Origin of the sequence: Burkholderia glumae LMG 2196 = ATCC 33617 (genome assembly GCF_000960995.1) — a bacterium.
Taxonomy (GTDB): Bacteria; Pseudomonadota; Gammaproteobacteria; order Burkholderiales; family Burkholderiaceae; genus Burkholderia; species Burkholderia glumae.
Window position 1 is genome coordinate 230687 of record NZ_CP009434.1, and the last position, 114134, is coordinate 344820.

At 68.4% G+C, this 114134-nt stretch carries 100 protein-coding genes (2 of these 100 running past the window's edge); 44 read left to right on the plus strand and 56 right to left on the minus strand.

From position 1 onward, the window contains the following. The 12 genes from KS03_RS02350 to KS03_RS02405 form a co-directional block, all read right to left on the minus strand. Positions 1 to 363: the 5' portion of a class I SAM-dependent methyltransferase gene (locus KS03_RS02350; RefSeq protein WP_012733017.1), read on the minus strand. Its footprint begins 387 nt before the window's first position; only the first 363 of its 750 coding nucleotides appear in the window; it begins with the start codon at positions 361 to 363; its stop codon lies beyond the left edge, outside the window. 142 nt (positions 364 to 505) lie between these two features. After that, a complete protein-coding gene (locus KS03_RS02355) occupies positions 506 to 1027 on the minus strand; it encodes a GNAT family N-acetyltransferase (RefSeq protein WP_012733016.1) in 522 nt (173 codons plus the stop codon). A gap of 239 nt (positions 1028 to 1266) precedes the next feature. Continuing rightward, complete coding sequence (locus KS03_RS02360) at positions 1267 to 2853, minus strand: efflux transporter outer membrane subunit (RefSeq protein WP_012733015.1); 1587 nt, start codon at positions 2851 to 2853, stop codon at positions 1267 to 1269. Continuing rightward, on the minus strand, positions 2850 to 5936 hold the full coding sequence (locus KS03_RS02365; RefSeq protein ID WP_012733014.1) for an efflux RND transporter permease subunit: 3087 nt from the start codon (positions 5934 to 5936) through the stop codon (positions 2850 to 2852). Before KS03_RS02365 ends, KS03_RS02360 begins: the two co-directional genes overlap by 4 nt. Next, positions 5933 to 7036: an efflux RND transporter periplasmic adaptor subunit gene (locus tag KS03_RS02370; protein ID WP_012733013.1), complete on the minus strand. Its 1104-nt coding sequence runs from the start codon at positions 7034 to 7036 to the stop codon at positions 5933 to 5935. Before KS03_RS02370 ends, KS03_RS02365 begins: the two co-directional genes overlap by 4 nt. A gap of 159 nt (positions 7037 to 7195) precedes the next feature. Next, a complete protein-coding gene (locus tag KS03_RS02375; RefSeq protein WP_012733012.1) occupies positions 7196 to 7630 on the minus strand; it encodes a hypothetical protein in 435 nt (144 codons plus the stop codon). Then, positions 7627 to 8784 carry a multidrug effflux MFS transporter gene (locus KS03_RS02380; protein ID WP_232252199.1) on the minus strand — a complete coding sequence of 386 codons (1158 nt, stop codon included), beginning with the start codon at positions 8782 to 8784 and terminating at the stop codon, positions 7627 to 7629. Before KS03_RS02380 ends, KS03_RS02375 begins: the two co-directional genes overlap by 4 nt. Before the next feature lie 90 nt (positions 8785 to 8874). Then, a complete protein-coding gene (locus KS03_RS02385; protein ID WP_012733010.1) occupies positions 8875 to 9501 on the minus strand; it encodes a thermostable hemolysin in 627 nt (208 codons plus the stop codon). Positions 9502 to 9514: 13 nt separating this feature from the next. Beyond that, complete coding sequence (locus KS03_RS02390) at positions 9515 to 10990, minus strand: AMP-binding protein (RefSeq protein ID WP_012733009.1); 1476 nt, start codon at positions 10988 to 10990, stop codon at positions 9515 to 9517. After that, complete coding sequence (locus KS03_RS02395) at positions 10987 to 11916, minus strand: TauD/TfdA family dioxygenase (RefSeq protein ID WP_012733008.1); 930 nt, start codon at positions 11914 to 11916, stop codon at positions 10987 to 10989. The genes KS03_RS02390 and KS03_RS02395 overlap by 4 nt, the downstream gene beginning before the upstream one ends. Before the next feature lie 207 nt (positions 11917 to 12123). Then, entirely contained in the window at positions 12124 to 13080 is a 957-nt protein-coding gene (locus KS03_RS02400; RefSeq protein WP_017432188.1) for a LysR family transcriptional regulator, read from the minus strand. 92 nt (positions 13081 to 13172) lie between these two features. Further along, positions 13173 to 13712 carry a MarR family winged helix-turn-helix transcriptional regulator gene (locus KS03_RS02405; protein ID WP_012733006.1) on the minus strand — a complete coding sequence of 180 codons (540 nt, stop codon included), beginning with the start codon at positions 13710 to 13712 and terminating at the stop codon, positions 13173 to 13175. Between the two features lie 107 nt (positions 13713 to 13819). Here KS03_RS02405 and KS03_RS02410 point away from each other — a divergent pair, with 107 nt between their 5' ends. Beyond that, positions 13820 to 14629, plus strand: coding sequence for an alpha/beta fold hydrolase (locus KS03_RS02410; protein WP_012733005.1), 810 nt, complete (start codon positions 13820 to 13822; stop codon positions 14627 to 14629). A 481-nt stretch (positions 14630 to 15110) separates the two neighbouring features. Here KS03_RS02410 and KS03_RS02415 read toward each other — a convergent pair whose 3' ends face one another. Next, a complete protein-coding gene (locus KS03_RS02415; RefSeq protein WP_012733004.1) occupies positions 15111 to 17789 on the minus strand; it encodes a YbcC family protein in 2679 nt (892 codons plus the stop codon). Between the two features lie 21 nt (positions 17790 to 17810). After that, positions 17811 to 19403 (minus strand): NADH-quinone oxidoreductase subunit L, encoded by a 1593-nt coding sequence (locus tag KS03_RS02420; RefSeq protein WP_012733003.1) that lies wholly within the window; start codon positions 19401 to 19403, stop codon positions 17811 to 17813. A gap of 97 nt (positions 19404 to 19500) precedes the next feature. Here KS03_RS02420 and KS03_RS02425 point away from each other — a divergent pair, with 97 nt between their 5' ends. Beyond that, a complete protein-coding gene (locus tag KS03_RS02425; RefSeq protein ID WP_012733002.1) occupies positions 19501 to 20451 on the plus strand; it encodes a LysR family transcriptional regulator in 951 nt (316 codons plus the stop codon). A gap of 316 nt (positions 20452 to 20767) precedes the next feature. Here KS03_RS02425 and KS03_RS02430 read toward each other — a convergent pair whose 3' ends face one another. Continuing rightward, positions 20768 to 22411 (minus strand): methyl-accepting chemotaxis protein, encoded by a 1644-nt coding sequence (locus KS03_RS02430; RefSeq protein WP_012733001.1) that lies wholly within the window; start codon positions 22409 to 22411, stop codon positions 20768 to 20770. Between the two features lie 647 nt (positions 22412 to 23058). On the opposite strand from KS03_RS02430, the gene KS03_RS02435 reads away from it, so the two are divergent. Together KS03_RS02435 and KS03_RS28910 are read left to right on the plus strand one after the other, a co-directional pair. After that, positions 23059 to 24195: a helix-turn-helix domain-containing protein gene (locus KS03_RS02435; protein WP_171466924.1), complete on the plus strand. Its 1137-nt coding sequence runs from the start codon at positions 23059 to 23061 to the stop codon at positions 24193 to 24195. Positions 24196 to 25299: 1104 nt separating this feature from the next. Next, positions 25300 to 27375 carry an alkaline phosphatase family protein gene (locus KS03_RS28910; RefSeq protein ID WP_017432857.1) on the plus strand — a complete coding sequence of 692 codons (2076 nt, stop codon included), beginning with the start codon at positions 25300 to 25302 and terminating at the stop codon, positions 27373 to 27375. A gap of 345 nt (positions 27376 to 27720) precedes the next feature. Here the strand turns inward: KS03_RS28910 and KS03_RS32575 are convergent, their stop codons facing one another. Next, on the minus strand, positions 27721 to 28041 hold the full coding sequence (locus KS03_RS32575; RefSeq protein WP_230674608.1) for a hypothetical protein: 321 nt from the start codon (positions 28039 to 28041) through the stop codon (positions 27721 to 27723). Between the two features lie 347 nt (positions 28042 to 28388). Between KS03_RS32575 and KS03_RS31965 the strand changes: the two genes are divergently transcribed. After that, positions 28389 to 29960, plus strand: coding sequence for a methyl-accepting chemotaxis protein (locus tag KS03_RS31965; protein WP_043308100.1), 1572 nt, complete (start codon positions 28389 to 28391; stop codon positions 29958 to 29960). Between the two features lie 482 nt (positions 29961 to 30442). Continuing rightward, positions 30443 to 32068 (plus strand): methyl-accepting chemotaxis protein, encoded by a 1626-nt coding sequence (locus tag KS03_RS02460; RefSeq protein ID WP_012732997.1) that lies wholly within the window; start codon positions 30443 to 30445, stop codon positions 32066 to 32068. A gap of 221 nt (positions 32069 to 32289) precedes the next feature. On the opposite strand, the gene KS03_RS02465 is transcribed toward KS03_RS02460, so the two are convergent. The 4 genes from KS03_RS02465 to KS03_RS02480 all read right to left on the minus strand — a co-directional run bounded on the left by KS03_RS02465 (position 32290) and on the right by KS03_RS02480 (position 36487). Continuing rightward, positions 32290 to 33315, minus strand: a complete 1026-nt coding sequence (locus KS03_RS02465; protein ID WP_012732996.1) for an AraC family transcriptional regulator — start codon at positions 33313 to 33315, stop codon at positions 32290 to 32292. A gap of 173 nt (positions 33316 to 33488) precedes the next feature. Then, positions 33489 to 34784 (minus strand): NAD(P)/FAD-dependent oxidoreductase, encoded by a 1296-nt coding sequence (locus tag KS03_RS02470; protein WP_017432549.1) that lies wholly within the window; start codon positions 34782 to 34784, stop codon positions 33489 to 33491. Positions 34785 to 34851: 67 nt separating this feature from the next. Next, the gene (locus tag KS03_RS02475; protein ID WP_012732994.1) at positions 34852 to 35274 is read right to left on the minus strand and encodes a Rid family hydrolase; all 423 of its coding nucleotides are present in this window, start codon (positions 35272 to 35274) and stop codon (positions 34852 to 34854) included. Between the two features lie 73 nt (positions 35275 to 35347). Further along, positions 35348 to 36487: an ornithine cyclodeaminase family protein gene (locus tag KS03_RS02480; RefSeq protein ID WP_012732993.1), complete on the minus strand. Its 1140-nt coding sequence runs from the start codon at positions 36485 to 36487 to the stop codon at positions 35348 to 35350. 460 nt (positions 36488 to 36947) lie between these two features. Here KS03_RS02480 and KS03_RS02490 point away from each other — a divergent pair, with 460 nt between their 5' ends. Continuing rightward, positions 36948 to 37916, plus strand: a complete 969-nt coding sequence (locus KS03_RS02490) for a PDR/VanB family oxidoreductase (RefSeq protein WP_012732992.1) — start codon at positions 36948 to 36950, stop codon at positions 37914 to 37916. Here the strand turns inward: KS03_RS02490 and KS03_RS02495 are convergent. Continuing rightward, positions 37861 to 38856: a LysR family transcriptional regulator gene (locus KS03_RS02495; RefSeq protein WP_012732991.1), complete on the minus strand. Its 996-nt coding sequence runs from the start codon at positions 38854 to 38856 to the stop codon at positions 37861 to 37863. The genes KS03_RS02490 and KS03_RS02495 overlap by 56 nt on opposite strands. Positions 38857 to 39002: 146 nt before the next feature. Between KS03_RS02495 and KS03_RS02500 the strand changes: the two genes are divergently transcribed. The 7 genes from KS03_RS02500 (at position 39003) to KS03_RS02530 (ending at position 46005) form a co-directional block, all read left to right on the plus strand. After that, positions 39003 to 40280 (plus strand): aromatic ring-hydroxylating oxygenase subunit alpha, encoded by a 1278-nt coding sequence (locus tag KS03_RS02500; protein ID WP_012732990.1) that lies wholly within the window; start codon positions 39003 to 39005, stop codon positions 40278 to 40280. Next, entirely contained in the window at positions 40277 to 40777 is a 501-nt protein-coding gene (locus KS03_RS02505; protein WP_012732989.1) for an aromatic-ring-hydroxylating dioxygenase subunit beta, read from the plus strand. The genes KS03_RS02500 and KS03_RS02505 overlap by 4 nt, the downstream gene beginning before the upstream one ends. A 62-nt stretch (positions 40778 to 40839) precedes the next feature. Next, positions 40840 to 41217: a tautomerase family protein gene (locus tag KS03_RS02510; RefSeq protein WP_012732988.1), complete on the plus strand. Its 378-nt coding sequence runs from the start codon at positions 40840 to 40842 to the stop codon at positions 41215 to 41217. 61 nt (positions 41218 to 41278) lie between these two features. Beyond that, a complete protein-coding gene (locus tag KS03_RS02515) occupies positions 41279 to 41827 on the plus strand; it encodes a nuclear transport factor 2 family protein (protein ID WP_012732987.1) in 549 nt (182 codons plus the stop codon). Then, positions 41824 to 42957, plus strand: a complete 1134-nt coding sequence (locus KS03_RS02520) for an amidase (protein WP_012732986.1) — start codon at positions 41824 to 41826, stop codon at positions 42955 to 42957. The genes KS03_RS02515 and KS03_RS02520 overlap by 4 nt, the downstream gene beginning before the upstream one ends. Before the next feature lie 266 nt (positions 42958 to 43223). After that, positions 43224 to 44669 (plus strand): APC family permease, encoded by a 1446-nt coding sequence (locus KS03_RS02525; RefSeq protein WP_012732985.1) that lies wholly within the window; start codon positions 43224 to 43226, stop codon positions 44667 to 44669. A 124-nt stretch (positions 44670 to 44793) separates the two neighbouring features. After that, positions 44794 to 46005, plus strand: coding sequence for a porin (locus tag KS03_RS02530; protein WP_012732984.1), 1212 nt, complete (start codon positions 44794 to 44796; stop codon positions 46003 to 46005). A 49-nt stretch (positions 46006 to 46054) separates the two neighbouring features. On the opposite strand, the gene KS03_RS02535 is transcribed toward KS03_RS02530, so the two are convergent. Then, positions 46055 to 47533, minus strand: a complete 1479-nt coding sequence (locus KS03_RS02535; protein ID WP_012732983.1) for an ATP-binding protein — start codon at positions 47531 to 47533, stop codon at positions 46055 to 46057. A 254-nt stretch (positions 47534 to 47787) separates the two neighbouring features. On the opposite strand from KS03_RS02535, the gene KS03_RS02540 reads away from it, so the two are divergent. From KS03_RS02540 to KS03_RS02550, 3 genes are all read left to right on the plus strand, one after another. After that, complete coding sequence (locus KS03_RS02540) at positions 47788 to 48984, plus strand: acyl-CoA dehydrogenase family protein (RefSeq protein WP_012732982.1); 1197 nt, start codon at positions 47788 to 47790, stop codon at positions 48982 to 48984. 85 nt (positions 48985 to 49069) lie between these two features. Then, on the plus strand, positions 49070 to 49444 hold the full coding sequence (locus tag KS03_RS02545) for a hypothetical protein (RefSeq protein ID WP_012732981.1): 375 nt from the start codon (positions 49070 to 49072) through the stop codon (positions 49442 to 49444). 56 nt (positions 49445 to 49500) lie between these two features. Further along, positions 49501 to 50244: an SDR family NAD(P)-dependent oxidoreductase gene (locus KS03_RS02550; RefSeq protein WP_012732980.1), complete on the plus strand. Its 744-nt coding sequence runs from the start codon at positions 49501 to 49503 to the stop codon at positions 50242 to 50244. A gap of 111 nt (positions 50245 to 50355) precedes the next feature. Here KS03_RS02550 and KS03_RS02555 read toward each other — a convergent pair whose 3' ends face one another. Continuing rightward, a complete protein-coding gene (locus KS03_RS02555; protein WP_012732979.1) occupies positions 50356 to 51003 on the minus strand; it encodes a response regulator transcription factor in 648 nt (215 codons plus the stop codon). Positions 51004 to 51326: 323 nt separating this feature from the next. Between KS03_RS02555 and hpaC the strand changes: the two genes are divergently transcribed. After that, positions 51327 to 51845: a 4-hydroxyphenylacetate 3-monooxygenase, reductase component gene (hpaC, locus tag KS03_RS02560; RefSeq protein ID WP_012732978.1), complete on the plus strand. Its 519-nt coding sequence runs from the start codon at positions 51327 to 51329 to the stop codon at positions 51843 to 51845. A gap of 31 nt (positions 51846 to 51876) precedes the next feature. Here hpaC and feaR read toward each other — a convergent pair whose 3' ends face one another. Continuing rightward, positions 51877 to 52794, minus strand: coding sequence for a transcriptional regulator FeaR (gene feaR / locus KS03_RS02565; protein WP_012732977.1), 918 nt, complete (start codon positions 52792 to 52794; stop codon positions 51877 to 51879). Positions 52795 to 53055: 261 nt separating this feature from the next. On the opposite strand from feaR, the gene KS03_RS02570 reads away from it, so the two are divergent. From KS03_RS02570 to KS03_RS02600, 7 genes are all read left to right on the plus strand, one after another. Beyond that, positions 53056 to 54495, plus strand: a complete 1440-nt coding sequence (locus tag KS03_RS02570; RefSeq protein WP_012732976.1) for an aldehyde dehydrogenase family protein — start codon at positions 53056 to 53058, stop codon at positions 54493 to 54495. 655 nt (positions 54496 to 55150) lie between these two features. After that, entirely contained in the window at positions 55151 to 56095 is a 945-nt protein-coding gene (locus KS03_RS02575; protein WP_012732975.1) for a helix-turn-helix domain-containing protein, read from the plus strand. Positions 56096 to 56383: 288 nt separating this feature from the next. Next, a complete protein-coding gene (locus KS03_RS02580; protein WP_012732974.1) occupies positions 56384 to 57826 on the plus strand; it encodes an APC family permease in 1443 nt (480 codons plus the stop codon). A 256-nt stretch (positions 57827 to 58082) separates the two neighbouring features. Further along, positions 58083 to 59528: an aldehyde dehydrogenase family protein gene (locus tag KS03_RS02585; protein WP_012732973.1), complete on the plus strand. Its 1446-nt coding sequence runs from the start codon at positions 58083 to 58085 to the stop codon at positions 59526 to 59528. Positions 59529 to 59585: 57 nt separating this feature from the next. After that, entirely contained in the window at positions 59586 to 60950 is a 1365-nt protein-coding gene (locus KS03_RS02590; RefSeq protein WP_012732972.1) for an aspartate aminotransferase family protein, read from the plus strand. Between the two features lie 151 nt (positions 60951 to 61101). Next, positions 61102 to 61665: a cytochrome b gene (locus KS03_RS02595; RefSeq protein ID WP_012732971.1), complete on the plus strand. Its 564-nt coding sequence runs from the start codon at positions 61102 to 61104 to the stop codon at positions 61663 to 61665. A 750-nt stretch (positions 61666 to 62415) separates the two neighbouring features. Continuing rightward, entirely contained in the window at positions 62416 to 63144 is a 729-nt protein-coding gene (locus KS03_RS02600; RefSeq protein WP_012732970.1) for an IclR family transcriptional regulator, read from the plus strand. A 54-nt stretch (positions 63145 to 63198) separates the two neighbouring features. On the opposite strand, the gene KS03_RS02605 is transcribed toward KS03_RS02600, so the two are convergent. Genes KS03_RS02605 through KS03_RS02645 form a run of 9 tightly spaced genes read right to left on the minus strand, consistent with a single transcriptional unit; the run spans position 63199 to position 72268 of the window. Continuing rightward, complete coding sequence (locus tag KS03_RS02605) at positions 63199 to 64680, minus strand: NAD-dependent succinate-semialdehyde dehydrogenase (RefSeq protein WP_012732969.1); 1482 nt, start codon at positions 64678 to 64680, stop codon at positions 63199 to 63201. Positions 64681 to 64728: 48 nt separating this feature from the next. Then, a complete protein-coding gene (locus tag KS03_RS02610) occupies positions 64729 to 65061 on the minus strand; it encodes an NIPSNAP family protein (RefSeq protein ID WP_012732968.1) in 333 nt (110 codons plus the stop codon). Continuing rightward, the gene (locus tag KS03_RS02615; protein WP_012732967.1) at positions 65051 to 66679 is read right to left on the minus strand and encodes a bifunctional 3-(3-hydroxy-phenyl)propionate/3-hydroxycinnamic acid hydroxylase; all 1629 of its coding nucleotides are present in this window, start codon (positions 66677 to 66679) and stop codon (positions 65051 to 65053) included. Before KS03_RS02615 ends, KS03_RS02610 begins: the two co-directional genes overlap by 11 nt. Next, positions 66676 to 67563 carry an alpha/beta fold hydrolase gene (locus KS03_RS02620; protein ID WP_232252202.1) on the minus strand — a complete coding sequence of 296 codons (888 nt, stop codon included), beginning with the start codon at positions 67561 to 67563 and terminating at the stop codon, positions 66676 to 66678. The genes KS03_RS02615 and KS03_RS02620 overlap by 4 nt, the downstream gene beginning before the upstream one ends. A gap of 27 nt (positions 67564 to 67590) precedes the next feature. Continuing rightward, positions 67591 to 68196, minus strand: coding sequence for an amino acid synthesis family protein (locus tag KS03_RS02625; protein WP_012732965.1), 606 nt, complete (start codon positions 68194 to 68196; stop codon positions 67591 to 67593). Between the two features lie 48 nt (positions 68197 to 68244). Continuing rightward, positions 68245 to 68760 (minus strand): VOC family protein, encoded by a 516-nt coding sequence (locus KS03_RS02630; RefSeq protein WP_012732964.1) that lies wholly within the window; start codon positions 68758 to 68760, stop codon positions 68245 to 68247. 12 nt (positions 68761 to 68772) lie between these two features. Further along, the gene (locus KS03_RS02635) at positions 68773 to 69810 is read right to left on the minus strand and encodes a WD40/YVTN/BNR-like repeat-containing protein (RefSeq protein ID WP_012732963.1); all 1038 of its coding nucleotides are present in this window, start codon (positions 69808 to 69810) and stop codon (positions 68773 to 68775) included. Positions 69811 to 69825: 15 nt separating this feature from the next. Continuing rightward, positions 69826 to 70638: an SDR family NAD(P)-dependent oxidoreductase gene (locus KS03_RS02640; protein WP_012732962.1), complete on the minus strand. Its 813-nt coding sequence runs from the start codon at positions 70636 to 70638 to the stop codon at positions 69826 to 69828. A gap of 49 nt (positions 70639 to 70687) precedes the next feature. Continuing rightward, positions 70688 to 72268, minus strand: a complete 1581-nt coding sequence (locus KS03_RS02645) for an acetolactate synthase large subunit (protein WP_012732961.1) — start codon at positions 72266 to 72268, stop codon at positions 70688 to 70690. Between the two features lie 539 nt (positions 72269 to 72807). Here KS03_RS02645 and KS03_RS02650 point away from each other — a divergent pair. Continuing rightward, positions 72808 to 73422, plus strand: coding sequence for a LysE family translocator (locus tag KS03_RS02650; protein WP_012732960.1), 615 nt, complete (start codon positions 72808 to 72810; stop codon positions 73420 to 73422). A 169-nt stretch (positions 73423 to 73591) separates the two neighbouring features. Next, on the plus strand, positions 73592 to 73840 hold the full coding sequence (locus KS03_RS02655; protein ID WP_012732959.1) for a hypothetical protein: 249 nt from the start codon (positions 73592 to 73594) through the stop codon (positions 73838 to 73840). Positions 73841 to 73957: 117 nt separating this feature from the next. On the opposite strand, the gene pcaC is transcribed toward KS03_RS02655, so the two are convergent. From pcaC to KS03_RS02685, 6 genes are all read right to left on the minus strand, one after another. Further along, positions 73958 to 74350: a 4-carboxymuconolactone decarboxylase gene (gene pcaC, locus KS03_RS02660; RefSeq protein ID WP_012732958.1), complete on the minus strand. Its 393-nt coding sequence runs from the start codon at positions 74348 to 74350 to the stop codon at positions 73958 to 73960. Between the two features lie 14 nt (positions 74351 to 74364). Next, complete coding sequence (gene pcaD / locus KS03_RS02665; protein WP_012732957.1) at positions 74365 to 75150, minus strand: 3-oxoadipate enol-lactonase; 786 nt, start codon at positions 75148 to 75150, stop codon at positions 74365 to 74367. A gap of 17 nt (positions 75151 to 75167) precedes the next feature. Beyond that, positions 75168 to 76526, minus strand: coding sequence for a 3-carboxy-cis,cis-muconate cycloisomerase (locus KS03_RS02670; protein ID WP_012732956.1), 1359 nt, complete (start codon positions 76524 to 76526; stop codon positions 75168 to 75170). Positions 76527 to 76715: 189 nt separating this feature from the next. Next, a complete protein-coding gene (locus KS03_RS02675; RefSeq protein WP_012732955.1) occupies positions 76716 to 77372 on the minus strand; it encodes a 3-oxoacid CoA-transferase subunit B in 657 nt (218 codons plus the stop codon). A 16-nt stretch (positions 77373 to 77388) separates the two neighbouring features. Then, positions 77389 to 78090: a 3-oxoacid CoA-transferase subunit A gene (locus KS03_RS02680; protein WP_012732954.1), complete on the minus strand. Its 702-nt coding sequence runs from the start codon at positions 78088 to 78090 to the stop codon at positions 77389 to 77391. A 143-nt stretch (positions 78091 to 78233) separates the two neighbouring features. Then, a complete protein-coding gene (locus tag KS03_RS02685; RefSeq protein ID WP_012732953.1) occupies positions 78234 to 79481 on the minus strand; it encodes a 4-hydroxybenzoate 3-monooxygenase in 1248 nt (415 codons plus the stop codon). A gap of 127 nt (positions 79482 to 79608) precedes the next feature. Here KS03_RS02685 and KS03_RS02690 point away from each other — a divergent pair, with 127 nt between their 5' ends. From KS03_RS02690 to KS03_RS02700, 3 genes are all read left to right on the plus strand, one after another. Further along, complete coding sequence (locus KS03_RS02690; protein WP_012732952.1) at positions 79609 to 80544, plus strand: LysR family transcriptional regulator; 936 nt, start codon at positions 79609 to 79611, stop codon at positions 80542 to 80544. 136 nt (positions 80545 to 80680) lie between these two features. After that, positions 80681 to 81340, plus strand: a complete 660-nt coding sequence (gene folE, locus KS03_RS02695; RefSeq protein ID WP_012732951.1) for a GTP cyclohydrolase I FolE — start codon at positions 80681 to 80683, stop codon at positions 81338 to 81340. Continuing rightward, on the plus strand, positions 81340 to 82155 hold the full coding sequence (locus KS03_RS02700; protein ID WP_012732950.1) for an SDR family oxidoreductase: 816 nt from the start codon (positions 81340 to 81342) through the stop codon (positions 82153 to 82155). Before folE ends, KS03_RS02700 begins: the two co-directional genes overlap by 1 nt. A 283-nt stretch (positions 82156 to 82438) precedes the next feature. On the opposite strand, the gene epsC is transcribed toward KS03_RS02700, so the two are convergent. Both epsC and KS03_RS02710 read right to left on the minus strand, forming a co-directional pair. Further along, complete coding sequence (gene epsC, locus KS03_RS02705) at positions 82439 to 83371, minus strand: serine O-acetyltransferase EpsC (RefSeq protein WP_012732949.1); 933 nt, start codon at positions 83369 to 83371, stop codon at positions 82439 to 82441. A gap of 119 nt (positions 83372 to 83490) precedes the next feature. After that, positions 83491 to 83727 carry a hypothetical protein gene (locus KS03_RS02710; protein ID WP_012732948.1) on the minus strand — a complete coding sequence of 79 codons (237 nt, stop codon included), beginning with the start codon at positions 83725 to 83727 and terminating at the stop codon, positions 83491 to 83493. A gap of 450 nt (positions 83728 to 84177) precedes the next feature. Here KS03_RS02710 and KS03_RS02715 point away from each other — a divergent pair, with 450 nt between their 5' ends. After that, on the plus strand, positions 84178 to 84642 hold the full coding sequence (locus KS03_RS02715) for a universal stress protein (RefSeq protein ID WP_012732947.1): 465 nt from the start codon (positions 84178 to 84180) through the stop codon (positions 84640 to 84642). A gap of 141 nt (positions 84643 to 84783) precedes the next feature. Then, positions 84784 to 85533 (plus strand): fumarate/nitrate reduction transcriptional regulator Fnr, encoded by a 750-nt coding sequence (gene fnr, locus KS03_RS02720; RefSeq protein ID WP_012732946.1) that lies wholly within the window; start codon positions 84784 to 84786, stop codon positions 85531 to 85533. Between the two features lie 162 nt (positions 85534 to 85695). Here the strand turns inward: fnr and KS03_RS02725 are convergent, their stop codons facing one another. Next, positions 85696 to 86586, minus strand: coding sequence for a LysR family transcriptional regulator ArgP (locus KS03_RS02725; protein WP_012732945.1), 891 nt, complete (start codon positions 86584 to 86586; stop codon positions 85696 to 85698). Positions 86587 to 86692: 106 nt separating this feature from the next. On the opposite strand from KS03_RS02725, the gene KS03_RS02730 reads away from it, so the two are divergent. Then, positions 86693 to 87313, plus strand: coding sequence for a LysE/ArgO family amino acid transporter (locus KS03_RS02730; protein WP_012732944.1), 621 nt, complete (start codon positions 86693 to 86695; stop codon positions 87311 to 87313). Between the two features lie 520 nt (positions 87314 to 87833). On the opposite strand, the gene KS03_RS02735 is transcribed toward KS03_RS02730, so the two are convergent. The 5 genes from KS03_RS02735 to KS03_RS02755 all read right to left on the minus strand — a co-directional run bounded on the left by KS03_RS02735 (position 87834) and on the right by KS03_RS02755 (position 91458). After that, positions 87834 to 88874 carry an alpha/beta hydrolase gene (locus tag KS03_RS02735; RefSeq protein WP_012732943.1) on the minus strand — a complete coding sequence of 347 codons (1041 nt, stop codon included), beginning with the start codon at positions 88872 to 88874 and terminating at the stop codon, positions 87834 to 87836. A gap of 60 nt (positions 88875 to 88934) precedes the next feature. Further along, positions 88935 to 89360, minus strand: a complete 426-nt coding sequence (locus tag KS03_RS02740; RefSeq protein WP_012732942.1) for an organic hydroperoxide resistance protein — start codon at positions 89358 to 89360, stop codon at positions 88935 to 88937. Between the two features lie 178 nt (positions 89361 to 89538). Then, a complete protein-coding gene (locus KS03_RS02745) occupies positions 89539 to 90105 on the minus strand; it encodes a TetR/AcrR family transcriptional regulator (RefSeq protein WP_012732941.1) in 567 nt (188 codons plus the stop codon). A gap of 139 nt (positions 90106 to 90244) precedes the next feature. Then, complete coding sequence (locus KS03_RS02750; RefSeq protein ID WP_012732940.1) at positions 90245 to 90955, minus strand: GNAT family N-acetyltransferase; 711 nt, start codon at positions 90953 to 90955, stop codon at positions 90245 to 90247. Between the two features lie 182 nt (positions 90956 to 91137). After that, complete coding sequence (locus tag KS03_RS02755; RefSeq protein WP_012732939.1) at positions 91138 to 91458, minus strand: DUF2795 domain-containing protein; 321 nt, start codon at positions 91456 to 91458, stop codon at positions 91138 to 91140. A 351-nt stretch (positions 91459 to 91809) separates the two neighbouring features. Here KS03_RS02755 and KS03_RS02760 point away from each other — a divergent pair, with 351 nt between their 5' ends. Beyond that, positions 91810 to 93129 carry a cation:proton antiporter gene (locus KS03_RS02760; protein WP_035982045.1) on the plus strand — a complete coding sequence of 440 codons (1320 nt, stop codon included), beginning with the start codon at positions 91810 to 91812 and terminating at the stop codon, positions 93127 to 93129. 106 nt (positions 93130 to 93235) lie between these two features. Here the strand turns inward: KS03_RS02760 and KS03_RS29405 are convergent, their stop codons facing one another. The 4 genes from KS03_RS29405 to KS03_RS02780 form a co-directional block, all read right to left on the minus strand. Next, entirely contained in the window at positions 93236 to 93397 is a 162-nt protein-coding gene (locus KS03_RS29405; RefSeq protein WP_012732937.1) for a DUF1328 domain-containing protein, read from the minus strand. Positions 93398 to 93443: 46 nt separating this feature from the next. After that, positions 93444 to 93632 carry a DUF3008 family protein gene (locus tag KS03_RS02770; protein ID WP_012732936.1) on the minus strand — a complete coding sequence of 63 codons (189 nt, stop codon included), beginning with the start codon at positions 93630 to 93632 and terminating at the stop codon, positions 93444 to 93446. 549 nt (positions 93633 to 94181) lie between these two features. Further along, positions 94182 to 94487 (minus strand): hypothetical protein, encoded by a 306-nt coding sequence (locus KS03_RS02775; RefSeq protein WP_012732935.1) that lies wholly within the window; start codon positions 94485 to 94487, stop codon positions 94182 to 94184. 200 nt (positions 94488 to 94687) lie between these two features. Then, positions 94688 to 95038 (minus strand): hypothetical protein, encoded by a 351-nt coding sequence (locus tag KS03_RS02780; protein WP_039203207.1) that lies wholly within the window; start codon positions 95036 to 95038, stop codon positions 94688 to 94690. 288 nt (positions 95039 to 95326) lie between these two features. Here KS03_RS02780 and KS03_RS02785 point away from each other — a divergent pair, with 288 nt between their 5' ends. The 3 genes from KS03_RS02785 (at position 95327) to KS03_RS02795 (ending at position 97910) form a co-directional block, all read left to right on the plus strand. Beyond that, complete coding sequence (locus tag KS03_RS02785; protein ID WP_012732934.1) at positions 95327 to 95845, plus strand: ferritin-like domain-containing protein; 519 nt, start codon at positions 95327 to 95329, stop codon at positions 95843 to 95845. Positions 95846 to 96048: 203 nt separating this feature from the next. Then, positions 96049 to 96552: a DUF2591 family protein gene (locus tag KS03_RS02790; protein ID WP_012732933.1), complete on the plus strand. Its 504-nt coding sequence runs from the start codon at positions 96049 to 96051 to the stop codon at positions 96550 to 96552. A 107-nt stretch (positions 96553 to 96659) separates the two neighbouring features. Continuing rightward, entirely contained in the window at positions 96660 to 97910 is a 1251-nt protein-coding gene (locus KS03_RS02795; protein ID WP_026051558.1) for a phosphatidylserine decarboxylase family protein, read from the plus strand. 64 nt (positions 97911 to 97974) lie between these two features. Here the strand turns inward: KS03_RS02795 and KS03_RS02800 are convergent, their stop codons facing one another. Next, on the minus strand, positions 97975 to 99357 hold the full coding sequence (locus KS03_RS02800; protein WP_012732931.1) for a sigma-54-dependent transcriptional regulator: 1383 nt from the start codon (positions 99355 to 99357) through the stop codon (positions 97975 to 97977). A 336-nt stretch (positions 99358 to 99693) separates the two neighbouring features. Between KS03_RS02800 and KS03_RS02805 the strand changes: the two genes are divergently transcribed. Together KS03_RS02805 and KS03_RS02810 are read left to right on the plus strand one after the other, a co-directional pair. Further along, a complete protein-coding gene (locus KS03_RS02805) occupies positions 99694 to 100662 on the plus strand; it encodes a sigma-54 interaction domain-containing protein (protein WP_012732930.1) in 969 nt (322 codons plus the stop codon). 268 nt (positions 100663 to 100930) lie between these two features. Next, the gene (locus KS03_RS02810; RefSeq protein WP_012732929.1) at positions 100931 to 101380 is read left to right on the plus strand and encodes a PRC-barrel domain-containing protein; all 450 of its coding nucleotides are present in this window, start codon (positions 100931 to 100933) and stop codon (positions 101378 to 101380) included. A 129-nt stretch (positions 101381 to 101509) separates the two neighbouring features. On the opposite strand, the gene KS03_RS29410 is transcribed toward KS03_RS02810, so the two are convergent. Next, positions 101510 to 102327 (minus strand): IS5-like element ISBugl2 family transposase gene (locus KS03_RS29410; protein ID WP_085962427.1). Its coding sequence is split into 2 segments (ribosomal slippage): positions 101510 to 101979 and positions 101979 to 102327, totalling 819 coding nucleotides; the frame shifts between segments, so codons are not numbered across the junction. A 715-nt stretch (positions 102328 to 103042) separates the two neighbouring features. On the opposite strand from KS03_RS29410, the gene KS03_RS02820 reads away from it, so the two are divergent. After that, entirely contained in the window at positions 103043 to 103750 is a 708-nt protein-coding gene (locus KS03_RS02820; RefSeq protein ID WP_373419910.1) for an MgtC/SapB family protein, read from the plus strand. A 56-nt stretch (positions 103751 to 103806) separates the two neighbouring features. On the opposite strand, the gene KS03_RS02825 is transcribed toward KS03_RS02820, so the two are convergent. The 3 genes from KS03_RS02825 to KS03_RS02835 form a co-directional block, all read right to left on the minus strand. Continuing rightward, the gene (locus KS03_RS02825; protein WP_012732927.1) at positions 103807 to 105504 is read right to left on the minus strand and encodes an efflux transporter outer membrane subunit; all 1698 of its coding nucleotides are present in this window, start codon (positions 105502 to 105504) and stop codon (positions 103807 to 103809) included. Position 105505: 1 nt separating this feature from the next. After that, the gene (locus KS03_RS02830) at positions 105506 to 107086 is read right to left on the minus strand and encodes a DHA2 family efflux MFS transporter permease subunit (RefSeq protein WP_012732926.1); all 1581 of its coding nucleotides are present in this window, start codon (positions 107084 to 107086) and stop codon (positions 105506 to 105508) included. Between the two features lie 103 nt (positions 107087 to 107189). Next, positions 107190 to 108680 (minus strand): HlyD family secretion protein, encoded by a 1491-nt coding sequence (locus KS03_RS02835; protein WP_012732925.1) that lies wholly within the window; start codon positions 108678 to 108680, stop codon positions 107190 to 107192. A gap of 431 nt (positions 108681 to 109111) precedes the next feature. Between KS03_RS02835 and KS03_RS02840 the strand changes: the two genes are divergently transcribed. The 4 genes from KS03_RS02840 to KS03_RS02855 form a co-directional block, all read left to right on the plus strand. Then, positions 109112 to 110920, plus strand: a complete 1809-nt coding sequence (locus KS03_RS02840) for a thiamine pyrophosphate-requiring protein (protein ID WP_012732924.1) — start codon at positions 109112 to 109114, stop codon at positions 110918 to 110920. Between the two features lie 174 nt (positions 110921 to 111094). Then, positions 111095 to 111475, plus strand: a complete 381-nt coding sequence (locus KS03_RS02845) for a DUF3175 domain-containing protein (protein WP_012732923.1) — start codon at positions 111095 to 111097, stop codon at positions 111473 to 111475. 203 nt (positions 111476 to 111678) lie between these two features. Further along, positions 111679 to 113235: a hypothetical protein gene (locus KS03_RS02850; RefSeq protein WP_035982010.1), complete on the plus strand. Its 1557-nt coding sequence runs from the start codon at positions 111679 to 111681 to the stop codon at positions 113233 to 113235. Between the two features lie 179 nt (positions 113236 to 113414). Next, a protein-coding gene (locus KS03_RS02855) for a nucleobase:cation symporter-2 family protein (RefSeq protein ID WP_012732922.1) crosses the window boundary here: on the plus strand, positions 113415 to 114134 show its 5' portion. 651 nt of this gene lie beyond the right edge of the window; 720 of the gene's 1371 nt are visible here — the first part of the coding sequence; the start codon lies at positions 113415 to 113417; its stop codon lies beyond the right edge, outside the window.

Below are 114134 nucleotides of genomic sequence, written 5' to 3' on the forward strand. Positions count from 1 at the left end.
CGCCATCTCATCGTCGCCCAACACACACTGAAAAGCGTGGCCTGTCATGGTCACCACGTCGAAAGGGGGCACGCGGGGCACGCGACGGGCCTCACCCACGATCCATTGAACCGCCTCTGCATTGGGACGCCGCCTTGCGTAGCCGACCATTCTCTCTGAGGGATCGCACGCGACGACTCGATGACCGACCGAAGCCAAGCGAACGGCGAAGGCGCCCGTACCGCATCCCAGATCGAGGACGCGCCTATGCTGAGGTCCGATACGCTCCGCGTAGAACCGGTGGTCCCAGTCTCCTGAATTCAGCAGGTCGTACAGGTCAACGAGTCGGGCATCGGCATACAGGGCATTCTCGAGATCGGACATCGACGGTCCTCGTGCGGGAGATTTTGTCGGCAATCGGTGCGCCATTGCAGAACAGCCGCCGTCCGATGGTGGACGAGCTGGCGGACCGGCCCGACCGACCGCTGCTGACCGATCGACGGCGCCCGATTTGTATCCGCGCTGTTCACCGCGCCGCCTGGTCGGGGATTCGATATATGACGGCTCGGTACTTTGGCGTCTCTTTGCGATCCACGACGACCCCGCCGAGAGACTCCGCGATGCGCCGGCTCGGGTGATTTTGCTCGGCGACCGGGTAGGTGAAGCTTTCCACACCGAGCACCGTGCTAGCCCATCGCGCCACCGCGCTCACGGCCTCGCGGCCGAAACCTTGCGCGTGACTGTCCTCCCGAACCCAGATACCCAATACCGCCCTGGCATGCTGCACGTCGTGAAGGCCGGCCAATCCAATGAAGCCGCCGTCTCGTCGACGGATCACGAACGTGTAGTCGGTTCCTTCGGCGATCGTCGAGATCCATCCCTGCCAGATTTGATCAAATTCGGATCGGTCGGCAGGGGGCTCCCACGACATGAAACGTGTAAGCGAATGGGTAATGCAGCCAAACGCGTCCCGAGCGTCTCCAGCGCTAAACGGTCGGATCGAGAGCCGCTGTGACTCGATATGGATCGTCTCGGCGCGTAGCGGCATGCTGGTCCTCGATGGTGTGCAGATATATGCAGGATCGCCCGCGCCACTGTATCACGGTGAGGCGTCAAATCCGGCCGATTCGTGACGGCCAAGCAGGCCGCTCTTCGCACCAGGCTCAACCACGGGCGGCAGGGGCGATCGGCTCCCACCGCTCGTCGTCAACAACCGGCGCCTCCACCTCTGGTCGCCATTGGTCCGAGGCCCAAGGTCGGGGAATTGCCGAGCAGGTAAGCGGTCCTTCACGGGGAATTGGAACCGGCCTCTCGGCGAGCCCCGACAGCCATCGACGCCGCCGCGCCGGCCGCCGTGTCTCGATCGGCCGGGGCATCGGGCGCGCGCGGCGTGTCGCCCGCGCGCTGGATCCAGCCGCCGCCGAGCGCGCGATACAGCGCGACGAGATTCGTCCAGCGGGCCAGACGCGCATTGATCAGCGACTGCCGCGCCGAGTACAGGTCCGTCTGCGCGGTCAGCACCGACAGGTAGCTGTCCACCCCGTTCCTGTAGCGCAGGTTCGACAGCTCGAAGCGACGCTGCTGCGCGTGCTCGTTACGCTCGAGTGCTGCAATCTCCTGGTCGTATGTGCCGCGTGCGGCGAGGCCGTCCGATACTTCGCGGAATGCCGACTGGATCGCCTTCTCGTAGTTCGAGATCTCGATGCGCTTCTGCACGTTGGCGAGATCCAGGTTCGCGATGTTCTGCCCGCCCGCGAAGATCGGCAGGGTGAGTTGCGGCGCGAACGACCAGGCCGCCGTGCCGGCCTTGAACAGGCCGTCGAGCGTCGGGCTGGCGGTGCCGAACGCGCCCGTCAGCGAGATGCGCGGGAAGAACGCAGCGCGTGCCGCGCCGATGTTCGCGTTCGCTGCCTTCAGCATCTGCTCGGCCTGCATCACGTCCGGACGGCGCGTGAGCAGATCCGACGGCAATCCGGCCGGCACGTCGGTCAGCAGGTTCTGCGCGTCGAGCGGCATGCCCGCCGGCAGGTCGTCCGGCAGCGGCTCGCCGATCAGCAGCACCAGCGCGTTCAGTGCCTGCGCGCGGGCACGCGCCTGCGCCTGCTGGTTAGCAAGCGCCTGCTCGACCACCGTCTGGGCCTGACGCAAGTCGAGCTCCGAGCCCGTGCCGTTGTCGAACTGCAGCTTCGTCAGGTCGTAAGACGCCTGCGCGTTCTTCAGCGTGTTTTCCGTCACCTTCAGCAGCTCGTCGGTCGACAGCAGCGTCAGGTACTGGTCGGCCACCTGCGACACGAGCGAGATCTCGGTCGCCTGCCGCGCGTAAGACGTCGCCAGGTACTGCGCGAGGGCCTGGTCCTTCAGGCTCTGGACCCGGCCGAACAGGTCGAGTTCCCACGACGCGGACAGGCCGACGTTGTAGGTGGTCGTGAGGTTGCGGCCCGGAATCGCCGCGAGCGAACTCGGCACACGCTGGCGATTGCCGGTTCCGGTCGCCTCGAGTGTCGGCAACAGCCCCGCACGCGTGATCTGGTACTGCGCCCGCGATGCCTCGATGTTCAGCACCGCGACGCGCAGATCGCGGTTGTTCTTCAGCGCGATCTCGATCAGCCGCTGCAGGCGCGGATCGACGAAGAATTCGCGCCAGCCGATCGCGGTGGCCGGCTGGCCGTTCGCGCTGCGCGTGCCGGCCGCGCCCGGCTGCGCAGCGTAGACGCCGTCGGCCGGGTACGCCTGCGCAACGGGCGCGTCGGGCCGCGTGTAATGCGGTGCCAGCGTGCAGCCCGTCGTGGTGCATAGCACGGCCGCCGCGATGGCCAGCCTGCAAAGTCGGTGCTTGCTGCCCCCGTTGCGTCCGGTTACGAATTGCACCTTCATACGGCCTCCAGCACGCGGGCGCGTTCATTGTTCGCCGCCTCGCGATGGCGCTTGGCGATCAGCGTATACACGGTCGGCAGCACGAACAGCGTAAACAGCGTACCGACCAGCATGCCGGTCGAGACCGTGATCCCGATCGCGAAGCGGCTGGCCGCGCCGGCCCCGCGCGCGAAGATCAGCGGCACGAGTCCCGCCACCATCGCGGCCGTCGTCATCAGGATCGGCCGCAGCCGTACCGCCGCCGCGTGCTCGATCGCCGCGCGGCGGTCGAGGTGCTGCGTGCGCTGCAGCTCGTTCGCGAAGCTCACCATCAGGATGCCGTGCTTGGAAATGAGACCGATCAGCGTCACGAGCCCGATCTGCGTATAGATGTTCAGCGTCGCGAAGCCGAGGTACAGCGGCACCAGCGCGCCGCACACCGACAGCGGCACCGACACGAGGATCACCAGCGGATCCCGCAGGCTCTCGAACTGCGCGGCGAGCACCAGAAAGATGACGACGAGCGCGAACACGAACGTGACTGTCAGCCGGTTCCCCTCCTGCACGTATTGCCGCGATTCGCCGAGCCAGTCGATGTCGTAGCCGGCCGGCAGCGGCTGTTTCTCCAGAAACTCCACCGCTTGCCCCATTGTCACGCCCGGCGCGGCCACCGCCGACAAGGTCGCGGAGTTCAGCTGGTTGAACTGCGTGAGCGCGTTCGCTTGGCTGCCGTTCGACACGTGCACGACGGTCGACAGCGCCACCATCTTGCCGCCGCGCGTTTTCACGTAGTAGTGGTTCAGCATATCCGACGACAGGCGCTCCGCGCGCGCGACCTGCGGAATCACGTCGTACGAGCGTCCGTTGTGGTTGAAGCGGTTCACATAGTTCTCGCCCACCAGCACCGCGAGCGTATCGGCGATGTCCTTCATCGTCACGCCGAGCGCGTTCGCCTGGTTGCGGTCGATGGTGACGCCGACCGCGCGGCTGTCGAACGTCAGATCGCTGTCGACCACCGCAAACAGTCCGCTCTTCGAGGCGGCCGCCTTCAATTTCTCCATCGTCGCGAAGATGTCGTTGAAGCCCGTGGGCGCGCGCAGCACCATCTGGATCGGCAGGCCGCCGCTCGAGGCGGGCAGCGACGGCAGCAGGAACGTGAACACCTGGTCGCCCGCGATCGCATTGGCGCGCGCCTGCACACGCGCCTGCAGGTCGGCCGCACTGCGTGTGCGCTTCGACCAGTCGACGAGGTTCACGCCGGCGAAGCCGAGATTGGCCCCGCCGACACCGTTCAACACGAAGCTGGTATCCGCCTCGGGCAGCGAGCGGAACACCTTCTCGATCTGCGGCGCATAGCGTTCGAGGTAGTCCAGATTCGCATACTGCGGCGCCTTCACCTGCAGCATAATCGAGCCCTGGTCCTCCTGCGGCGCCAGCTCGCGCTTCACGCCGCTGAACAGCACGCCGATGCCCAACAGCACGCCCGCGCCAAAGACCAGCACCGCCGGCCGGGCGCCGAGGCTTGCGTGCAGCAGGCGGCGGTACCCGTGCGTGACGCGCGACAGCGTGTGTTCGATCGCCCGTGCGACACGGCCCTCCGACATCCGGCTATCGAGCAGCAGCGAGCTGAGCATCGGCGATAGCGTCAAGGCGATGACCGCGGACACGCACACCGCCCCTGCGAGCGTGAAGGCGAACTCGCGGAACAGCGATCCGGTCAGCCCGCCCATTAGCCCGATCGGCGCGTACACCGCAACCAGCGTGATGGTCATCACGATCACCGGCGAGGCGATCTCGCGCGCGCCGAGCAGCGCTGCGCGCGCGGGCGGCTCGCCGGATTCCATGTGCCGGTGAATGTTCTCGACGACGACGATCGCGTCGTCGACGACCAGCCCGATCGCCAGCACCATCGCGAGCAGCGTGAGCAGGTTCAGCGAGAAGCCGGCGGCCAGCATCAGCGCGGCAGACCCGACGAGTGCGAGCGGAATCGTCACCACCGGGATGATGACCGCGCGGAACGAGCCGAGGAACAGGAAGATCACCACCACCACGATCGCGATCGCCTCGATGATCGTCTCGCGCACCTCGTCGATCGACGCGTTGACGAAGCGCGCGACGTCAAACACGTCGCCGATCCTGACGCTGGCCGGCTTGCTGCGCTCCATCGTCGGCAGCAGCGCCTTTACGCCACGCACGATGTCCAGCGGGTTGCCCGACGGTGTCGCGTTGATTGCGATGTTGACCGCGCGGCGCCCGTTCATCAGTGCGCTCGCGTTGTACTGCTGGCCGCCGAGCTCGATCGTCGCCACGTCGCGCAACCGCACGAAGCTGCCGTTGGCCTCCGATTTCACGACGAGGTTGCCGAACGCGCCGACATCGGTCAGGTCGGTGTCCGCGGAAATGTCGGCGACGGTCAGCTCGCCCTTCAACTGGCCCGGCGCAGCCTGCACGTTGTTCGCCTTCAGCGCGGCCGCGACATCGCCGGCCGAGAGCCCGTGCGCCGCCAGCCGCGACGCGTCGAGCCAGACCCGCATCGCGAGATTCTGCCCGCCGACGATTTCGGCGGACGCCACGCCCGGCACCGTGGTGACGAGCGGCTGGGCCACGCGAACCACGTAGTCGGTGATCTCGGGAATCGACAGCGTATCGCTCGAGAAGCCCAGGTACATGACGGCCGTGGGTGCGTCGGTCAGCTTGGTGATCACCGAGTCGTACGCCCCTTCGGGCATCTTGTACTTGACCTCCTGCACCTTCGCCATGATTTCCGTCATCGCGCGGTCGGCGTTCGCATTCAGGCGCAGCCGCGCCTTCACGACGCTCTTGCCCTGCGTGGATGTGGAAGTCAGATATTCGACGCCGTCCGCGGTCGCGATCGACTGGGCGATCGGTGTCGTCACGAAACCCTGCATCAGCGCCTGCGACGCACCGGGATAGGCCGTCTCGACGCTGATCGTCGCGCTCTCCAGCATCGGGTACTGACGCACCGGCAGCGCAACCAGCGAGCGCAGGCCCACCAGCAGGATCAGCAGGCTGCAGACCATCGACAGCACCGGCCGCCGCACGAAGATGTCGGTGAAACGCGCGCCTTGCGTCGTCTGGCTCATCGCACCGTCTCCCGTTGTGTGGCGGCGTCGGCCAGCGTCTGCACCTTCTCGCCCGGCGCGACGCGCAACTGCCCGGTCGTCACCACCACGTCGCCGGCGCGCAGCCCGTCTTCGATAACGATGCGGCCACGCTCTCGCGCGCCGGCACGCACCTGGCGCACGCGCGCAAAGCCGACGCCGCGCCCATCTCGCTGCTCGACCACGATCACGGTATCCCCCGCCTGGGAGGTCTGCACCGCGGTATCCGGCACGCTGATCACCGCGTCGCGGCGCTGCAGCACCACGTGCGCGTCGATATACATCCCGGGACGCAGCAGCTGGTCCGTATTGTTCACCGTGGCCTGCACGGTGATGTTCCGGGTCTCGTCACCGACCTGCGGCTCGATAGCCGTCACGCGCGCCTCGAACGTCCGCCCCGGATACGGATCTGCCGTCACGCGCACCGTCTGGCCGAGCGACACGCGGCCCAACTCCTTCTGCGGCACCGTGAAGTTCGCGTACAACACGCTCAGGTCCGTCAGCGTCGCGATCGCGTCACCCGGGTTCAGGTACTGCCCGAGGTTCACGCGGCGCAAGCCGATCACGCCGGAAAACGGCGCGCGGATCAGTTTTTGCGTAATGACCGCCTGCGTTTCGCGGATATCGGCGCGCGCGGCGTCGAGTTCGTAGCGGCGCGCGTCGAACGTCGCCTTCGGCTCGGCCCCGTTCGGCACGAGTTGCTCCGCGCGTGCGAACTGCCGGCGCGTGTAGTCGACCTTCGCCTGCAGCCCGGCGAGCTTCGCCTGCTCGGGCGCGTCGTACAGCTGCACCAGCGTTTGCCCGGCGCGCACCTGCGTGCCGGCCACGAACTCGATGCCGACGACGCGGCCCGCGACTTCCGGTGCGATGGTCACCTGCCGTACCGCTTCCAGCGAGCCGACCGCGTCGAGCGTCGGCGCATCCGCCTTCGGCTGCACGACCATCGTTTCGACCGGCAACGGCGGCGACGGCACGGCAGGCCGATCGGCAGCCGATACCCGTTCCGTGCGCCAAAGAAACAATGCGCCAGACAGGACGAACAACGCGCCTGCGGCATATAACACAGAGCGTCTCACCGACATCTCCCCAACGAATCAATCATGACATCAGTTTGCGTGGACTCGGCGCGCCCGGACGTCAACTTTTTGAATCCCCGTTTAAATATTTCGCATGCCCGACACGAAAAAAAAGGCGTGCCCCGGACGAGCGGGACAGCCGGCGAAGGGACAGCGGCCAGAAGGTCAGGCGGCCGTGTCGAGCGATCGCGACGCACGAAGGGACCATGCGCGCGCATACGGGTGTGACAGGGCCAAAAGGACGGCGCCGAACAGCAGCAATGGATTGGTACTGACCGCCCCGCACATGAGGAACAGCATCGACATCGCTGCCGCGCCGGCAATGCCCCACGCAGTCGCGATGCCGAGCAGGATCGACAGCCCTGCTGCCAGCTCGAGGCAGGGCACGACCAGGTTGACCGCGGCAAGGTTCGGAAGCGCGAGGTGTACGATCGCGCTGGACAGCGCGAGCCGAACGGCTTCGGGCGCCGCCGTGGACCGCGAGACGGCAGCTGTCAGGAAGGGCCCCGCATCGAAGTGCCCGACGATCTTCGTCAAGCCCGCCCAGCTCCAGAACGCGCCCAGTACCAGCCGCAGCGCGAGCGCGAGGCCGGCCTTCATCGCGCCACCTGTGGATGCAGGCGATGCAGTTGCCGGAAGCCGATCATGGTCACGCCCAGCAGACACGCGAACATGATGGCGATCGCCGCGTTCGTCTCCATCGGCAGCGCGCTGACGATCCCCGACACGATCGAGCCGAGCGCAAGCATCAGGCATCCCTGCAGGCTTGCGGCGGCGCCCGCGCGGCCCGGGAACAGGGCCATCGAGCGAGCCATCGCGTTGGAGAAGATGAAGCCCTGCGCAAACGCGATCAGCATGATCCCGCCGAGCGCGGTCGCCAGGCTCAGCTCGCTGCCGCTCGATGCCACGCAGGCGACCCCGAGCGCAAAGGTCACGATGCCGCCGCGCATCAGCTGCTCGCCGTTGAAGCGCCGGATCAGGCTCCGGTTCAGCGTCGTGCCGCCGAGGTAGCACACGCCGACGCCGAGCGCGGTGGCACCGAAGTACGACGCGGAATGCCCGAGGCGGGTTTGCACGATGTACGGCCCGATCACGTTCCACATCAGGAACGCCGAGAAGCTCATCCCGAGCATCGCCACGGCCGACTGGAAGTGCGAGTCGGACAGGATCTCGCGATAGCCCGCAATGGTCTGCCGCGGCGTGCGCCGCAGCTCCGGCCGCAGCGTCTCGCGCAGGCCCGCGAACGCGAACGACAGCACGACCAGGCCGTAGCCGCAGTACACCACGAAGTTCCAGCGCCAGCCGGCCCACTCCTGCACGTGTCCGCCCACATACGGCGCGACCACGGGGCCCAGCCCGAACGCGAGGCTGAGGTAGACGATCGCGACGCGGAAGCGGTCGCCCTTGAGCCGGTCGACCAGCACGGCGCGCGCCACGACCTGGCATGATCCGATCGCGAAGCCCTGAATCGCGCGTGCCGCCATCAGCACCTCAAACGAGGGCGCGGCGACCGCGAGCGCACTGCCGGCGATGAACAGCGCAAGGCCGAACAGTATCGACGGGCGTCTGCCCCACCAGTCCGTCAGCATGCCGAACGCGAGCTGGCCGATCGCATAGAACACGAGCGTGATCGTGATGGTGTTCTGCATCATGCTCGGCATGACATTGAGTTCTCGACCGATGGCCGGAATGCTGGGCGCATAGAGGTCGATCGCGATCCCGCCGACGCTGTTGATCAGCGGGGCTAGGAACACGAGGAAATTTTCGTATCTGTTTGAGTTCGACATGAGGACGCTCCCGAAATGACGGGACAGGCCGACGCGAGTGCGTGCGGCCTGCCGGAATCAATGACCGTTTGCCGCGTATTCAACCTGCCTGAGCGGCATACGGGCCGACGGCGGATCGTCGAGCGGGCTCCACATCGGCAAATCGGTGCGCCTGGCCATCTCGTCGATCTTCACCATGATGACGCGCGGGGAGTTGTCGTAGTACGTACCCCAGTCGACATGGTGATCACGCACCCGGCTCACGCAGGCGCGGCCGAGATCGTCATAGGCGATTTGCAACGACTGCACGATGTAACGTACCCGCTCCGTCGCCGTCATCAGCACGTACCGGTAGTGGTGCTGGGCCAAGGTGCGGAACACGCTCGCGATCAGGTAGCGCCCGGCACCCTTCGCGCCGAATGACGAAAACTGTCCGAGCTCGACCAGCTCCGCACGCGAGAGCCCATACAGGCTCGTCAGCGATTCGTCGAGGTAGTGCTCGGAGAACAGCCGGGCACTGTCGCCCCAGCTGAGCCCGAGACAGGCGTATCCGGGCAAGGTCATCTTGCGGTCGGTCAGGCACCAGAACTGGTCCGGGCGCGGCTCCGGACGCGCGCCGTGCGCCTGGTAGTAGTGCTGCGAGACCGCGAGCTGAATCTCGCGATAGGCGTCCTGGCCGGGATGAAAGGTTCGTACGATGGGCACGATCAGCTCCCGATCAGTAAAGCGACGCCGCGTGATCGCGCTCGATCAGCTGACGGCGCGGTCGCCCGGTGACCGTGTAGTAATCCTTGCGGAAACGCTCGATGTCCGTCACCACCCGGAACCGCCGCACGCGTGCGAAATCCGCGAGCCGCGGCTCGATCCGTGCCATCTCGTTGCGCACGGCCGCTTCGTCATGCGTGGACAGTACGATCGCCGCCGGCTCTTCGCGCCCTTCGCCGAACACCACGATGTCGTCGATCAGCGCGCTTTCCTTGTAAACCGTCTCCACCCACTCCGGCGAGATGTTGCGCGCCGTGGACAGGATGATCACGTGCTTCTTGCGGCCGGTGATGTACAGGAAACCATCGACGATCTCGGCGAGGTCGCCGGTATGCAGGTAGCCGTCGGTGAGTTCGCACGACGTATCGTCCGAGTTGTAGTAGCCCGCGCAGAGCGTCGGCGTGCGCACGCGCAGCTCGCCGTCGACGATCACCGGCTCGATCCCGTCGAGGAAGGTTCCGGCGGAGCCGATGCGGCGTTGCCCCGGATAGTTCAGCGAGATGATCGAACTGTTCTCGCTGAGACCGTACGCTTCGTAGACCTGCACGCCGCGCTTGTCCAGCGATTCGAGCACGGTGGCCGGAATCTTCGCGCCGCCCGTGATGATGTGCGGGTTGCGGCGGCCGAACAGTTGCGTCGCGGCGATCGACTCCAGCAGCGCATCGGCCTCCTCGAGCAGCTTTGGCGGCAGATACAGGAAGTTCGGATCGACACGGGCGATCAGGTCCAGGTATTCGCGCGCATTGCCGCTGCGCGCGCCGTACTCCGCGTAGTTCGCGGGCATCAGCGTCAGCGAACCGCCGGACAGCACCGGCAGGAATACGCCGAGCACCTGTTCGATCAGCAGGCTCATCGGCACGATCGACAGGTAGTCGAGCGGGCCGGCCGGCACCCGCTTCAGGACGTTGGTCACCAGCAGGCCGACAGCCTCGTCGCGGATCTTCACCCCCTTCGGCTTCGACGTCGTACCGGACGTATGGATGATCCCGCAGATGCCCGGCTCGATCCGCTCGCCGGCGGGCGCGCCTGCTGCGGGCCATTCGTCATGGTCGCCCGCCGCGTTGATGCACGAGATGCCCGGCAGGATCGAGCCGATGCGGGCGGCCGTTTTCGCATCCTGCGTGAAAATCGCGGTTGCCTTGTGCAGCAGACTGCCGATCTGTTCGTCGGAAAACTCGATCGGCACCGGCAGGAGCACCGCCTTCACGCGCAAGATCGCGAGCATCGTTGCCACCCACGTGTAGCTGGAGCGCGCGGCAATACCGAACACGAGACCGCTGCAGTCGCCGTATATCTCTTCCAGCTTGCCACCGATCCGCGCGACGTCTGCGCGCAGTTCATCGAGCGAGTATTCACGGCCGTCCATCTCCCGCACGACAATACGGTTCGGCGCTTCGGCGAAATGGCGTTCGATGAGTGCGCTGATCATGCGATGGCTCCCTTGCGATAGCTTTGCGCACCGAAGATGCGGCGTCCCGTGTCCGCGAGCCGGCGGCGGCCGTGCATCACGCGGCTGTTGTCGATCACGACGATGTCGCCCTTGTTCCAGAACAGGTCGTAGGTGTAGCGGGCGGTCACGTCCTTGATTTCGTCCCACACCTCGAAATCGATGTCGGTACCGTCCGCCCACGTGATGAGCGGCGGCTCGTAGTTCACGCTGGGACCGAGCAGCGAGTTGCAGAACGCGCGGCGGCCGGAGAAGCAACTGACGGTGATCGCATCGGTCACCCGCTCGGACGCCACGAGAAACTCGTCGAGACGGCGATAACGCTGGCCTGGCACGCGCTGATTGACGACCTCGAGGTGCGAGTCGTTCACTTCGTGCGCCGGCAGCTGCAGCTCGACGCTCAGGAAGCGCTGCACGTTGGGCCAGGGAATGCGGCGCGAATACTTGATCTGGCGTTGCTCGAACAGGCGGCGCACGGCCGGCGTCAGTTCGTGCAGCACGCGCTGCCCGTCGCAGATCGTCGTCTCGGAACCGACGCGGGCCGGCGCGAGGCAGTAGAACCATTGCAGGTCGGGCGTGAACGGCAGGTTGCCGTTCTCACGGTGCAGGCCCATTTCCAACTCGCCGGCATCGATTTCGGCGGTATTTTCCGTCGAGGTCTTGCGCGCCGGATCGAACGTGACGCGTGCCGAATGCAGGCTGACGAAGCGGTTGAAATCGTCGAGGGTGTCGGCGAAGTTACGATAGATCACGACGCCCGAATGGGCGAGTTGCTCATACAGCTGGTCGGTATCGACGAGATCGATTGCCTTTTGACCAGCATCGAGGCTTTCGATCAACTCGAAGCCGAAACGCGGTAACGGTTTGTGCTGAACCCTCGGAGCGACTATATCAACAACATCCATCATGGTTGCCTCTCAGTGTGGTTAGTTTCGTGTTCGAACTGCGGCTTCGTCGAACGCTGACTAATCTACCGAGACGGCTGAGCATACTATTTTAAAAATTAAATGGTGGATGCAAATTTTGTTCAGGGTCCTGCAAGGAAACCCCGCTTTGCTTCCTCCGCGGCAATGAACCGGCAGCCGCGGTGATCGGCCAGGGCAGGCCGCTCGCGGCTAGGCGCGAGGCACGTCTCCCGGCTCGAACGCATTGGCGTTCGCGAGGTCCTTGAACAAGCTGCGCAGGGTGCGGAGGTCGGGGTTCCTTTCCATCGACATCGACCAGACCACGTCCAGCGTGAAGGTCGGAAAGCCGAGCGGTACATCGCAGACCTGAACAGTCGCAGGGATCGACAGATACTGCAGCAGGCGCCGCGGCAACGTCAGCGAAACCGGCAGCCGAGCGACGATGTTCAGGCTGGCCTGATACGTGTTGGCGCGCGCAACGATACTGCGCGAGCGGCCGAGCTTTTCGAGCCAGCCGTCGATCATGTTGCGCTCGGATACCCACGGCGTAGGGAACACGTGGTCCATGTCGCAGAATTCGTCGAGCGAAACGCGCGTCGACGGCGCGAGCTTGCGCGATGCGGTCAGGCATACGAAGGTGTCGGAGAGGACCGACTCCCATTGCAGGTCGGGGTGCAGGCGGTGATAGCCGGGGCCGAAGCCGATCGCGAAGTCGATCTCTCCGGCCAGCAACCGTTCTACCGGGAGGTCGCGGCCGAGGCGGTCAACGATCAGCGAGGTTTCGCGGCCACGCTTCATGAACGACTCGAGCACACCCGGCAGCAGCACCAACTCGAAGTACTCCGGCGCGCATACGCGCATCACCCGGCGTGTCGTTGCGGTCACCTGATCGTCATCCATGTCGGCGCAGTGGTTCACCGCATCGATCACGTTTCGCAGATAGGGCTCGATAGCCTCGGCCTTGGGCGTCGCGACGAGGCTGCCGTGGTCAACGTCGAACAGCACGTCGTGAAAGCAATTGCGCAACCGCTTCAGGCAATAGCTGACCGTGGGCTGGCTGATGCTCATGACCTCGGCGGTACGGCGAGCGCTCTTGTGCTCGTACAAGCACAGAAATACCATCACGTCCTGAAGATCGAGCTGGCGTAATACGTTACTGTTAAGCACGATATATCCTTATCATTTTTGTTATCGCCGGTATCATCTTTTCAGTGCCCATCTTAAACTCATCGACGCGCGGCATGTCACATTCGCTCCCCTCATCTCCATTGCGCGGCGTCGTCGGGTAGGAGTGCTTGGCCCGGTAGCGCGAGAAGCGCGCGCTTCAGAAGTGCGGCAAGTATTTGCCGATCGTCCCGATCCAGCCCGCCGAGCAACAGATTCTGCGTGTCCACGTGCACATTTACCGCCTTGTCGATCAGGGCGAGCCCCTCACGAGTCAATCGCACGGCCATGCCCCGGCCGTCCTGCGGATTCGGGACACGCTCGACGAGGCCGGCCTGCTCGAGCCGCATCAGCCGGTGGGTGACCGCCCCTGAGGTAATCATCAGTGACCGGTATAGCTGGGTCGGCGATAGTTCGTAGGGGGCGCCCGCCCGTCGAAGCGTGGCAAGCACGTCGAATTCGCCCTCCTTGAAGCCGAACGGCGACAAGGCCTCGGTTCTCGCCTTCTCGCAGTGCTTTGCCAGGCGAGCCAGACGTCCTAGAACCTCCATCGACGCCACATCGAGCTCCGGCCGCTCGTCCCGCCATTGCGCGACGACAAGGTCGACGTGATCTTGCATGGGCAGAGCCGTCATCAATATCCTCGCATTTGAAAGGGGCTCAGGTGCTCCACTTGTCGTCAATATATCTTAACATTAAGATAATCACGGGGCACACGTGGGGGCAGCAATGGAGCGGGCAGATGACAAAACTATCATTCAATGACCACGATCTTTATTACGCGGATGTCGGCAGCGGCCAGCCGATCATACTGATTCACGATTTAGGTAGCTGCGGTCTCGCATGGGCACGGCAAATGCCGTTTCTGCGTCAAGCGGGTTATCGCGTCATCGTGCCGGATCTTCCCGGGCACGGTGCGTCTTCGTATCCGGACCGCACGCTCGACGTAAGGGAGCTTGCCGACGGCCTGCAGTTTCTCCTGGATTACCTTGGCCTCGAAAGCGCCGCGCTCGTCGGCATCTCGCTTGGTGGAGCGATCGCGATGACGATCGCCATCGATGCGCCGACACGCGTGGGCAAGCTGGTCGTCTGCAACGGCTTCTCGAACCTGGTCGCCGACGATTCGGTCCGCCGCTTCGAACTCTGGAAATCCGGTTTCCAGCGCGACGGTGACACGATCCGGTGGTTCGAGGAAATGTGGCCTTTGATGGTGAGCGCCGAATTCGCGCAATCGGAGGATGGTGAAATCGCGTATCAGATCGGCCACGCGCATGCGGCCACTACCGATGCCGCCCAGCTCGCCCGCCTTTGCAACGGAATCGCGAACTACGACGTCAGAAGACGGCTGAACCTGATACGCAGCGAAACGCTGGTGTTGCAAAGCGAAGATGGCAGCATTTTTCCGGCCGCCGAAGGGCAGCGGCTCAGGGTCATGATTCCGGGTGCCCGCTTCGAAACACTTCCCGGGGGCGGACATCATGCAAATCTCGACCGCGCCGGGGCATTCAACTGGGCACTATTGCGCTTCCTGACCGGCCCCGTCACTGCATAGTCATCCGTATCAATATCCGTGGAATCGTCGCCATGCAGGGATGGTCGCCACCGGCGCGGCCGGCGAACCATCCGGCTGCGCGCCCGCAGTCATCGGCTTGCGATCGATCGGGCTCGAGTCAGCCAGCCGTGAGCGCGGCGCAAGACGCCCGCCCCTCGAGCGACAGCCGGCGCGCGCGGCGGCCCGGCATGCCGGCCGCATGCCGGTCGCGCATCGGCACGCCGGCACGCCATCCGTCGCGGACATGCTATCGGCCGAGCCGAGCTAGCCGAAACCCTGGCACGTCGACGCCGGCTGCACCCAGCCGCCGGCGCCGATTTACCGGGCCCTTGCATCAACAGGCCAGCCCTTCGCCAATCCGACGACACGCTTTCCGCCCACCAGCCACGAGCCTTCGCGAATGGTTCAGGGCCGACATGTGGGCGACGGATACTTTGTGCCAGCCCGGGCTTCCATCGGGCTGCTGTCGACGCCGAAACGCCTAGCCGGCAGCGGGCGCCGTGTCTACGCCGCTTCCGCTATCGTGTCGAACCGGCCCGCCACCGCGCCGGATGCCAATGCGCGGGGCCGGGAAAGCGCTCGACTCCAGGCCCATCTCAAGTTCGTGCCAGGCCCCATCGCTGAAACGCAACAGCCCCGACTCACCGAAGCGCCAGAGATGAAGCCAGCCGTTGTGAAGCAATTGCCGCACGGTCGGATGCTGGTCGATCACGCGCTCGATCGCTGCGCCCGGCGCATCGATGATCACGGTCAGTCGCAAGGGCTCGTGCATCCAGCGGCGGCCATCATGCAGCGACTGTTTCGAGAGGCCGATGCGCAGGTCGCCACTATTGCCCTCAAAGACGCCGATATGCCCGCCGACGACGTTGTGGAGGACCTTGTTGCCACAGCCCATGTGCGAGGGATCGCAGGTCGAGGCATGGTATTGCCAGTTGATCCAGTGCGCGACGATCATCGGCGCGGTCATCAGTTGTTCGAGCCGCCGGCCCTCGGTATCGTGCGTGCAATCGTAGTCGTGCAGAAAGCAGCGACCATCGAGTACGGCGCCAAGGCTACGACGGCGGGGCGCGATGATGAAGGCGGCATTGCCGGCCAGCCCCCATTCCGGACGGGTTTGCGCGCCGTCGTTGGCACGCTCGCGCAAGCGGGCCAGTAGCCGGTCCGCTTCCATGCGCGGGTCGAGGCCAAGGCGCACCGCACGCTCGCGGCGCACCTGATCACAGGCATGGCCGAACACGCCCAGCAGCTTGTCCCAGCGCGCCGCGGCGCTCGGGCTCAGGAGATCGAGGTCGAAGCCTTCGATCTCGTCGGTCGTGGTGTTGTGCAGGGCCGCGACGAAGGTCGTTTCGCGAGGCACGACGATGCCCCGCTGCTCGAGACCTGCGTGCACCATGGGATCGTTCAGGATCTGCGCGAGCGCGCGTGCGTTCACTTCGCCGCTCTGGCCGCAGCAGGCGCCGCAGTCGAGAGCCGCGGCATGCGCATTGTTGACGCTCTGGCTGGCGTGGCCGATGAGGACGACCAGTGGTGCAAGCGTGCGTTCGATTCCCATGCCGCGCAGGACGCTCGCGGCGAGGTCGACCTTGGTTTCGTAGTCGGTGCCGGCGAGCGTGGGACGGCAGAGCGCCTTGTAGCGGTTCGGCAGACCGGCGAGGTCGTCGCGAACGCGCTGGTTGCGCGACGGCTTCAACCACTGTCGCATCTTTCCCAGATAGCCCAGGCCGGCAGCCTCCACGAAGGAGAAGGAGGTGCCGGGCAACCGGGTCGCGGCAGACACCTGATTCGACAATCCGAAGCGTGTGCGGCGGGCCTCGCTCGCCGCGCCGCTCATGGTTCCGTCGCCTTGGCCGGCCGTTGCCGATACCGCATCCCTGACCTCCAGGGCAGGGGCCAGCAGGCCGGGAAGCTGCGGGCGCCGCGCCGACGTGGCCAGCGGCGTGTAAGCGACGGGAAGACCGAAGAACCCGGCGAAGCCGATGGTGCGGACCGCCGGCCAGATCGACTCGACGGCGCGGCGCAACGGCTCGCTGCGCACGTCGATGCAAAACGCAGCCTGGACTTCGATCTCCGATGCAGCGTGTTGGGTTGCCCGGGGCCCCCCGATCGCGACGAGCTTGCTGGCCAATTCGCGCTGGTAGCCGGCCTCGAAGGCGAACTGCCAGACCTCGTCGACCAGCAGCTGCGCGTGCGCATCGGCCAGCAGCGCTCCCGAATCTCGCCAGTTGCCTTGCACGGCCGCAAAGGCGCGACGCGCCGCTGCATCGTCCTTGCACTCGAGCAACAGCGCGCCCCATGCCAAGCGGATGGCGAGCAGGTCGCGCAGGTGTTCGTCGGACTGGCCGCCCAGCCGAGCCTGCCAGCCGAGGTAGGCGCACCAAGACGCCCAGCCGTTGACCGTCAGAAGTACCGCCTCCAGGTAGTCCGCCCACACCGCCTGCGGAAGGCCGAGCCGCTGCAGTACCCACGACTCGGCATCCTGGCGCGTGGCCGGCAGCGCCTCGAGCGACTGGCCGAGACTCGGCAGGCCCATCAGCACGCCGATGCCATGGTCGTGCGAGATCGTGTCTCGCCAGAAGGCATAGAGGCCCTGGCGATGATGTGGCCGCCAGTCCGCCTGATGCTCGTCGAAGTAGGCCGCGCAGGTCTGGCTGACCTGATGGGTGATCGCCTGACGCCACGACAGGCGATCATGACGCAACGGGTCGTCGTCGAGCACGTCGATCAGCAAGGGCAGGCGGGTGAGGTTGAGCGGACGCGTCAACGCCTCTATGCAGGTGCGCTCGGTCATGCCGGCCGCTTTCGCGGCCGGCAGGGCCTGCAATGCATACCGTAGATCTGCCGGCGTGATGCGCCCCGCTTCCCATGCCGCGCGGACGTGATCGCGCGACGGAAACACCTGGATATCGGCGAGCACCGCCATCCGGGCGGCCACCTCCCTCACGGAGCGGCCGATGCGCTCCCAGTAGGGATTGACGGCGATGGCGCGATCGAGCGGCCAGGCTGGCGCGATCGATCTGCATGCCGTCTCGCATGCCGCCTCGATATGCTGGCGCTGGTGTCCGCGAGGCGCAGGGTCGGTGCTGTTCGCGGAGCGGGCGGCCTCGTCTGCCGAGCGGGCCGCGCGGCGCTCATCACCTTTTTCGAGTGTTGCAATGCTCATGTGATTCTCCGGATAAGCGGCTCATTGCTCGGTGAGAACGGGCGACGCGCCCGCTGCCGGCCGCGGCCCTCGGGCGGCGTCGCGCGGCGCCCAGCGAGCCGGCCAGACGCGCAGGGCAAAGCGCGTGTAGAACTCGTCGACATAGAATCCCGCGTAGCTCCACCGCCACCATGTCGGAAAGCGTTGCGGGCTGCGCTGCAGCGTCGCCAGGCCGAGATAGAGCAGGGCGATGCCCGCTAGCGCGACCGGGCCCGCGATGCGGAACGGGGTATCCGTGACGCCGAGCGGAAGTTTGTGCGCGAGCGTGGCGACGGCCGTGAAGACCGCGACCAGCCCGGCACCGAAGAATAGGTGCGTCCCCGCGCGGGCGAACGCATTGCCTTGGGCCAGCGGTATCCAGAGTAGCGGCGCCCATGCCAGGGCAAGGATGCCGCTCCACCACCATGGCCAGTTGCCGAACGGCAGAAGCGCCTGCACGAGCACGACGACGGCGAGGCTGCCGGCCGGTGCAAGCACCAGGCTGAGGGGCGCCGCGTCGCTCCGACCGCGCATGATCCGAAGCCGGGTGTCCTGCACCGCAGACGACGCGGCAAGAAAACTGTGGGCCTTGTAGAGCGAGTGGCCGATCAGGTGCAGCGCGGCCAGCTGATACAGGCCGAGGCCGCACTCGAGCACCATGAAGCCCATCTGTGCCACGGTGGACCACGCCAAACGCACTTTGATACTGATGCGCGTCAGCATGACGAACCCGGCCAGGAACGCGGTGCCGAGGCCGAATGCGACCAGCAGCCAGCGCGCGGCAGGGGCGACCGCAAGCAGCGGTGCGAAGCGCATCAGCAGGTAGCCGGCAAGATTGACGACGCCGGCATGCAGCAGTGCCGAGACCGGCGTCGGCGCCTCCATGACCTGAATCAACCACCCGTGGACGGGAAAGAGCGCCGTGCGCAAGACGATCGCCAGTACCAGGCAGACCGCACTCGCCTGCAAGGGCGCCGACGCGCCATACATCGCAATATGCTCTCGAAGTGCGGCGAACGTCCCGCTGCCCACTTGCGACCACGCCATTGCCGCCGCCGCCAGCAGCAGCAGGTCGGTCAGGCGGTCGGCGATCCGCTTCTTGTGTGCCGCCAGCAGCGCAAACGGACGATTCCGATAGAAGCACAGCAGATGGTGCAGCGATGCGCCGACACCGGCCCAGGCAGCGATCAGGAGCAGCCAGTGGCCGGACAGCAGGAGCACGTGCACCGACGCCAGGACCCCGGCCAACGCAGCCGCGTAGCGCGGCTGCCCCGGTTCTCCTTGCAGATAGCGCCCGGAGAAGACGCCGATCACGGTGCCGAGCAGCTGCACCAGCGCGGCCATCCAGGCGGCGAGCGGCGTCACTTCGATCCAGGCGGTCCACCCGCCCTCATGAGCCGCGGCGCGCTCGTGAAGCGTCGCCAGCACGACCGGCTGGATCAACACGATCAACAACGCGACCGCTGCCAGCCGGTGGAAGGGTTTCCACACGTCGCGGCCGTCATCGGGCCGCCATGCCAGTCGACCCGCGGCTGTCGACATGAGCGCCGCCGGCGCCAATGCGCAGAGGAATAAGACGAGGTGGGTGGGAATCATGGCGAACCTCTCGCAAAACAATGCGATAGATGATGTCCGACGCCAATTATTCTGTAAAATATATTTTATAGAACGAATACATTGATAAAAGAGAACGATGCGGATCGAACATCTGAACTTTCACCACCTCTTCTACTTCTGGCGCGTGGCTCGCACCGGCCATCTGACTCAGGCGGCGGGCGAGCTTCACATTTCTCAATCGGCCCTCTCCGCCCAGATCAGACAGTTGGAAGACCGGCTGGGCGAGGCGTTGTTCGAGCGCGAAAAGCGGCGTCTGATTTTGACGGACACCGGCCGAATGGTTTTCACGTATGCCGAAAACATCTTCGGCCTTGGGCAGGAAATGCTGGGTAGGCTCCAGGGCCGCTCGGAAGGCATGGTTCGCTTGCGCGTGGGCAGCGTCGCCACGGTCTCACGCAACTATCAGGAAAACTGGATTCGACCGCTTCTCAGTGATCCAGCCGTGACGCTCACGCTGGAATCGGGCACGCTCGACGGACTCGTCGAGCGGCTCCGGCAGCATCAACTGGATATCGTGCTGGCCAATGAACCCCTGCCGTCGGACCCCGATCAACCGCTCCATTGCAGTTTCCTGGGCAGTCAAGCCATCTCGCTGGTCGGGCCTGCGAGCACTTGGCATGGCCGCAGCCTGCGTGTGCCCGACGACCTGGGCGGGCTCGATGTGGCGTTGCCCGGGCCGCGCCACGCCTTGCGCGCGCAGTTCGACGCGCTGTGCACGTCGGTTGGTGTAAAACCGCGCATCAGGGCGGAGGTCGACGATATGGCGATGCTGCGGCTCATAGCTCGGGACAGTGGCTGGCTGACGGTGCTGCCCGAAGTGGTGGTACAAGACGAGTTGCGACAGGGCGTACTGGTCAGCGTGGGAGAAACGCCTGAGCTTCAGGAGCACTTCTACGCGATTACGACGCCCCATCGGCATCGCATCGAACGCCTCGAAGAATTGTTTGCGGGCGCCACGCTTCCCGAGCCGAACCTGCTCGGCGCGATTTCATCGCCCAGGCACGCGCCTGTTTCGCCCAAGTCGTAATATTGGTTGCATAAACAACGAATCAATACCATGGCCGCGCGGATGCAGTGGCGCCATTGCCGCCCGCTCCGGGCCCGGCCGTACCCGCCTCTCTGCCGTGGTGCGAGCGCGGGGAGGCGCTCCCGCGCGCTCACCGCCCTGCCGATCATCCGGAATGCGGCGACCGACCCGCCAATCAGGCAGGCCAGCGCCGCGTGGACGGCCGCCGCTGCCTGGGCCGCGCCGCATCGACCATGCGGCGGATATCGGGCGATTCGGATGCGGGGACGCCTCCGGTGATCCTGTTACGCATTCCGGCGGCGGCCGGCCGGCACCGTTACGCTGCCAGCCCGCCGCGGCTCAATCGCGGCATCGCGCTCGGTGCCGGGGCGGCCGGCGCCTGCCGGCTCGGCTTGGCGGCCTCGATCCGAAACACCGCAACCGCCTGGCGCAGCACCCCTGCCTGATCGGCCAGCGCTTGCGCCGAGGCCGAGGCCTGCTCCACCAGCGCCGCGTTTTGCTGCGTGACCTCGTCCATTTGACTGACCGCCACGTTCACCTGCTCGATCCCCCTGCCCTGCTCCGTCGATGCCGAGGCCACTTCCTCGATGATGTCGGTCACCTGCTGCACCGAGCGCACCACGTCGGTCATCGTCGAGCCCGCCTCCCGCACCAGTCGCGAGCCCGTGCCCACATGCTCCACCGACGCGCTGATCAGATCCTTGATCTCCTTGGCCGCCGTCGCGCTGCGCTGCGCCAGCGTGCGCACCTCGCCCGCCACCACCGCGAAGCCCCGCCCCTGCTCGCCGGCTCGCGCCGCCTCCACCGCCGCGTTGAGCGCCAGGATATTGGTCTGGAACGCGATGCCTTCGATCACCGCGATGATCTCGGCCACGCGCAGCGAACTCGAGGAAATGTCCTCCATCGTCGACACCACCCTGTTCACGACATCACCGCCGGCGGTGGCCGTAGCCGACGCATTCGCGGCCAGCGAGCTGCCCTTGCGGGCGTTGTCGGTGTTCTGCCGGACCGCCGAGGTCAACTGCTCCATGCTCGCCGCGGTTTCCTCCAGCGAGGCCGCCTGCTCCTCGGTGCGCTGCGAGAGGTCGACGTTGCCTTGCGCGATTTCGCCAGCGGCAACCGCGATCGATTCGGCCGATGCCTTGATGTCCGCCACCATTTCACCCAGTCGCCCCCGCATCGACTCGAGCGATGCCATCAGGCTGTGCGTATCGCCCTCCTCGATCTGCAGGCTCACGGTCAGATCGCCGGCCGCGATGCGGCGCGCCACCTCCTGCGCCGCGGCCGGCTCGCCGCCCAATTGCCTCAGGATGCCGCGCGTGATGAAAAAGGCGGCGAGCGAGCCGACGGCCAATGCCAGCGCGACGAACGTCCATGTCGCCGCCTGCATGCGCTCCGAGCTCGCCTGGGCCGCCTGGGCCGCCTGGTCGTTTTGGGCATCCTCGATATCGGCGAGTTCATCGAGTCGCGCAATCCAGGTGTTTGATGGCCGACGGGCCTCGCCCGTCAAGACCCGGATCATGCCGGCATTATCGTTGGCCCTGCCCAGGGCGACCGCCTTGGCCCATAGGGGCTTCGTGGCCGCCTCGTCATCCTTCAGCTTGGCGAGTAGATCCCGCTCGCGGTCTGAAATCGATGGCTCCCGGGCAAAGACCGAGGCCAGCTTCGCGTACGCATCGGCATAAGCCTGTTCCTGCTTGTCGATGCGTGCGCTCTGCCGGTCGCGCTCGGCCGGATCGGTCGACAGCGCCACGTTGCGAACGGCGATGGCGCGGTCTCGCACGGTGGATTTCATGCGGTTCGCCAGTCTTGCCTCCACGTTGTTCAGCGAGGTGATTTCGTACAGGCTCGCTGCGAGCGTACGCTCGGCGTGATAGGCACCTGCCGAAATCAGCAGGAGCAGAAACAACACAAGCCCGAAACCCAGGGCGAGGCGGGTCGAAACTTTCATTTTTTCCATTTTCTGTCTTCAGTCTGGTGGGGGAGCCAACGAGTCACCCTTGATTACGTCCTGAAAACTGGAAAATTTAGAAAATTTATACGCGTGTATATTTTTCAAAAGAGTTGAAATATATACATCCTGACGCGATCCGATTCGTTCGTGTGCCTATCCACTTATTGGGAATGTTGAGCCAGGGTATCACTCCCGTCATCAGCGAGCAGATGCATAGAGGGGAAACGCCAGCGGTCACGGGCTGCGCACGCCTGCCCCTGGATCTCGCGGTTGCAGACAAGGCGGAGCAGAGGCCGCCCGATGCCTAGCGGGCGCGACGCCGGCCCGCTCGAGCGCGGCATTGGCTAACGCGTCGGCGGTCCGGTACTGGCGCGCGGCGTCCGACCGTTCCTGATCGGTGTCGAGCAAATGCCGGCTTCCTCGACGCTTGAGCGCGTCCCATCAATTCGGCACGCTCTCGCAGTCGAGGCAGTATCGTCAAATTCAGTGGTTACCATACCCCGGCAAGCTGTCAGCCAGGCGAACGTCGCCAGCAAGTTTTGTCGCTGCCGAAACTTAGTTTATAACTTGGGCCGGTGGGAAGGCGAAGATCCGATGAAAATCCAGATCATGTTCGCCGAAATAGCTGACCACTATCATCGAAATCCGAAGCCATGTCGACTGCAAATCGCCATAAAACAGCACCTCCCTCGACGTTCATTGAATCATCCGACCGGGAAACCACGGCCCAGCCGGACAACCCGCTATCGCCGCCCATGGTCCAATGCGAGACATCGGCGCTTCCCGTATCCGATCGTTTTGCGATTTGGCGGGAAGCCCTTTCAAATATCTTCGACGTATCCTTGCATCAAACGGCGCCAGGCGACACGTTTTTCGGCTCACTCACCGCGTATCACCTTGGCCCCGTTCTGCTCGGCGAATGCCGAACCTCTGCTCAGCGATACTTGCGATCACCAGTCATGATCAGGCGGGACGACATCGATCATTATTTGATTCAACTCTATATAAGTGGAGAGATTCACGGTCTTTACGGATCAAAACCCACGCATTTGACGCCTATGACATTAAGCGTACTGGATATGTCCCGCCCGGTCGACAGCCTCGGTACTCCCTTGCACAACATCAATCTCCTCATCCCTCGCGATCTACTGGCGCCGCTGATCGCGCAGCCGAACCACATGCACGGCCGAATATGGACGTCCGATGCTGCAACAACCGCGCTGGCCGCAAGCCATCTCGTGACGCTCTTCCGTCTGGTGCCGACGCTGGATTCCAGCCAGTTGAGCGCAGTCGTCGACGTCACCGTCAATCTGATCGCTATTTGCCTGGGCAGCGGCGAGCAAGCTCGCGAAGCCTTGCTCCCTCAACGCGACGCGATTTCACTGCGCATGGTGCGCCGCTATATCAGACGGCATATTCGTGACATGACACTCTCGCCAGCGTCGCTATCCACCGCACTGGGCATTTCGCGCTCCCGGCTGTATCGGTTATTCAAGGGTGAAGGCGGTGTGCACGAATATATTCGAAGCTCCCGGATGCGCTTGGCACTCAAGGAAATTTCGGATTCGAAGTATCACCACCGCCGAATCGGCGATATCGCCTACGAAATCGGCTTTACCAATGAAGCCCACTTCAGCCGCAGCTTTCGCGAGAAGTTCGGCATGAGCCCGAAAGAGGCGCGCGAAGGGGCGCGGCGAGGCGACAAGGGGCTGTTGAGCGCGCTGGACGGAGCTAGCCGGCCAGGCAACGGCAATCTTCCAGCATGGGTCAGCAGCCTTGATACCCCATAACGCCCTGTATTCGGTTGGCACGGAATGCAAGAACTTTGGGACGCTACCGTCTGTCGCCTCGCATCATATATCCGTATGATCATTGCTGCAGGTCCGACCTGCTCAAATTACAAAGATCCGAGGGGCCAAATCATGAAAGATTAAATAAATTCCTGCAGTGCACTGCTCTGTTAACCGGCTGTCGATGTCAAACATAGCTGACTTCATGCACGCCGCCTTACTTCTGCCTATCAAATAGAAGCATAACGTGCTCACCATGTTCGGCAGTTCGCTTGATCCCTTCGGGCGGCGCGTTTTCTTACGGCAGAAGAACCGTAATGCTTGCCCTGCCGCGAACGCGCATTTGCATCAAGGATCGACATGTGCGTCGAGCAGCGTCAGCGTAGTGACGGACACGTGAAACGTCGCCAAAAACAAATGATGCGGTGTTTCGCACAATGTCCCCGGCAATTCTCACAGTTCAAGCTTTTTTAAAAATTCTCCATTACGCCGGCGAGATTCGAACATATCGAATTCACTGTCTCCGTGGCGCTCCGGCTTCATGCACTTCGTATTAGGCCGATTCGCTACCAATCGATTTTCGCAGGCACTGCCTTACACCAGGAACCAGGAAAAATCACCATGCCAGATGAAATCGTAGCGATTGCAGCCACGTGCTTTACCAACGTTCACTTGAGAATGGACGGCGGCGGGGTCACCCATGCCGTCGATGTCGGCGCGGGCACCGTCAACTGCCAGTATGGCGTCGGTCCATACGAAAAATTCTGCCTGCATCGTCAGTCCAACGGAACGGTCACGATCGAGTCGATGCAATTCCCCGGCGTCTTCCTGCGCCTCGATGGTAACGGCGTCACGCAGCCCGCAGGCTCCGGTGCGGGGATCGTCAACTGCCAATTCGGTGCTGGACCGTGGGAGCAGTTCTATTTCCACCAGCAATCTGACGGAACGGTGACCATCGAATCGGCTGCATTTCCAGGCGTCTTTCTCCGACTCGACGGAAGTGGCGTGACGCAACCTATCGATGCCGGCGCCGGCACCGTCAATTGCCAGTTCGGTGCAGGGCCTTATGAACACTATCGCCTGCTCCCCCAAGGGCAGCGGGTCATGGGCGATATCGAACACATCGTTGTGCTGATGCTGGAAAACCGCTCGTTCGACGGGATGCTGGGCTGGCTCTACGAGCACGACGCCCCGGCTGTCAACATCCCTCCGGCGACGGCAGACGACACGTTTCGCGGCCTGCAGGGCGTCGATCTGTCAACCTTCACCAATCGGGCAGATTATGGCCTGTCTTCACCGCCCTCGCGCGGCGCGGCCGGATTCACGGTGCCGAGCATCACGCCCGGCGAAGAGTTCAAGAACGTCAACATGCAGTTCTTTGGAACCGAGACGCCAACCGCCGGCGCCAAGGCAACCATGACGGGTGTCTTGCAGGATTTCGTCAATACGATGCAGCATCATCATTACGGCCAGAGCGACATTGAAGCGAATGCCGGCATGGTTATGCAAAGCTATACGCCGGGCCAGCTCCCGGTCATGAACCAGTTGGCACGGCACTACGCCGTCTGCGACGATTGGTTTGCCTCGGTGCCGTCGCAGACCAATCCCAACCGCGCATTCTTGATGACAGGCAGTTCGCACGGGCTCGTCAATAACGGTCAACTGGAAATCGATCCCCAAGCCAAAGAGCTGGAGAAAGTGCTGGGCATGGGCATCGGCGACGATCGTTTCCCGGAGGACACGATCTTCAACGCTCTCGCCTCCGCGAATACGGATTGGGCGGTGTTCTGGCAAAGCAGCTATCTGCCGCACAAGATTTCTGCTCTGCTCAATAACCTGCCGCGGCTGGCGTTGCTGACCAGACTGATGAACCCAGTCCTTTCCACCGCGCTCCAGGTTCTGCTGGCGGCACTCAAGCCGTATACGCAATACATCAATTCGATGGCTTCCGGCGAGCTGACGTCCAACTACACGTGGCGCCTGTTCCCGGCCATTCATAAAATTTCCGGCGCCGATCGCCACTTTAAGTCAGTGGATCAATTCCACGCGCTGGCGCGCTCCGGCAATTTGCCGAAATTCAGTTACATCGAGCCATCGTGGACGATAGCCGAAACCTCCACGGACGGCGGGCTGAAGAACCTGCTGACGCAAATGGGCAACGACTATCACCCGCCGGGCAACATGATTGTCGCCGAGAATTTCGTGAAAGACGTGTACAGCAGCCTCATCGCGAATCAGGCGGCTTGGAACAAGACACTGCTGGTGATCACTTTCGACGAGTTTGTTGGCTCTTTCGACCATGTAGCTCCCCCGGCGGCCGTGCCGCCCTGGGGCGCGGCCAAACCCGACTTCACGACCAACGGCTTCGGTTTCGACCGCTTCGGCGCACGCGTCCCGACTCTGCTCGTGTCCCCGCTGGTGCAGAAGGGCACCGTATTCCGCTCCCCCACATCAACGCCGTACGATCATACGTCCATCCTGGCAACCACCCTGAAATGGCTCGGGCAGGCAGACCAGGCCGCGTCTTTCGGCGAGCGGACCCGCCACGCTCCTACCTTCGACAACGTCGTCACGTTGAAGCAGCCCCGCACCGATGCTGCCGATATCGGCTTTCTCAAGGTAGCGCGCAAGATCGGCGATCCGGTCCAGTACGGCGACCCTATCCTACTGAAGAACCAGCACGGAAACTATGTGACGCTTTCCCAAAGCGCTACCAAGGTTTCCTCCGGCCTACCCGACGGCGATCTGATGCATTTCGCGATCGATCTCAATCTCGCCGCGCACTTTCCGACGCTGGGCAGCGGCAACAAGGCCGTGCTGACATTGCGCACCCCCCAAGCCGATCCTCCCGCCCAGATCGACGACGGGTCGAGCTTGTTCATCGTCACGCTGGAAGCCGAGGTCGGTGGTGCGAATTTCCTCGGCGCCTGGTCGGATTCGCACGACTGCTACTACTACAACATGTATGTTCAGGGATCTTACATGGCTAACGAAACATGGATCGTCAAGCAAGCTGACAGACATGGCCAGGGGCTGAAATACGGCGACAGGGTGTATTTCGAAAACGCCCATTTCGGGGGCCAGCGGCTATCGCAGGACTCGCGGCCGTTCCAGGGTACCTGGATTTCTACCACGTCGGGCCACGGCGACTACTGGACGATCGAACCTGCGGTGAGCTGACCGCAGGCAGTGATATGGCGGGAGCGGTGCGTGGCGCGCATGATTCGGCGTCTCACGAAGCGAAGTGTTACAACCACCGCTCCCTCAAGCTCGGCATTGAAGCATGCGTGGACGGTCCAGTACCGGGCTCGGCGCTTCAACCGGCCCCACCCGCCGGCGCCGACGCGTGCGATCCGCTGCAGCGCCGCGTCGCCGGGCGCCGGTTGCCGGCACGGCACCCACGGGAGCCGCGCCAGATGCGGGAGAGCCGGGTCGACGTGCAGAATGAGTCGCCCATGCTCGCCCACGCCTGCGCTTGGAAACATCGCACCTCACTGCGCGGTCAGCGAGCTGATTGCTCGCGGCTCATCGATGATTGGTGCAGCGCGGCGACTTTCCCACCGTCTGAACTGGCGAAGCCACTTCAGCTCCCACCGGTACGCTTTCCAGCCAATCGGCCACGCACAGCGCAGCATTGAAATTGGTTTCCCTATAGGCAAACAACGAGTTCACGGCCTCGACCACGGCGCTCGGGATACCCGGCGCGACCGCGCACTCGCCCGGATCGGCCGAGCCGACAACAAAGGCGCACCGGCTCGGCCGGCCAACGCCGCGTGTTGTACAGCTCACGCGGCTCGTATTGCCGTTGCGGCGCATCCGCCCGCCAGCAGTCTGCCAGTCGATCATCCGCGATTCCTTCCTGGTTATTCGCAATACAAATTACCCAAGCAGAAAGCCAGCGTTTCGCATGTCTATCGACTCTTGCCAAGGCGTACAGATAACTAAATAGTTAGGCACCTCTTAAGTTCCGCGTTTTCGCGCCGCTATAGAAGCTAGTCGGGAAGCTGGCCATGGCGCTTTGAGGGGGAGACGAATCAGTGCGGCGGCCGACGTCATCGGACGGCAAGGTAGTGACACATCCGCTACCTTGCACGGAAATTACGAAGTCCTTATAAAAATGAAGATTCGCGCTCGCCTTGGCCGCGGCCTCGGCATTTCCATGTAGTTTTCGTGAGGCGGAAAGATTGTCATCAATGAGTCATAAGACGTTTCGCTTGCGCACTCAGTTCGTGCTGCTGATCCTCGGGTTCTCGTCCTGTTTCATCGCGTACAGCCTGTGCTCGCTCTTCGTGTTGAAAGAGCTGCGCGTCAACGGCCCCTTGTATCAGAAGATCCAGCTGAGCAACGATCTGGTCTCCGATATCCTGCCGCCGCCCGAATACGTGATCGAGTCGTACCTGCTGTGCTTCCAGCTGCTCGACGCGGACGCCGTGCAACAGCCGCGCTTGATCGACCGTCTCGCCTCGCTGAGAAAGGACTATGACGATCGCTATCGATTCTGGAGCGAGCAGCCGCTCAATCCGGACACGCGGCGGGCGCTGATCGACGCATCTCACCCTCCCGCCGTCGCGTTCTACCGGATCGTCTTCGACGACTTCATTCCCGCGGTGCAGCGCGAGGACAAGGTCGCGGCGCGCGACGCACTGGGCCGCATTTCCCAGCAGTACGATCTGCAGCGCAAGGCAATCGACAGCCTGGTGCAACTGGCCACGCGCGACACCTCGGCGGTCGAGGCCGAGGCACGGCGGGGCACCCAGTCCAGCTTCTGGCTGCTGGCCGGCGTATTCGGGCTCGCGCTGGCGGTGAGCATACTGATGACGCATTTCATGGCGAGACGGCTGCAGTCCCAGCTGGGCGGCGAGCCCGCGCTCGCCACGCATGTGGCCAACCATATCGCCGCGGGCGACCTGACCGTCGACATCGGCTCGGCACCCGCCGTCTCGCGGAGCCTGCTGGCGGCCATGCAGGCCATGCAGGCCATGCAGGCGAACCTGACGAGGATGGTGGCCGACGTGCGCGCCGTCACCCAGAGCGTGGCGGCCGCGGCCGGCGAGATCGTCGGCGGCAACAGCGAGCTGTCGACGCGCTCCGGCCAGCAGGCCGCCTCGCTCGAGGAAACCGCGGCCAGCGTGACGCAGCTGACCGAGACGGTCAAACAGAACGCCGACAACGCGCGTCAAGCCAATGCGCTGGCCACCCAGGCCACGAACATGGCCGATGTCGGCGACACCGCCGTGCAGCGCATGGTCGGCTCGATCGAAAAGATCAGCGGCAGCTCGAACAAGATTTCCGAGATCACCGGCGTCATCGAGAGCATCGCGTTCCAGACCAATATCCTCGCGCTGAACGCCGCGGTGGAAGCGGCACGGGCCGGCGAACAGGGACGCGGGTTCGCGGTGGTGGCCAGCGAGGTACGCAGCCTCGCGCAGCGCTCGGCGGCGGCCGCCAAGGAGATCAAGGCGCTGATCGAAGCCTCGGTCACGACGATCGAGGACGGCGCCCGGCAGGCGAACGACGTCGGCACGACGGTGGGCGAGGTCAGGCAGGCGATCAAGCGCGTCTCCGATCTGATCGGCGAGATCGCGGCGGCCTCCGACGAGCAGAGCCGCGGCATCGAGCAGGTCAACCAGGCAGTCAACCAGATCGAGGACATCACGCGTCGCAACGCGGATCTGTTCGAGCAGGCCACCGGCTCGGCCCAGTCGCTCGAAAGGCAGGCGGTCCGGCTCACGACCGCCGTGTCGGCCTTCAAGCTGATGGCTTGAGCATGGGCAGCGAGCCGCCAATCCCAAGGCTGAACTGATGCACGCGGTGCTGTCCGAATTGCTATTCAAGGTACTTGCCTATCTGGCTCCAGCGGAGATGAAAAGCGCACCTCACGCTCGCTTGCTGTGAAGCATTCATGCCCACCGCCTGATCTGGCATCGCGCTTCTTCGCCCTCGCACACGCGACGCTCGGCGCCGGCCACCAGCCGATGCGAAGAGCCGGGCCAGCGCATACACCGATGATCGCCTGCACGCTGCGGGCGATGCCGAGTTGGATCGAGTTCGACGAGGTCGAGCTCGAAAAGCGGGATGGTACGAGCACGGCTCGGGACGCGCGAAACATTCACGCTCCGACAGCCGCGTGCAGTCATCGCGACCAGCGTCCGTATTCTGCGGCCGCGAACAGCCCTGCATGGCCGACGCCCTTGCGACGCGCCGCAATCCGCCCGCCTCCGCGCGGGCTTCCCCGGAGAGTTCCATCATGAACCACCTGCATCAGACAGTCCGTTTCAAAATCGTGGCGGCGATGACCGCCTGCGTGCTCGTCATCGCGTTCATTGGCGTGTACGGCTCGCTGACCATCGCGCGGCTCGAGCATATCGTCCGCAGCGAATACAGCAACACCGTCAAGCCGATCCGCGCGCTCAGCCAGGTGCGCGCGTCCATCCTCGAGGTGCAACGTTACATCCGCAGCATGCAGGCGAGCCACGACGCCGAGCGCAACGCGCACTCGCGCGAGCTCATCGCGCAGTCGCTCGACAAGATCGACAAGGCCTGGCCGGTGTACTACCCGTCCGGCGTCTCCTCGGACGCGGAGCGCGCGATCGCCGATCGGATCAACACGGCGCTGCCGCAGTTTCGCGACTCGAGCGCACAAATCGTGGCGGCGCTCGCGGCCGGTAACAACGACATGGTGAACCAACTCGCCGACGCGCAGCGCGCCGTGGCGGACCCGACGCTCGACGCGATCGCCACCGACATCGACATGAACGACAAGCAGGCCGCGCAGTACGCGGCAGACGGAGCGGCCAGCGCGCAGAAGGCGCGCTACACCGCCGTCGCGCTGATGGTCCTCGGCGTGGCGCTGGCTGTCGGCGCGTCGCTCTATCTGCTGCGCATCATCATGCGGCCGCTGAACGCGGCGATCGGCGTGGCCAATACGATCGCCGACGGGCAGCTCGAAGTGGCAATCGACACCTCGCATCGCGGCGAATTCGGCCAGCTGATGCAAGCGCTGCAGATCATGGACACGCAGCTCGCGCAGACGGTGCATCGCATCCAGGGCAGCACCGGCTCGGTATCGCTCGCGGCCAAGGAGATCGCGACCGGCAATCTCGATCTGTCGTCGCGCACCGAGCAGCAGGCCGCCTCGCTCGAGGAAACCGCCACGAGCATGACGCAGCTGACCGAGACGGTGAAGCAGAACGCCGACAATGCGCGGCAGGCCAACGGCCTCGCCACCCAGGCATCGAGCCTCGCCGAGGACAACAACCAGGCGATGCGCGAGATGGTCGACACCATCATGCGGATCAGCGGCAGCTCGGGGAAGATTTCCGAGATCACCGGCACCATCGAGGGCATCGCGTTCCAGACCAACATCCTGGCGCTGAACGCGGCCGTGGAAGCCGCGCGCGCGGGCGAACAGGGCCGCGGCTTCGCGGTGGTGGCGAGCGAGGTGCGCACGCTGGCGCAGCGCTCGGCGGCGGCGGCCAAGGAGATCAAGGAACTGATTGCCTCGTCGGTCGTGCTGATCGAGGGCGGCGCGGGGCAGGCCAACGACGTCAGCAACAAGATGAGCCACGTGCGCGAAGCGATCCGCCGCGTGTCGGACATCGTCGCGGAAATCTCGGCCGCCTCCGACGAACAGTCGCGCGGCATCGAGCAGATCAACCAAGCCGTCTCGCAGATGGATACCGTCACGCAGCAGAACGCGGCGCTGGTGGAGCAGTCCGCGGCGGCGGCGCAATCGCTGGACGAGCAGTCGTCGCTGCTGGCGCAGGCGGTGGCCGTGTTCCGCCTGACGGGCCACACCGGCACGCGCCACGCGTCGGCCGCGCGGCACCCCGTGGCGGCCGCGCCGTTCGCGGCAGGACCGGCTGGCCTTTGATGGTTGCAATGGGTCGCGCGGCGGCGGTTGGTGGCTGCCGCGGCTGCCGTAACAGGCCGCTTCGAAAAACCCGCTCGGCACGCCCGCGGACGTGCCAACAGGCGGGCGAGCCGCCGCGTGCGGGGAACGCTTCGTGAAGGTGCGTGTGCGGCTCGAAGCAAGGGGGTAGACGCCGCCGCTGCAGGTCCTCGTTCCCGTGGCGCGCGAGATACCCGGGCCCGTTAGCCCCGGCGCGTCCAGTTGCGCTTGGCGCGCCACAGCACCGTGGCATCGGCGTAGCCCACGGCTCTCGCGATAGCGGCATTGTTCATCCCCTCCCGCTCATGCAGCGTTGCCACGCTGCGCTGCCGCTCCTCGCGAATGATCTCGCGCACCGACGTATTGGCCATCGCGAGATGTCGCTGGAGCGAACGGTTGGACAGGCCCAGATCGCGGGCGATATCGGTCACGACGAGCTTCTCCCGCGCCAAGCGACGTGTCACCAGGTCCCGCACCTGATCCACCAGATTCTTCGGCATCGCGTCGCGCTCGATGAGATCCGTGGCATGACGTTCCATCAGGCGCGCCAGCGAAACGTCGACGCTCTTGAGCGGGGCGTCGAGATCCTGCGCGCACATCACCACGCCGCTCACCGGCTGCTGGAATCGCACCGGTGCCTGGAACACCCGCATCAGCGGCTTGATCTCGTCGGGCGCCGCATGTTCGAAATGGACTTCGACCGGCTTCCACTGGGCGCCCCTCACCAAGCGAATCATGTGGCACATCGAGCTGACGCTGTACTCCGCATCCTGACGCCGCGGCCATATGCCCGGATGCGCGATCCGGTATCGCCACATCGGCCAGCCATGATTGCCGGCCAGATCGACGATGGCCGCGCTCTGCCAGGACGCCAACGCCTCGCTGAAGCGGCCGATCGCGGCGCCTAGCGTGGGAGACGACACGAACAGGAAACCCGCGGGACCGAGTTCCGAAACCGGGATCTCCCGCCCGAGCCGCAGCCCGAGGAACGACTCGCCCAGCACCTGCGCGGCGCGCTCGAAGGCGCCGATGTAACGGCCGAGCGGCAGGATTTCGTAAGGATCGGAAAGCTGCCGCCGGCTCAGCCCGAATTCGGCCAGCAGCGCGTCGCAAGGGGCGCCCGCCGCGTCCAGCGCACGCACGATAGGCCCCATCACTGCGCCGCGAATCGTCGGATATCCATTGCTTGCCGACACGGTATCTGCGCCTCCTCGCGCGTCGTCGCCCATCACGTATCACCTGCCGCGGCTCACTTTATCTACGCAATGGCGCGACAGGCAAGTCGTCAAAAACACGGATGGCGCCATCGGTACGACGGGCCTGTCCGCGCCGGGCGACGACGCGCCTGGGCCGGCGCTTGGCCCGCAAAGCGCCGGGAGGCGCGGCGCCGGCCGGTGCCCGGCTACGCGAACCGCTCCAGCCGGTATGGCGACGGATCGATGAGCGGCGTGCGGTTCATCACCAGATCCGCAGCCAGTTGCCCCGCAGCCGGCGCCGTGCCGAAGCCGTGCCCCGAGAAGCCGGCGGCGAGCGTCAGGCCCGGAACGGCGGCCACCGGCCCGATCGCCGGCAGGGAGTCGGGCGTGATGTCCATCATTCCCGCCCAGACCTCCTCGACCCTGGCGTTCTCGAACACCGGCCATGCGGCCGCGAGATTGCGCATCGCTTGCGCGTTGATGGTGTCGTCGACGGCCGGATCCATGGTCCGCACCCGTTCGAACGGTGACACGTCGGCGCTGCTCCACCGGCGCGGCATGGCGAGATCGTTCAGGAAGTGACGGCCGAGCGACAGGCGCAGCATGTGCCGCTGACGCTTGAGCACCGGCAGGTAGCGGCGGCCGATCAGCAAATGGTCGAGCAGCAGGGGGGCGCCGAGCGCGGCGCGGTGGGTGATGGTGAAGCCCCCGTCCCGACGCTTGCGGAACGAGAAATCCGGCCCGCCCACGGCAATCTCGGTGGGGCCTTGCATCGGCGCGGTGCGGATCGCATGGCAGATCAGCGGCAGCGTCGGCAACGCCACGCCGAGATTGCCGAGAAAGCGGCGGGACCACAGGCCGCCGGCCAGCAGCACCTGCTCGCAGCGAATCTCGCCGCGCTCGGTGACGACGCCGCTCACGCGGCCCGCCGCCAAGGTCAGCGAACGCACGGCGCAATGCTCGACGATCACGCCGCCCCTGCGCTGCATGGCATTGGCGATCGCGCTCGATGCGAGCGTGGGCTCGGCGCGTCCGTCCGAGGGCGTGAAGATGCCGCCCGCCCAGCCGCCTCTGCCGCCCGGCACCAGCACGTCGATCTCGCCCTGGGTGAGCAGCCGGGAATCGAGCTCGAGCGGCGCCACCGCCTTCATCCAGCTCTCGTGCATGGCCATTTCGGCCGCCGTGCCGGCGAGGTACATGATGCCGGCCTGGCGATAGCCCACATCGGCGCCCACCCTCGCCGTCATCTCCTTCCACAGCCGGTCGGACGCCAGCGACATCGGCATGTCGGGGGCCGCTCGTCCCATCTTGCGTACCCAGCCGAGATTGCGCGAGGACTGCTCGCCGGCCAAGCGCCCCTTCTCGAGCACGACCACGCAGATGCCGCGCTCGGCCAGCGTGAGCGCGGCCGTGAGGCCGACGATGCCGCCGCCGATGACGACCACGGTCGCGCAGGCGGGAAGATCCGTCGACGTCGCGACGGGAGCAATGCTGGGTGCCATGCGGAAAATCCTCAAGCAAGCGCGGAAAGCCGGCGGGCGCGGCGCAGCCGCTGCCCGGAACACATCATCAGAGCGCGATCGTCAGCCGATCGGTCGGCGCGAGCGATGCGCCGCGATACGCCGTCACTTCGATTTCCACCTTGTAGACCGTCGAACCCAGCGGCGGACAGGTCACCGTGCTGGCGGGATCGATGCCGCGGAACTTCTCGCCGACCTGGGTCATGACCGCCTGCGTGTCGTGCGGATCCTGGATGAACACGCGCGATGCCACCACGTCCGCCAGGCTCGAACCCGCCGCCGCCAGCGCCGCTTCGATATTGGCAAGCACCTGCCGCGTCTGCTCGACCACGTCCTGCGGAATCTGCTGGGTTTCCGGATGGCGCCCAGCCGTATTCGATACGAAAATCCAGTCGCCCACGCTGACGAGCCGCGAGTAACTGCCGATTTCCTCGAACTTCGAGCCGGTCTTGATCTTGACTATCTTGGTCATGCAACCTCCGAAAACGGATGCTTGAAAGGAAGCGCAGCGCGGCGCGGACACGCGCCGCGCGCTGTCGGGCCACTCAGCGCAATACGGGCACGTCCCACAGGTTCAGCTTCACGCCGATGCCGCGCTCGATCGCGTTGCGATACACCACCGTGCCCCACGCCACGTCCTCCACCGGCATCCCGCCCACCGACATGATGATGATCTCGTCATCGTTCTGGCGGCCCGGCGCCTGGCCCGCCACGATCTTGCCCAGGTCTTCCAGCTGCTCGGCGGCCATCTTGCCCTCCGCGATCATGTCCATGAAGCGCACGCCGATGATTGGCACGTGGGTATGCGCGGGTTTCGGCAGCTCCTCGAACCACGCTTCGTAGAGCCCGGCGTTGTCGACCACCTTGCGCACCTCGGCCCGCTCCATGCCCTCGTCGATGTTGCAGAGCGCCGGCATCGCCAGATAAGTGCCGGGCTTCACCCACTCGCGCTTGACGAGCGGATACTGCGAGGGGTCGCCGGTCGCGCCGGAATTGCAGTAGCTGACGATATCCGAGCCACGCACCACGGCCTCGACGGTATCGACCACCTCGACGGTCGTGACCTGCGGGAACGTCACCGCGAGCCAGCTCAGAAAGCTGTCGAGGCTGGCCTGGCCGCGTCCCTTGATTTTCACCGTGTCGATCATCGGGCAGGCCGCGATCAGGGCCATCAACGTGGTCTTGGCCATCACCCCGGGGCCGACGATGCCGACGATGCGCGAGTCCTTGCGCGCCAGGTGACGCGCGCCCACGCCGGGGATCGCGCCGGTGCGATATGCCGACAGCAGGTTCGCCGACATGAAGGCGAGCGGCGCGGCCGTGTCGGCGTCATTGAGCACGAAGGTCAGGATCGAGCGCGGCAGCCCCTTGTCGCGGTTCTCGATGTTCGAGCCGTACCATTTCATGCCCGCGGTGCGAAAGCGGCCGCCGAGATAGGCCGGCATCGCCATGAAGCGGCGATCCGCGGTCGGCTTGGGCATGTCGGGAAACGGCGACTGCTCGGGGAAGAACACCGCGGCACCGTGGGAATCGTTGTTGGCGCCGGCCATCCGGTAGTCGCCGTGATACAGGAGTCCGAACATTTCCTCCATGGTGTCGACGCAGGCGGGCATGTCGGTCACGCCGGCGTGGATCATGTCCTGCTCGGACAGGTAAATGAAATCAATCTTCGTGTCTCGTGTCATTTGAAATTTTCTCGACTCGAATCTCCGGCGCGCTGCGCTACGGCCGGATCATTCGTGGGTGGCGGGATCGCTCGGCACGAGTATCGGATAGGGAGGCAAGCGCAAGCCATGACAGTTCGCGCCAGATGTTCGATACATTGCGCCACTCGGCCTGATCGAGCGAGCCCGAACCCAATCGGCGATGCCCGCGTCGCGCGGGAAGACAGACGGTGCGCCGGCAGCGGCTGGCGTGCGCGAGGCGCCGGCCCCGCCGCGGGAGGCGCGCGAGATCGAGACCGCGCTCGGGCCGGCGGGGACGTGTCGGCCGCAGCCGGCCGTCCCGGCCGGCCGGGTGATATCAATGGCCTGGATCGAGATAGCCAATTAATATCAATTTTGTGAATTCGAAGCTTGGACCTAAGCTTGTGCCAAGCGGTGCGCGCGACGGTACGGCCGCCGATCCTTCTCACACCAATTCGCCATGCAAACCTTCACCTTCAAGGTCCGCGTCGACGCGATACGCGACGAAGCCCAGGACATCCGCTCGTTTCGCATCGTCCGGCTCGACGGCCTGCCGTTCGACGTCCATGAGCCCGGCGCGCACATCGACGTCACCGCGCCGTCGGGGATCACACGACAGTATTCGCTGTGCGGCGACCCGGCCGAACGCGGCGCGCAGCTGTTCGCGGTCAAGAAGGAAGCGGCGTCGCGCGGCGGCTCGCGCTCGCTGCACGACGACGTGGTGGTCGGCTCGGAGCTGATAGTCAGCCCGCCGCGCAACCTGTTCCGGCTCGCCGAGCAGGCACGCACGCACGTGCTGATCGGCGCCGGCATCGGCATCACGCCGCTGCTGTCGATGGCGTACCGGCTGACGGCGCGCGGCACGCCGTTCGTGCTGCATTACTTCGCGCGCAGCGAGGCGCATGCCGCTTTCCTGCCGACGCTGTCGCGCGAGCCGCTGGCACGCCATCTGCGCCTTCACTTCGGCGTCGAACCGGCCGACCTCGAGGCGGCGCTGCACGACTGCCTGAGCGGCGCCGGGCCCGGCACGCACGTCTATACCTGCGGCCCGGGCCCGTTCATGGACCAGGTGGTGGAAGCCGGCGAGGCGGCGGTCGGCGCCGACGCCGTGCATCTGGAGCGCTTCGCGGCCGAGCCCGTCGCCGCAGCCGAGGGCACGCTCGACAGCTTCGAGGTGCAGGTGGCCGGTTCCGGCCGGGTGGTCCAGGTCGGCAAGGGACAGACGATCGTCGGCGCGCTGGCGGAAATCGGCATCGACATCGACACATCGTGCGGCGAAGGCGTGTGCGGCACCTGCATCGTCGACGTGGTGGACGGCGAGCCCGACCACCGCGACCACTGTCTGAGCAAGGCCGAGCGCGCCGCCAACCGGGTCATTTGCTGCTGCGTGTCGCGCTCGCGCTCGAAGCGGATCGTGCTCGACGTCTGAGCGCGGGCCGGGCGGCCGCCTCCGAGCCTGCGAAGCGCCGCATGATCTGGCCCAGCAGCTGGCGCATCCAGGCAATGCCCTCGTCCTCGTGAAAATGCTCGTGCCAGTGCATCGTCACGCCCACCGGCGCGATCGCCACCGGCAGCTCGAAGATGTCGAACGCGCCGTCCTTCGCGAAGATCTGGGCCAGCCGGCGCGGCAGCGTGGCGACGAAATCGGTCACGGCCAGCACGCGCGGCAGTGCCACGAAGTGCGGCACCTCGAGGCCGATGTTGCGCGCCACGCCCTGGGTGCGCAGCGCATCGTCGAGCGCGTGGTGGCTGTGCTCGATCGAGCGCACCAGCACGTGCGAGGCGCGGCCGAATTCGGCCAGCGTCAATGCCGGTCTGGCCGGGCCGCCCACGCGGCGTCGCATCATGCAGACGTACCCTTCCTCGAACAGCACCTGGTGGCGCGTGCGCGCCGTCAGCTCGGGCAGGTTGCCGATCGCGAAATCGAGCCGGCGCGCGCGCAGCGCGTCCTCGATCTCGCCCACCGGCAGCGGCTGCACGACCACCTTGATGTTCGGCGCCAGCCGATTCACTTCCTCGCAGATCGACGGCAGATAAGCCATCTCGCCCGCGTCCGAGAGCGACAGACGGAACGCGCGCGTGCTGACGGCGGGATCGAACCGCTCGGCATAGCGCAGCGCCTCGCGCACGGTATCGAGCGCGCGCGCGACGATCACCGCCAGTTCCTGCGAAATCGGCGTGGGCTGCATGCCATGGCGCGTGCGCACGAACAGCGGATCGTCGAACAGCGCGCGCAGCCGCGCCAGCGAATAGCTCATCGCCGGCTGTGACAGCGCCAGCCGCGCGCCGGCCTTGGTCAGGCTCTGCTCCTCGACGATGGCCAGAAAGACTTGCAGCAGGTTGAGGTCGACACCGTCGAGCGATCGCATGGTGATATCCATCCGGTTGATGTGACTTGCGATTTTAGATCAATTTGACGCATGACACCCCCCGCTCGACACTATCGCCAAGCGCCGGCCAGCTCCGGCGATCGACAACCCCGCGTTCCATCGCGATCACCACGATACCTCCGACCATGAGTGAAACCTGGCAAAGCATCGATACGCGTGCACTGCGCGGCCGCGCGGAAGCCGACCGTATCGCCCCGTCGCTCTACTACGATCCGCAGATCTTCGAGGCCGAGCTCGAGCGCATCTTCTACAAGACCTGGATCTGGGTCGCGCACGAAAGCGAGCTGCCGCAGCCCGGCGACTTCCGCACCACCACGATCGGCCGCCAGCCGGTGATCGTGGTGCGCGACAGGACGGGCACCGTCAACGTGCTGCAGAACCGCTGCCGCCACCGCGGCGCGACGGTCTGCGAGGAGCACCAGGGCAACGCAAAGGGCTTCACCTGCCCGTACCACAGCTGGTCCTACGCGCTCGACGGCGCGCTGCGCGCGCTGCCATACGGCGACGGCTACGAGGGCGTGTGCGAGAAGGGCGACCTGCCGCTCGAAAAGCTGCGCGTCGGCATCTATCAAGGCCTGATCTTCGCGAGCTTCAATCAGGAAATCGAACCGCTCGAGGATTTCCTCGGCGGCGCCAAGCCCTGGATCGACCTGTTCATGAAGCAGGGCGCCGGCTACCCGATCAAGTCGAACGGCGAGCACAAGTTCCGCTTCAAGGGCAACTGGAAGATCCAGCTCGAGAACACCACCGACCTGTATCACTTCCCGGTGGTGCACAAGTCGTGGATGAAATCGATCGACGAACAGACGGCCGAGGTGATCACCCGCTTCATGACCAGCGACAAGGCATTCTGCCGGTCGCTGGGCAACGGCCACAGCCTGGCCGTGCTGGTGCCCGAAATCGTCGACCTCGACGTGGACGACGGCGCGCCGCTGCCCGAGCGATACGACGCGCTGGTCGCGCAACTGTCCGCAAGGCACGCGCCGGAGGAGGTGCGCCGGATCGTGCGCTCGCTGATGGGCGTCGGCTTCAACCTGAACCTGTTCCCGAACCTCGCGCTGTCGATGGCGTTCTTCCGCGTGCTGCGTCCGATCTCCGCCGAGGAAACCGAGATCCGTCACGTCGCGCTGGCGATGGACGGCGGCCCCGAGGAAGCGAACCGCGTGCGCCTGCGGATCCACGAGCATTTCCAGGGCCCGCTCGGTTTCGGCAGCCCCGACGATGCTGAAGCCTGGGAGCGCGTGCAGCGCGGCGCGCATGCCGGCCCGCACACGCCGATCCTGGTGAACCGCGGCCTGAACCGCGAGACCAGCGCACCGAACGGTGAGAAGACCGCGCATGCGACCGACGAGACGGGCATGCGCGAGGCATACGCGCAATGGCGCAGGATGATGGAGGCATGATGAACCAGCACAACACGCCGGGGTCCGACGACACCTTCGCGCGCGCCCAGCGCTTCATCTGGCGCGAGGCCGAGATGCTCGACCGCCGCGAGTATCGCGAGTGGCTGACGCTGTGGGACGAGGCCGGCCACTACGTGGTGCCGATCGATCGGACCACGACCGATTTCGCGGCGACCCTGAACTACGCCTACGACGACCACGAGATGCGCGCAAAGCGCGTCGAGCGAATGACCTCCGGCCACTCGGCCTCGGCCGCCGATGCGGCACGCACGGTGCGCACCGTGTCGCGCTTCACGCTGGCGAGCCGGGACGCGAACACGATCGAAATGCGCTCGGCGCAGATCGTGATCGCCTACAAGCGCGCCGCCACCACGATCTTTGCGGCCGACGTCGCGCACACGCTGCGCTTCGAGGGCGGCGAAGCGCGCCTGGTGCAGAAGGTGATCCGCCTGATCGATTCGACCGAGGCACTGAACGCGATCGGTTTCCTGCTTTAACGACACCAGCGGCCGGCGCGCCTCGCGCGCGCCGGCGCCGGTCTTCTCCCGGGGTTCTTTCGATGCCCACGCTCGAAGTCTATCTGCCCGCCGGCCAGCCCGAGGCGCGCAAGGCGGCGCTGATCGCCCATCTCACCCACGCCACCGTCGAGGCGATCGGCGCCCCCGCCGAATCGGTGCGCGTGCTGCTCAGCGAGTTGCCCGACGGCCATTACGGGCTCGGCGGCACGCGCGCCGCCGGCGGTGCGCTGCCGGTGATCGTCGCGATCCTGATCGCGGGCCGCACGCTGGACCAGAAGCGCGCGTTGATCGGCGCGCTGGCCGATACGGCCGCCGCGACCCTCGACGCGCCGCCCGATGCGACGCGCGTGATGATCAAGGACATCCCGAACACCGATTTCGGCATCGGCGGCAAGACCGCGAAGTCGCTGGGCCGCTGATTCTCGCCGGCGCGCCGCGTCCCGCCGCGGCGGCCGGCCCCCCTTTCCTGACGGGCTCACGATGACGCCGATCCCCTCCCTTTCGCTTGCCTCGCTCGCCGAGCGCCTGAGCCGCCTCGAGGCCGAGCGCGAAGTCCGCCACGCCTTCACGCGCTACATGGCGCTCTGCGACGTTCCCGTGCGCCCGCTCGCGGGCGAATCGCTGGCCGCGCTGTTTACCGCCGACGCAATCTGGGAAGGCGTCGGCCGGCACTATGAGCACGCCTTCGGCCGGCACCAGGGCCGCGCGGCGATCGTGGCGATGCTGTCGCGCTACCTGCCGCCGACGCCGCACTTCGCCACCAACACGCACTTCGTCACCGCCGAGACGATCGAGGTGGCGCACGACGCGCGCCGTGCCACCGGCCGCTGGATCATGATGCAGGCCTCGGGCTACGTCGACGGCCGGGCCGAGCTGATCGGCGCGCGGCTCGTGGTCGATTTCGTCCCGGACGCCGATTCGCCGCGCTGGCGAATCGCGCATTTGCGCACCGAACGCCTGTTCGACGCGCCGTGGCAGGTCAATCCGCGCGCGGCACTGCCGCCCGCCGACGGGAGCACGCCCGCATGAGCACCTTCATCCAGACCCTGGCGCTCGGCGGCCGCGGCCCCGACAGCCCGACGATCGCCATCAAGGACACGATCGACATCGCCGGCCACCGAACCACCGGCGCGAGCCGCGCCCTCGCCGAGGTCGCGCCGGCGCGCCGCCACGCGCACGTGGTGCAGCGCCTGCTCGACGCCGGCTGGCGCATCGTCGGCAAGGCCAACATGCACGAGCTGGCATTCGGCATGACCGGCATCAACGACTACACCGGCACGCCCGAGAACCCGCAGGCGCGCACGCGCATTCCCGGCGGTTCGTCGAGCGGCTCGGCTGCCGCGGTCGGGCTGGGACTCGCCGACGCCGCGCTCGGCACCGACACCGGCGGCTCGATCCGCGGCCCGGCGGCCTGCTGCGGCGTGATCGGGCTGAAGCCGACGTTCGGGCGCGTCTCGCGCGACGGCGTGGCCCCGGCCGTCACCACGCTCGACTGCGTCGGCCCGTTCGCGCGCGAGATGCGCATGCTGATCGCCGCGATGACGGCGATCAGCGCCGATTTCGACGGCCGGGCGGCCGCCGCGCCGGCCGCCGCGCTGCGGATCGGCATCGTCGCGGCGCCGGCTCGGCACGAGTTCGGCGCCGCCGTCGTCGACGCGGTCCGGCGCGCCGGCAACGGCGCTCGGGCGTGCGCGCTGCCGCGCCTGGGCGAGGCCTTCGAAGCCGGCCTCGCCGTGATCAATGCCGAAACCTCGGCGGCCTTCGGCCATCTGGTGGGCAGCGGCAAGCTGGGCGCCGATCTCGAGGCACGCCTGCGCGCCGCGGCGGCCACGACGCGCGAGGCGCTCGAGGCCGCCGAGCGGGTGCGGCGCGCCTTCACCGACGAGGTGGATCGCGCGCTCGAACGGGTCGACCTGCTGGTCATGCCGACCCTGCCGGACTTCCCGATCACCGTGGAGGAGGCGCGCGGCGGCCGCCCGGTCATCGCGATGTCGTCGCTGATCCGCCCGTTCAATCTCAGCGGTCATCCGGCGCTGAGCCTGCCGCTGCCGGTCGCCGGCTCGACGCTGAAGGCCGGCCTGCAGATCGTCGGCCGCCACGACGCGGACGAGCAGGTATGCGCGTTCGGCTCGCACCTGGAGCGCGCGCTGGCCGCCTGAGCCCGGCGCCGGCGAGGCCGCGCCGCCAGCCGGCGCAGCGCGCCGGCTCGTTCGCTGCTCATACGAAATCGCGCGCGCCGACGCGCCCGCGCACGGTGGCGCACTTTATCGAGAAATTGGCGTAATCCGCCTTATGGCGGATTTTTTTTAGCTACCTACGATGCCATCACGCCGGCTGCAATCGGCCGCTCGGGCAAGACCCCGGCATGCCCGGCCCGGCCGCGCCAGCGAGGCAGCCGGATACCCAACACGATACCGAGACAACGATGCCCGACTCCCCCTCTACTTCCGCTCTCGACGTGCCGCGCTCGCAGCCGGCCGTGAATTCCATCGGACTCTGGCAGATCGTCTTCCTGGTGATCTCGGCGGCGGCGCCGCTGACCGGCGCGCTGGGCGGCGTGCCGCCCGCCATCAGCCTGGGCAACGGCGCCGGGATACCCGGCGCGTTCGTGATCGCCGGCCTGGTGCTGCTGGTGTTCAGCGTGGGGTTCGCCTCGATGAGCCGCCACGTGGTGCGCGCCGGCGCCTTCTACGCCTATCTCACGGCCGGCCTGGGCCGCCCGATCGGCATGGCCGGCGCGTTCGTCGCGCTGCTCTCCTACACCAGCATCCAGATCGCGCTGTACGGCCTGTTCGGCTTCTTCTGCTCGACCATCCTCGGCCCGCTGCTGCAAACCAGCCTGCCCTGGTATGGCTATGCCGTCGGCTGCGCGGCGATCGTGCAGTTCACGGGGCTGCGCGGCATCGACCTGAACAGCCGCGTGCTCGGCGTGCTGATGTGCCTCGAACTCGGCATCCTGCTGCTGCTGAGCGGCGCGATCCTGCTGCACGGCGGCGGCCCCGACGGGCTGACGCTGGCGCCGTTCGCGCCGCGCCATCTGCTGGGCGGCCATGTCGGCATCGCGGTGATGTTCGCGTTCGCCTCGTTCATCGGCTTCGAGGCCACCGCCATCTACGGGCAGGAGTGCCGCAACCCCAGGCGCACGGTGCCGCGCGCGACCTATCTGTCGGTGGTGCTGATCCTGCTGTTCTTCGCCTTCGTCACCTGGACGATCGTCTGTGCCTACGGCGTATCGCAGGTGGCCGACGCCGCCACGCGGCATCCCGGCGACTTCTGGTTCATCCAGTCGGACCGCTACCTCGGCAGCGCGCTGACGACGACCATGAGCTTCCTGCTGCTGACGAGCCTGTTCGCGAGCCTGCTGTCGTTCCACAACATGATCGTGCGCTACCTGCACGCGCTGGCCAGCGAACGGATCCTGCCCGTCGCGCTGCAGCGGCTGCATCCGAAGCACGGCTCGCCTTACCTGGCGAGCTATCTGCAGACGCTGTCGATCCTGGTCCCGCTGGCGATCTACGCGGCGCTCGGCACCGACCCGTTCGCGACCGTATTCAGTTGCACGGCGGCACTCGGCATCCTCGGCGTGGTGCTGCTGCAAGCCGGCACCAGCGTGTCGGTGGCGGTTTTCTTCATGGTCACGCGGCTCGACACGCGGCTGTGGCACGCACGGCTCGCACCGGTGCTGGGCGCCCTCGCGCTGTTCGCCGTCGCCGCGATCCTGATCCGCAATCTCGACGCCCTGAGCGGCTCCGACAGCCCGGTGATCGCGACCTTCCCGTGGATCCACGCCGGCGTGGCCCTGGTCGGCATCGCGGTGGGCCTGGTGCTGCGGCGCGTGCGCCCCGACATCTATGCCCGCTTCGGGCAATGACGCGGCCCGGCGCCGGCCTGCGTCGCGCCGCCTGCATTCACGCAACCGGCAGGCCGCGCGGCGGCCTGCCAGCCTCCACCCGCGCCTTGCCGCCGGGCATCGCGCTTACCCGGTAGACCTTTCCATGACGCACTTCCCTGTCAGGCTCATCGCTCCGGCGCTGGCGGCGCTCGCCCTCGCCACGACGGTCCACGCGCAATCGTCGGTCACGCTGTACGGCACGATCGACACGGGCGTGGTGTTCAGCTCGAACCAGCAGGCCACGCGCGCCGACGGCACCACGGGCGGCCATCCGACCTGGCAGGTGGCGGGTGGCAATCTGGTGCCGTCGCGCTTCGGCCTGACGGGCAGCGAGGACCTGGGCGGCGACACCCACGCGAACTTCACGCTCGAAGGCAGCCTCTTTTCCCAGAACGGCGCGTCGATCGACAACGGCGCGATCTTCAACCGCAATGCCTGGGTCGGCCTGGCGAATCCGCGCTACGGCGCGCTCACCCTGGGCCGGCAGTACGACCCGTTCTCCGACTACCTCGGCGCCTACGCCTCGAGCAATAGCTGGGCGACCCTCTACGGCTCGCACTTCGGCGACGTCGACAACCTCAACGAGGCATTCAACTTCAACAATTCGATCAAGTACCTGAGCCCGAGCTTCGGCGGCCTGACGGTGGGCGGGCTGTTCAGCCTCGGCGGCGTGCCCGGCGATTTCTCGCAGCGGCGCGGCTGGTCGGTCGCGGCCAGCTACGCGCGAGGCCCGCTGTCGCTGAGCGCCGGCTATCTGACGCTGCGCAATCCGATGCAGGCCGCGCTCGGCGGCGAGCGCGGCTACTTCGGCGACCTGAGCTGCGCCAACGCGGACGCGCCGTACTGCGAACTGCAGAACGCGGCGCGGCTCTCGGTATTCGGCGCGGGCGGCGCCTATACGATCGGCACGGTGACGGTGGCGCTCAGCTACACCCACACCGAGCTCGCGCAGAGCCGGTACTACAGCGCGGCGGGCGCGGGCGGCACCGACCTGCGCTTCGACGTCGGCGAGCTGAACACGACCTGGCAGGCCACGCCGTTGCTGCTGCTCGGCGCGGCCTACATCCTCAACGACGTGCAGCCGTCGGGCCGCGCCTCGACGCGCATCCATCAGCTCAATCTCGGCGCCACCTACAGCCTGTCGAAGCGCACCGCGCTGTACGCGGTGGCGATCGGCCAATGCTCGGGCGGCGCGGGACTGGGCCTCGACGCCGCGGGCGGCGCGACGCGCAACCTCGCCGAAATTCCGAATCTCGTGAACAGCGACACGAACCGCCAAATGGCCGTGATCGCCGGCATCCGCCACAACTTCTGACCGCATCCGCGGCGCCCGCGCGGCGCCGCCGCGTTGCCGGCCGGCGCGGCTAGCGGGCCGCGTCGCCGCCGCGATGCAGCGGCAGCCAGAAGCGACAGTCGAGGCCGCCGCCCTCGGCGGCAAACGCGCGGATCCGGCCGCCGTGGCGCGTCACGATGTTATTGCAGAGCGACAGGCCGATGCCGTTGCCGGCCGGCTTGGACGAGGAGAATCCGTCGAACAGGCCGGCATGGACGCCCTCCGGCACGCCCGGCCCGTTGTCGCGCACCTGCACCATGGCGGCGTCGCCGTCGCGCGCGGCGGCGATCGTCAGGCGCCGCGCGCCGGGCGGCATTTCCAAGAGCGCATCGATCGCGTTGAAGGCGAGATTGAGGATCACCTGCCCGATCAGCACGCGCTCGCACTCGACCGGCAGCGCCGCCGCCGGCGGCTCGACGGCGACCTGCACGCCCGTATCGCGCGCGCGCAGCTCGACGAAGTACGCCACCTCGGCGAGGATCGCGGCGAGGTCCACGACCCCGACGTTCGGCGCCCGGCGCGCCACGTACTCGCGCACGCTGCCGATGATCGCGGCGGCGTGCTCGGCCTGCCGGTCGGCGGCGCGCAGGCCCCAGATCGCACCGTCCAGCTGGCCCGGCGCGGCGAGCCGCTGAATCGTGCCCTCGATGAAATTGCGGATCGCCGCGAGCGGCTGGCTCAGTTCGTGCGCGATCGCGATCGCCATCTCGCCCATCGCGTTGTAGCGCCCGGCGTATTCGAGCTGGCGCGCCTCGGCGCGGCGCGCGTCCTCGATGCGCACCACGTCGGTGACGTCGCGAAAGTGGATCAGCACGCCGGCCAGATCGTCGGTGCCGTGCAGCTGGCGGCACGTGATGCGCAGCCAGCGCGCGCCGTCGCGCATCCGGTAGCGCGCCGGTGCCGACGGCCCGCCGGTGGGCGCCTCGCGCAGCTGCGCCTGCAGGCGCGCGTGGTCGAGCGGATCGAGGTGGTCGGTCACCACGCCCGGCGGCGTTCGCGCATCGAGCGCGAGCAGGCGCCGCCCCGACGCGCTGAGGTACTGAATCGCGCCCGCCTCGTCGAGCACCGCGACGCCTTCGCCGAGGTCCTGCATGAATTCGCGCAGCCGCGTTTCGTAGTGCCTGAGCTTCTGCCGGATCGCCTCCTCGGCGCTGATGTCGCGGAACTGCACCATCACCACCGCCCGCTCGCGCAGCTTCACGTGGGTGACGATCGCCTCGGACAGCATGTCCTCGCCGCGCCGCGACCGGTAGCACCACTCATAGACCTGCGGCCCTTGCGTCTCGGCGCGATCCATCGCGGCTATCGCGTTCTCGCGTGCGTATCTGGGCTCGGGCCGCGTCATGTCGTGCGCCTTCAGCGGCAGCAGCTCCTCGACCGTGAAGCCGAGCGCGTCGCAGGCGGCGCGGTTGGCCCAGACGATCGCCTTGGTGTGCGCGTCGTGCAGCAGCACGCACAGCGTCAGCGAATCGAGCAGGCGGCGGAAATCGTCTTCGGCGGGGAACGTCATAGGGCGGATGGAATCGGCGGCCTTCGGGGCGGCGCTGCTGCCTGCCACGATACACCGCGACGCGCGCGGCGGCATCTGAAGATTTCTTTAGTCCGCTGCGGGCAATCCCCCGATCCGCGGGCCGAGGCCCCAATTGCCGCGCCGTTCCGGCGTTCCTAGACTGAGCCTCAGATCAACCGGTTCGGGCGAGCCGTTCGCCACGCGCGGCGACCACCCGGCTCGCATCGCCGTCCCGCACCATCAGGAGATATGTCATGGCTACCCCCGCCGCCGTCGCCCCGGCGCAACCCAGTCCACGCTCGGCCGGTGCCGCCGTCGAGCCCCGCCCGCTGTCGACCCTGGAGGAACTCGTCGAGGTCATCGTGGCGCGCCGCGACGAATTCGAACGGCTGTCGCACGTGCCGCGCGACGTCATCGATCTGTTCAAGCGGGCCGGCATCTACCGGGCCGCCACGCCGAAGCGCTTCGGCGGCGACGCGCGCGCGCCGGCCGAATTTCTCGAGATGATCGAGACCATCGCGACGGCGGACGGCTCGGCCGCGTGGGTCGCGAGCTTCGGCTCGGCCAACGTCTACCTCGCGGCGCTGCCGCTCGAGACGCAGGCCAGGCTCTATGCGGGCGGCCCCGATCAGGCCTTCGGCGCCGGGCTGTTTCCGGTGCAGAAGGTCCGGCGCGCCGACGGCGGATGGCTGATCGACGGCACCTGGAAGTTCGCGAGCGGCTGCAAGGGCGCGGACTGGCTCGGCGTGGGCATCGATACCGGCGCCAACGGCGACGGTGCGCCCAACAAGCCGCGCACCGCGGTCTTTCCGGCCAGCGAGATCGAAATCGTCGAGAACTGGAGCGTGGTGGGCATGCAGGGCACCGGCAGCCACGACCTGCGCGTCAACGGCAAGGTCGTGGCCGACGAATGGACCTTCGTGCGCGGCGGCGCGCCGACGGTGGACGAGCCGCTGTATCGCTATCCGACCGTCGCCTACGCGGCGCAGGTGCTGGCGGTGGTGAATCTCGGCCTGGCGCGCGCCGCGCTCGACGTGTCCAACCAGATGTCGGGCGGCCGGCGCACCACCACCGGCGCGCCGCAGCTGGCCGATCGCGCCTACTACCGAATCGAGCTGGCCAAGGCCGAAGCGCAACTGCGTTCGGTCCGGGCCTTCTTCTACGACGCCACGCGCACCGTCTGGGAATCGATCCAGGCCGGCGGCGCGGCCACGCCCGAGCAGGTCAGCCTGCTGCGCCTGGCCGCCACCCAGGCCGCCCGCGAGGGCGCGGACGTGGTATATCGGGCCTACCGGCTCGGCGGCACGATGGCGATCTATCGCACCCATCCGTTGCAGCGCCTGCTGCGCGACGCGCTCGTCGTCACGCAGCATGCCTTCCTCGCGGAAGGCAACTACGACGGCGCCGGCGCGGTGTTCGTCGGCGTGCCGCCGATCCCGGGCTACCTGTGACGTCTGCGCGCCTGCGCCGTGCCGGTGGCGTGCGCGCCGGCCTGTGCGCATCCTCTTCATCCGACCTCGAGCGAGATTCCATCCCATGAGCGAATCCCCCAAGCTTGCGCTGCGCGTCCTGTTCTGCTGCGGCGTCACCCAGAATTTCTTCGATCTCCCGCGCGAGCAGATCGGCACGGTCTGGCAGGCCTACGGCAAGATGCTGGCCGCCGTCGAAGCGATGCAAGGCGTGAAGATCCTCGGCATCATGGACGACGACCGGCTGACCGTCGGCAACGCGGACGGCGCGCCCTGGACCTTCTACATCATGGCCGACGTGGCCGACTTCGATACCGCCGTGGCGGTCTGCAACCTGTACCGCACCACGCCGGTCGGTGACTACAACCTGTGGCGCTACGGCAAGATCGAGGCGCGCATCGGCCGCGAACTGGTGGTGCCGCCCGCCGCGGCCGCGGCCTGAGCGCACCGCCCGCAACCGGGCGCGCGCCGCGCGCCGTCAGACAAGGAGCATCCCGGATGGAACCTAGAACCGTCGTCGTGACCGGCGCCGCGCGCGGCCTCGGCGCCGCGCTCGCCGCGCGCTTTCACGCAGCCGGCTATCGGGTCGCGCTGGCCGACGTCGCGCTCGACGCCGCCCAGGCCACGGCGCGGGCACTGAGCCCGGACGGCTCGCAGGCCGTCGCGCTGTCGCTCGACGTGACCCGCAAGGACGATTTCAGCGCCGCGCTCGACGCCGTCACGGCACGCTGGGGGCGCGTCGACGTGCTCGTCAACAACGCCGGCGCCTCGAAGGTGGTGCCGCTGATGGACATCACGGCCGAGCAGTTCGACCAGGTGATCGACGTGAACCTGCGCAGCGTGCTGTTCGGCTGCCAGGTGTTCGGCCAGTATTTCGCCGATCAGGGTGGCGGGCGCATCGTCAACATCGCCTCGCTGGCGGGCCAGAACGGCGGCTCGGCCACCGGCGCGCACTACGCCGCCGCGAAGGGCGGCACGCTCACGCTGACCAAGGTGTTCGCCCGCGATCTGGCCGCACGCGGGGTCACGGTCAACGCGATCTCGCCGGGGCCGCTCGACCTGCCGATCGTCCACCAAAGCGTGCCGGCGGACCGGCTCGAAAAGGTGATCTCGACGATCCCGGTCGGCCGGCTCGGCCCCGCCGACTACATCGCCGACGTGGCGGTGCTGCTCGCCTCGGGCAATGCCTACTTCGCCAACGGGGCCTGCTGGGACGTCAACGGCGGCCTGTACATGCGATGAAGCCGGGGCCCGCCCACCGCTCGGCATCGCTTGCGGCCGCCGGGCCGCAACGCGCGCGGGTTCTGCGCCCGGCGGGCGGCGCGCACCGGGCGCGATACACGCGCGCCGGGCTCAACGCCCGGCCGACCCGCTCATCCCGTCCCCGGGCGCGCCCCATACGAAGGTCACGTCGCGCACCAGGCTCGCGATCGACGCTACCCCGAGCTTTTCCTTGATGCTGGCCCGGTGCACGTCCACGGTCTTCACGCTGATCGACAGCTCGGAGGCGATCTTCTTGCTGCCCTTGCCGTCGATCACGCCGCGCAGCACCTCCCGCTCGCGCGCCGTGAGCGATTCGATGCGCTGACGCAGCTCCAGCCGGCGGCGATCGCCGGCATGGCGCTGCATCGCGAGCTTCATCGCGTTCTGCACGCGGTCGAGCATCTGCTGCGAGTTGTAGGGCTTCTCGACGAAATCGATCGCGCCATTCTGCATCGCCCGTACCGACATCGGTATGTCGCCATGTCCGCTGACGAAGATGATCGGCAAGGTCGCGCCGCGCCGGTTCAATTCGGTCTGCACGTCGAAGCCGCTGCGCTCCGGCATGCGCACGTCGAGGATCAGGCACGACGGAACGCTCTGATCGAATGCCTCGAGAAATTCGGCCGCGCTCGCGAATCCTTCCGACTTCACGCCGACCGACTCGAGCAGCCAGGCGAGCGAGGTCCGCATGCCGCTGTCATCATCGACGATGTAGATCATCGGGGTGGGAGACATCATGTTTCTCGCTCCATGTTTCAGAACGGGCTCGCGCGGCGCGACTGATTTGCGTATCGCACGCAGCCGCGCGCAGCCGCGTTCGACCTCGCATGGTAACCAGACCAAAACCGCGCGCAAAGTAAGTATACCGAGTAAGTGCATCCTTTATTCGTCACGGATATCCACTAGGTAATTTCTTCAGGGCGCTAGGGAAACAGGCAAAGCGCCAGGCGATTCCCGCCGATAGGTTTGAGCCGTTGCGTGACTTACGCTTGAAGCACGCAGTCATGCACGCGCGCACGGGCCGCGTGGCTCAGCGCTTCTCAATCCAAGGGCTCACTCCCATGTCAGATATCTCGTCCCTTCCGCATCAAGCAGATGCCGACTTCCGTCAGGCGATGGCGCACCTCTGCGCCGCGGTCAACGTCATCACCACGGACGGCCCGGCCGGCCGCTGCGGCATCACCGCGAGCGCGGTCTGCTCGGTCACCGATACGCCGCCGACACTGCTCGTCTGCCTGAATCGATCGAGCGCCATGCACTCGGTGTTCGAAACCAACGGCAAGCTTTGCGTGAACGTGCTGCCCGGCGAACACGAAGCCCTGGCCCGCCATTTCGCCGGCCAGACGGCGTTGACGATGGAACAGCGCTTTCGCCTGCCTGGCTGGGCCAGCGGCGAGTCGGGCGTGCCGGTGCTGGCCAATGCGCTGGTCAGCGTCGAAGGCGAGATCGCGGAGACCAAGCCGGTCGGCTCGCATTCGGTGATCTTCGTGCGCGCGACCAGGATCCGGGTACGCCACGACGGCGACGGCCTGGTGTACTACAGCCGCGCCTTCCATCGCGTGGCGCGCGCGGCAGCCTGAACCGCCGGCCCCGGCTGGGCCGGCGCGCGGCTCAGTCCGCCTGCCGGCCCAGCCGGAATTCGCGCGGCGAGACACCGGTCTGCCTGCGGAACACGCGCGAGAAGTGCGCCGCATCGCCAAAGCCCCATTTCTGCGCGATCGACGTGATCGTCCAGTCGCGCAGTTCGGTGCGCAGCAGGTCCCGGCAGCTGGCCTCGATGCGCATTCGCATGATATGCCGCCCCACGCTCTCGCCTGCGCCCTCGAACAGCCGATGGACTTGCCGCGGCGAAACACCCAGTTGCCGTGCCAGCCGCGCCACCGACTGATCCTCGTCCTGCAGGTTCATGAGAATCTGCCGCTGCGCGCGCAGGCGCAACGGCGCGTCGCCGCCCGGCGGCTCGCCGCACAAGGCCCCGCGCGACAGCGCGCCGAGTGCCTCGCGCAGCGCCGCCCCCTCGTCCTGCGTAACGTCGCCGTCGTCAGCAGGCACCGTCAGTCGCAACAGCATGTCGCGCAGCAGCTGGCCGCTCAGGCCGCGCCTCGACAGCTTGCCGAACCCATTACCGGCGCGGGCCACGGTGTCGAACGCTTCGCGCGGCAGGTGCACCGACATCTGATGAAGCAGGCCCTGCGGGCGCATTTCGAAGCTTTGCGCCGAATCGAGCAGGGCCATCTCGCCGGCTTCGAGAACGAAGCCGGCCTGCTCGCCGCCGACCCGCACCGCGCCTTCGCGCTGCAGCACCAGGAAGCAGTACCGGTCGTCGAGCGATCCGGCGCGGCGCGGCTGGCGCCGGATCGACCCGGCGTTGGTGCGGATGTCGGCGATCTCGAGGCCGCCGAGGCTGCGCCGCCGGATGTCGCCGAGGAACAGGTCGGCATGCTCGGGCGGGCGGATCTGAAACCGTCCGCATATCGCGAGGACTTCGTCGGACCAGCGCGCGAAACGCGCTGCGGCTTGTGGGGTCATGGCTTGAGCTCCGGGGGCTCGGTTCGGCACAAGGCAGGTGGACCGGCGGGCCGGCCGGCATGCACTCGCCATTCGAAGACGCTCGCCCGCGGCACGAATATCCAGGCAGCAGGGCGCGAAACGACAAGATGTCGAGGCCAATCGTGGGTCAAATCGAGCAGGCGGCCGGCACCACCAGGTGTATCACGCGCCCTCCACGAGCAATCATCGACAACCCGCGGGAGCGCCCAGCGCGCCGCGCCTCACTCGAACGACATCATCATGCACCTCGACAATTTCATCAACGGCCGTTTCGTCGGCAACGCGAACGGCGAGCGATTCGTCAAGCTCGAACCGGCAACCGGACAGCCGATGGCCAGCGCGGCGGCCTCGTCGGAGGCCGACGTGGACGCTGCCGTGAAGGCCGCGCGCGATGCGTTCGAGACGCGCTGGCGCGCCTGCACCGGCAGCGATCGCGCTCGCGCGCTGCTGCGTCTGGCCGACCTGGTCGAGCGCGACGCCGAGCTGTTCGCCGAACTGCTGTCGCGCGAGCAAGGCCGCGCGTCGTTCGAGATCCGCATGATGGACGTGCCGATGACGGTCGACACCTTGCGCTACTTCGCGGGCTGGGCGGACAAGCTCGAAGGCCGCACGATCCCCACGGCGGGCAGCATGGGCCGTCCGACGCTGAACTACACCGAAACCGAGCCGCTCGGCGTGATCGCCCAGATCATTCCATGGAACGCGCCGCTGATGATCTGCGCCTGGAAGCTGGCGCCAGCGCTCGCGGCCGGCTGCACGGTGGTGATCAAGCCGTCCGAGGACGCCCCCGTCGCGCTCACGCACCTGATGAAGCTGGTGGCGGACGCGGGCATTCCCGACGGCGTGGTCAACCTGGTGCACGGCATCGGCCCGACCGCCGGCCGGGCGCTGGTGACGCATGCCGACGTCGCCAGGGTCAGCTTCACCGGCAGCACCGAAGTCGGCCGCTCGATCACCCGCGACCTCGCCGGCACGTTCCGGCCGGTCACGCTCGAGCTGGGCGGCAAGGCCGCCCAGGTGCTGTTCGAGGACGCCGACCTGCCACGCGCGCTCCAGGGCCTGATGATGGGCCTGTATGCGAACCAGGGCCAAACCTGCGCGGCGGGCTCGCGCATCCTCGTGCACCGCTCGCTCTATCGCACGGTGGCCGAGCAGCTCGCGGCCGCCTCCGATGCGATCGCGCTCGGCGATCCACGTTCCCCGGACACGCAGATGGGCGCCTTGATCAACCAGCGCCACCAGCAGCGCGTCAAGCACTACATCGAGCGCGGCCTGCAGGAGGGCGCGCAGCGCATCTGCGGCACGCGCGCCGTGCCGCCGCAAGGCTTCTTCGTGGCGCCGACGCTGTTCACCAGCGATGACCCAAGCAGCACGCTCGCCCGGCAGGAAATCTTCGGCCCGGTGGGCGTGATCATTCCATTCGATCAGGACGACGAGGCGATCGCCATCGCCAATTCGACCGTGTACGCGCTGTCGGCGTCGTTGTGGACGCAGGATCTCTCGCGCGCGCATCGACTGGCCCGCCAGGTCGACGTGGGCGCGGTGGCCGTCAACTGCTGGAGCCCGCTCGATCCGCGCCTCGCCTGGGGCGGCCACAAGGACAGCGGGATCGGCCACGACCTGTCGCGGCGCGCGGTCGAAGCATGCCTGCGGGAAAAGACCGTCACCGTTTCGCTTTGAGAATCCCGGGCGGCAGGCGCATCGTTCCGCCGCCGGCCCGTCACACCGGGCCCTCGCGACGATGCGTCGGAAAATCCGCCGTCGGCGGCACCGCAAGACCGTGCTCGCACAGGCGCGTGAGAAGCAGGGCCAAGCCATGCTTTCATCTCACATAGCGGTATTGTCATCCATCATCAGGCGCATGCCAGGCCGTGCCCCGCGCCATGTCGCCGAGCGGCCTTCATCCATTTGCCGGACTGGCTAAGCAGCGTGATTGCCGCCAACCTAGCAGCGCCGCGATCAGGTATCGCGCCGCGTCGGTGTAAACCCCGCCACCTCTTTGATATTAATCCCTTAAAATGGGATTTTTAAATTCCATCGCTTGCACTTCCGGCGCGCCGATGCTGCCCGGCTTGCTTTCGATTCGATTGCGCCCGGCCTGCCTTTGCCGCATGTGTGCCCGACGAACGCCAACCGCGCTCGCGATCGCCTCACCCGATGTTTTTGTCTGGCTATGATCGTCAGCGCAGCCGGCTGCCTTGCACGACTCCCGCGCAAGTCATCCGGGCGATCCAGATGATCCGGCGCGCATGGCGCGAGCGCGCCGCCCGCGCACGGGCGGCATGCGCCGGCTTCGGCCGGCACTGAATTCGAGACGGGATGCACCAGCCACACCATGAACCTGCACGCCGAAACCCTGTGCTTCTCGGATGTGTTCCTCCATTCCCAAGCGATCGCGAACTGGGCGCAGCACTACGACCAGATCAGCCCCGGTGCCGCGACGACCACGCTGCGCCAGGTCGCCGGGCAGCGTTTTCACGTCTTTCGCGAACGCATCAACCAGCGCGTGATGCAGCACGGTCTGGCGCCGCGCGACCGGCTCTGCTTCGCACTGCCGATCGCCAAAGCGAGCGCGCCCGTGGTCCAGGGGCGCGCCGTCGAGCGCCCGAGCCTGCTGACCCTGCGCGGCGGCGAGGAGTTCGTCGCCCATCTGCCGTGCGACACCGAGGTGCTGGCCTTCACCATCGACCGCACGCTCACGGCCGATCGTGAACTGGACGAACTCGCCAACCTGCCGGCGCGCATCCTGAAGCAGCCGGTATTGCCGATCTCGCCGGCACGCTACGGCAACGCGCTCGCCGGCCTCGAGCGCGTGCTTTGCCAAGCGCTCGAGGCCGGCTCGCTCACCGCACGCGATGCGTTCGACGAACGCGTGCTCGCGCACGGGGTGGTCGACATCCTGCTCGATCTCGTGCAGTCCGACGATCCCGGCCCCGGAGCGCTGCCGTCGGCCTCGACGCAAAGCTACATCGTTCGCCGCAGCCAGGAAATCGCGCTGGAACGCGACGACGTACCCACGGTGATCGATCTCTGCCGCCACCTGCGCATCAGCCGCCGCACCCTTCAATACAGCTTCCAGAACGTGGTCGGCACGACGCCGACCGCCTACCTGCGCTCGATCCGGCTGAACGCCGTGCGGCGCTTCCTCATGACGACGCCCGAGACGTTGCGCATCGGCGATGCGGCGGCGCAGTTCGGCTTTTGCCACTTCGGGCGCTTCTCCGCGTACTACCACCAGCATTTCCACGAACTGCCCTCGCACACGCCACGCCTGAGCTGAGCCCGCGAGCGGCGCACGGCGGCGTCGGGTCGGGGTAATCCCCTGCCGCCGCGGTGCGTGCGGATTGCCGATAACGGACAACGCGCCTGATTTCGGCAACTTAAATTTTCGCCATCGGCGGCTCATGCGCGCTCCACCGCATCGAGCGGCCGACCAAGCGCCTCCCCGCGTCGCCGTCGGCCGCCGGCATCCCTTGCCGGCTCGTCACCCTCGGCGTGCGGCACGGGCATCTCGATCAGGCATGCCGGCGTCGATCCCCGACGAACGATCCGGCCAGCGGGACTACTCATGAACGACACGTCACCCAGGTCAGAAACAGGGCTCAGCAAGAACGCCGTCGGCCTTCCACACATCGTTTTCTTCGTCGTCGCCGCGGCCGCGCCGCTCACCGCGATGGTCGGCGCGACACCCGCGGCGTTCTCGCTCGGCAACGGCCCCGGCGTGCCCGGCGTATTCGTGCTGGCGGGTGTCATGTACCTGATCTTCAGCATCGGCTACGCCGCGATGAGCCGGCACATCTCGAATGCCGGCGCGTTCTACGCCTACATCGCGAACGGGCTCGGGCGGCCGGCCGGCGTGGGCGGCGCGTTCATCGCGATCGTCGCCTACAACGCCGTGCAGGTCGCGATCTACTGCATGTTCGGCTTCTTCCTGACCGACAGCATCCAGCGGCACTACGGCGTCGACGTGCCGTGGTGGGCGTTCGCGCTCGCGTGCGTCGTCGCGGTGCACGTCTGCGGCGCGCGGCGCATCGAGTTCAGCGGCCGGCTGCTCGGCACGCTGATGATCGGCGAAATCGCGATCGTGATGCTGCTCGATCTGGCGATCGTCGCGCACGGCGCGGGCGCCGGCGGCGGCTTCAGCGCCAGGCCGTTCAGCCCCGCGATGGTGTTCGCGCCGGGGCTGGGCACCGCGCTGGTGTTCGTGCTCGGCTCGTACATGGGCTTCGAGGCCACGGCGATCTTCTCCGAGGAGGCGCGCGACCCCAAGCGCACGATTCCGCGCGCCACCTACCTGGCCGTGATCCTCATCATGGCCTTCTACGCGCTGTCGTCGTGGGCGATCGTCGAGGCCTGGGGCGAGCGCGCGATCGCCGCCCAGGCGGCGCGCGATCCGGCCAATCTCTGGTTTGCCGTCAGCGGCCGGCTGCTCGGCGGGATCGCGACGGACGCGATGAACGTCCTGCTCGTCACGAGCCTTTTCGCCGCCATCCTGTCGTTCCACAACACGATCACGCGCTATTTCTACGCAATGGGCCGCGAGCGCGTGCTGTGGCGCCGGCTCGGCCATACCTGCCCGGTGCATCGTTGCCCGGACGTCGCCGGTAAAGCACAGACGCTGATCGCGCTCGCGGCCATCGGCGGATCGGCAGCCTTTCGCCTCGACCCGTTCACGGTCGTGTTCTCGTGGATGAGTGCGCTGGCCACGATCGGCATCATCGCGGTGCAGATCCTGGTGGCCGCCTCGGTGATCGCGTTCTTCGCGCGCGACCACCGGGACGCCGGCCTCGTGCATCGCCTGATCGCCCCGCTCTTCAGCATGATCGCGCTCGGTGCCTGCCTGGTGCTGGTGGTGCGCAACCTGTCCGTGCTGAGCGGATCGGATTCGGCCTTGGTCGCGATGTTTCCGTATTTCCTCGCCGCCGTCGGCGCGCTCGGCGTCCGCGCCGCGCTGCGCTTGAAGCGCAGCGACCCCGATCTGTACCGCGAACTCGGACGGCCCGCCCGCTAGCCGCTGCCCGGACGGTGCCGTGCCGCGCCGTCGTCGCGCGGCGCCCGCGCCGCAGCATCCCGGCTGCCGAGGCACCGCGCGGTCGCGCGCGCCGGCACGGGTATTCCCTATCCCGGCCGCGCGGCAACGATTGCCGATAGCGGACAAGGCGCGCCATGGCATCGACATACAGTGCATCGACGACAAAGCAGCACGTGGCGCGCCGCCCTCGCCGCCGCGTCGCGCACGACGTTTCGTCCCTGGAGACACGCACATCATGATGAAAATTCAGAATCTGATCGATGGCCGGCCTTGCGACGCGGCGGCCGGCCGTACCTTCGACAAGCCTGCACCGGCGACCGGCGACTTCGTGGCCTCGGTGCCCGCCTCGGCCGCCGAGGACGTCGATCGCGCGGTGCGCGCCGCGCACGCCGCGCTGCACGACGGCGCCTGGGCAGGCGCGGGCGGCCCGGCCCGAGCCCGCTGGCTGCTTCGGCTGGCGGACCTGGTGGAGCGCGACGGCGAGGCGCTGACGCAGCGGCTGGCCGTCGAACAGGGACGTCCGCCGGCCGAGATGCGCATGATGGACCTACCGATCTGCATCGACACGCTGCGCTACTTCGCCGGCTGGGCCGACAAGCTCGAAGGCCGCACGATCCCTACCGAGGGCTTCATGGGCCGCCCCACGCTCAGCTACACGCGGCGCGCGCCGGTCGGTGTCGCCGCCCTGATCATCCCGTGGAACGCGCCGTTGATGATCGCGGTCTGGAAGCTCGCGCCGGCACTGGCGGCCGGCTGCCCGGTGGTCGTCAAGCCGTCCGAGGACGCGCCGCTGGCCGTCGCCCGGCTCGGCGAGCTGGTCTGCGAGGCCGGCATTCCCGCCGGCGTCGTGAACATCGTGCATGGCATGGGTGCGGAAGTCGGGGCCGCGCTGGTCGCGCACCCGCTGGTGAGCAAGGTCAGCTTCACCGGCAGCACCGACGTGGGCCGCGCGATCGCGGGCGAGGCGGCGAAGACCTTCAAGCGTGTCACGCTCGAACTCGGCGGAAAGGCCGCGCAGATCGTCTTCGCGGATGCCGATCTCGACCGCGCGATTCCATCCCTGATGGCCGGCATGTTCGCGAACCAGGGGCAGACCTGCGCGGCCGGTTCGCGCGTGCTCGCGCACCGCTCGATCGCGCCTGCGCTCGAGCAACGGCTTGCCGATGCGGCGCGGGCGATGCGGGTCGGGCCGCCGACGGAGCCCGGCGTGCAGATGGGCGCGCTCATCAATTCGCGGCACCTGGCGCGGGTCCGCGCGCTGGTCGACGGCGCGCTCGCCGAAGGGGCGGTCATGCTCGCCGGCAACGAGCAGGTGCCGCCGCGCGGCTACTTCATGCGCCCGACGATACTGGGCGGCGTCCATCCCGGGATGCGGATCGCCCGCGACGAGGTGTTCGGCCCGGTCGGCATGGTCATGCCGTTCGAGACCGAGGAAGACGCCGTTCGCATCGCCAACGACACCCCGTTCGGCCTTTCCGCCTCGGTGTGGACCCGCGAGCTCGGCACCGCGCACCGCGTCGCCGAGCGGCTCGACGTCGGCGCCGTCGCGATCAACGCGTGGAGCCCGATCGACGCCCGCCTGCCTTGGGGCGGCACCAAGCAAAGCGGGATCGGGCGCGAGCTTTCGACGGCCGCGCTCGATTCCTACCTCGAGGAAAAGCTCGTCACCGCGGCCCTGTAATCCGGCGGCGCACCCGGCGCGGCCATCTGTTCAAGCACTTCGCGAGAGAGACCCACCATGGACTATCAACAGCGTCAAAAGCGATTCTGGCACCCGATGAGCTCGGCAGCCGCCGGGCATACGACTCCCACCGTCGTGATCGCCCGCGGCGACGGCAACTACGTGTTCGACGTCGAGGGCCACCGCATGCTCGACGGCGTGGGCGGCCTGTGGAACGTCAACGTCGGCCACAACCGGCCGGAAGTGAAAAGCGCGATCGCGCGGCAGATGGACGAGCTGTCCTACTATCAGACCTTCGACGGCGTCGCCCACCCGCGCGTCTACGATCTGGCCGACCGCCTGTGCGCGATGTTCGCCCGGGAGGACATGCAGCGGGTCATGTTCGGCAGCGGCGGGTCCGACGCGATCGAGACCGCGCTGAAGATGGCTCGCCAGTACTGGGTCGCCGCGGGCGAGCCGTCGCGCACGAAATTCCTGTCGCTGCGCAACGGCTATCACGGCGTGCACATGGGCGGCACGTCGATCGGCGGCAACGGGGTCTACCACTACAATCACGGCCCGCTGCTGCCCGGCTGCGTGCTGCTCGATACGCCGTGGCTCTACCGCAATCCGTGGAACTGCGAGGATCCCCGGCAGCTCGTCGAGCACTGCATCCGGCAGCTCGAGGAAACGATCGCGTTCCATGGCCCGCAGACCATCGCGGCATTCGTCGCCGAGCCGGTGCAGGGCGCCGGCGGCCTGATCGTCCCGCCGGCCGAGTACTGGCCGCGTGTGCGCGAGGTGTGCGAGCGCAACGGCATCCTGTTGATCGCGGACGAGGTGGTCACCGGCTTCGGCCGTACCGGCAGCCTGCTCGGCAGCCGCGGCTGGGGCGTCGCCGCCGACATCCTGTGCGTCGCCAAGGGCATTTCCGCCGGCTACGTGCCGCTCGGCGCGACGCTGTACAACGGCCGCATCGCGCAAGCGATCGAACACGGCAGCGGCTTCTCGCACGTGATCATGCACGGCTATACTTACAGCGGCCATCCGCTAGCCTGCGCCGCCTCGCTCGCCGTGCTCGACATCGTCGAGAGCGAGGACTTGCCGGGCAACGCGGCTCGGGTCGGCGAGCGCCTTCTGGCGCAATTGCTGCCGCTGAAGGCCGACTTCGAGACCGTCGGCGACGTTCGCGGCAAGGGGCTGATGCTCGCGCTCGACTTGGTGACCGACAAGGCCAGCCGCACGCCGCTCGATCCGGCCAAGGGTTTCGCCGCGCGTGTGGCCGATGCCGCGCGCAGGCGCGGCGTCCTGGTCCGGGCCATCGCCAACAAGATCGTGATGTCGCCGCCGTTGACGCTGCAGCAGAACGAAGCCGACTTCATGGCGGTGACGCTGCGCGAAGCGCTGCAGGAATGCTGCGCGGATTCGCGCGCGATCGCCTGAGCGCGCGACACCGTCCGCCGCATGGACAGCTCGCCGAAGGTTCACGAGCCTCGTCATCCTGCCGGCGGGCGACGAAGATCGGCGCGGCACGCCGCAGCCAACGGCCGGCGTTCCGCTTATTGCAATGTCGCTTGAGAGGAAGACGAGTCACATGGAAAGCCAGGCCATTGCATTCACCGCGCAGAAATACCCGCTCGCGCTCCGGCTGCTGCACTGGGTCAGGGCGATCCTGATAGGCGCGCAACTCTGGACCGGATGGACGATGGTCCGGCTCGACGACAAGCTGCCGGCCAAATTCGACTGGTACTACCCGACGCACAAGGAGTTCGGCGTGCTCACGCTGCTGGTGGTCGTCACGCAACTGGCGATTCGCGCCATGAAGCCGGTGCCGCCGCTGCCCCCCACCCTGCCGACGCTCGATCGCAGGCTCGCCAAGATCGGCCACTACCTGCTGTATGCGCTGGCGGTCAGCGTGCCGCTGATGGGCTATTCGATGTCCAGCACGTATACGCAGAGCGACGGCGTGCCGTTCTTCTTTTTCCGCGTCCCCGAGCTGCTGCCGAAGAACGACCGCTGGTTCGAGGCGTTTCAGTGGTTGCACGCGACGCTCGCCTACACCTTGCTCGCGCTCGTCGTGCTGCACGTGCTTGGCGCACTGAAGCACCGCTTCTTCGACCGCAACCCGGAACACGACGTGCTGCGGCGGATGCTGTAACGCCCCCGTCACGCGGGGCCTCGCGGGCAGGCGCGGCCCCGCGTTCGGCCCGCTTGCCGGGTACGCCGCCGCCCGGGCGCTGCCGCGCCGTCGGAACTGATGCCGCACGCCGAGCCGGACCGCGGTCTGCGTCGAGCCCGACGCCGCGCCGCCGAGCGGCGCTTGGAGCTGGGCGCCATAGGCCCCGTCGTGCGCGCGTGCCAATACGGCGTAAAGGCCGGTGCGTTTCGACCAGGAATAGTCGGCCTGCCCGTCAGCCCCCATACATCGTTGCGCACCACGCCGGCCTGGCGTGCGAGCAGACGCCCGCCGCGCGGGGCCGATGCCGCCTCGCTCATCTAGGTCATGCCCGTGCCCAGCGAACCGTGGAGCGTCACGCCCGATTGCGCAGACGTCGGGGCAACGGTACCGCAACCGCACCGAGCCGCCACTGCGTACCATGCTTCCATCTGGGTCTCCTCATTGAATGCCCCCCCAAGGCGCCCGTCGAGCCAGCGGCGCGGCAGCGGCCTCGGCCTGTTTAGGCTTCTTCCTTTCGAATAGGAATCCGTATCGACGGCGCCCGGAAGCCCCATCCCGAAGCGCATCGCCCGCCTCCTGCCCGTTCGCCCGCGCGGCTCCAGTTGCCTGCCCAAGACTTACGTTAGACTAGGGCCTGCTGCCCGCGGCCGCGCATGCCGTGCCGCAGCCCGACCCGCGTTCGTCTTCCCCGTTCCATTGCCGCCAGCCGTCTGAATCCCGGATCCCCTCATGTCGAGCCTCACCAAAATGCTGTCCATCCTCGACGTCTTCTCTTCGTCCGCGATGTCGATGACCGCCGAGGAAATCGCCGAGCATCTGGGCTTCTCGCGCACCACTTGCTACCGTTACGTGAAGGAGCTGGCTTCGGTCGGCCTGCTCGTCGGCACCAACGGCCGCTATACGCTCGGCCCGCGCATCATCCATCTCGACTACAACATGCGGCAGTCGGACCCGACGCTGACCGCCGCACGGCCCGTCATCCAGAAACTGGTTCAGGTCACCGGCGGCGACGCGCTCGTCTCGACGCTGTTCGACGAGCAAATCATCAACGTGATGCACGAAACCGGCGCCGAGAACCTGCAGCTGGGCTTCGGCCGCGGCCGCATCATGCCGCTGTTCCAGGGTGCGTCGTCGAAAGTGATCGTGGCCGCGATGTCGCGCTCGCGGCTGAAGCGCCTGCACGAACGGCACCACGCCGAGCTGGGCGAGTTCGCCGCCGACTGGACGCAGTTCTGGCGTGCCTGCCAGCAGATCGTCGAGGCCGGATACTGCATCTCGCGGGGCGAGCTGGACGCCGGGTTCGTCGGCATCGCCGCGCCGATCCGCACGGCCAGCAGCGGCGAGATCAACAGCAGCCTGTCGCTGATCTTTCGCGCCGAACACTTCGCGCTGTTCGACGAACAGGTACTCGGCAAGCTCCTGATCGACGCCACGGCACGGATCGGCGACGCCACCTGAGCCTGCCTGCGGCGCCGCCAGCGAGGCGCCGGCCGATCGCCCGGCCGCGCGCGCTCAATTCATCTGCGTGATGAACTTGGTGACCAGGTAGCCGTCGAAGGTCTCCGTTCCGCCCTCGCTGCCGAATCCGCTGTCCTTCACGCCGCCGAACGGAATCTCCGCCGGCCCCATGCCGAAGTGATTGATGTTGACCATGCCGGCCTCGAGCGCGCGGCCGATCCGGTGCGCCTGGCGCGCCGATGTCGTGAACGCATACGAGGCGAGACCGAACGGCAAGCGGTTGGCTTCGTCGAGCGCCTCGTCGAGCGCATCGAACGGCACGATTCCGGCGATCGGGCCGAACGGCTCTTCGTTCATCAGCCGCGTGTCGCGGGCCGGGCCCAGCACCACCGTCGGCATGAAGTAATGCCCCGGCCCCGACACGCGCGCCCCGCCCGCGGCGATCTCCGCCCCTTTTGCCTTCGCGTCGGCGACGAAGGCCTCGAGCTCCGATACGCGCCGCGCGTGCGCGAGCGGCCCCATCGTGGTGGCCTCCTCCAAGCCATAGCCGACGCGGATCTTGCCAACCGCCTCGAGATACGCGGCGACGAACCTGTCGAACACCGGGCGCTGCACGAGAAAGCGCGTCGGCGACACGCAAACCTGCCCGGCATTGCGAAACTTGTACGCGGCCAGCATCGTCGCGGCGCGGTCGATGTCGGCATCCGCACAGACCAGCACCGGCGCATGCCCGCCCAGCTCCATGGTCATGCGCTTCATGTGCGAAGCGGCAAGCGAGGCCAGTTGCTTGCCGACCGGCACCGAGCCCGTGAACGAGACCTTGCGCACGAGCGGCGATTCGATCAGCCGCCTCGACACGTCGCCCGGCACGCCCCAGACGAGGTTCAGGCAGCCGGCGGGCAGTCCGGCATCGTGAAAGATGCGCGCGAGCGCGACAACCGCACTCGGCGACGCCTCCGGCCCCTTCAGCACCAGCGTGCATCCCGAGGCAAGCGCGGCCGCGATCTTGTGCATCGCCTGGCTGAACGGGAAATTCCACGGCGAGAACGCCGCGCATACGCCGATCGGTTCGCGCAGTACCGTCTGCGCGACGTCCGGCGAGCGCGACGGCACAACGCGGCCGTAGGTGCGGCGCCCTTCCTCGGCATGCCATTCCAGCTGCTCGGCGGACGACACGACCTCGGCGATCGCCTCGCGCAGCGGCTTGCCCTGGTCCATCGTGATGTGACGGCCTATCGTCACGGCACGCTCGCGCACAAGCGCGGCGGCGCGGCGCAAGAGATCCGAGCGCGCCAGCGGCGACTCGCGGCGCCACGTCGCGAACGCGCGATGCGCGGCGCGCACTGCCGCGTCGATATCGTCCGGCGTCGCGTGCGGCAGCGCGCCGAGCAGGTCGCCGGTGCCCGGGTCGAGAACGGGCTGCGTGGGCCGGCCGTCGGCCTGAAGGAACAGCCCGTCGATATGAAGATGGAGCGACGCGTAATCGCGTTGCGGGTCGGGCGTCGGGCGGGAAGCCTGGGGCGTGAGCGGGAGCAAGACGATTACCTCGGTAGAGACGGCGGGATGGGCCGGACGGCGTGCGTATCACGCGGCCGGTGGCGGCGCCGGCAGCAGGCCGCCGATTTCCTGTCGCAGGATCTGATTTTCCTGGCGGACCACGAGGTGCCGGACCTTGCCGCGAAACGTTCTGAACTCGGGATCGGCCATCAGCAGCGCGCGGCGCCGGGAACGGTCGTCCAGCGAGGCGAACGCCCACAGATAGACGAGCTGGTTGAGCGGCCCGATTTCCGTCGCAAAACAGCCGACCATCGTGCCGAGCGCCCGCTCCTGGGCGGCACGGCCGCAGGCCGCGTACAGTTGCAGATACTCGGCGACGCCGCCCGGCACCAGCGTGTAGGTGCGTTGCTCAACAAACATGCGCGGCCTCCCGTTGCGGCGATGCAAATGCCTGGAACGCCGCGGTCACGCCGGCCATGCCGGCCGCGTCCGTTTGCGCCGCCACATAGCGGTCCGGACGGACGACCACGAGCGGCCCGGGATGCCTGGTGAACCAGTCGGCCATCGCGTTGTCGACGTCCTCGACGCACTCGCTGCCGTGCGCGCTCGTGATGCGCTGCTCGCGGCAGGTTCCGCTGCGCGAACGCACGATCTGCACGAACCTCGCGCCCAGCGCGGCCCAGAACGCGCGATCCTGGTCGCTCAGGCACGCTTGCGGATCGCATCGCCAGCCGATGATCGAAAACCACGGGCCGAGCACCTCGTCGAGCTTGCGACGTGCGCCGTCCGCCGCTTCGACCTCGGGTTGGACGATCATGCGCCCGACGGCGTCCGACGCGCCCGTCACCACCATCCCGCGCGTATAGCTCGGCATCGGCTTGAAGCGCATCTGCAGCACATAGTCCTTCAGGCCCGGCGCATAGCGCGCGAGTCCGAGCAAGCGGTCGCGCAGGAACGCGACCAGACGGCTGGTGGGCATCAGCATCGCGCCGAACGTGTCGGCGAGATCGATCATCGCCTTGGCGTGATCGCGGCGCTCCGATTCGTAGCTGGAGATCACACCCGGTTGCAAGCTGCCGCTCACGACTCCCGCCAGCTTCCACGCCAGATTGCCCACGTCGCGCAGCCCCGCATTCAGCCCCTGGCCGATCCACGGCGGGCTCAGGTGCGCGGCATCGCCGATGAGCGCCACCCGGCCGGCGACGAAACGTTCGGCCACGCGCGAGTGATGCGTGTAGGTGCGCGCACGCACGATCTCGAGGCGATCGACGTCGTCGACGTACGGCGCGATCAGCGCGCGGACCGACTCCGGTTGCGCGATCGCCTGCTCGTCCTCGTGCGGAAACACGAGAAATTCCCAGCGTCGATAATTGAACGGCAGATAAATGCAGACGTTCGGGCGCCGCGGATCGCAGTTCAGCGCGGTACACGGCTGGTCGAGCTGCGCGTTCTTCACGTCGACCACGACCCATTTGAGCGGATGGGTCGTGCCGGCCAGCTTGATGCCCAGCATCTCACGGACCGGGCTGCGTCCGCCGTCGGCTGCCACCACGTAGTCGGCGTCGAGTTCGTATCGCTGCCCGTCGGCGGCGCATATCTGAAGCCTCACGCCCGTCTCGTCCTGCGTCAGACCGACAAGCTCCTCGCCCGTGCGCAGCGACACGTGCGGGTAGCGCTTCAGTGCGTCGCGCAGCGTGCGCTCGGCCAGGTGCTGCATGAAGATGTTGCGGCGCCACCAGCCGAACTCGCGTAGCGACGGACGGATGTCGGCGAAACATTCGCCGTTCGCCTTGAACATGCGCAGCGGCACGTTCTGGATGATGTCGCGGCTCAGCTCGTCGGCCAGACCGGCCGTCTGGAACAGCCGCAGCGCCTCGTCGTCGATGCCCACCGCGCGCGGGAATTCGACGATCTGCGGCGCCCGCTCGACAACGATCGTATCGACGCCGTACAGGCCGAGCAGGTTCGCCATGGCCGCGCCGTTCGGCCCCGCACCGACGATGGCGACCGAGGTGCGGTGCCGGTGGTTCGCTTTCATTGGACCCGCCCCCCCGCGCGCCATGCCGCGTCATCGAGACGATCGAGCCAGCCGCGCAGCGCGCGATTGAATGCCGCCGGCTGATCGTCGTGCACGTAATGCGTCGCGCCGGCAATGTCGATCCGTTCGATGCAGGCATTGGCGGCCGCCATTTCGGCCGCCACCTGCGCGGACAGGAAATCCGAATCGCCGCCGCGCAACAACAAGGTGGGCACCCGCAGGTCGCGGATCAGCGGCCAGAGATCGACGAGCTGCTCGGGCGTCGCGGCCAGCCGCGCCGCCGCGATCCCTTCCGCGTCGTGCCGCCATACGATCCGGCCGCGCGCATCTGCCTTGAGCGAGTGCACGAGGCGCGAATCGAGCGCGGCTTGCGCGATGCGGGGCCGCTGGCGCCGCCAGAACGCGCGCGCCTCGTCCCACGAGGCGAATGCGTTCGGCGTGTCCTGCAGTTCGCGCTTGATGCGTGCGGAACCCGGCGAGCCGGCCGACGCCCCGGGCCCCATGTCCTCAATCGCCAGACCGGCGATTCGTTCCGGCCGAGCCGACGCGTAGACGAACGCGTTGGCGCCGCCCATCGAGTGCCCCACCAGCACGAAGCGTCGCAGGTCGAGCGCCTGCACCAGCGCCTCGAGATCGCGCACATAGGCCGCCGCGTGGTAATCCCGCCCGGGATCCCAGTCGCTCAGCCCGCGCCCGCGCTGGTCGAGAGCGACGACCCGGTAGCGGTCGATCAGCGTATCGGCGACGGGCGCCCAGGTCTGTGCGTAGCTGCGCAAGCCGTGCAGCATCACCACGGTGGGAGCATCGTCGCGCCCCCAGATCACATAGTGCAGCCGCAGTCCATCGTTGTCGACCCATCCATTGCTGGCGGATGCCGTGTTCATCATCTGCTCCCCGGCCGGCATGCGCGATCAGACGAGGCCGTCGCGGCCGGCGATCTCGCTCGCCTTCAGGCCCCCGAGCCGCGCATGCAGCCGGCCGCGCGTGGCGAACGCGAAGATCACCAGGACTTCGTCGTCGTTCGGCGCATCGGGAAACAGGCAGGTCACCGTGTCGTAGTGGGAACGCACGTAGAGCGCATCCTTGTGCGCGAGCGGCACGTCGATCACGGTATTGATCGGGCCGCGCTTGCCGCTCGAGGGCACCCACGCTTTCCCGCCGCCCAGCGCCGCCCGGATCGGCTCGGCGAAGACCGATGTGAGGAACGCGTTGCCGTGTTCGTATTCGCCGGCGGAGCCGACCAGGCAGGCCTTGCCGTAGCTCTCGATGGCGCGGCCGTCGGCGAGCGATTCGATGCGCTGCGCGAACGCCTTGCCGAGCGCGGGCGACGCTCCCACGAGCGCGTCGAGATTCTCGCTGAAGCGCCCGGCATAAGGGTTGTGAACGGCCGCGGCGATCACGATCTTGCGCAGCGGCTCGCCATCCGCGAGCTGGCCGGTTTCGTTCGCGAGCGAATCCTCGATCTGCGTATACCACTTGCGGATATGAAAGCCTTCGAAATTGGCGGTCTTGTTCATCAGTATTCCTTGATAAAGCTTCGATGACGCGGGTGGAAATTCAGCGCTTCAGTCGAACAGCGGCTCGAGCTGGAACGGATCGCTCGGCGCGTGGTAGCGATGCAGCACGCGCTTGCCCTCTTCGTCGTCCGTGACGGTCTCGCAGAAGAATTCGAGCCGGTTGCCGTCGGGATCCGTGAAATACACGCCGATCCCAACCTTGTGATCGGTGATCTTGACGATCGGCACCTGGCGGCGCAGCAGCATCCCGTACAGGCGGCGCAGCTCGGTCAGGCCGCCGGCGATTTCGAGGCCGTAGTGCTGCAGGCCGATGGTGCCGAGTTCGGCGTCGGACGCCGCGCGAATCAGCGCGATGTCGTGGTGCTTCTGGCCGAAGGACATGAACACCCATTGCTCGCCGCGCGCGGTTTCCGTCATCCCCAGCACCTCGGCGTACCAGATGCCGGAGCGAACGGGGTCGCGCACGAACAGCGACAGGTGGGTGCGCTGCACGCGCGGGGTCGGCAGCGGCAAGCCGCTCGCGTTGGCGCGCTCGGCGCGTTGCCGGACATCGGAGGGTGTCATCGCTCGCTCCGCTCAGTGTGTCGACTGCGCGTGGGCGGCGAGCGGCGCCTCGAACGGGGTCCACGCCACCGCCGTGATCTCGCTGAAATCGCGCCATTCCTTGGTCCAGCTTCGGCCCGCGTCGCTGGAACGGAACAGGTGCCCGTACTTGGTGCCCGCATAGACGAGCGCCGGCCGGGCCGCATGCACGCCGAACGCCCAGAACGTGGAGTTCGGCGGCGTGCGCAGCTCGGTCTCGTGCCACGCATGGCCGCGATCCGTCGAGCGATAGATGCGGCTGCGGGTCCCCGGCGTGCCGTCGCCGATCGCCATCAGCAGGTCGCCTCCCGGCTGCGGCAGTTGCACCACGGTCCGTGTGTAGTACAGCCCATCGAAGCGGTCGCGCGACAGCTTGCCGTCCCAGGTCCGGCCCTCGTCCTCGCTCACGTAGACCGCGTTGACCGTCAGCAGCACCGCGGTCTTGGGCCGGCCCTGCGCGGCGGGCAGCACGGCGATCGCATGAATGTCGCTGTTGCGGATCGCGGTGCCGGGGCCATCCACGCGCGTCCAGCTCGCACCGGCATCGCCGCTGCGCCATGCCCCCCCCTCCTCCACGCCGTACCACACCTGGTTGCTGTCGTCCGGGTCCACGCAGATCGTCAGCAGCCGCGGACGATTGACGCCCGAGCAGAACTCCGCAAGCTCGGGCGCCGTTCTCGCCCACGTCAGGCCGGCGTCGCTCGACTTGTAGAGCGCGGCGCGCGACGGCGCGCCGGTGCCGGCATACATGACCGCCGGGTTCGCGGGGTCGATCGCGATGGACCAGACCGTCTGCCCGTTCAGGCAGTTATCGGGGCGAAACCAGTGCGCGCCGCCATCCTCGCTGATGCACAGCCCCGAATCCGCGCCGGCATAGACGCGCGACGGCGTCGCGGGGTCCACCGCGAGCGCGCGCACGATGCCGTCGAACTCGATCGCTTCGGCTAGCCCGAGACGATGCCAGGTCTTGCCCTCGTCGTTCGAGCGCAGGATGCCCTGCCCCGCGGTGGCGACCAGTACGGTTGCGGTCATGAAGTGCTCCTTGTGTCAGAGAAAAATTCCGCGCGTGAGTCCGCCGTCGCAGCCGATCGACTCGCCGGTGATTGCGCCGGACTTCGGCGATGCGAGAAACGCGACGATCCACCCCATTTCTTCCGGCTGCAGCACGCGGCGGATCGGCGTGAGCTTCACGTAGTCGGCCTCGACCGCCGCGGCCGTGAGCCCCTGCTTCTGCGCTTCTTTCTCGTAGAGTTCGTGAATGTGCGGCGTCTCGACCACGCCCGGATGAATCGTGTTGACCGTGATGCCGAACGGGCCGAGCTGGTCGGACAGCGTCTTGGTCAGGTGTACGATCGCCACGTTGCGCATGCCGGACAGCTGCTTGCTGCCGCGCCCCGTCAGGCCGCCGATGTTCACGATGCGGCCGAAGCCGTTGCGCCGCATGTGCGGCGCGGCCGCTTTCGCGCAGCGCAGGTAGCCGACCACCTTGATATCGATGTCCTGCAGCAGCCCCTGCGGGTCCGCTTGCTCCAGCTCCGTCCGCACCAGCCCGCCCGGGTGCGCGGCGCCGTTCAGCAGGATGTCGAGCCGGCCGAAGCGCTCGACGCTCGCGGCCATCGCCGCCTCGACCGACGCCATGTCGGTCGTGTCCATCGTGACGGGCAGGATGGCGCCGGCCGCGCTGCCCAGCGGCGCGAGCGCCGCGCCAATCTCGGCAGCCGCCGCTTCGAGGTGCTCCATGCGCCGCGCGGCGATCGTGACGTCGACGCCTTCGCGCGCCAGTTCGAGCGCGACCGCCTTGCCGATGCCCATGCTGCCGCCGGTGATGAACGCGGCTTTTCCGTGCAGTTGCAGATCCATGTCGATGAGAGGTGAGAGTCGGGATTGAGGAAACGATCGCGCGGCGCGATCAGGACAACTGCATTTCGATGAGTGTCGGCCCGTCGGCATGAGCGAGCGCGTCGTCGAGCGCTCGCACCAGCGCCTGCGTGTCGCTCGCGCGTCGGGCCGGCACGCCATAGCCGCGCGACAGCGCGAGCCAGTCGATCGGCGGATCGTCCAGTTGCGTCAGGCGGCTCGCGTGCGGCGTGTCGGCCGGCAGGCCGCTGCGCGCGAGCTCGGTCTGCAGGATGCCGTAGCGACGGTTCGAGGCGATCAGCATCACGATCGGCAAGCGCTCGCGCGCCATGGTCCACAGCGACTGGATCGTGTACTGCGCACTGCCGTCGGACTGCAGCGCAAAGACGCGGCGGTCCGGGCATGCGACGGCCGCGCCGAGCGCCACCGGCAGGCCCTGGCCGATCGCGCCGCCCGTATTCGTGAGAATGGTATGGCGACGCGCGCGCGCCGACGCGGTCACGAACGGGTAGCCGCAGGTGCCGCCCTCGATCGAGACGATCGCGTTATCGGGCAGCGCATTCGCGAGCACGCAGCCGACGGCCTGCGGCGTGAGCGGCCCGCCCGCCACCTGCCAGCGCTCGACGCACACGCCCTGGTCATTCGCTGCCGCGCCGAGCCGCTCGGCCAGCGCCTCCAGCGCGTCGTCCGCCGCGTCGCCCGGGGCCGCCAGCATGACGATATCGTCCGGCCGCGCGAGCTCGCCGGGAATCCCGTCGTAGCCGAAGTAAGTGACGGGCGCCAGCGCGCCGGCCAGCACCACGCGCCGGCCCGCCAGCGCCGCCAGCGCCGGCTCGGGGAAATAAGGCAGGCGGTCGATGTCGGGCAGGCCGCCGCCGCGCTCGGCCCGCGCCGGAAACGTCTCGCTGAAGCAGGCCGCACCGGTCGCCGCCGCGATGCGGGCGGCCGCGCGCTGCCCGCGCGCCGACAAGGCGCGCTGGCCCAGCAGCAGGACGGCGCGATCGCCGCCGAGCAGCAGATCGGCCACCCGCTCGACGCGCTCCGGGTCGAACGAGGCCGCAGCCGGGCGCACGACCGCGGGCGACGCCCCGCCGCGTATCCGCGCGGACTGGAGATCGACGGGCAGGACCAGCGTCGCGACGCCGCGCTGCGCGCCCATCGCAGCGGCAATCGCGTCGGCCGTATCGGTCGCGAGATCGGTGTCGCGCGCCACGCTGCGGTACCACACCGACACCGGGCGCGCGAGCGATTCGATGTCGGACGTCAGCGGCGCGTCGTACTTCAGATGCGCGCGCGTGTGATCGCCGACGATGTTCAGGATCGGCGTGCGGGCGCGGCGCGCATTGTGCAGATTGGCAATGCCGTTGGCGTGGCCGGGGCCGAGGTGCAGCAGCGTCATCGCGGGCTTGCCGGCCATGCGGCCGTAGCCGTCCGCGGCTCCCGTGCACACGCCCTCGAACAGGCCGAGGATCGGGCGCACGCCCGCCACGGTGTCGAGCGCACCGACGAACGGCATCTCGGTGGTGCCGGGATTGGCGAAACAGACGCCGACGCCGGCGTCTCGCGCCGTGGTGAGCACGACGCTCGCCCCGCTGCTTGCTTCGGTATCGCGGTGCAACTGTGGAAGGTTCATGGGACGGCTCGGCGAGTTTGACTGTTTTTCATTTAATCCCGAAATACGGGATTTGTCAAACTACGCACGTCGTCTTGGCCACTTGTTTCGATCCACGTTTACCCGATATTTTCGAAATTTTCACCAGGAAAAGCGTCGAAGGGACGGTTCCCTCAACTTCGATTTCTAGATTCATTTCCCGCTATTCGGTATTTTATGAATCTACGCGTTCGTTCGAACCCGCCACCGCCCGACCTGGCCATGAAGCAGCGACCGCCATCCCCGCGGCAAGACGAGGCGCGAAACGAGCCAGGCGCGGTGACTGGCGCGGGCAGGCTTGCCGCGGGCGTTGGCACGCATGCCGCACGGCACGCCGGCACGCCGCAGCATGGCCGCACGCCCGATCGGCTGACGGCAGGCTTGGGCGGCAAGCGGCCATGCCGCCCCGAACTCGTACCGGCGCCTTAACGCAAAACTGTATCGGTACTGTATCGAAGTCTGTCGCTACACTGGCCCTTCATCCACACGCCGCCCAGGCGACACCGCAGAAGAGGCCCCCCATGGACATCAACACCCTGAGCGCCCTGCCCGCCGGCATGCTGTTCGCGCTCGTCACGTCGATCACGCCCGGCCCGAACAACACGATGCTGCTCGCCTCGGGCGTCAATTTCGGTTTCCGCCGGACCATGCCGCACATGGTCGGCATCAGCAGCGGCGTGGCGATCATGATGCTCGCGATCGGTCTCGGCCTCGGCAAGGCGTTCTCGCGCATGCCCTTGCTCTATACGGTGCTGGAAGTCGCGAGCATCGCCTATCTGCTCTATCTCGCCTGGAAGATCGCCACCTCGGGCGAAGTGAGTGCTCACCAAGGCAAAGCACGCCCGATGACCTTCGTCGAGGCCGCGCTATTCCAGTGGGTCAATCCGAAGGCCTGGATGATGGTGCTGACCGCGGCAACCACCGTGCAACTCTCCGAGAGCTACGGCGCCAACGCGATGGGCATGGCCGTGGTGTTCATCCTGGTCGGCTTCCCGTGCATCAGCGTGTGGGCCGCGTTCGGCCAGGGCATGCGCGGCTTCCTGTCGAACCGCCGCCGGCTGCGCGCGTTCAACGTGACGATGGCGGGGCTGCTGGTGGCCTCGCTCTATCCCGCCGCGGCGAAGCTCGCGGCTTGACGGATCGCGGCTCGCGCGGCGCCGCCGCGGCCAGGCGCGCCGGCCTTCGGTGCGCGCAGCGCCTCGCCGCGCGTTCGCGCCCCGCTTGCCGCTCGCCGTCGGCAAGCGTAGGCTGAGCGTCCGGGTGCCGGCGCGCCGACGGCGCACGCGCCCGGCCAGGAGACAGCCAATGAAGACCATCGTGAAAGCCGGCGACCGCATCGAGGGCCTGCACTGGCTCGCCGAATATCACCCCAACACCCATCACATCCGCGTCACGCGCGAACACAGCGAAGTCGGCATGTACGTCGCGCCGCGCACGCTGTTCGGCGACGAACACACGATGCGCGCGGCCACGCCCGCCGATCGGCGCGGCGTGGAGTCGGCACTGCGTGCCTACCTGCGCCAGTTCGCCAAGGTCCACGACGCGCCGGAATGAAAACGGGGCGGTAGCCACCCATGGCCACCGCCCCGTTGCGCGCACGCGGCGTTCGCCGCGTCATTCAACCCGGCGCCGGGCGCGTCCGCCGCGCCAGCGGCGCGGCCCGGCCCGCGCTCATGGCGCGGCGGCCGCGTCCTCCTCCTTGAAGATCCGCTCGGCGAGATGGAACGCCGAGTTGGCCGCCGGCACGCCGCAATAGATCGCGGCCTGCATCAGCACTTCCTTGATCTCGTCGCGCGTCACGCCGTTGTTCTTCGCGGCGCGCAGATGCAGCGCGAGTTCCTCGCCACGATTGAGCGCCACCATCATCGCGATGGTCAGCAGGCTGCGGGTATGGCGAGGCAGCCCCTCGCGCGTCCAGATCTCGCCCCAGGCATAGCGCGTGATGAGATCCTGGAAGTCGGTGGTCAGCTCGCTGCGGTTGGCGAGCGAGCGCTCCACGTGCGCCTCGCCGAGCACCGCGCGGCGCACGCCCAGCCCGTTTTCATAGCGTTGCTTGTCGTCCATGCGTCGGTCCCTCGTCAGGCGGTCAGGAAATCGAGCAGCGCGCGATTGAAGCCGTCGGCACATTCGATGTTGGAGATGTGCGCGGCATCGAACTCCACGTGGCGCGCGCCCGGGATCGCGGCGGCCAGCGCGCGCCCAAGTTCGGGCGGCGTCGACATGTCGTGCGCGCCCGTCACCACCAGCACCGGCAGCGCGATGCCCTTCACGTCCTCGCGCAGGTCGGCGGTGTTCAGCGCCTCGCAGTTGGCCGCGTAGCCGTGGCGGTCGTGATGGACGAAGACGTCGCGTATCACGTCCACGAGGCGCGGCTCGGCCGTGAAGAAGGCCGGCTTGAACCAGCGCGGCAGCACCGCGTCGACGAGCGCGTGCATGCCTTCGTCGCGCGCCTTCGCGGCACGCGGCTCCCACACCTCGGGCGTGCCGATCTTCGCGCTGGTGTTGGCGAGCACGGCGCGCCCGATGCGCTGCGGATAGCGCGCGGCCAGCGCGGCGCCGGTCAGGCCGCCCATCGAGATGCCGCAGAAATGGGCGCGCTCGATGCCGAGCTGGTCGAGCAGGCCGACCACGTCGCCGGCCAGCTGGTCGATCGTATAGGGGCCGGGCGGCACGTCCGAGTGGCCGTGGCCGCGCGTGTCGTAGCGCAGCAGGTTGAAGCGCGCGCGCAGCGCCGCGATCTGCGCGGCCCACATCGTCAGGTCCGCGCCGAGCGAATTCGAAAATACCAGCCACGGTGCGTCGGCGCTCGCGGCGCGGTCGATGCGGTAATGCAGCTTCACACCGTTGACAGAAGCAAAGGGCATCGTTGGTTCTCCTTGGTTTAGGCGTGGCCCGCGTGGCGCACGAGCACGGCATCGACGAACGCAGCGGCTTCGCCGACGTAATGGGCGGGATCGAGCAGCCGGCGCAGCGCGTCGGGCGTCAGGTGCGCGCCGACGGCCGGCTCGGCGGCCAGCACCTCGTGCAGCGTGCGGCCGGTGCGCACCGCTTCCTGCGAGGCCTGCTCGACCAGGTGGTGCGCGTCGAGCCGGCCGATCCGGTCGCCGAGCGCGAGCATCACGGCCTCGCCGAGCACCAGGCCGCGCGTGGCGTCGAGGTTGGCGGCAAGCCGCGCGGTGTCGACCTGCAGGCCGCCGACGATCTGCGCGACACCGGCGAGCGCGCCGCCCGCGAGCCGCGCGAGTTCGGGCAGCGCGTCCCACTCGGCCTGCCAGCCGCCCAGCGCGCGCTCGTGCTCCTGCACCATCCCGGCGAACACGGTGGCGGCAAGCCCCGGCGCGCGCACGGCGGCGCTCAGCACGGCCGCGCAGCCGACCGGGTTGCGCTTGTGCGGCATGGTGGACGAGCCGCCCTTGCCGGCCGCGGCGGGCTCGGCCAGCTCGCCGATCTCGGTCTGCATCTGCAGGGAGATGTCGCGCGCGATCTTGCCGAGCGTGCCGATCACCATCGCGAAGAACGCGGCCGTCTCGGCGATGCGGTCGCGCTGCGTGTGCCACGGCAGGTCGGGCAGCGCGAGCGCCAGCTCGGCCGCGAGCGAGGCGGCCACGCGCGGCGCGGCCTCGCGCAGGCTCGCGAGCGTGCCGGCCGCGCCGCCGAACTGCAGCACCAGCACCTCGCCGCGCAGCGCGGCGAGACGCCGGCGGTGGCGGCCCAGCGCGTCGAGCCATTGCGCGAACTTCAGGCCCAGCGTGATCGGCAGCGCCTGCTGCAGCCAGGTGCGGCCGATCATCGGCGTGGCGCGGTGCACGCGCGCCAGCTCGGCAAGCGACGCGCAGACCGTGTCGAGCCGCAGCGCGAGCGCGTCGAAGGTCTCGCGCAGCTGCAGCACGAGGCCGGTGTCGAGGATGTCCTGGCTCGTCGCGCCCCAGTGGACGAACTTCGCCGCCTCGGCGTCGGCGTCCTTGACGCGCGCGGTCAGCTGCTTGACGAGCGGAATCGCGAGGTTGCCGCCGAGCGCGGCATCGCGCGCGAGTGCCTCGGCGTCGAGCCGTTCGGCGCGGCAGGCGGCCTCGATCGGCGCGACCGCGGCGGCCGGAATCACGCCGTGCGCGGCGAGCGCACGCGCGAGCGCGGCCTCGACGTCGAGCATGCGCTGCAGCGTCGCCGTCGGCGACCAGATCCGGATCAGCGCGGCATCGCCGCCGATCAGGGAAGTCAAGCGGGCGCTGTGTTCAAACATGGGAGGATGGCAAGGTCGAAAAGGGCCGATAGCGCGTATTGTCCACCGAAGCGCGGCAGGGTGCGCCGGCCGCGCCGGCGTGGTGCCGGCGGCAGGCAGCGGCGGCGCGGCGCGAACCCGGCGCATCGCCGCCGCGCCGGGCTCGCCGCGGCACGCGCCGGTGCCCGCTGGCGAGGCCGCCGCCGGCGCCTACGCGGTGGCGCGCTCGGTCGCGTCGACGAGCGGCACGCCCGTGAGCGCCTGCAGCTCGTCGAACGAGAGATCGGTGAAGATCTCGCTCACGGCAAGGCCCGCCGGCGTCACGTCGAGCACGGCCAGGTCGGTGTAGATACGCGTCACGCAGCCGATGCCGGTGACGGGATACGAGCATTCGGCGACGATCTTGCTTTCGCCCTGCTTGGTCAGATGCTCCATCATCACGAACACCTGCTTGGCGCCGATCGCGAGATCCATCGCCCCGCCCACGGCGGGGATCGCGTCGGGCGCGCCGGTGTGCCAGTTGGCCAGATCGCCGCGCGCCGACACCTGGAACGCGCCGAGCACGCAGTAGTCGAGGTGGCCGCCGCGCATCATCGCGAACGAATCGGCGTGGTGGAAGAACGCGCCGCCCGTCAGCAGCGTGACGTGCTGCTTGCCGGCGTTGATCAGCTCGTCGTCCTCGGCGCCGGCCTCGGGCGCGGGGCCCATGCCGAGCACGCCGTTCTCGCTGTGCAGGAAGATTTCCTTGTTCACGTCGAGGTGGTTCGCCACCAGCGTCGGCACGCCGATGCCGAGGTTCACGTAGGCGCCTTCGGGAATGTCGCGGGCCACGCGCTGGGCCATCTCATCACGGGTCAGTCGTTTCATCGTGGGTTCTCCGGGTTCAGGCGGCCTGCGCGGCGAGTTCGGCCGCATGGACGGCCTGCGGCACCTCGACGACGCGCTGCACGAAGATGCCGGGCGTCACGATCTGTTCGGGATCGAGCCCGCCAAGCTCGACAACCTGCGAGACCTGCACGATCGTGGTCTTCGCCGCGCTCGCCATCACCGGCCCGAAGTTGCGCGCGGTCTTGCGATAGACCAGGTTGCCCCACCGGTCGCCCTTGAACGCCTTCACCAGCGCGAAATCGGCGTGGATCGGCGTCTCGAACACGTAGTGCTTGCCGTCGATCTCGCGCGTTTCCTTGCCTTCGGCCAGCTTCGTGCCGTAGCCGGTGCGCGTGAAGAACCCGCCGATGCCGGCGCCGGCCGCGCGGATGCGCTCGGCGAGATTGCCTTGCGGCACCAGCTCCAGCTCGATCTCGCCGCCGCGGTAGAGCGCGTCGAACACCTGCGAATCGGACTGGCGCGGGAACGAGCAGATGATCTTGCGCACGCGCCTGGCCTTCAGCAGCGCGGCCAGGCCGGTTTCGCCGTTGCCGGCGTTGTTGTTGACGATCGTCAGATCGCGCGCGCCATGCGCGATCAGCGCGTCGATCAGCTCGGACGGCATGCCCGCCGTGCCGAAGCCGCCGATCATGACGGTCGCGCCGTCATGGATGTCGGCCACCGCCGACTGCAGGGAATCGAAAATCTTGTTGACCATGACTCTTCCTGAGGGAATCCGCGTCGCGCAGCGCGACGGCCGGCCAGCGCGCCGGATTCACTCGGGCCACGCCGCATCGGGCCACCGGGCAGCCCATTTGTTCGTATATCGAACCTAGATTCGTTTAGCGAACGATGCGGCGATCATAGAATCTCGCTCGGCGCATTGTCAAGGCGGGCTGACGCGGAGGCGGCAAGGGTGGCCGGGGCGAGGGCCTCGTCGAACGGCAGCCCGACGTAATTCTCGGCCAGCGCCTGGGCGGCCGCGCGCGAGCGCGTCACGTATTTCAGCTCGGCCAGCTTGAGGCGGTTCACGAACGGCGAATCGTCGGGCGACGGGTGCAGCATGTTGGTCATGAAATAGGAGAAATGCTCGGCACGCCAGACGCGTTCGAGGCAGCGGTCCGAATAGCCGTCGAGCGGCGCCGCGTCGCCCGCGTAGTGGGCCGAGAGCGCGTGCGCCAGCGTCCGCACGTCGGCCACCGCCAGATTCATCCCCTTCGCGCCGGTGGGCGGCACGATGTGCGCGGCGTCGCCGGCCAGCAGCAGGCGGCCATGGCGCATCGTCTCGCAGACGAAGCTGCGCATCGGCGTGACCCCCTTCTGCATGATCGGCCCCTCGGTGGGCGTCCAGCCCGAGGCGTTCGCGAAGCGCAGGTGCAGCTCGTCCCAGATCCGCGCGTCGGACCACGCGGCGAGATCCTCGTCGGGGCGGCATTGCAGATAAAGGCGCGTGACGGTCGGCGAGCGCATCGAGAACAGCGCGAAGCCGCGCTCGTGATGCGCATAGACGAGCTCGTCGAGCGAGGGAGCCGCCTGCGCGAGGATGCCCAGCCACGCATAGGGATAGACGCGCTCGAAGGTGCGTTGCAGCGCTTCGGGAATGGTCTGCCGCGCGATGCCGTGGAAGCCGTCGCAGCCGGCGATGAAATCGCAGTCGATGCGCCCGGCGCGGCCGTCGCGATGGCGGAACGTCACCGACGGGCGCTCGCTCTCGACGTCGTGCAGCGCGACCTCGCTCACCTCGAAATGCATCTCGTGGCCGTGCGCGACGCCGGCCGCGATCAGGTCGCGCACCACCTCGTGCTGGCTGTAGACGGTAATCGCGCGCCCGCCGGTGAGCGCCGACAGGTCGATGCGGTGGCGCTCGCCGGCGAACAACAGCTCGATGCCGTGGTGGAGCAGCCCCTCGCGGTGCATCCGCGCGCCCAGCCCGGCCTCGTCGAGCGTATCGGCGGTGCCCTGCTCCAGCACCCCGGCGCGAATCCGGTTCTCGCAATACTCGCGCGAACGCGCCTCGATCAACACGGCGTCGATGCCGCGCAGGCGCAGCAGATGGGACAGCAGCAGCCCGGCGGGGCCGGCACCGATGATCGCGACCTGGGTACGCATTGTTCGTCTCCTGAACTTTGATTCGATGGATGAATACGTTGTGGAGCGATTGTCGGTGCGACACCGACTATGCGGCAATGCCATTTTGGAGATATGGTTCATATCGATTTCCGATAATGCTCGCGCCATGCCCGAACTCGATTTCGAACTCGATCTGAACCTGATCCCCTACCTGGTGGCGCTCGACGAGGCGCGCAACGTGACCCGCGCCGGCGATCTGCTGGGCGTGAGCCAGCCGCGCGTGAGCGCGGCGCTGGCGCGGCTGCGCGAGCACTTCGGCGATCCGCTGTTCGTGCGCACCTCGCGCGGCATGGAGCCGACGCCGCGCGCGCTGGCGCTGGTGCCGGCCGCGCGCGACGCGCTCGCGCAGATCCGGCGCGGCCTGGCCACGCCGCATGTGTTCGATCCGGCCGCCGCCACCGGCACCTTCTCGCTCGCGCTGTCCGATGTCGGCGAGATCGTGTTCCTGCCGAGGCTGCTGCAGGAGCTCGCGCGCCTGGCGCCGCACGCGAACCTGCGCTCGGTGTCGCTGCCGCACACGGAAGTCGAACGCGGGCTGGAGGCCGGCGCGGTGGATCTCGCGGTGGGCTATTTCCCCGATCTCGGCGGCAGCAACTTCTTCCAGCAGCGGCTGTTCTCGCACCGCTTCATCTGCCTGGCGCGGCGCGGGCATCCGCTCGCGGGCGCGCCGCTCACGCTCGAGCAGTACCTCGCCTGCGGCCACGCGGTGGTGCGCGCCGAAGGGCGCAGCCAGGAGATACTCGAGCAGCATCTGGCCAAGGCACGGCTGCACCGGCGCGCGGTGCTCGAGACCAGCCACTTCATGAGCCTGCCGTTCATCCTCGGCCGCACCGACCTGATCGCCACCGTCCCGCATGCGATCGGCTATGCCTATGCCGCCGAGCACGCGTCGATCACGCTGCTCGAGCCGCCGCTCGCGCTGCCGCGTTTCGATCTTCGCCAGCACTGGCATCGCAAGTTTCACAACGACCCGCGCACCAGCTGGCTGCGCGGCGTGGTGGCGGGCCTCTTCAACGACGCGCTCGACGAATGGCCGAAATGAAGCGGCGCGCGAGCGCGGCGCCGCCGAGCCGGCACACCCTGACGCGCCGCAAGCCGGTAGCCGGCGGCGGGGTCGCCAAAAGCATGAAACAATGTCTGGTCAGCCGCCCGAGCGGCGCCATCAGGAGCTCGAAAGCATGTCGAAACGCAAGACCGCCAACAAGACGGCGGAACCCGTCGCTGCCCCGACCACCAGCGACATCGCGCGCCCGAGCCGCGCCGAAGCCGAGGATGCCGTGCGCGTACTGCTGCGCTGGGCCGGCGACGATCCCGCCCGCGAGGGCCTGCTCGATACGCCGGCGCGCGTGGTGCGCGCCTACGAAGAATTCTTTCGGGGCTACCAGCTCGAACCGCGCGAGATCCTCGCGCGCACCTTCAGCGAGGTGGACGGCTACGACGAAATGATCGTGCTGAAGGACATCCGCTTCGAGAGCTATTGCGAGCACCACATGGTGCCGATCATCGGCCGCGCGCATGTCGCGTATCTGCCGAACCACCGCGTGGTGGGCATCTCGAAGCTGGCGCGGCTCGTCGATGCGTTCGCCAAGCGCCTGCAGATCCAGGAAAAGATGACGGTGCAGATCGCCGATACCCTGTTCGAGGTGCTGCAGCCCAAGGGCGTCGGCGTGATCCTCGAGGCCGCGCACCAATGCATCTCGACGCGCGGCGTCCACAAGCCCGGCGTCGAGATGGTCACCTCGCGCATGCTCGGCACGTTCCGCAGCGATCCGGCCACGCGCCGCGAATTCCTGTCGATCGTGGCGAATCCGTCGTCGGTCAACCTGACCAACACGTGATGGCACGGCACGCTCCCCCCGCCGCCTCGGCCGACGCCGCGCCGGTGGTGCTCGTGACGGGCGCCGCGCGCCGCGCGGGCCGCGTGTTCGCGCGCCGCTTCGGCGAGCGCGGCTACCGCGTCGCCGTGCATTACGACCGCTCGGCCGACGCGGCCGACGCCACCGCGCACGAGATCGACGCGGCCGGTGCCGCCGCCGCGGCGCTGCCGGCCGACCTGAGCGACGCCCAGGCCTGCGCGGCGCTCGTCGATGCGGTCTACGCGCGCTTCGGGCGGCTCGACGTGCTGGTCAACAACGCGTCGGTGTTCTGGCAGGACCACTTCCCGAGCTTCGAGCTCGACGCGCTCGACGCCGCCTGGCAGATCAACTGCCGCGCGCCGCTGCTGCTCGCGCGGCGCTTTCACGATCGCGCGAAGGCGGCCGGCACGCAGGGCGTGGTAATCAACGTGATCGACCAAAAGATCCGCGACAACTTCCATCGCGACCACTTCAGCTACACGGTCGCGAAGGCCGCGCTCGGCAACCTGACGCAGATGCTCGCGATGTCGGCCGCGCCGGTGCTGCGCGTCAACGCGGTATTCCCGGGGCTGATGCTGCGCAGCGACGACCAGACCGAGGCCGATTTCGAGCACGCGAGCCGCGCCTCGACGCCGCTCGCCCGGATCGCCGGACCCGACGACGTGGCGGACGCGATCCTGCTGCTGACGGGCAGTGCGTACAACGGCGTCGACTTCGTCGTGGACGCGGGGCAAAACCTGATCCGCGTCGATCAGGACGTGCTCTACAAGCACCGCTCGCCGGCCACGTCACGCTGAGCGGCCGGCACCGGCGGCTTGCGCGCACGCTGCCGCCGCGCGGCGCGTGGTGCCGGCCGGCCACCGGCTTGCCGCCGCAGCGCGCCCTCTCGCTTGGGCAAGCGCGCCGGGCCACGCCGCCCGTCAGTTCTCCGAAGGATCGGGATCGAATCCGCATTGCCGCGATGGCACTGCCTCGGCGCCGGTCTCGATCGACGCGCCTCGGTTCCCGAAAAATCTCACCTTCGCGGCGGGCCGGCCGCCTGCGCGGCGCCGGCGTACCGGCGTGCCGCGCGCACCTGCGTCACGCGCCGCCGTCGCGCTCCGTGCGTTCGCCTTCGCGCACCTTGCCCTGGGCGACGCTGCTGCCCGGCGGCACGCTGTGCGTGAGCCAGACATTGCCGCCGATCACCGAGCCCTGCCCGATCGTCACGCGGCCCAGAATCGTCGCGCCGGCGTAGATCACCACGTCGTCCTCGACGATCGGATGCCGCGCGTTGCCCTTCACGAGCGCGCCGTCGCCGTCGGCGGGGAAGCTCTTCGCGCCGAGCGTGACGTGCTGGTAGAGACGCACGCGCTCGCCGATGATCGCGGTCTCGCCGATCACCACGCCGGTGCCGTGGTCGATGAAGAAGCTCGGGCCGATCGTGGCGCCCGGGTGGATGTCGATGCCGCTGGCCGAATGGGCGATCTCGTTGATAAAGCGCGCGAGCAGCGGCACGCCGAGCCGGTGCAGCGCATGCGCGAGGCGGTGATGCATCATCGCGAGCACGCCGGGATAGCAGAGCAGGATCTCGGTGATGTGCTGCGCGGCGGGATCGCCCGCGTAGGCGGCCTGGATGTCGCTGACGAGCAGCGCGCGGATCGACGGCAGCTGCCGGCCGAAGGTGCGCGCGATCTCGAACGCGCGTTCGTCGAGCTCCGCGAAGCCGGTGTCCGCATGCTCGGGCAGGAACCGCAGCGCGCGGCGCACCTGCTCGTGCAGCACGCGCAGGGTGGACTCCAGCGTGTGGCCGACATAGAAGTCGACGCTCTCGTCGGTCAGGTCCGGCGCGCCGTAATGGGTGGGAAACAGCGAGGCGCGCAGGCCGGTCACGAACTTGCAGATGGCGTCGCGCGAGGGCAGCTCGCGGATGCCGCGCGGGTGGCGCGTGCGGTGCAGGGTTTCGCGCGACTCGCGCAGCTCGGCGACGATCTGTTCAAGGCCCCAGGAGCGGCCGGCGGACGAATTCGACATGGCAGGGGAAGCCGGCCGCGAGCAAACCCGCGGCCGCGCTGGAAGAATGAAGGATGGCTAGGACGACAAGATTACCGCGTTTCGGATAAGCACGAGAAATGCCGGGCTGCCGCCGGCGGCTAGAGCGTCATGTTGCTCGCGTCGATCCAGCGCACGGCCCAGTCGCGCGCATGCGCGACCGCCTCGCCTTCTTCGCAGAAATGGAGATCGGATGGAAAAAACCGGTTCGCGACCAGTTCGCCGTCGCTCGATCGGGAAATCACCACGTAGGGTTGGAACGAACCGTCGCCGGCACGGGCCGGCGCGCAATTGAGAAGATAGCCACGATGGGTGAATGCCGTTGTCGTCGAATGCATGAGTCCGCCCCAGCTTGTGTCCCTTGTGTTTTTCTTCGCTGCCACCGTCCCGGGTGTCGCGGTGCCCGTCGCGGGCAGGAGCGGCGCGGCGGGCCGAGGCCGCCGCGCCGATCTCGTAGCGCATCATACTCTGTCGCTTGTCTGTCTTCTACCTGAAATAAATCCTCCCGATGAGGAGGCGCGGCGCACCGTTCCACGATGCGGCAGGCGGCCGGCACGGGGTTTTCACGGATCGCGGCAAAGCGCGCGCAAGCGGCGGCGACCGACGCTCGACAGTGGTGCACGGCCGCCGCCGGGCGGTATGGAACGGCGCCAAGGTGCGACATGATTGCACAGCGCCTCCATGACGCTGAAAATCGAGAAACGATCGTATAACCTCCGTCGCAGCATCCTCTTCAACCGCATCCGGCGCCGCCGGACGGCCTTCATCCACCGCACCAGGGAGCCCTCATGTACCAGCGCATCTTCGTAGCAGTCGACGGCAGCGACACGTCGCGTCACGCCTTCGATGCGGCCCTTGCCCTCTCGAAATCGGAGCACGCGACGCTGCGCGCGTTCTATGCGATCGAGAACGCAGCCCTCTATTACAGCGTTCCCGGCTACGATCCGTCCGTGCTGCACGAGCAGCTCGTCGCACAGGGCGGCGACCTCACGCGCGACTTCGAGCAGCGCATGCAGGAGGCCGGCGTGACGGGCGACGTGCTGACCGGCGAGGCCGCCACGCTCGCCGACGTGTCTTCGCTGATCCTCGAGGCGGCGACCGAATACGGCGCCGACCTGCTCGTGCTCGGCACGCACGGCCGGCGCGGCTTCAAACGCCTGATGCTCGGCAGCGTCGCCGAGCAATGCGTCCGGCGGGCTTGCCTGCCGGTGCTGCTGATCCCATCTGCGGCATCGCATTCAAACGAAACGTAAGCAAAAGATAAGGAACGCTGATCACATTGCCGTGGCGCAAAACGCGACGCACTACGCGTCGCGGCGTTTTGCCGCTCAGCCCATGGAAAAGCCGGTGGGACAATAGTCACCGTTGCTTCTTCATAAGTGTGAGTACGCATCATGTTGATTCCTGTAGCCCAACGTTCCTCCCGCCCCACCCGCTCCTCCAGCTCCTGGGCACCCCATCCCGCCGCGCATTGCTCCACCTGTTCGATGCGCCACCTCTGCATGCCGCAAGGCCTCAATAGCGAGGCCATCGAGCGGCTCGAATCGGTGATCTGCGCGGCGCGCCCCGTGCGCCGCGGCGAAGCGCTGTTCCGCGAAGGCGACGAGTTCGACAACCTCTACGCCGTGCGCTCCGGCTCGCTCAAGACCATCGCCACGCGTCAGGACGGCCGCGAGCAAGTGGCAGGCCTCCATCTGGCCGGCGAGGCGCTCGGCTTCGACGGCATCTGCGACAGCCACCATCCGCGCACCGCGGTCGCGCTCGAGGACAGCACCGTCTGCGTGATTCCCTACGGCTCGCTGCGCTCGCTGTGCTCCGAGGCCAGCACGCTGCAGGCGCGCGTGCTGAAGCTGATGAGCGAGCAGATCGTGCGCGAGACGACGCAGGCCATCTTGCTCGGGTCGCTGAACGCCGACGAGCGCGTCGCCTCGTTCCTGCTCGACGTCTCGGCGCGCTACATGGTGCGCGGCTATTCGGCCACCGAATTCAACCTGCGCATGACGCGCGAGGACATCGGCAGCTACCTGGGCATCACGCTCGAAACGGTCAGCCGCACGCTGTCGAAGTTCCAGCGGCAGGGCCTGCTCGTCATGCAGGGGCGCGTCGTGCGCGTGCTCGATTTCGACGGACTGCGCAAGATCTGATGGTTCCGTTATCGAAGGGTCCGATGCGCGGCTCGATCCCGCCTTCGACTCAGGACCCCACTGCCACTGCCCAGCGAGGCCCGACGCCTGTCGGCCCTGCGATCACAAAAGGCGCCTCCCGAGGCGCCTTTATTTTTTGCGGTCCGCGCCTTCGGCCCGCCTTCAATCCAGCCATTGCGCGGCACTGGCCTTCAGCACGCGGCTGAATTCGTCCAGCCAGCCGATCGACAGCCGCCAGCTCTGCCAGTAAAGCTCGATGTCGATGCTGCGCCCCTCCGACAGATCCACCATCTCGCCCGAGGCCACCTGCCGCTCGACCATGCGAACCGGGCACATCCCCCAGCCGAGCCCCGTCTCGCAGGCGCGCAGATAGCCTGCCACGTGTGGAATCCAGTGCTTCGGCGGATCGAGATCGGTGCGCGTCGCGCGCCGGATGAAGCGCATCTGCAGGCTGTCCTTCGGGCTGAACATCACGCACGGCGCGCGCCGCAGCGCCTCGCGCGTGAGGCCGTCGGCGAAATAGCGCGCCTGGAACGCCGGTGAACAGACCGCTTGATAGCGAATCCGGCCAAGCCGCGTCGACCGGCAGCCCTGGATCGGCTCGGCCTGCGCGGTGATCGCGCCCTGCACGCTGCCGTCGCGAATCCGCTCGGCGGTGTAATCCTGGTCGTCGATCACGAGGTCGAGCAGCGTGCCGCTCTGCGCGCAGAACGGGGCGACCGCATCGATGAACCAGGTCGCCACGCTGTCGTCGTTCACCGCGATGCGCAGCGTCGGCCACGCGCCCACCGCGCCGGGCAGATGCGGCACCTGCCCGGACAGCTCGGCCTCCAGCAGTTGCACGCGCTCCGTATGCCGGCACAGCAGCGCGCCCGAGGTGGTCGCCACGCACGGCTGCCCGCGCTTGACGAGCACGCTGCCGACCCGCTCCTCGAGCAGCTTGATCCGCTGCGATACCGCCGACGGCGACACGTTGAGGTCCTTCGCCGCGCGTTCGAACGATCCTTGCCGGATCACCGCGGACAGTGCCTCGAGCAGCGCGTAGTCGAGCATTCAGATTTCCTTCATAGAGATTAGGGAATTTAGCTTTTCTTATGCATCCCGAACCCGCAGACTAGCCGCATCCGTCCCTCAAGTCCACCGTCCGCCCCAACATTCCATGAATTGGATCGCCTTCACTCATGGCGCCGCGCTCTGCGCGTCGCTGATCGTCACCATCGGCGCGCAGAACGCCTTCGTGCTGCGCCAGGGCATCATGCGCTCGCATATCGGCAAGATCGTCGTGCTCTGCGCGCTGTCCGACATGCTGCTGATCGCCGTCGGCGTGGGCGGCGCCTCCGCGCTGGTCGAGCGTTATCCGGCCTTTATCCACGCCGTGCTCTACATCGGCCTGGCCTACCTCGTGTGGTTCGGCCTGAGCGCGCTGCTGCGCGCGCTGAAACCCGGCCATGCCACGCTCGACGCCGCCTCGGGCCAGGCGGCGGCACCGGCGCAGCGCGCGCTGCCGATCGTGATGATGACGCTCGCCTTCACCTGGCTCAATCCGCACGTCTATCTCGACACCTTCCTGCTGATCGGCACGGCCGGCGCGCGCGAGCCGGCGGGCGCACGCGCCGCGTTCGCGATCGGCGCGATGACGGTCAGCGTGCTGTGGTTCGTCGGCCTGGGCTACGGTGCGCGGCTGCTCGCGCCGCTGTTTCGCAAGGCGCTGGCGTGGCGCCTGCTGGACGGGGCGATGGGCGGCATGGTGCTTTGCCTGGCGGCCACCCAGTTGTCTTGATGGCCTTGAGGGCCTTGAGTGTCTCGAACGCCGGACGAGACACGCCGGCAGCGGCGACGCCGGCCACGCAGGTTGCCCCGTCTTCAGCGCCGCCGCGAAATCCTCGGCGACCAGGCGGGCATGCTCGCGACCGGCTGCGGGTGCGCGGGCGAACCGCTGCATTCCTGGCCTCGGGGCGCGCTCGCGCCGATCGCGAACGGCGTGTCCCTGCCGCAGGCGCCGCGCGGGCGCTATTGTAAAGACGCCCCGGCCGCGCCGGCCACGTCCATCGGATTTGGCGCGCCGCCGGTGCGCGAGCTGCGCGTTGCCTGGCTATCCCGCGCGGCCGTGAGATCCGAAGCCGTCACGGACCCCGGGCCGGCCCGCGCGGCCGCGCCGCATGCAAACGGACCGGTCGCGCGCGCTGCGCGACCGGTCCGTCATGGTTCGGCCGTGGCAGGGGCCAACGAGCCGGGCTGGGCCGTGCCGCGCCACGAATCGCGCGCCGGCGCCGGGCAACTCGGCGCCGCGGGCTTGCCGCTCAATTCAGGCGCGACTTCAGCTCGCTCGCCATGGCTTTCATCGCCGCCTTGGTCGGGGCATCCTCGGCCAGCGCGTTCAGCAGCCCGAAGTCGTGGATCGTGCCGTCGTAGCGCGTCGTGGCAACCGCCACGCCGGCCGCGTCGAGCTTGCGGCCGTAGGCTTCGCCCTCGTCACGCAGCACGTCGAACTGCGCGACCTGGATCAGCGCCGGCGGCAGGCCCTTCAGCTCCGCCGTCGAGGCGCGCAGCGGCGACGCGTAGATCTCGTTGCGCTGCGCTTGCCTGGTCGTGTAGGCATCCCAGAACCACTTCATCATCGGCCGCGTCAGGAAGTAGTCTTTCTGATACGCCTGATACGAGCCGTCGTTGAAGTTGTGGTCCGTCACCGGCCAGAGCAGGCCCTGGAAACGGATCGCCGGGCCGCCCTTGTCCTTTGCCATCAGCGCGACGACGGCCGCCATGTTGCCGCCCACGCTGTTGCCGACCACCGCGAGGCGGCTGCCGTCCACGCCGATCTCCTCGCCGTGCGCGGCCACCCAACGGGTCGCCGCATAGGCCTGGTTGATCGCCACCGGATAATGCGCCTCCGGCGACGGCGTGTAGTTCACGAACACCGCCACCGCGCCCGACTGCACGACGAGGTCGCGCACCAGCCGCTCATGGGTCGGGAAATCGCCGAGGATCCAGCCGCCGCCGTGAAAGAACATGAACACCGGCAGCGTGCCCTTGACGCCCTGCGGCCGCACGATCGTGACCGGCACGCTCAGGCCGTCCTGCTCGATGGTGCGCGTCGACACGTCGATGCCCGACAGGTCCACCTTCACGCTGTTCTGCGCATCCACCAGCACCTGCCGGGCCTTGGCCGGGCTCAGCGTTTCGAGGCCCGGCCCCTTCGTGCCGTTCAGCGCGGCGAGAAAGCGCGTGGTGGCGACGTCGGGCGTGTCCGCGACAGTCGAGGCGGCCGCGCCGGCGGCGAACGCGGAACTGGCGGTGGCAAACGCCGACACGGCGGCGATCAGCAGCGGCTTGACGAACTTCATGATGGATTCCTCAGCAATGAATGGCGATGGCGGATGACGCAATGGATGGCGGCCGGGCGATCAGACGATCGTGAGCGTGACGTCGATGTTGCCGCGCGTCGCGTTCGAATACGGGCAGACGATGTGGGCCTTGTCGACGAGCGCCTGCGCCGCTTCGCGGTCCATGCCCGGCAACGCGATGCGCAATTCGACCTCGATGCCGAAGCCGTTCGGGATCGCGCCGATGCCGACGCTGCCGTCGATGGCCACGTTCTCCGGGATCGCGATCTTGTCGCGCTGCGCGACGAACTTCATCGCGCCGAGGAAGCAGGCGCTGTAGCCGGCGGCGAACAGTTGTTCCGGGTTCGCACCGGCGCCGCCCGCGCCGCCGAGTTCGCGCGGCGTGGTCAGCTTGAAATCCAGGTTGCCCTCGGGCACCACGGCACGGCCGTCGCGGCCACCGGTTGCATGGGCTTGGGCGCGGTACAGCACTTTTTCGATCGACATGACTGACTCCTGTTCAATGATGGAACGACGTTTAACTATCGACTGCCAGATAGACAAGCTGCGCAAACCATGCAGACGCACGAGCGTCTGCTCTCGATTATTTATCTACCAATAGATAGATAAATAATCCCAATAAAAAGGCGGCGGGCCGCCTTTTCGTGTATTTCGACCGGCGCCGTCACGGCGCTTTCTTCCAGGCCCGCTCGACTTCGTCGAGGCGCGCCTTCGATTGGAACAGCCGGCTCGCCAGCACCGCGCCCTGGTAGGCCGCGTAGAGCGTGCGGGCCGCATCCTCGGGCGCACCGCTGAAAGCCAGCGTGCCGTCCTCGGCGCCCTGCGCGAGCAAGGCGGCGAGCCAGCGTTCGTTGATGCCGAAGAACGCCTGCACCGCCTGCCGGACCGAATCCGGCAAGGCTTCGATGTCCGCCGCCAGCATCCCGCACAGGCAGATCCGGCGGCCGTCGCCGAGCACCTTGCCGAACAGTTGCGTGTAGCGGCCCAGCTTCGCGTCCGCCGGCAGAGAGGGGTCGATCCCGTCGATGCCGGCCAGCAAGTTCGCGCTGTAGGTCTCGACCGCTTCCAGCACCAGATCGTCCTTGGACGGAAAGTAGTAGTGGATGCTCGAGGTCTTGACGCCGACCAGTGCCGACAGGTCGCGGTAACTGAAGCCGTTGTAGCCCCGCAGCATCATCAGCTCGATCGCATGTTCGAGCAGTTGTTGGCGGACATTCGGTTTCGTTTCCATGGATCGAACTTTATCTACTGGAAGATAGAGAGTCAAGATGTTTTTGAGAAATTCCTGGGCGGGCCGGCGCGGCCATCGTTCGCCGCCTCAACGGCGCGCCATCGTTCGCCGCCTCAACGGCGCGCCATCGTTTGCCGCCTCAACGGCGCGCCAGCGTCACCGCCTGCAACGGCCGCCGCAGCGCGAAGCCGAGCTTGCCATACAGGGCGATCGCTCCCGTGTTGGCCGCGAATACGTGCAGGAACGGCATCTCGGCGCGCGCCGCGATCTGCTTCGCGGCAAACCGGACGAGCCGCTCGGCATAACGCCGGCCGCGATGGCCGGGGTGGACGCACACCGCGCTGATCTCGGTGAAGCCGGGCAGATGCAGCCGCTCGCCGGCCATCGCCACCAGCGCGCCGTGCTGCAGGATGCCGTAGTAGCGCCCCATCTCGGGCGTGCGCGGCGTGAACGGCCCCGGCTGCGCCAGCGCCACCAGTTCGGCGATCTCGCGCGCGTGCCCGGCGCCAAGGCGCTCGATGCCGCCGTCGGCATGGTGCTCGCCGTCCTCGCACGGCACCCGCAGAATCATCTGGTTCAGCGTGCCTTGCCCCTCGATCTCGAAGTCGCCGGGCGGTCGCCATGGCGTGGTGCCGAACATCTTCACGGTCTCGCCGGGCGCCATCAGCGCCGCGAGCGCGCGCCAGGCCTGCGGCGTGTCGGCGGCCAGCGCGCCGAACGGCGAGATCGCGGGCTCGAAGCGGCGCGCCAGATCGCCGCCGAGCGCGATCCCGGCCTGGCAGGTGGTCAGCGCACGCCAGATCGCGTTGTCGAGATGGGAGAGGGCGGCGTCGGGGGTAGGGAGTGTCATCGCGGTGGGGGCAAACGGCGCAGTCGGCACGCGCCATCATAGCCAGAAAGACGCACGACGCGCGGGCGCCATGCCGTGCCCCTCGACCCGGATGCGCCACCACACGCGAGCCGACGATCGGCCCCGGCCGGCGCAGCGCGAGCCGCCGCGCCGGGTCGAGAGCCGCGCCGCCGGCACCGCGCTCACCTCGGTTTGCCGAGTTCCTTGGACACCGAGGCCGGGCTCGCGTATTCGCGATCGGGCATGCGCAGCAGGCCGTCGACGATGCGCGCGTCGGCGTGGCCGTCGCGCGCGCAGCGCAGCAGATCGGCCTTGGTGGCCGGATACTCGACGCCCTTCAACGCCTTCTGCACGTCGATCGGGCTCGGCAGCTTATCCTGGCCGCCCTTGTCGTGTCCGCCTTGGTGGCCGCCCTTGTCGTGGTCCTGCTGGGTGCGGCGGCCCTCGTGTGCGCGCGAATGGCTCAGTTCGTGGCCGGTGTGCGAGCGGTGGCTCGATGTCATGGAACACCTCCGATGTGCTGGTTCGAGAAAGCGGCCGCCGCCCGCCGGCGCGGCCGGGACCCATCCGCTCGGGCGCAAGCCGCATGCCGCGCCGCGGCGCCGTTCCCGGCCGGCGACGAGCGCGGCGCCTGGCCGGACAGGCATGGTGCTTGCCGCCGGGATGCACGGGATCGATCCGCGCGCCGACAGGGCGCGGCGCGTGCCGCGCCCGGCGCCTTCGCCGGCTCCCGGCGCGCCGGCGGCGCCGCCGCGTGCGCGCGATACTGCCCCGCACGCGAGCCCATTCACCCTCGGCCGGCAAGCCGCGCGCTTCGTGCCGCGTCGCCCGGCCGCTTATCCGGAGCCTCGATGCTGCATGAAACCGAGTGGTACCTGATCGTCGGCGGCGTGTTCATCGCAGTCGGCTTTGCCGGCTCGGCGCTGAGCCAGCTGCCGTGCAGCACCGCCATGATCTATCTGGCGGTGGGCGCGCTGCTCGGGCCGGCCGGCATTGGCCTGATGCAGCTCGATCTAGCGCGCGACGCACCGCTGCTGCGCCACGTGACCGAGATCGCGCTGCTGGTCTCGCTGTTCGCGATCGGACTGCGCCTGCGGCTGCCCTCGCTCGACCGTCTCTGGCTGCTGCCGGTGCGGCTCGGGTTCGTGGCGATGCTCGTGACGGTGCCGCTGGTCGCAGCGGTTGCGACCGTCGCACTCGGCCTCGGCTGGGGGCCGGCGCTGCTGCTGGCCGCGATGCTTTCGCCCACCGATCCGGTGCTCGCCCACGACGTGCAGGTGCGCAGCCCGGGCGACGTCGATCTGGTGCGCTTCGCGCTATCGGGCGAGGGCGGCCTGAACGACGGCATCGCGCTGCCCTTCGTGCTGGCGGGGCTCGCGCTATGCGGCGACACGGCCTCGACGGGGGGCGCGGCGCCGGGCTCGGCGGCGTTCCTGGCCGAACTGGCGTGGGGCATCGCGGGCGCGCTCGCGATCGGCGCGGGGCTTGGCTGGATCACTACCCACGGTGTCGCCTGGCTGCGTACCCGCCATGCGCAGGCGCTCGGGCTGGAGGGTTTCTTCGCGCTCGGGCTGATCGTGATCGCGTTCGGCGTGGCGCAGTATGCCCAGACCTTCGGCTTCCTGGCCGTGTTCGCGGCCGGCGTCGCGATGCGGCGCGTCGAGCACCGCGCGAGCGGGCCGAGCGCGCCGCGCGAGGTGATCGGCACGATCGACTCGACCGACGTGAGCGCCACCGAGCGCGACCCGGCCAAGGCCCACGCCTACATGGCCGAATCGGTGCTCGGCTTCACCATCGAGCTGGAGCGGATCGCCGAGGCGGTGGTGATGACGCTGGTGGGCGGCGCGCTCGCCACGCTCTCGCTGGCCGCATTCAGCTGGCCGATGCTGGCGCTGGCGGCCGCGCTGGTGCTGCTGATCCGGCCGCTCGCGGTGGCGCTCTCGCTGGTCCGCTCGCCCACCACGGCAACCCAGCGCCGGCTGATCGGCTGGTTCGGGATTCGCGGCATCGGTTCGTTCTACTACCTGCTGTTCGCCATCGAGCGGCGCCCCGACGCGGCGCTGCCGCTGGTGCCGGTGGTGCTCGGCATCGTGACGCTGTCGGTGATCGTGCATGGCATGTCGGCCACGCCGCTGATGAACTGGTATCACCGCTTCTCGCGCTCGAGCCGCTGAGGCGCGCGCAACGAAAAACGGCGCGGCCGGCATCGAGCCGGCCGCGCCGCGCGTTGCAGCGCCGCCGCCGCGCGCCGCCCCAGCGGGCGCGCGGCGGCGGCCTGCTTCACCGGCGTACCACGCCCATCACGAGGGTGACGAGGAACACGATCAGGAAGATGAAGAACAGGATCTTGGCAATCGATGCGGCACCGGCGGCGATGCCGCCGAACCCGAAGAATGCGGCAACGATTGCGATCACGAAGAATACGGCGGCGTAGTAGAGCATGGTTACCTCCCTGTTCAAGTCATTCGAATCGCGGACCTGCCGCGCATCAAGCGTCGTGCTTATGGCGCGGCTTGCCCCGGACCTTCGTGTGGGCGAAGTCCTCGAGCTGTTTTTCGCTCATCGAGTCGTACATCGATTTCGATGCCGGTTTCAACGAGCGCACCTTGGTCTGGCCGCGCTTGGCGGCCAGTGCGGCACCGGCCGCACGCTGCTGGGATTGGGACTTGGCTGGCATGTTCGTTCTCCTTGCAAGCGGCCGGCATGCGCGCGCCGCGGCCGATGGCAGCCGCCGCGCCCGTGTTCCGGCCCGCGTTTTCATGCAAACCGCATGCCAGGCCTCGCCGCCCCCGCCGCAGCGGGATCGCGCGGATTTCACCCGGACGCGGTCTGGCGTATCTACCATGCGCTCGTAATAAGTGCATGGTCGAATCGGAGGTGCCTCTCGAGGGCACGCCACGAGGCGGGCCCGAGGCGGGCGCCCACCGCCCGCCCGCTCGACCGGCCGGGCGCCAGGCCGCGGACCGGCGGCGGCTCTGCGTCAGGCTGACGGTACGGCGGCGGCACGGGTTCGGGCTGATGGCCGGGGTCGGGCGCCGGCTGCGGCTCGGTTTCGGGAAGCTCGGGCGCCTCGGGGGCGCCGGGCTCGGGCTGATGCAGGACCGGCTCGGTTTTCATCACAACGGTTTTCATCGCAACATCTCCTCTCGCGCGCCATGCCGGGCTCGGCTGGTCGGGCCGGCCGAGCCTTCGCTACACGGCTTGAAGTTTCCACCCGCCGGCAGGTTCAGGCGACGAACGCGGCCATCACGAGCCACCGCGAACGCTCGCCGTCGACGATCGGCGCCGCCAGCGCGTCGCGGTCGCCCGGCGCGCAGGCACGGCGCAGCGCGTGCTGCGCGGCTTCGGCGCTGTCGAACACGGTATCGTCGAGGCGCCGCACACCGGCCTTGTCCTCGAACATGGTCCGCTGCGGGCGATGCAGCAGCGGCTCACGCTGCCAGGCGGGGAAGCGGCCGCGCACCGATTCGAACGTGCCGCCGCATACGTTGGCTTCGTAGTGGACCCGGCGGGTCCGGTCGTGGATCGTCATCACGCTCTCCTTGCTGGGGCGGGCGGTCCGGTCGAAGCCGCCCGCCGTGAGTGGCTGGATACCGTGCGGCTGCCGCACGCGCCCAAGCGCGTCATATGCGCATCCGTCATGCAGGTTTACGCAAGCCGCGTGCCGCTCGCCTGCGCGGCGCGCGGCGCTGGTTCACCGCCGCCGCGCCGGCTGGGGCTGCGCGGCCCGCCTCAATAACCGTGCGCATCGCCGCTGCCCGCCCCGCCGCCCGACGCGGCCCCGCGCGTGCCGCCCGCCGCGTCGCCGCGTGGCGCCCCGCTGTCGGCGCCGCCGCCGTGGCGCGAGTCCGTGCCGCGCGGCGAAAGCCCGCGCGCGGCGGGCGCGGCCCCATGCGCGCCGGCCCGTTCCGCCGCGCGACTGTCGGGCTGCAGGTGGACGCCCGGATCGCGTGGCGGGCTCGGGCTCGCATCGTGTTGCGGTGCCACGGCGGCCGGCAGGCGCGCACCGCCCGCCAGCAAGACCAGGGCAGCTGACGCGCCCAGGCGCGCAAGACGGCGCGGCTTCGGGTTCATCGTCTGCATGACGCCCTCCGGAGATCGTCAGGCCCCGAGATTCCGCAAGCCTCGTTCCGCGCGCCGGCGCGCCCGTGACGCGGCGCGCTCGCGCCGCGCATGAGCGGGTTTGACAAGCGCTTGCAAAAAACGCGCTGGCAAACGAAGCGGCGCCGCCCGCGCGGCGCGCCCGCCCATGCCGCGCCCGCGCGCCGGGCGCGGGCGCGGGCGCGGGCGCGCCGCTTGCATCGCGCCATGCGTCCCGCCGCACCTCAAGCCGTTTCCCTTCCGACGAGGCGCGCGGATCAGGAGCACGACATGGCACATCCGAAACGCTCGATCGACGGGCATCTCGACGAATGGCTGCGCGACGCGCATGCGATGGAAGAACAGGCGAGCACCATGCTCGCCGCGATGGCCCGGCGCCTCGAGCCCTATCCCGACCTGAAGCAGCGCATCGAGCAGCATCTGGGCGAGACGCGCGAGCAGCTCCGGCTGATTCGCGAATGCATCGGGCGGCGCGGCAGCGAGGTGTCGGCGCTGAAGGATCTGGGCGCGCGCGGGCTGGCCGCGCTGCAAGGGTTTGCCGGCATGCTGGCGGCCGACGAGGTGGTCAAGGGCGTGATCGCATGCCATGCGTTCGAGAACTTCGAGATCGCGACCTACCGCGCGCTGATCACGGCCGCGCGCATGGTCGGCGACGTCGAGACGATCACCGTGTGCGAGCGGATTCTGCCGCAGGAGGTGGCGATGGCGAACTGGCTGGAGCAGCATCTGCCGCAAGTGGTCAGCGCGTTCCTGGCGCGCAACCCGGAGCGCGCGGCGGCCTCGCGCTGAGTGCCCGCGCCGCGCCGGCCCAGGTGCCGTCGCCTCGCCCGCGGCGCGAAGCGGCAGGTCGAATCCTTCAAACAGGTGCAAAAACCGCGCATGCCGACGCCGTCGCCGGACCGGGATCGACCCTGCAACGGCCGCTCGGGCCGCGCGTTCGGCAGGCACGCCCGGTGCTTGGCTCCCCTCCAAACCCTCTTCGGATACCCCCGATGCGCACCGATGATCTCGACACCCGCGAACTCGACTACTGGACCGCGCGGGCGCTGGCCAGCGACGATCTGCCGATCGCCTTCGTCGCGCTCGAGCCCGCGCTCGTCGTGACCTTCTCGAACGGCACGGCGTCCCGCATGGACGCGCGCTTCGCGCCGTCCTCGCGATGGGCCGACGCGACCGACGTGCTCGACCGCCTGATCGACGTGCGCAGCGCGCGCGACGCGCACGGCACGCTGAGCTGCGTGGCCACCTTCGAAGCCGGCGGCGGCGCCTGCGCGGCCCGCGAGGGGCATGGCAGCGGGCCGGACCTGCGCACCGCGCTGCTGCGCGCGTTCGTGCGCGCACGCTTCGGCGACGAGGTCGAGGCGATGCCGGGCGAGCCGCACGTCGTGCGGCACGGCAGGCTCGAGCGGCATGCGCAGGGCCAGCCGATTCCGGGCAGCGGGCCGCGCGAGGCCGAACCGGACCCGAACGCGATCGGCTCGCTGCCGCGCCAGTGACGCCGGCCGCCGGCGCCAGCCCGGCGCCGCCGCAGGTCGACGATCCCGTCGCGCGAGCGTCCCCGCGCGACAGCAACGGCATTCAGACAAGCCACGGAGAGATATCCATGACGGCAATCCAGGGCCCCGCGCGGGCCACGCGCCGCCGCCTAGGCGACTGGCTCGCGACCGAGGAACTGCGGATGACGGCCTACCGCCGCCAGCTTGCTCAGGATGCCTACGCGACGGCCGGGAAACGGCCGCGGGCAGCCGTGGTGGCCGAACTCGCGGCGCTGTTCGAACGCGATGCGGTGCTGCGCATGAGCCTCACGCGCGCGATCGGCGAAGCGGGCGAGGCCGGCTATGGGCTCGGCTACGCGACCATCGAGGACCTGATGTCGATCCTCGATCACGTGATGCGCTACGCGCCGCCCTTCAGCGAGGAGGGCCTGATCGCCTGTCCGATCAACGCGCTGCTCGACTGGCCGATGTGCATGCCGTCCGGCTATCCGCTGTTTCGCGATGCCACCGTCAACGCGCACCTGGGCCGCCTGCTGTCGGGCTGGTGCGATTTCCTGTCCGGCCCGCATTCGCGCGAGCATCTGCACGAGCGCGGCCCGACCGGCTGGTTCTGCGAGGCGGCGCGCGAGCGCATGCGGCTCGACGATTTCGTCTGCCGCCGCGACGAACCGTGCTGGGGTTTCGATTCGTGGAATCACTTCTTCACGCGGCGCTTTCGCGACGGCGCGCGGCCGGTGGCGGAGCCGAACGACCCGCGCGTGGTGGTGAGCGCCTGCGAGGCGGCGCCGTACCAGATCGCCGCACGCGTGCAGCGCCTCGACGAATTCTGGATCAAGTCGCAGCCTTATTCGATTCGCGACATGCTCACCCCGCAGCACGTGCTGCTCGCCGAACGCTTCGTGGGCGGCGACATCTATCAGGCCTACCTGAGCGCCTACAACTACCATCGCTGGCACGCGCCGGTGGGCGGCACCGTCACCCACGCCTACCGCATCCCCGGCACCTACTTCTCGGGCGCCGACGTCGAGGGCACCGACCCTTCCGGGCTCAACGATTCGCAGGGCTACATGACGGCCGTGGCCACGCGCGCGGTGGTGGTGATCGATTGCGAGGACCCCGGCATGGGCACCGTGGCCTGCGTGTTCGTGGGAATGGGCGACGTGTCGTCGTGCGTGATCGATGCCCACCCCGGCCAGCGCCTGGCCAAGGGCGACGAGATCGGCTATTTCCAGTACGGCGGCTCGACGTTCTGCCTGCTGTTCGAGCCGGACGTGATCGAACGTTTCGTGGTGGCCGGCGCACCCGAGCGCGATTCGCCCGTGGTGCCCGTCAACGCGGCGATCGCCGTGTCGCGCTGAAAGCCGGCACCGAAGCCGGCGCGACGGCGCGGCCGGCACCGGCCGCGTGCGCCGCGCGGCCCGCTCATTTCTCGTCGCGCGGCTTGTCGCCCGCGGCCTTCTCGCCCGGCGCACCGATGCGGTTGTAGACCGTCTTCAGGCTGATGTCGAGAATCTCGGCCGCGTGCGCCTTCACGCCGCCGCACTGCTCGAGGGTGCCGAGGATCAGCCGGCGGTCGACTTCCTCGAGCGGCATGTCGAGCGGCACCGTCACGGCATTGGCGCCGGTGCTGGCCATGCCTGACACCTCGTCCATGATCGGCGGCGGCAGCGTGTCGATCGCGTCGCCGTCGGCGAAGATGCTCGCGCGCTGCACGAAGTTGCGCAGCTCGCGCACGTTGCCGGGCCAGTCGTAGCGCATCAGGGCGGCCTTCGCGGCGTCGCTAAAGCGCATCGCGCGGCCGCTGTGCTCGTTGAGCCGCGCGAGGAACGCATCGGCCAGCAGCACGATGTCCGTGCCGCGTTCGCGCAGCGGCGGCATCGGAATCGGAAACACGTTGATGCGGTGATAGAGATCCGCGCGCAGCGTGCCGGCCGCGATCGCGGCCTCCGGGTCGCGATTGGTGGCGGCGATGATGCGCACGTCGATCGAGGTCTCGCGCACCGAGCCGAGCCGCGTGACCTGCCCCGTCTCGAGCACGCGCAGCAGCTTGACCTGCAGCTCGACCGGCATCTCGGTGATCTCGTCGAGGAACAGCGTGCCGCCGTCGGCGCGCTCGAAGAAGCCCTTGTGCTGGCGGTCCGCGCCCGTGAAGCTGCCGCGGTCGTGGCCGAACATCTCGCTTTCGACCAGGTTGGCCGGGATCGCGCCGCAGTTGATCGCCACGAACGGCCCGCGCCGCCGGAAGCTCAGCTCGTGCAGCGTCTGCGCGGCCACTTCCTTGCCGGTGCCCGATTCGCCCGTCAGCAGCACCGAGGCGTCGGTGGTGGCCACCCGCGCGAGCGCGTCGTACATCGTGCGCATCGGCGGCGAGTGGCCGAGCAGGCGGCCGAAGCGGCCGGCGCGCTCGAGTTCGTCGCGCATCGCGCCGATCTCCTCCTCGTGGACCTCCATCTGCGCGACGCGCGCGAAGATGCCGTCCAGCCGCTGCATGTTGAACGGCTTGACGAGATAGTCGCTCGCGCCCTGCCGCAACGCGTCGATCGCGGTGTCGAGGGTGGCGTGGCCGGTGGCGAACACCAGCTCGCCGCGTTTGCCGCGCTGCGTGAAGTCCTCGAACAGCTCGATGCCGTTGCCGTCGGGCAGCACCAGGTCGCAGAGCACCAGCTCGTAGGTCTGGGTCAGCATGCGCGAGCGGGCCTCGGCCAGCGAGGCGGCGGTATCGCAGGTCAGTTGCCGCTGCTGCGCCAGCGCGACCAGCATCTCGCGCGTGTCGCTATCGTCATCGACGATCAAAATGCGTGGCATGCGAACTCCTTTGAACGATTGCATCGCGCGCCCCTGATGCCACATCGGCGGCGGCGAAGATGAGAGAGTTGGACGGAGTCATCGATGCGGGGTGCGGCGCCGCGAATTCCGAATGGAGGGGCGGACGACCGGCTCCCGCTAGGAGAGCAGATATTGCCGCTCCATGCTATCGGATCTTTCTATCCGGCCCGGACCGTTGCATTGCGAGATTCAATCCCCGGCGCTGCGTGCCACCCTGCATCCATCTCAAAAAAAATGCATGATAAAGGCCTCATTGATGGAATAGCTAGCCCCCTCACATGTGTCCGACCCCGCAATCCTCAATTTTCGTTTCCCATGGCGCGCCCCGATAGCCAACCACCGCGGCTGGCCGGTCAGTCTTCATCGATCGAGGCGCTGCTGGCCAAGGTCAGTCGCGCCGCATTGACGCAGGCGAGCGTGCTGATCGTCGGCGAGACCGGCTCGGGCAAGGACGTGGTCGCGCGGCTGCTGCACGCGCTCGGCCCGCGCGCGGCGCAGCCGTTCGTGGCAATCAACTGCGGGGCGGTGGCGCGCGACGTCGCCGAATCGCAGCTGTTCGGCCATGAGAAGGGCAGCTTCACCGGTGCGGTCGCGCAGCATATCGGCTTTTTCGAAGCCGCGCGCGGCGGCACGCTGTTTCTCGACGAGATCGCCGACGCGCCGCCCGAATTGCAGGTCAAGCTGCTGCGCGTGCTGGAAAGCGGCACGATCCTGCGGGTGGGCGGCACCGAGCCGATTCCCGTGGACGTGCGCGTGATCGCGGCCACCCACCACGATCCGGCCGCCGCGGTGCGCGACGGCCGCTTTCGCGAGGATCTGTTCTACCGCATCGCCACCGTGCCGCTGCACGTGCCGCCGTTGCGCCAGCGCGAAGGCGACGCGGAGCTGCTCGCGCGCGAACTGGTGGCGCAGCTCAACACGCGCCACGGCACCGCGAAGCGGCTTTCGGCGCAGGCGCTGCGCGTGCTGAACACGCACAGCTGGCCGGGCAACGTGCGCGAGCTGCGCAATGTGGTGGAGCGCGGCTTCATCCTCGCCGACGAGCAGATCGAGCTGCATCCGCCGGCGCTGGCACCGGCCGCCGCCAGCGTGCGAGACAACGTGATGACGCTGCAGGTCGGCGCGACGCTGGCGCAATCGCAGCAGCACTTCATCGCCGCCTCGCTGCAATACTTCGACGGCAACAAGCCGCGCGCCGCGAAATCGCTCGGCATCAGCCTGAAGACGCTCTACAACCGGCTCGCGCTGATGCGCGACGACGACCCCAAGCCGCCGGCCGGCTAGCCGGCCGGACAGCCCGGTAACGCTTTCCATCCGTTGTAAATCGCGGCAGTCGCCGTGCCGCGTCCGCCGCGCCGGCCCGGCGAATCGGCGTGGCACGCGCGTTGCGTACCGGCATGCAGGAACGCGCCGTTCCTATTCCCATGGCCGCAGCGCATTCGCCTGCTCATGCCGTGCGGGGCCAGGGGCGCCCGCACGAAGCGCAGCGAGGCCGGCCCGCCGCCATGCCGGGACCGCCATGCGCCTCAACACGATTCCCAGGGAGCTCACGATGCAATCCACCTCGCCCGCTGCCGCCGGCGCCGCCCGCCACGCCGGCCGCGCGCTGATGCCGGCCCGCCTGTTCGACGGTGCGCTGGCGCGCGCCACCGATGGCTACACGCTCGGTTTCGTGAGCGAGGTCGTGCTCGACCTGCGCACGGGCCGCGTCGCCTACGCCCTGCTCGCGCTCGACGAGCGCGTCCACGCGCGCCTGCTGACCGCCGTGCCGTGGCACTACGTGGCGCTCGACGCCGACGGCACGGGGCTGCGCATCGCGCTGTCGGCGGCCACCGTGCGCGGCGCGCCGGCGATCGATCTCGACAGCTGGCAGGTGGCGACCGATCCGGCCTGGGAAAGCGCCGTGATCCAGCACTACGACACTCAGGACGCTCCACGCGAGTACAGCCTCGCCGAGGAACTCGGCCTGCGCTCGCCGGTGCGGCCGCGCGGCCCGGCCTGACCGGGCCGCCCCCTTTGCGGCCGAGCGCCGCTGCCTCGCATGGCTGTGAGGTCTTGAACGGGCGTCGGAAACGGCGCCCGCTTTTTGCGCCGGCGCCGCGCGCTCGCGGCCGCAGCCTAAGAGGCCAGTTCAAAAACCCTGCTCAGTTCGTCTGAAGATGTTCCAACAGATGATCGAGCAGCCAAGTTTGAGGAATGCTTCGTGAATGTAGGCACTTCGCTCGAAGCGAGTGCGTAGGCGCCGGAAATTGTGGAGCCAGGAATGCGTACGTTCGACCACCCAACGATACTTGCCCAGACCACTGCCATGCTCGGTCCGGCGCTTGGCGATCACGGGCTTGATACCGCGTTCGCGCAACGCGTGACGATGTCGGGTGGAATCGTAGCCGCGATCGGCGTAGACGACGCCGGGCTTCTGAAGCGGTCGGCCACGAACGCCGCGAATGGGTGGAATCGCATCAACGAGCGGCAGCAACTGCGTGACGTTGTTGGTGTTCGCGCCAGTCAGGATCGCAACGAGAGGAACGCCGTTGGCGTCTACGAGGACGTGGTGCTTGGAACCGGGTCGCGCGCGATCGGTGGGGTTCGGGCCAGTTTTTCGCCCGCCCCAACGGCGCGCACGGACGACGAATCGACCGCAGCGTATGACAGATCGATTTGGCCGGCCGCACGCAACTTGTCGAGTAGCAACTCGTGCAGTTGGTCCCATACACCAGCCTTTTGCCAGTCGCTCAATCGCCGCCAGCATGTGGCGCCCGAGCCAAAGCCCAGACGAGTCGGCAAGTGGTTCCAACGAATTCCCGTTTTGAACACGAACAGGATGCCGTTGAGAGCCGCACGGTCGGACACGCGCGGGCGACCAGGATCGCTCTTCGCTCGAAGCTTCGCAGGTGGCAGCAATGGTTCGATCAGTATCCACAGTTCGTCGTCAATGATTGGCGCTTCCATCCTTGGACTTCCGTTGTTCTGATGCCCAAGGTTAACAGCTTGCCGAGGAAGTAAACAGCCCCTCTCGGGAGTTTTTGAACTGGCCTCTAAGCGCGCGTGCCGCGGCCGGGCCGGGTCCGATCCGGACCGGCGGCGCCGCCGTCCTCGCGCGGCACCGGGCCTCCCCGGCATTCGGCGGCGCGCCGCATCATGCCGGGCTGCCGGTAGGCTGGCGGCACGTGCCGCAGCTCCGACGCGCCGGTCGGCAGGGCGCCGGGCTCGCTCCACCAGTCGGGGCAGGCGGCCGGATCATGCGGATCGGCAGCGGCCGCTCGCGGCGCCTGGGAATCATGCCGTTCGCGCGCATCGCGCCGTGCGTGCAGTTCGTGTGAACCGCGCGCGGCGGCCGGGTCGTTCTCGTGTCGCGATCTCATCGCCTGCCTCCCATCTCGGTTCGCGGCCCGCGAGCGCGGCGCCGCCGGTCGCCGCGCGCGGGCGCGGCTCGCAGGAGAAGCGAGCAACGGCCATTCCGCCCGCGCCGGCCGCGGCGCCGCGCTCGCGGGGCGCCGCGGCCGGCGGATTCGACAGGCAAGGTAAAAAAGCGGCGTTGCCGACGGCGCCCTGCCGGCCCGCTTCGCGCCATCGCCGCTCGGCTCGCGCATGCCGCTGGCGGGTACGCCGCTTGCGATGCGATCGGCATCGCCACCGTCCGCGCCCGCCCGATCCGATGCTGCCCATGCCGCTCACCCTCGATTACGCCGAGCTCGCGCTGCGCCTTGCCACCTGTCTCGTCGCCAGCGCCATCATCGGCTTCGATCGGCGCGGCTCGGGCAAGGCGGCCGGCCTGCGCACGACGATGCTGGTGGGCCTGGCGGCCTGCCTCGCGATGCTGCAAGTGAACGCGCTGCTGCCGCAGGCCGGCAAGGCGCCGCAGTCGTTCGCGACGCTCGACCTGATGCGCTTGCCGCTCGGCATCCTGTCCGGGGTCGGCTTCATCGGCGCCGGTGCGATCCTGCGCAAGGAAGGGTGGGTGCGCGGCCTCACCACGGCCGCGACGCTCTGGTTCGTGACCGTGGTGGGGCTCTGCGCGGGCGGCGGCCAACTGCTGCTGGCGGCAGTGGCGACCGGGCTGGGGGTGGCGATCCTGTCAGGCCTCAAGCCTGTCGAGCGGCGCCTGCCGCGCCGGCGCCGCGCCCGGCTGCGGGTGATCCAGCGCGCCGACGGCGCACCCGCGCCGGGCCTCGCCGAGACCCTCGCCCGGCTCGACGCGCTGCACTGCCGCGTGTCCCTGACGGGCATGCAGGCGCTGCCCGAGAGCGGCACGATTGGCCGCGTCTACGAGCTGAAATGGCAGGCGGCGCGGCGCGACGATCCGGTCGAGCAGGCGATCGCCGCGCTGGTGAGCCATGGCGGCGGCGGCGTGAGCTGGTCGCTGCGCGAGTAGTCGCCGATGTTCGCCGCGCTGCCGCGCACCGGGTTCCACCGCGGCCCATGACGCTGTCACGACGCGCTCGCCTCGGACCCGGCCGCGGCCGGACTCCAGCCGCCGCCGAGCGCCTTGTAGAGCGCGACCAGATCGGTGGTGGTCTGCAGTTCGCCCTGCACCGCCTGCTGCCGCGCCTGCGACCACTGCCGCTCGGCATCGAGCACGTCGAGGAACGGCACGAGGCCCTTGCGATAGCTGTCGCGCGCGAGGTCGAGCGCGCCGCGTTCGGCCCGCACGGCATCGTCGAGTTCGGCGCGGCGCGTCTGATCGGTGCGGTAGACGGCGAGCGCGTTGTCGACGTCGCGTAGCGCCACCAGCACGGCACCGCGATAGGCGAGCGCGGCCTCCCGCTGCTGCACCTTCGAGAGCCGCAGGTTCGACACCAGCGCGCCGCCCGAGAAGATCGGCAGCGAGATCGCCGGGCCGGCCGAGTAGAACAGATGCGACCACTGCGCGAGTTCGCGCACGTGCGTCGAGCGCAGCCCGATCCGCCCGGTCAGCGAGACGTCGGGATAGAACTGCGCAACCGCCACGCCGACCTGCGCGGTGGCCGCGTGCAGCTCGAGTTCGGCGCGGCGCACGTCGGGCCGCCGCCGCGCGAGCGTGGACGGCAAGCCCACCGGCACCGTCGGCGGCAGCGCCGGCAGCGCGCCGGGCGCGTCGAGCTCGGCGTCGAGCGCGCCCGGCGCCTCGCCCACCAGATACGCGAGGCCATTGCGCAGGGTGGCGAGCTGCTGGTCGTACTGCGGCAGCTGCGCGCGGATCGTGGCGAGCTGCGCCTCGGCGCTGCGCACGTCGAGCTGGCTCGTCAGGCCGTGCGCGGCGCGATTGCGCGTGAGGTCGGCCAGCTCGCCCTGCGACTGCGCCAGCTCCACCGCCAGCGCGCGCAGCGCCTGCGCGCCACGATACTGCAGGTAGGTCTGCGCGACCTCGGCCTCGAGCGAGAGCAGCGCGTCGTCGCGGCCCGCCACGGCCGCGCCGGCCTCGGCGCCGGCCGCCTCCACCGAGCGGCGCACCCGGCCGAACAGGTCGAGCTCCCACGAGGCGTCGAAGCCGGCCTGCCAGAGATTGGTCGGCGACGAGATCGCATCGAGCGCCCGGCTCGCGCCCTGCCGGATCGCCGCGCTGCCGCCCGGCACCGCGCCGGCGAGCGCCGAGCCCGGCGCGCCGAGCCGGTCGATCCGGTCGCTGACGCCCTCGTCCTCCAGGATGCCCTTCACGCCGAGCTGCTCGCGCTGGTAGCTGGCGGTGGCGCGCACGTTCGGCAGCCCCTGCGCGGCGGCCTGATGCAGTTGCTCGCGCGCCTCGGCGATGCGCAGCACGGCCGTCTGCAGATCGAGGTTGTCGTGCGCCGCGCGCGCGACGAGCCGGTCGAGCAGCGGATCGTGGAACGCCTGCCACCAGCGCGGATCGGGATCGGCATCCACCACCGGCTTCGAATCCACGCCGGCGTCGGGCGCCGAGGCGGGCTCGGTCAGCGAGGCGCCGGCCAGCGGCGCGGCGCCCGTGGCCGGCCCGGCCGCAGCCGCGCCGCTGGCGCCCCGCAGGTCGTGCCACTGCGCGGGCAGGCCCGCGCGCGGCGGCTGGAAATCGGGCCCGACGGTGCAGGCGGCCAGCGCCAGACAGCCGGCCAGCGCGGCCGGCCAGGCGAGTGCGCGTGCGCGCGTGCGTGCCCGGAAAGCCCGCGGGCCCTGCGGTGCCTGATGCTTCATCTCAATGTCCTCCTCCGCCCTGCGCCGCCTTCACCGGCGAGAACATGAACGTCAACGGGATGCAGATCGCGCAGAACACCGCCAGGATCGCGAACACGTCGAGATAGGCGAGGATCGTGGCCTGCGAGACGAAGGTCTCGTAGAGCCGGCCGTTCGCGGTCTGCAGCGCGGCCGCGGGCGGCGCGCCCGAGAGCGCGGTGATCGACTGCGCGTTGCGCTGCAGCGCGTCCTGGAAGTTCTGCGAGAACGGCGACATGTGGCCGGACAGATGCGCCATCTGCGCCTGGGTGCGCTCGCGGATCAGCGCCGTGGACACCGAGATGCCGATCGAGCCGGCCACGTTGCGGAACATCGTGAACAGCGCCGAGGCGTCGTCGTTGAGCCGCTGCGGGATGGTCAGGTAGGCGAGCGTGGTGATCGGCACGAACAGGAAGCCGATCGCCAGCGACTGCGCGCAGCGGATCATCATCAGGTGCCGGTAGTCGATGTCGGGCACCAGCGTGCGCGAATAGACGAGCGAGAGGGTCAGCAGCACGAAGCCGACGCCCACCAGGTAGCGCGTCTGCACCACCGGCATCAGGCGGCTCACGATCGGGATCTCCAGCGTGATCAGGATCGCGCCCGGCGACAGCACGAGCCCGGCCAGCGTGGCGGTGTAGCCGAGCTGCTGCTGCGCGAGCTGCGGCACGATCACGGCGCTGCCGTAGAGCACCGCCGCGAAGCAGGCGATGGTCAGGCAGCCGAGCGCGAAATTGCGGTCGCGCAGGCAGGCCAGATCCACCACCGGCTTCTTCGCGTAGCGCAGCCAGAGCACCGCGCCGGTGAGCCCCAGCACCGTCAGCACGGCGAACAGGCGGATGAAGTTCGAGCCGAACCAGTCTTCGTCCTCGCCGCGGTCGAGCATCACCTGCAGGCAGCCGAGGCCGAGCGCGATCAGGCCGATGCCGATGTAGTCGATGCGGATGCCGCGCTCGCCGTCGCGCCGCCACGGCGGGTCCTCCACCAGCTGCGTCACCGCCAGCACGGTGAGGATGCCCACCGGCACGTTGAGCAGGAACACCCAGCGCCACGAGAAGGTGTCGGTGATCCAGCCGCCGAGCGTCGGGCCGAGCACCGGCGCCACCACGATCGCGATCGCCGAGATCGAGAACGCGCGGTTGCGCTGCTCGGGCGGAAAGGTGTCGAGGATGATCGACTGCTGGTTCGGCTGCAGGCCGCCGCCGAACAGCCCCTGCAGGATGCGGAACACGATCAGCTGGCCGAGGTTGGTGGCGATCCCGCACAGGAACGAGCAGACCGTGAACGCGGCGATGCAGATCACGAAATAGCGCTTGCGGCCGAGCAGCCGGCCGAGGAAGCCCGAGATCGGCAGCACGATGCCGTTGGCGACCAGATACGAGGTGAGCGTCCAGGTAGCCTCGTCGTAGCTCGCCGACATGGTGCCGGCGATATGCGGCAGCGCGACGTTGACGATGGTCGTGTCGAGCACTTCCATGAACGCGGCGAGCGTGACCACCACGGCGATCAGCCAGGGGTTGGCCGCCGGGCGCCAGGCGCCCGATCCGGCGGCGGCCCGGCTCACGGGCGGCGGCCCGCGCGCGGCGCGGGCGACAACGGCAACGGCACGGACATCGGTTCGCTCCCAGGCGGCGGTGCCGCGAAGTGGGCCATGGCGGGGCGGCGCATCACGGCAGGTGAACGGTGGGCACGGCCGACAGGCCGAGGCCGAGCGGCGGGTTGGTCGGCAGCGGGCCGTCGAGCACGATCTTCACCGGCACGCGCTGCACGATCTTCACGAAGTTGCCGGTGGCGTTCTCGGCCGGGAACGCCGAGAAGCGCGAGCCGCTGCCGAGCTGGACGCTGTCGACGTGGCCGTGCAGCGCGAGCTCGGGATAGGCGTCCACCGACACGTCCACGCGGTCGCCGATACGCATGCGCTCGAGCTGCGACTCCTTGAAGTTCGCGGTGATCCAGATGCGCGGCGTGACGATCGAGAACAGCGAGCTGCCGGTTTGCAGGAACGAGCCGAGCTGCACGTTGCGGCGCGTGACCCAGCCGTCGGACGGCGCGCGGATCGCGCAGTACGACAGGTTCAGCGCGGCCGTCTCGCGCTGCGCGCGCGCGGCCAGCACCTGCTGGCGGCGCTCCTCGAGGGTGCTCTCCACGGTGCGGATCTGCTGCGGCACGAGCGCGGCCGTGCGGGCCTGGGCGCGCGCCATCGCCACGTTCGCGTCGGCGCTGGCGCGCTGCGCGTCGGCCGCGTCGATCGCCTGCTTCGAGGTGGCCCGCGCATCCACCGCGTGCTGCCGCTGCTGCGCGGCGAGCGCCTGCTGGTAGGCGGCCTCGGCCGATTCGATCTGGGCGCGGGCCTGCGCGTACTGGGCCGGATACTGCACGCGCGCGATGTCGAGCTGCACGCGCGCCGCGTCGAGCTGCGCCTGCGCGAGGCCGAGCTGCGCGTCGGCCGCGTCGAGCTGGGCCTGGTAGTCGCGCGGATCGATCTGCACCAGCAGGTCGCCGCGGTGGACGTAGGTGTTGTCGTCGACGTTCAGGCGCGTCACGTAGCCCGAGACATGCGGCGCGATCGCGATCGCGTTGCCGTCGGTGTAGGCGTCGTCGGTGCTGACCTGGTTGCGCGTGAGCAGCCACCAGACCAGCGCCACGATCAGCAGCAGCACCGCCACGATGGCGAGGATGATCAGCGTCTTGCGGTTCGAGCCCTTGCGCTTGCGGTCGTCGGGCTTGCCGTCGCGATCGGCGTCACCGCCATCTCCGTCATCGCCATCCCCGCCGCCGCGCCTGCCGTCGCGGCCGTCACCGCCGTCCCCGCCTTCGCGAGAACGATCGCGGCGCCCGCCGCCATCGTTCGAATCCGCTGCGCGCCGGCCCGGGTGCCGCGAGCCCTGCTGCGGGTCCTGCTGCGGGTCCTGCTGCGGGTCCTGCTGCGGGTCCTGCTGCGGGTCCTGCTGCGGGTCCGTCGCGCCGCTCGCGCGCGTCGCGGCGTCGCCGGACGGGTCGTCCGACGGGCGCGGCGGCGGATCGTCGTCCGCGGCACGCGCGCGCCGCGGCACGAACCTGCCGTGCAGCGCGTCGGCCAGGCGCCGCGGCACGCGGCGGATCGGCGCGCGCCGGCCTCGCACGGCGGACGGCAACGGGAACTCGGTGACATCGGACATCGCGTGGGCTCCAGTCTGGATCGCATCTCGCACGGTCATGTGCGAATTCGCATCGGGGGCAGCGGAGCAAGGATCGAGCCTGCCTGCGCGCCGCGCGCCGGGCCCGCGCGCGCCGGGCCCGCGCGCGGCGGGGCCGCGGCGGCGAGATGACAGTTCGCTTGCGGCGGCGCATCAATGCGACGCGACGTTTTTACAAGCACCGATGTCAACCGGCACACCCCAGGCCGTGCCGCGCGGCAAGCGGCGCGCGGCGACGCCGCAGCGGGCAGGCAGGCGCGCCGGCGCGCCGGGCGGCACGCGCCTTGCGCGCGGCCACGGCTTGCGGCAGGCGCCCCCCGGCGCGCGAACCGGCGGCCCGCGCGGCCTCCAGGGCGCACCGCGTAGCACGGGCGGTCGCGCACGGCGGCCCACCGACATCAAGGAGCAACGGCATGACGACAGTTTCGGATTTCATCGTCGAACGACTCGCCGAATGGGGCGTCGACCGCATCTACGGCTACCCCGGCGACGGCATCAACGGCATGTTCGGCGCGCTCAACCGCGCGCACGGAAAGATCACCTTCATCCAGGCACGCCACGAGGAAATGGCGGCGTTCATGGCCAGCGCGCATGCCAAGTTCACCGGCAAGCTCGGCGTGTGCATCGCCACCTCCGGCCCCGGCGCCTCGCACCTGATCACCGGCCTCTACGACGCGCGGCTCGACCACATGCCGGTGCTCGCGATCGTCGGCCAGCAGGCACGCGCCGCGCTCGGCGGCCACTACCAGCAGGAGCTGGACCTGCCGGCGCTGTTCAAGGACGTGGCCGGCGCCTTCGTGCAGCAGGCGAGCGTGCCGGGGCAGGTCCGCCATCTGGTCGATCGGGCCGTGCGCACCGCGCTCGGCGCGCGCACCGTCACCGCGCTGATCCTGCCCAACGACCTGCAGGAGCTCGACTACGCGCCGCCCGCGCGCGCCCACGGCACCGTGCATTCGGGCGTCGGCTACACGCGCCCGAAGGTGGTGCCGTATCCGGAGGATCTGAAGCGCGCGGCCGAGGTGCTCAATGCCGGCTCGAAGGTCGCGATGCTGGTGGGCGCCGGCGCGCTGGGCGCCACCGACCAGGTGATCGCGGTGGCCGACCGGCTCGGCGCGGGCGCGGCCAAGGCGCTGCTCGGCAAGGCCGCGCTGCCCGACGATCTGCCCTGGGTGACCGGCGCGATCGGCCTGCTCGGCACCCGGCCGAGCTACGAGCTGATGAACGAGTGTGACACGCTGCTGGTGGTGGGCTCCGGCTTCCCCTATGCGGAGTTCCTACCGAAGGAGGGCCAGGCACGCGCGGTGCAGATCGACCTGAAGGCCGACATGCTGAGCCTGCGCTATCCGATGGAGGTCAACCTGGTCGGCGACAGCGCCGAGACGCTCACCCAGCTGCTGCCGCTGCTGGCCGATCGCACCGAGCACCGCTGGCGCGACCGGATCGCGCGCTGGAACGAGGCATGGCGTGACACGCTGGCCAGCCGCGCGGCCGCCGACGCGAGCCCCGGGCGCGGCCTCAACCCGCAGCGCGCGTTCACCGAACTCTCGCCGCGCCTGCCCGACGACGTGATCCTCACGAGCGACTCGGGCTCCTGCGCGAACTGGTATGCGCGCGACCTGCAGATGCGGCGCGGCATGATGGCATCGCTGTCGGGCGGGCTCGCCTCGATGGGCGCCGCGGTGCCCTACGCGATCGCGGCGAAGTTCGCGTATCCGGGGCGGCCGGTGATCGCGATGGTCGGCGACGGCGCGATGCAGATGAACAACATGGCCGAGCTGATCACCGTCGCCAAATACTGGCGGCAGTGGCAGGACCCGCGCTGGATCTGCCTCGTGCTCAACAACGAGGACCTGAACCAGGTCACCTGGGAGCAGCGCGTGATGGAGGGCGACCCGAAGTTCGACGCCTCGCAGCAGGTGCCCGACGTGCCCTATCACCGCTTCGCCGAGCTGATCGGGCTCAAGGGCCTCTACGTCGATGATCCGGACCGGATCGGCGCGGCCTGGGACGACGCGCTCGCGGCCGGCAAGCCGGTGGTGCTCGAGGTCAAGACCGATCCCGAGGTGCCGCCCCTGCCGCCGCACGTCACGCTGCAGCAGGCCAGACAGTTCGCCGAGACGCTCATCAAGGGCGACCCGCGCGAGCGCGGCGTGATCGTCGAGACCGCGCGACAGGTGCTGTCGGCCGTGCTGCCCGCGGGCGACCGGCACGGCAAGTCCTGAAGCCGCGGCGGCGCGGCACGCCCGGCCGGGCGCGAGCCGGCCGAGGGCCCGCGTCCGCCGCGTCCGCCTCGTCCGTCCTGCCCGCCTGCCCTGTTGCCATGCGGGCCATTGGAGAGCGGCCGGTCCCGTCATCGGCCCTCCCCTCCTTACCCCCTCATCCCGGAGGCTCCCACCATGAGCGCATCCCCTTCCCCCCGCCCGGCCTCGCACGCGAAGCCGGGCTCGCGCGGCAAGCATTCGACACGGCGCCCCGGCCGGCGCCGCGCCAGCACCACCGGCTCGGGCAAGCGCTGGTCCGGCGAGGTCACGCGCCGCAGCGACGCACTCGACGTCGAGCCCGACATCTTCAAGTCCGACGACCCCGCGACGATCGCCGCCTCGCTGAAACGCTCGGCCGAGCACAGCCGGCGGCGCAAGGCATCGCCCTACCAGTCGGCCATGTCGATGCTGAACTTCTACGTCAACCGCGCCGGCCGCAAGCTGCCGAAAACGCGGCGGGCAACGCTGGAGCGCGCCAAGCGCAAGCTGCGCGAGGCGTTCGGCCGAAAGCCCTGAGGCCGGCCCGCGGCCACGCGCCAAACTTCGCATGGCGCGCGCGGGATTCGCCTCGTGCGCGACGCCAGCGGCGCGCTGCGTTATACCTTTGGGCCGACACACCATGTCCGGCCGGCGCGACGGCAGGTGCCGGCAGCGCGCCGCACCACGATGAGCGCGCACGCCGAAACCCCACCGGCCGCGCCACCCAACGGAACGACTCGATGCCTCCGCCGCCGATTCGCCGCGCCTCCACCGGCGGCATGCCCGCCACACCCTCCGGCCCGACCGCAGACGCGCCGGCGCGGCCGTCGTCCGGCGCGAGCCGCGCCAACGCGACGCCCGACGCGCTGCTGGGCGGCCTGCGCCGGCGCGCGGCGCGGCGCGAGGGCCAGTCTTCCCGACGGCATGGCGAGGCGCAATCGGGCGCGACGATCCTGCATGTGCCGTCGCTGCCGGACGCCTTCCACGCACTGCAGATGGAGGACGCGCCGCCCATCCTCGCCACGCCGTCCGGCGGCCCGGCGCCGCAAGACCTGTCCGCCTCCGGCGGCGGCACGCAAACGCCCGCGGCGCGCAGCCACGACCTCGCGCCGCCGCCGCCGCCGCCACCGCCGCACGCCGCGAGCCCGACGCTGATGGACGAGCCGGTGCCCGACGAGGCGCCGCCGCCCTACTCGCACGACCCGACCAGCTCGCCCGCGGCGTCGCACCCGGGCGGCGCCGCCGACCCGCCGCCGCCGTCTTACGAGCAAGCCACCGCGCTCGCCGCCCGTACCGCCCGGCAGCCTCCCGCGACACCGGCCAGCCCCCCTGCCGACGACGCCCGCCCGACCGGCAAGGCGAGCGGGACGAACGCGCCCACCGAGCCCGCGCCGGCCGACGGCGCCACCGTGCCGCGGCGCGTCTCCACCGAGCAGCGGCAGACCACCGCTTGGATGAACCAGCTCCTGGAGGCGCACGAGAGCGGCACGAACATCGGCCCGCAGCATCTGCACGACCTGATGCAGCTGCTGGGCGGCCGGCCGATGTCGGTAGGCAACGCCGCGCGCGGGCGGGTCGCGATTTCGCAATTGCCGCCCGAGGTCCGGGCCGATCTGCAAAAACGCGTCGGTCCGATGATGATCGCCACGCTCGAGCATTTGTCCAAGCACGGCAGCATCTCGGGCCGCGACATGTACGACGCCGTGATGGCGGCCAACAACGTGCAGCCCGACGAGATGCGCGCCAGGGTCACCGGCGACCTGGGCCGGCTGCTGCACCGCGTGCAGCCGCTCGAGACGCAGCAGGCCGCCTTCGAGCATCTCGACGCGCAGATCGCCGGCTACCCGCCCGAGCACCGCATGCCGGCGCTGGTCGGGCTGGCCGTGAACGCGCTCAAGGGCGACGCGCAAGACAGCCCGGCAGCGATGCGTGACGGGATGGGCAACCTGCACAAGATCCTCGATCAGATCGCTGCGATCCCGGAATCGCAGCGCGATCCGACGCAGACCCACCTCGTGCTCAACGTCACGCTCGGCTGGACGCCGGTTCTGATGTCGAGGCCCGAATCCGGCAACTGGCGGCCCCTGATGGACCGGCTCCTGGCGGAAACCGCCGGGGCACCGCCGCAAGTGCAGGCGGGCCTCGCGCCGGTGTTCGACAAGGTGCTCGACTACATGAAGCCGGGCGGCACGCTGATGGACGAGATGCACGTCACCACGCTGGCCGATTTCCAGCACCTGAGCGCACGCGCCCTGGACGCGCTGCGGCGCGCCTCGGAAGCGTCGGGCGACGAATGAGCCGGGTGGCGCCGCGCCGGCGGCGCGCGACGGCACCGGCCCGGCGCCCCCCGGCGGCCCCGCCGCCGCGCGATCGCTGCCCGCGGTGCCCGGGGCGGGCTGCGCGCCGCTTTTTTGGCGCGCGGCCCAGCCGGTAAAATCCTCCGCTTCCCCTTCGCCACCGCCCCGGCCTTCCCGCGATGTCATCGATCCAGCCCGACCGCACCGCCCCCGCCGCCGTCCCCGATCTGGTCTACGGCCCCGACGACCGCCCCGCGCCCGCCATCGCGTTCGTCGCCGCGCTCCAGCACCTGCTCGCAATCCTGGTGCCGATCGTCACGCCGGGCCTGCTGATCTGCCAGGCGCTCGCCGTGCCGAGCCGCGACACCACGCTGATCGTGTCGATGTCGCTGGTGATCTCGGGCATCGCCACCTTCCTGCAGTGCCGCCGCTTCGGCCCGCTCGGCGCCGGCCTGCTGATCGTGCAGGGCACCAGCTTCAATTTCGTCGGCCCGCTGATCGCGGGCGGCAGCCTGATGGTCAAGCAGGGCACGCCGGTGGCCACCGTGATGGCGGCGATCTTCGGCACGGTGATCGCCGGCTCGTTCGTGGAGATGGCCGTGTCGCGCGTGCTGCCGTTCGTCAAGCGCCTCATCACGCCGCTCGTGACCGGCATCGTGGTGCTGCTGATCGGCCTCACGCTGATCAAGGTCGGCCTCGTCAGCATGGGCGGCGGCTACGGCGCGATGGCCAACGGCAGTTTCGCGAGCGCGCAGAACCTGATGCTGTCCGGGCTCGTGCTCGGCACGATCGTCGTGCTGAACCGCGTGCCGGTGGTCTGGGTGCGCAGCACCGCGCTCGTGATCGCGCTCGCGCTCGGCTATCTGGCGGCCGGCGCGGCGGGCCGGCTCGACTTCACC

What these genes read in the sequence shown, in the direction of transcription:
- KS03_RS02795 (WP_026051558.1), top strand. Translation starts at nt 96,660, where the DNA reads ATGACGGCAATCCAGGGCCCCGCGCGGGCCACGCGCCGCCGCCTAGGC.
- KS03_RS02835 (WP_012732925.1), bottom strand. Translation starts at nt 108,680, where the DNA reads ATGTCCGATGTCACCGAGTTCCCGTTGCCGTCCGCCGTGCGAGGCCGG.
- KS03_RS02780 (WP_039203207.1), bottom strand. Translation starts at nt 95,038, where the DNA reads ATGCAGACGATGAACCCGAAGCCGCGCCGTCTTGCGCGCCTGGGCGCG.
- KS03_RS02670 (WP_012732956.1), bottom strand. Translation starts at nt 76,526, where the DNA reads ATGTTTGAACACAGCGCCCGCTTGACTTCCCTGATCGGCGGCGATGCC.
- KS03_RS02490 (WP_012732992.1), top strand. Translation starts at nt 36,948, where the DNA reads ATGCAAACCTTCACCTTCAAGGTCCGCGTCGACGCGATACGCGACGAA.
- KS03_RS02370 (WP_012733013.1), bottom strand. Translation starts at nt 7,036, where the DNA reads ATGTCGGTGAGACGCTCTGTGTTATATGCCGCAGGCGCGTTGTTCGTC.
- KS03_RS02580 (WP_012732974.1), top strand. Translation starts at nt 56,384, where the DNA reads ATGAACGACACGTCACCCAGGTCAGAAACAGGGCTCAGCAAGAACGCC.
- KS03_RS02840 (WP_012732924.1), top strand. Translation starts at nt 109,112, where the DNA reads ATGACGACAGTTTCGGATTTCATCGTCGAACGACTCGCCGAATGGGGC.
- KS03_RS02375 (WP_012733012.1), bottom strand. Translation starts at nt 7,630, where the DNA reads ATGAAGGCCGGCCTCGCGCTCGCGCTGCGGCTGGTACTGGGCGCGTTC.
- fnr (WP_012732946.1), top strand. Translation starts at nt 84,784, where the DNA reads ATGTTGATTCCTGTAGCCCAACGTTCCTCCCGCCCCACCCGCTCCTCC.
- KS03_RS02800 (WP_012732931.1), bottom strand. Translation starts at nt 99,357, where the DNA reads ATGCCACGCATTTTGATCGTCGATGACGATAGCGACACGCGCGAGATG.
- KS03_RS02460 (WP_012732997.1), top strand. Translation starts at nt 30,443, where the DNA reads ATGAACCACCTGCATCAGACAGTCCGTTTCAAAATCGTGGCGGCGATG.
- pcaC (WP_012732958.1), bottom strand. Translation starts at nt 74,350, where the DNA reads ATGGACGACAAGCAACGCTATGAAAACGGGCTGGGCGTGCGCCGCGCG.
- KS03_RS02805 (WP_012732930.1), top strand. Translation starts at nt 99,694, where the DNA reads ATGGCGCGCCCCGATAGCCAACCACCGCGGCTGGCCGGTCAGTCTTCA.
- KS03_RS02745 (WP_012732941.1), bottom strand. Translation starts at nt 90,105, where the DNA reads ATGGAAACGAAACCGAATGTCCGCCAACAACTGCTCGAACATGCGATC.
- KS03_RS02730 (WP_012732944.1), top strand. Translation starts at nt 86,693, where the DNA reads ATGAATTGGATCGCCTTCACTCATGGCGCCGCGCTCTGCGCGTCGCTG.
- KS03_RS02790 (WP_012732933.1), top strand. Translation starts at nt 96,049, where the DNA reads ATGCGCACCGATGATCTCGACACCCGCGAACTCGACTACTGGACCGCG.
- KS03_RS02535 (WP_012732983.1), bottom strand. Translation starts at nt 47,533, where the DNA reads ATGACGTTCCCCGCCGAAGACGATTTCCGCCGCCTGCTCGATTCGCTG.
- KS03_RS02390 (WP_012733009.1), bottom strand. Translation starts at nt 10,990, where the DNA reads ATGATCAGCGCACTCATCGAACGCCATTTCGCCGAAGCGCCGAACCGT.
- KS03_RS02650 (WP_012732960.1), top strand. Translation starts at nt 72,808, where the DNA reads ATGGACATCAACACCCTGAGCGCCCTGCCCGCCGGCATGCTGTTCGCG.
- folE (WP_012732951.1), top strand. Translation starts at nt 80,681, where the DNA reads ATGTCGAAACGCAAGACCGCCAACAAGACGGCGGAACCCGTCGCTGCC.
- KS03_RS02475 (WP_012732994.1), bottom strand. Translation starts at nt 35,274, where the DNA reads ATGACCAAGATAGTCAAGATCAAGACCGGCTCGAAGTTCGAGGAAATC.
- KS03_RS02725 (WP_012732945.1), bottom strand. Translation starts at nt 86,586, where the DNA reads ATGCTCGACTACGCGCTGCTCGAGGCACTGTCCGCGGTGATCCGGCAA.
- KS03_RS02500 (WP_012732990.1), top strand. Translation starts at nt 39,003, where the DNA reads ATGAGTGAAACCTGGCAAAGCATCGATACGCGTGCACTGCGCGGCCGC.
- KS03_RS02700 (WP_012732950.1), top strand. Translation starts at nt 81,340, where the DNA reads ATGGCACGGCACGCTCCCCCCGCCGCCTCGGCCGACGCCGCGCCGGTG.
- KS03_RS02470 (WP_017432549.1), bottom strand. Translation starts at nt 34,784, where the DNA reads ATGGCACCCAGCATTGCTCCCGTCGCGACGTCGACGGATCTTCCCGCC.
- KS03_RS02610 (WP_012732968.1), bottom strand. Translation starts at nt 65,061, where the DNA reads ATGTTTGTTGAGCAACGCACCTACACGCTGGTGCCGGGCGGCGTCGCC.
- KS03_RS02415 (WP_012733004.1), bottom strand. Translation starts at nt 17,789, where the DNA reads ATGAGCATTGCAACACTCGAAAAAGGTGATGAGCGCCGCGCGGCCCGC.
- KS03_RS02820 (WP_373419910.1), top strand. Translation starts at nt 103,043, where the DNA reads ATGCCGCTCACCCTCGATTACGCCGAGCTCGCGCTGCGCCTTGCCACC.
- KS03_RS02480 (WP_012732993.1), bottom strand. Translation starts at nt 36,487, where the DNA reads ATGACACGAGACACGAAGATTGATTTCATTTACCTGTCCGAGCAGGAC.
- KS03_RS31965 (WP_043308100.1), top strand. Translation starts at nt 28,389, where the DNA reads ATGAGTCATAAGACGTTTCGCTTGCGCACTCAGTTCGTGCTGCTGATC.
- KS03_RS02630 (WP_012732964.1), bottom strand. Translation starts at nt 68,760, where the DNA reads ATGACACCCTCCGATGTCCGGCAACGCGCCGAGCGCGCCAACGCGAGC.
- KS03_RS02505 (WP_012732989.1), top strand. Translation starts at nt 40,277, where the DNA reads ATGATGAACCAGCACAACACGCCGGGGTCCGACGACACCTTCGCGCGC.
- KS03_RS02425 (WP_012733002.1), top strand. Translation starts at nt 19,501, where the DNA reads ATGCGGATCGAACATCTGAACTTTCACCACCTCTTCTACTTCTGGCGC.
- KS03_RS02515 (WP_012732987.1), top strand. Translation starts at nt 41,279, where the DNA reads ATGACGCCGATCCCCTCCCTTTCGCTTGCCTCGCTCGCCGAGCGCCTG.
- KS03_RS02755 (WP_012732939.1), bottom strand. Translation starts at nt 91,458, where the DNA reads ATGACATCGAGCCACCGCTCGCACACCGGCCACGAACTGAGCCATTCG.
- KS03_RS02825 (WP_012732927.1), bottom strand. Translation starts at nt 105,504, where the DNA reads ATGAAGCATCAGGCACCGCAGGGCCCGCGGGCTTTCCGGGCACGCACG.
- KS03_RS02680 (WP_012732954.1), bottom strand. Translation starts at nt 78,090, where the DNA reads ATGGTCAACAAGATTTTCGATTCCCTGCAGTCGGCGGTGGCCGACATC.
- KS03_RS02495 (WP_012732991.1), bottom strand. Translation starts at nt 38,856, where the DNA reads ATGCGATCGCTCGACGGTGTCGACCTCAACCTGCTGCAAGTCTTTCTG.
- KS03_RS02430 (WP_012733001.1), bottom strand. Translation starts at nt 22,411, where the DNA reads ATGGAAAAAATGAAAGTTTCGACCCGCCTCGCCCTGGGTTTCGGGCTT.
- KS03_RS02575 (WP_012732975.1), top strand. Translation starts at nt 55,151, where the DNA reads ATGAACCTGCACGCCGAAACCCTGTGCTTCTCGGATGTGTTCCTCCAT.
- KS03_RS02510 (WP_012732988.1), top strand. Translation starts at nt 40,840, where the DNA reads ATGCCCACGCTCGAAGTCTATCTGCCCGCCGGCCAGCCCGAGGCGCGC.
- KS03_RS02365 (WP_012733014.1), bottom strand. Translation starts at nt 5,936, where the DNA reads ATGAGCCAGACGACGCAAGGCGCGCGTTTCACCGACATCTTCGTGCGG.
- KS03_RS02595 (WP_012732971.1), top strand. Translation starts at nt 61,102, where the DNA reads ATGGAAAGCCAGGCCATTGCATTCACCGCGCAGAAATACCCGCTCGCG.
- KS03_RS02645 (WP_012732961.1), bottom strand. Translation starts at nt 72,268, where the DNA reads ATGAACCTTCCACAGTTGCACCGCGATACCGAAGCAAGCAGCGGGGCG.
- pcaD (WP_012732957.1), bottom strand. Translation starts at nt 75,150, where the DNA reads ATGCCCTTTGCTTCTGTCAACGGTGTGAAGCTGCATTACCGCATCGAC.
- KS03_RS02620 (WP_232252202.1), bottom strand. Translation starts at nt 67,563, where the DNA reads ATGAACACGGCATCCGCCAGCAATGGATGGGTCGACAACGATGGACTG.
- KS03_RS02550 (WP_012732980.1), top strand. Translation starts at nt 49,501, where the DNA reads ATGGAACCTAGAACCGTCGTCGTGACCGGCGCCGCGCGCGGCCTCGGC.
- KS03_RS02405 (WP_012733006.1), bottom strand. Translation starts at nt 13,712, where the DNA reads ATGACGGCTCTGCCCATGCAAGATCACGTCGACCTTGTCGTCGCGCAA.
- KS03_RS02740 (WP_012732942.1), bottom strand. Translation starts at nt 89,360, where the DNA reads ATGTCGATCGAAAAAGTGCTGTACCGCGCCCAAGCCCATGCAACCGGT.
- KS03_RS02750 (WP_012732940.1), bottom strand. Translation starts at nt 90,955, where the DNA reads ATGACACTCCCTACCCCCGACGCCGCCCTCTCCCATCTCGACAACGCG.
- KS03_RS02530 (WP_012732984.1), top strand. Translation starts at nt 44,794, where the DNA reads ATGACGCACTTCCCTGTCAGGCTCATCGCTCCGGCGCTGGCGGCGCTC.
- KS03_RS02845 (WP_012732923.1), top strand. Translation starts at nt 111,095, where the DNA reads ATGAGCGCATCCCCTTCCCCCCGCCCGGCCTCGCACGCGAAGCCGGGC.
- KS03_RS02685 (WP_012732953.1), bottom strand. Translation starts at nt 79,481, where the DNA reads ATGCGTACCCAGGTCGCGATCATCGGTGCCGGCCCCGCCGGGCTGCTG.
- KS03_RS02785 (WP_012732934.1), top strand. Translation starts at nt 95,327, where the DNA reads ATGGCACATCCGAAACGCTCGATCGACGGGCATCTCGACGAATGGCTG.
- KS03_RS02775 (WP_012732935.1), bottom strand. Translation starts at nt 94,487, where the DNA reads ATGACGATCCACGACCGGACCCGCCGGGTCCACTACGAAGCCAACGTA.
- feaR (WP_012732977.1), bottom strand. Translation starts at nt 52,794, where the DNA reads ATGACCCCACAAGCCGCAGCGCGTTTCGCGCGCTGGTCCGACGAAGTC.
- KS03_RS02435 (WP_171466924.1), top strand. Translation starts at nt 23,059, where the DNA reads ATGTCGACTGCAAATCGCCATAAAACAGCACCTCCCTCGACGTTCATT.
- KS03_RS02525 (WP_012732985.1), top strand. Translation starts at nt 43,224, where the DNA reads ATGCCCGACTCCCCCTCTACTTCCGCTCTCGACGTGCCGCGCTCGCAG.
- KS03_RS32575 (WP_230674608.1), bottom strand. Translation starts at nt 28,041, where the DNA reads ATGATCGACTGGCAGACTGCTGGCGGGCGGATGCGCCGCAACGGCAAT.
- KS03_RS02625 (WP_012732965.1), bottom strand. Translation starts at nt 68,196, where the DNA reads ATGAACAAGACCGCCAATTTCGAAGGCTTTCATATCCGCAAGTGGTAT.
- KS03_RS02360 (WP_012733015.1), bottom strand. Translation starts at nt 2,853, where the DNA reads ATGAAGGTGCAATTCGTAACCGGACGCAACGGGGGCAGCAAGCACCGA.
- KS03_RS02635 (WP_012732963.1), bottom strand. Translation starts at nt 69,810, where the DNA reads ATGACCGCAACCGTACTGGTCGCCACCGCGGGGCAGGGCATCCTGCGC.
- KS03_RS02770 (WP_012732936.1), bottom strand. Translation starts at nt 93,632, where the DNA reads ATGCCAGCCAAGTCCCAATCCCAGCAGCGTGCGGCCGGTGCCGCACTG.
- KS03_RS02675 (WP_012732955.1), bottom strand. Translation starts at nt 77,372, where the DNA reads ATGAAACGACTGACCCGTGATGAGATGGCCCAGCGCGTGGCCCGCGAC.
- KS03_RS02640 (WP_012732962.1), bottom strand. Translation starts at nt 70,638, where the DNA reads ATGGATCTGCAACTGCACGGAAAAGCCGCGTTCATCACCGGCGGCAGC.
- KS03_RS02615 (WP_012732967.1), bottom strand. Translation starts at nt 66,679, where the DNA reads ATGAAAGCGAACCACCGGCACCGCACCTCGGTCGCCATCGTCGGTGCG.
- KS03_RS02410 (WP_012733005.1), top strand. Translation starts at nt 13,820, where the DNA reads ATGACAAAACTATCATTCAATGACCACGATCTTTATTACGCGGATGTC.
- KS03_RS02590 (WP_012732972.1), top strand. Translation starts at nt 59,586, where the DNA reads ATGGACTATCAACAGCGTCAAAAGCGATTCTGGCACCCGATGAGCTCG.
- hpaC (WP_012732978.1), top strand. Translation starts at nt 51,327, where the DNA reads ATGTCAGATATCTCGTCCCTTCCGCATCAAGCAGATGCCGACTTCCGT.
- KS03_RS02420 (WP_012733003.1), bottom strand. Translation starts at nt 19,403, where the DNA reads ATGATTCCCACCCACCTCGTCTTATTCCTCTGCGCATTGGCGCCGGCG.
- KS03_RS02710 (WP_012732948.1), bottom strand. Translation starts at nt 83,727, where the DNA reads ATGCATTCGACGACAACGGCATTCACCCATCGTGGCTATCTTCTCAAT.
- KS03_RS02395 (WP_012733008.1), bottom strand. Translation starts at nt 11,916, where the DNA reads ATGATGGATGTTGTTGATATAGTCGCTCCGAGGGTTCAGCACAAACCG.
- KS03_RS02585 (WP_012732973.1), top strand. Translation starts at nt 58,083, where the DNA reads ATGATGAAAATTCAGAATCTGATCGATGGCCGGCCTTGCGACGCGGCG.
- KS03_RS02465 (WP_012732996.1), bottom strand. Translation starts at nt 33,315, where the DNA reads ATGGGCGACGACGCGCGAGGAGGCGCAGATACCGTGTCGGCAAGCAAT.
- KS03_RS02655 (WP_012732959.1), top strand. Translation starts at nt 73,592, where the DNA reads ATGAAGACCATCGTGAAAGCCGGCGACCGCATCGAGGGCCTGCACTGG.
- KS03_RS02690 (WP_012732952.1), top strand. Translation starts at nt 79,609, where the DNA reads ATGCCCGAACTCGATTTCGAACTCGATCTGAACCTGATCCCCTACCTG.
- KS03_RS28910 (WP_017432857.1), top strand. Translation starts at nt 25,300, where the DNA reads ATGGGCGATATCGAACACATCGTTGTGCTGATGCTGGAAAACCGCTCG.
- KS03_RS02810 (WP_012732929.1), top strand. Translation starts at nt 100,931, where the DNA reads ATGCAATCCACCTCGCCCGCTGCCGCCGGCGCCGCCCGCCACGCCGGC.
- KS03_RS02735 (WP_012732943.1), bottom strand. Translation starts at nt 88,874, where the DNA reads ATGAAGTTCGTCAAGCCGCTGCTGATCGCCGCCGTGTCGGCGTTTGCC.
- KS03_RS02355 (WP_012733016.1), bottom strand. Translation starts at nt 1,027, where the DNA reads ATGCCGCTACGCGCCGAGACGATCCATATCGAGTCACAGCGGCTCTCG.
- KS03_RS02850 (WP_035982010.1), top strand. Translation starts at nt 111,679, where the DNA reads ATGCCTCCGCCGCCGATTCGCCGCGCCTCCACCGGCGGCATGCCCGCC.
- KS03_RS29405 (WP_012732937.1), bottom strand. Translation starts at nt 93,397, where the DNA reads ATGCTCTACTACGCCGCCGTATTCTTCGTGATCGCAATCGTTGCCGCA.
- epsC (WP_012732949.1), bottom strand. Translation starts at nt 83,371, where the DNA reads ATGTCGAATTCGTCCGCCGGCCGCTCCTGGGGCCTTGAACAGATCGTC.
- KS03_RS02600 (WP_012732970.1), top strand. Translation starts at nt 62,416, where the DNA reads ATGTCGAGCCTCACCAAAATGCTGTCCATCCTCGACGTCTTCTCTTCG.
- KS03_RS02715 (WP_012732947.1), top strand. Translation starts at nt 84,178, where the DNA reads ATGTACCAGCGCATCTTCGTAGCAGTCGACGGCAGCGACACGTCGCGT.
- KS03_RS02570 (WP_012732976.1), top strand. Translation starts at nt 53,056, where the DNA reads ATGCACCTCGACAATTTCATCAACGGCCGTTTCGTCGGCAACGCGAAC.
- KS03_RS02520 (WP_012732986.1), top strand. Translation starts at nt 41,824, where the DNA reads ATGAGCACCTTCATCCAGACCCTGGCGCTCGGCGGCCGCGGCCCCGAC.
- KS03_RS02555 (WP_012732979.1), bottom strand. Translation starts at nt 51,003, where the DNA reads ATGATGTCTCCCACCCCGATGATCTACATCGTCGATGATGACAGCGGC.
- KS03_RS02545 (WP_012732981.1), top strand. Translation starts at nt 49,070, where the DNA reads ATGAGCGAATCCCCCAAGCTTGCGCTGCGCGTCCTGTTCTGCTGCGGC.
- KS03_RS02540 (WP_012732982.1), top strand. Translation starts at nt 47,788, where the DNA reads ATGGCTACCCCCGCCGCCGTCGCCCCGGCGCAACCCAGTCCACGCTCG.